We start from the raw sequence: 113,002 nt of genomic DNA, 5'->3' as shown, positions 1-113,002 counted from the left end.
CAGCTGCCGCAGCCAGGCCATGTCGTTGACGGTGTCCTGGCCGGCGCCCTTGCCCTTGGGCACGTCGGTGCGCACCTTGGAGGCGCCGGCGACGGCCTCCTGCTTGTACTTCCAGTGCGCGGCGATGCCGTACTCGGCGCGGCGGTGCATGTCGAACGTACGGATCTGGAGCTCGACGGGCTTGCCGCTGGGGCCGATCACGGTCGTGTGCAGCGACTGGTACATGTTGAACTTGGGCATCGCGATGTAGTCCTTGAACCGCCCCGGCACCGGATTCCACCGGGCGTGGACGGTGCCGAGCGCCGCATAGCAGTCGCGGACGGTGTCGACGAGGACGCGGATGCCCACCAGGTCGTAGATCTCGGCGAAGTCGCGGCCGCGCACGATCATCTTCTGGTAGACGCTGTAGTAGTGCTTCGGCCGGCCGGTGACGGTGGCCTTGATGCGGGCGGCGCGCAGATCGGCCTGGACCTCGTCGGTCACTATGGCCAGGTACTCGTCGCGCTTGGGTGCCCGCTCGGCGACCAGCCGGACGATCTCGTCGTACATCTTGGGGTAGAGGATCGCGAAGGCGAGGTCCTCCAGCTCCCACTTGATGGTGTTCATGCCCAGGCGGTGGGCCAGCGGCGCGTAGATCTCCAGGGTCTCGCGGGCCTTCTTCTCCTGCTTCTCCCGCTTGAGATAGCGCATGGTGCGCATGTTGTGCAGCCGGTCGGCGAGCTTGATGACCAGTACGCGCGGGTCCTTGGCCATCGCGACGACCATCTTGCGGACGGTCTCGGCCTGCGCGGCCTCCCCGAACTTGACCCGGTCCAGCTTGGTGACGCCGTCGACGAGCAGGGCGACCTGGTCGCCGAAGTCGCGGCGCAGGGTGTCCAGGCCGTACTCGGTGTCCTCGACGGTGTCGTGCAGCAGGCCCGCCATCAGGGTGGCCGGGTCCATCCCCAGCTCGGCGAGGATCGTCGTCACCGCGAGCGGATGGGTGATGTACGGGTCGCCGCTCTTGCGCTTCTGGCCGCGGTGCCAGCGCTCGGCGACCTGATAGGCCCGCTCGACCTGGCGCAGCGTGGCGGTCTCGATCTTGGGGTCGTTGCCGCGCACCGCCCGCAGCAGCGGTTCCAGGACCGGGTTGTACGGGCTGGAGCGCTGTACGCCCAGTCGGGCGAGGCGGGCCCGTACGCGGTTGGGGGAACCGGAGCGGCTCACCGGGGCGGGCGGCAGGGGCTTCGTCACCGGGACCGGGGCGGCGGGCGGGGCGGCCTTCGCGGGCGGCTCGGGAGCGGAGGCCGGTTCGGCGGCGGGGGCCACGGCGGGCTTCGCGGTGGTGCCCGGCTTCGGCTCGGGCTCGGCGGCGGGGGCCGGGCGGGCGGCGCCACCGCGTGCGCCCGGCTCGGTGGCGGGTGCGGAAGCGGCGTCCCGGGGGTTCGGCTCGGCCGGACGCGCGGCGGCGGATCCCGCCGGACGCAGTCCGGGGGAGAGCGGCTGGGCCTCGTCTGGCAAGAGCACTCCTCAAGTGGTGTGGGACCACAGGACCACGAACTGGTCGGGGTGCCATGGTATCGACCCACGCGCCCCGGCTCTCCCGCGGCCATCAGTACGTACATGACACAGCGCTGAGGGCGCCCGGATTCTTCCGGGCGCCCTCAGCGCCGATGCGGTGTGCGAGAACCGGCTCAGACCGTGATCAGGGCCTCCAGCGGGGCGCCCTTCAGACCCGGCTCCAGCCGCTGCCGGCCGGCGAGGAAGCCGAGCTCCAGCAGCACCGCGAGGCCGGCGACCTCGGCGCCCGCGCGGCGCACGAGCTGCAACGAGGCGTCGGCCGTACCGCCGGTGGCCAGCACGTCGTCGATCACCAGCACCCGGTCGCCCGGGGCCAGCGCATCGGCGTGGATCTCGATCTCGGCGGTGCCGTACTCCAGGTCGTACGACTGCCCGAGCGTCGCGCCGGGCAGCTTGCCCGCCTTGCGTACGGGGACGAAGCCGATGCCGGCGCGGACCGCGACGGGGGCGGCGAGGATGAAGCCGCGTGCCTCCAGACCCACGACCTTGTCCGCGTGGTACCGCTCGCACAGGTCGGCGAACGCGTCGGTGAGCGCCCCGAAGGCCCGCGCGTCGGCCAGCAGCGGGGTGATGTCCTTGAACATCACGCCCGGCTGCGGGTAGTCGGGGACGTCCGTGATCCGGCTGAGCAGCAGCTCGCGCAGCTCGGCGGGGGCGCTCATCGGCGCTTGCCCGACGTACGGCCGCGTCCGCGGTCACGGGTGGCGGACTGCGCGGGCGGTCCCACGACCGCCGCGTCGTCGCCCTCGGCGGCACCGGACGTGCCCACGGCGACCCCGTCCTGCGGGTCCTCCTCGCTCGCGCCCTTGGCCGCGGCCGCGGCGCGCTTCGCCCGCACCCGCTTGGCCAGCGCCTTCATCTGCGGTTCGCTGTTCTTGAGGTCGGAGACCAGCGGGGTGGCGATGAAGATCGAGGAGTACGCACCGGCGGCGAGGCCGACGAACAGGGCGAGCGAGATGTCGTTGAGCATGCCCGCGCCCAGCACGCCGCCGCCGACGAAGAGCAGACCGGCGACCGGGAGCAGCGCCACGATGGTGGTGTTGATGGAGCGCACCAGGGTGCCGTTGATGCTGCGGTTGGCGATCTCGCTGTAGGTGAAGCGGGTCTGCTTGGTGATGTCCTTGCCGGCTTCCTTGAGGCTGTCGAAGACGACGACCGTGTCGTACAAGGAGTAACCGAGGATGGTCAGCAGACCGATCACCGTACCCGGGGTGACCTCGAAGCCGACCAGGGCGTAGACACCGACCGTGATCGTGAGGTCGTGGATCAGCGCGATCAGCGCGGCGATCGCCATCCGCCACTCGAAGGAGATGGCCAGATAGATCACCACGAGGACCATGAAGATCCCCAGGCCCAGCCACGCCTTGTTGGCGATCTGCTCGCCCCAGCTCGGGCCGACCAGCTGGGTGTTGACCTGCTTGACCGGGACGTTCAAATCCTTGGCGAGCTCTTCCTGGACCGGCACCGCCTGCTTGGTGTCCAGACCGCTGATCTGGATACGCAGCGCGCCGCCGCCGAGCTTCTGCACCATGGCCTGGTGGCCGCCGGCCGCCGCCTCGGCCTTGTGCTGTGCCTCCGTGGCGGACACCGCGGTCTTCGGGGTGGTGAAGACCGCACCGCCGGAGAACTCGATGCCCATGTTCAGGCCCCGCACCGCCAGGCCGACGATGGCCGTGATGGTGATGAGGATCGAGATGCCGTACCAGATCTTCCGCTTGCCGATGAAGTCGTAGCCGACTTCGCCGCGGTAGAGCCGGGCGCCGAGGTTACCGAGCTTGGACATCTCACGCCTCCTTGGTCTCGGTGGTGACGATGGAGCGGCGGCCGCGGCGCAGCGGCGGCTTGACGCCCAGACGCTTGGGATCCAGACCGGACCAGGGGTGGCCCTCGGCGAAGAACTTCCGCCGGGCCAGCAGCGTCATCAGCGGCTTGGTGAAGAGGAAGACCACGACGACGTCGAGGACGGTGGTCAGGCCGAGCGTGAACGCGAAGCCCTGCACCTTGCCGACGGTGACGATGAACAGCACCGCGGCGGCGAGGAACGACACGAAGTCGGAGACCATGATCGTACGGCGGGCGCGCGGCCAGCCGCGTTCGACGGCCGGACGCAGGGTGCGGCCGTCGCGGATCTCGTCCCTGATGCGCTCGAAGTAGACGATGAAGGAGTCGGCCGTGATGCCGATGGCGGCGATGGCGCCGCAGACGGCCGGCAGGTTCAGCGCGAACCCGATGGCCGGGCCGAGCAACGTCATGATCGTGTACGTCAGGACCGCCGAGACGCCCAGGCTCGCCAGCGCGACCAGCGCCAGGCCCCGGTAGTAGGCGACCAGGTAGATGACGACCAGCGCGAGGCCGATGGCACCGGCGACCAGACCGGCGTGCAGCTGCTCGCCGCCGAGCGCCGCCGTGACCGTCGTCTCGTCATCGATCTTGAAGGAGAGCGGCAGGGCGCCGTAGGACAGCATGTTCCCCAGGTCCTGTGCGGACTGCTGGGTGAAGCCGCCGGAGATGGTGGCGTTGCCGCCGTTGAGCTGCTGGCTGACGCGCGGGTCGGAGACCACCGCGCCGTCCAGGACGATCGCGAACTGGTTCTGCGGCTGCGTCTTGGTGGCGAGCTTGCCCGTGATGTCGGCGAACTTCTTGCCGCCGTCGGAGGTGAAGTCCATCTGGACGATCCAGCCCTGGCCCTGCTGGGCGTCGAAGACCGCCTTGGCGTCCTTGACGTCGGTGCCCTCGACACCGACCGGGCCGAGCACGTACTTCTGCGTACCGTCGTCCTTGCAGGCCACGACCGGGTCGGACGGCTTGCTGCCGGCGGCATGCTCACCGGCCGCCGCGCGCGACTCCTTCGTGGAGCAGTCCAGCGCGGCGAACTGCTTCTGGAGCGCGGCAGGGATGTCCGCGTCGCCGCCGCCGACCGGGGGCGTGGCGGACGGGGAGGGGGTGGGCGAGGCGGGCGGCGCCTTCTTCAGGGAGTCCGTGACGGCGCGGCCCTGGGGCGTGGCGCCCTGCTTGCCGTCGTCCTTGCCGTCCTTGCCCTTGCCGTCCTTGTTGCCCTGGTCGCCCTTGTCGTTCTTGTCGCCCTTACCGCCCGCGGAGGGGGGCGTGGTGGGCTCGGGGGCCTTGGTGCCCGCGGTGGTGGTCAGCACCGGCCGGAATCCGAGCTGGGCGGTGGTACCGACCTGCTGGCGGGCCTGCTTCGCGTCCGTCCCCTTGGGGATGTTCACGATGATGTGGTTGCTGCCCTGCGTCTGGACCTCGGCCTCGCTCACACCGAGACCGTTGACCCGCCGCTCCATGATGCCGGCGGCGGTGTTCATGTTGGTCTCGTTGATCGCGTTGGGCTTGCCCGGCTGATTCTGGGCCGCCAGCGTGAAGCTGGTGCCGCCGGCCAGGTCGATGCCCAGTCGGGGCGTCAGAGTGCCGGAGTAGAACATGCCTCCGACCAGCGCCACCATCGCGATCAGGATCAGAACCAGGGTGCGCCCCGGTTTTCCCTGGCTCGCGGGCGACCTGCGGCCCTTCTTCGGTGCTGCCACCTTCTCGTATCTCCCTGTCCAACCCCTCGGCATCGGGTGTCCGCCGAGGAGCCACGAAGTGTTGTGGGGACGTGCCCCCGCCGGAGCCTAAACCGTCCCGGAACCGGGGCGCACCGCACGCGGGGCGCTCCGCGGTTCCGTCCGGGCGGGACTACTTCGCGTCGGCGCCGCCGGCCTTCTTGTCGTCCTTGGCGGTCTCGGCGTCGGCCTTGACAGCATCCTTGGCGGCCTCGGCGTCCTTGGCGGCGGGCTTCTCGGCGTCGGCGTCCGCGTCGGCCGGGGCCTCGTCCTTGCCCAGGTCGATCTTGCCGGCCTTGTCACCCGATTCGGCGGCGTCCACGGCGATGTCACCGGTCAGCGAGGAGGCGTCGTCCGGGACGACCGGGTCGGCGCTGTCCAGAATGCGGTTGTACTCCTCGTCCGCGAGCACCGCGCCGATGGCGTTCTTGGCGTAGAGGGCGTGCACACCGGGTGCGACCTCCAGCAGAACGGAGTCGTCGTGGATTTCCTTGACGGTGGCGTACATACCCCCGATGGTCCGGACGCCGGTGCCGGGCTGCATCTCGTTGCGCATCTGCGCGGCCGCCTGCTGCTTCTTCTTGGCAGACCGGGTCATCAGGAACATGGCCCCGATGAGGACGATGAAGGGGAGGAGAGTCATGATACTCACGGGACGGAAATCCTTCGCACGACCGCTCATCCGCGGTCTGATATACGGGGGTGGGTATGCCGGGCCATACGGACGGCATCGGCGGAGTCTAAGCGAGTCCGCACCGGTGGAACAACGCTCAGCATCGCACCGCAGTTCCTCAGCGGGCGACTCTCCGCGCCGTCACGCCCCGAACAGGCCCTGCTGTCCCGTTCCGCCCGATTGCTGCTGCGGCGGTACCAGACCCAGGTGGGCCCAGGCCGCCGGAGTCGCGATCCGGCCGCGGGGCGTCCTCGCCAGCAGCCCCTCGCGCACCAGGAACGGCTCGGCGACCTCCTCGACCGTCTCGCGCTCCTCCCCCACCGCGACCGCGAGGGTGGAGAGCCCCACCGGGCCGCCGCCGAAGAGCTTGAGCAGGGCCGTGAGCACCGCGCGGTCGAGGCGGTCCAGGCCGCGGCCGTCCACCTCGTAGACCCCCAGGGCCTGCGAGGCGATCTCGCGGGTGATCACGCCGTCCGCCTTGACCTGGGCGTAGTCGCGGACACGGCGCAGCAGGCGGTTGGCGATACGCGGGGTGCCGCGGGACCGGCCGGCGATCTCGGCGGCGCCGTCGGCCTCTATGTGGACGTCCAGCAGGCCGGCCGAGCGGTGGATCACCCGCGTCAGTTCGGCGGGGGCGTAGAACTCCATATGGCCGGTGAAGCCGAAGCGGTCGCGCAGCGGGGGCGGCAGCAGACCGGCCCGGGTGGTGGCGCCGACCAGGGTGAAGGGCGGGAGTTCGAGGGGGATGGCGGTGGCGCCCGGCCCCTTGCCGACGATGACGTCGACGCGGAAGTCCTCCATCGCCATGTAGAGCATTTCCTCGGCGGGCCGGGACATCCGGTGGATCTCGTCGAGGAAGAGGACCTCGCCCTCCTGGAGGGAGGAGAGGATCGCGGCGAGATCGCCGGCGTGCTGGATGGCGGGGCCGGAGGTGATGCGGATCGGGGCGCCCATCTCGGCGGCGATGATCATCGACAGGGTCGTCTTGCCGAGGCCCGGCGCGCCGGAGAGCAGGACGTGGTCGGCGGTGGCGCCGCGGGCGCGGGCCGCGCGCAGCACCAGGTCGAGCTGTTCACGCACCCGCTCCTGGCCGACGAACTCATCGAGGTCCTTGGGCCGCAGCGCGGCTTCGACTGCGGTGTCCTCACCGTCGGCGTCGGCCCCGACCAGCCGGTCGGCCGCGCCGGTGGCGTCCTCGGCGGCGGACGGTGCGGTGTCGTCCCAGTTCACTGCGGATTGCCTCGTGGGGTCGGGGCGGCCGGGCCGCCGGTGTGGTCGTACGGTCGGGGGCGCGCGGCCGCGGCGGCGCACCGGCCGGAGCGGGCCGCCGGGTGCCGCCGGCCGGTCATCGCGCCCGGTTCAGGGACTGGAGCGCGGCCTTGAGGAGCTGCGGCACCTGCGGCTGCCCGCCGCCGGCGACGGCCGCCTCGGCCTGCGGGGCGACGGCGGCGACCGCCTCGTCCGCCTCGCGGGTGGCGTAGCCGAGGCCGATCAGGGCGGCGTGCAGCTGATCGCGCCAGCCGGCCGTCACCGCGCTGCCGATGGCCGCGCGGGAGTTGCCGAGCGGGGCGCCGAGCCGGTCCTTGAGCTCCAGGAGGAGTTTCTGCGCGCCCTTCTTGCCGATGCCCGGCACGGCGGTGAGGGTCTTCTCGTCACCGCCGGCGACGGCCATGCGCAGGGTGTCCGGGGAGTGCACGGCCAGCATGGCCTGGGCCAGCCGCGGCCCCACCCCGCTGGCGGTCTGGAGCAGTTCGAAGGTCTGCCGCTCGTCGTCGTCGGCGAAGCCGTAGAGGGTGAGCGAGTCCTCGCGGACGACGAGAGAGGTGGCGAGCCTGGCCGGCTGTCCGATGCGCAGCCCGGAGAGTGTGTTCGGCGTGCACTGGACGGCCATGCCGATACCGCCGACCTCGACGACGGCGGTATCCGGTGCGAGGGCCGCGACCGGGCCGGAGACGAAGGCGATCATCGGGTGCCCTTCTGGGGTGTCCCCCGGCGGATGCCGGCGGACGGGACGGATGCGGGATGGGTGCGGCGGGCCGCGGCCTGTGCCTGCTGGAGGCGGTTGACCGCGGGGGCGCGCCAGATGTGGCAGATGGCCAGGGCCAGGGCGTCGGCCGCGTCGGCGGGCCGGGGCGGCGCGTCCAGCCGCAGCAGCCGGGTGACCATGGCGCCGACCTGGTCCTTGTCGGCCCGGCCGGAGCCGGTGACGGCGGCCTTGACCTCGCTGGGGGTGTGCAGCGCGACCGGCAGTCCGCGGCGGGCGGCGCACAGCATGGCGACCGCGCTGGCCTGGGCGGTGCCCATGACCGTACGGACGTTGTGCTGGCTGAACACCCGCTCCACGGCGACGAATTCGGGCCGGTGCTCGTCCAGCCACGCGTCGATGCCGCGCTCGATCAGGACGAGGCGGTGGGCGATGTCGGCGTCCGACGGGGTCCGGACGACGCCGACGCCGACCATGCGCAGCGGGCGGCCGGCGACCCCGTCCACCACGCCGACGCCGCAGCGCGTCAGCCCCGGGTCCACCCCCAGCACCTTCATCGGGCCCCACCCCTCGCCGTTTCGTTCACCTGTTCTTGCAGGTTAACGGCTGCCACTGACAAACCGACGGGCCGACGGGGTGTGTCCCGCCGGCCCGTCGTACGGCCCTGTGTGCTGTGCGCGCCGAAGACCTAGGCGTCGACCTTGGCCATGACGTCGTCGGAGACATCGAAGTTGGCGAAGACGTTCTGCACGTCGTCGCTGTCCTCCAGCGCGTCGATCAGCTTGAAGATCTTGCGGGCGCCCTCTTCCTCGAGCTCGACCTGCATGGTCGGGACGAAGTTGGCGTCGGCCGAGTCGTAGTCGATACCGGCTTCCTGGAGCGCGGTACGGACCGCGACCAGGTCGGTGGCCTCGCTGAGCACCTCGAAGGACTCACCGAGGTCGTTGACCTCCTCGGCGCCCGCGTCCAGGACCGCGCCAAGCACATCGTCCTCGGACAGCTCGCCCTTGGGGACGATCACCACGCCCTTGCGGTTGAACAGGTAGGACACCGAGCCCGGGTCGGCCATCGAACCGCCGTTGCGGGTCATCGCGACGCGGACGTCCGAGGCGGCGCGGTTGCGGTTGTCGGTGAGGCACTCGATGAGCACCGCGACGCCGTTGGGGCCGTAGCCTTCGTACATGATGGTCTCGTAGTCGGCGCCGCCCGCCTCAAGACCCGCACCGCGCTTGACCGCGCTGTCGATGTTCTTGTTGGGCACCGAGCTCTTCTTCGCCTTCTGGATGGCGTCGAAAAGGGTCGGGTTGCCCTCCACGTCGGCACCGCCGGTGCGCGCCGCGACCTCGATGTTCTTGATCAGCTTCGCGAAGAGCTTGCCGCGCTTGGCATCGATCACGGCCTTCTTGTGCTTCGTCGTAGCCCATTTAGAGTGGCCGGACATCCGCCTGTCTCCTTCGCGTAACCAATTGAGAAACGAACGCCTGAGATCCTACCGGGAACGCGCCGGAGGGCCGTACGCCCGCCCGTCGCCCGGTGTCAGCGCCGGGCGCGCCGCACCAGGTCGACGAAGTACGCGTGGACGCGGTGATCGCCGGTGAGTTCCGGATGGAAAGACGTGGCGAGGACGTTACCTTGCCGGACGGCCACCGTGTGACCGTCGTACGTCGCCAGGACCTCGACGGCGGCGCCGACCGACTCGACCCAGGGCGCCCGGATGAAGACGCCCTCGACCGGCCCGCCGGGGATGCCGGCGATCTCGACGGCCGCCTCGAAGGACTCGTTCTGCCGTCCGAAGGCGTTACGGCGCACGATCATGTCGATGCCGCCGAGCGTCTCCTGGTCCTCACGGCCGTCCAGCAGCTTGTCCGCGACCATGATCATGCCGGCGCAGGTGCCGTAGACCGGCTTCCCGCTCCGGACGAACGCGCGCAGCGGCTCCAGCATGCCGAAGGTGACGGCCAGTTTGGACATGGTGGTGGACTCGCCGCCCGGGATGACCAGGCCGTCGAGCCCGGCCAGTTCCTGCGGACGGCGCACCGGCCGGGCCAGGGCGTCCGCCGTGCCGAGCGCCGTGAGGTGCTCGCGGACGTCGCCCTGGAGGGCCAGTACACCGATGGTGGGGGTGGTCATCTGCGTCCTACCAGCCGCGGTTGGCGTAGCGCTCGGACTCGGGGAGGGTGTCGCAGTTGATGCCGACCATGGCCTCGCCCAGGTTGCGCGAGACGTCCGCGATCACCGCCGGGTCGTCGTAGAAGGTGGTGGCCTTCACGATCGCGGCGGCGCGCTTGGCGGGGTCGCCGGACTTGAAGATGCCGGAGCCGACGAACACGCCCTCGGCGCCGAGCTGGCGCATCAGGGCCGCGTCGGCCGGGGTCGCCACGCCGCCGGCGGAGAACAGCACGACCGGCAGCTTGCCCAGCTCGGCGACCTCCTTGACCAGCTCGTAGGGGGCACGCAGCTCCTTGGCGGCGGCGAACAGCTCGTTGTTGTCGTAGCCGCGCAGCCGGGCGATCTCCCCCTTGATCTGGCGCAGGTGGCGCACCGCCTCGACGACGTTGCCGGTGCCGGCCTCGCCCTTGGAGCGGATCATGGCCGCGCCCTCGGCGATCCGGCGCAGCGCCTCGCCCAGGTTGGTGGCGCCGCAGACGAAGGGGGTGGTGAAGGCCCACTTGTCGGCGTGGTTGACCTCGTCGGCCGGGGTGAGGACCTCGGACTCGTCGATGTAGTCGACGCCGAGCGACTGGAGGACCTGGGCCTCGACGAAGTGGCCGATGCGGGACTTGGCCATGACCGGGATGGAGACCGCGTTGATGATGCCGTCGATCATGTCGGGGTCGGACATCCGGGCCACGCCGCCGTCCTTGCGGATGTCCGCGGGGACGCGCTCCAGCGCCATGACGGCGACGGCGCCCGCGTCCTCGGCGATCTTCGCCTCTTCCGGCGTGACGACATCCATGATCACGCCGCCCTTGAGCTGCTCGGCCATACCGCGCTTGACGCGCGCGGTTCCGGTCTCGGGGTGCTGGGGCGTGGTGGGCGTGGTGGACACGGTTGACCTCACTCAGTGCGGGTGGTTGCGCTTCACCGCCACACAACCGTTAGTAAGGGGCCTACGAAAAGGGCCAATTAGAGGTCAGTGGCTTGTCCGGGGGGCGAGAGGTCGGCGGCCCGGCCGGGGGGGCGGTGGCCCGGCCGGGGGGGGCGGTGGCTCGGGTCGCTCGTCCGGAGGCCGGTGGCCCGGTCGGTGGCCCGGCCGGGCGGCCGGAGCCGGTGGCGCTGCGCGGCGCGCGCCATGGGGACGCGGCTCGTGGCGTCGGTGGCACATCGCGGCCGTCCGCTTCCCCGTCCGCCCCACGGTGCGTCCGCGTCCGGCCTCAGGCGCCGGCGGAGCGGTCGTCCAGGATGGCCGGCGGCTCATCGTCCATCTCGAAGGCGAGCGGGAACGGGGCATGGCCCGCGAGCCGGAGGTAGCGCACCACCCGGTGGCGGCGGACGGCGCGCGCGGCCCGTACGGAGTCGTTGTGGAAACGGCGCGCCATGGGGACGCGGCGGACCGCGGCGGTGAGTTCGGCGATCGTCTGCGCACCGCCCTCGGCCTCCCGTACGGCCTCCACCTGGGCCTCCTCGCCGAAGATGACCCGCAGCGCCTGGCTCAGCTGGCTCTCGGCGACCTCCCTCTGGTCCTCCTCTGCCTGCCGGGCCTCGTGCGCGGCCTGGTAGAGGACGAGCGAGGCGGCCGGATCGAGGACGCCGGAGGTACCCACCTCCTGGGCAACCGAGGCACGCCGCAGCAACTGCGCGTCCAGGGCGGCGCGTGCCGCGTCGATGCGGGCGTGCAGGCGGTCGAGGCGTCCGGCGGTCCAGCTCAGGTAGACACCGATGACGACCAGGGCGGCCGCGATCCAGATCAAAGTGGTCACGCCGGGTCACAGTACCGGCCGCCCGCTTCCACCCTGAGGTGGAGAACCGGGTGGGAGGTCAACCCACGGCATTCGCCCCTGGCTCCGATTCGCCCGACCGGCCCCGGCACCTAGCGTTTTGCGCAGGACGCCGTACCCGCGCAGACCAGGAGGCCCGGCCATGGAACAGTTCCCGTCGCAGACCGCCCGCAGCGCCGGCCCGCCTCCCCCGGTGCGCTCCCGGCACCGTCTGCTCGGCTCCCTCGCGGTCGATGTGCTGCTGCCGCTGGTGGCCTACTACGCGCTGCGGGCGCAGGGCACGGAGCAGTGGCAGGCGCTGCTGCTCAGCAGCGCGGTCCCGGCGCTGCGCGTCGCCTTCACGATCGTCACCCGCCGCCGGGCGGACGCCTTCGACCTGTTCGTGACCGGCATGCTCGCGGTGTCCGCGGCCACCTCTGTGATCAGCGGCAGCCCGCGGGTGATGCTCCTCAAGAACGTGGGGCTCTCGGTGGCGCTGGGGCTGTGGTTCCTGGGCACCCTGCTCACACCGCGGCCGTTCGCCCACCACTTCAGCCGGCAGCTGCGGGCCGGAGACGCGGCCGAGGAGCGGGAGCGGGCCTGGCGGGATTCCGCCGAGCGGCGGCACACGCTGCGCCTGGTCACCGCGGTCTGGGGCGCCGCGCAACTGCTGGACGCGGCGGTCGGCGCGGTCACCGCCCTGACCCTGCCGGTCGATGTCGTACCGCTGGTCGGCCGCGTGCAGACGCTGGTGCAGCTGGGCCTGGTGACGGCGCTCACCGTCGCCTGTGCCCGGCGCTTCCGGGCCCGGCACGGGCTGTCCCTGTTCGGCACCCGGCCGTCCGCCCCGCTCCCCGTACCGGCTGGGCCCCCGGTCATGTGTGACGCCCGCCTCGCGCATACGTGGCGCGCTCCCGCGGGCACACAGGGGTCGCAGCGCCCCGAAGAACCGCCCGCTTCGATCGGTTCGGTCGCACGGAAAAGGCCGGTCACCCCGGTCGGGCCCGCCGATCCGGTCCCGGGCGCCCCGGCGGCGGGGGTGTTCCGGCACCGGCGGGTGCGCGCGGGTACCGGGCGGCGTGCTCCCGCGCCGCCCCCGGTGTCAGTCCCGGGCCGTTCCCCAGCGGGCGCGCCGGCCCGTCCGCTCGTCCGCCGCCACCGAGGCGGCGCCGTGGGTGACCGTCTCGTACACCGCGAGGATGTCCGCGCCGACCGTCGACCAGTCGAAGCGGCGTACGTGCTTGCTGCCGCGCTCGCGCAGTTCGGCCAGCCGTACCGGGTCGCCGAGCAGCCGGACGGCAGCGGCGGCGAGCGCGTCCGCGTCCTCGTTGGCGAACAGCTCGCCCGCCGCCCCCTGGTCCAGGACCTGGGCGAACGCGTCGAGGTCGCTGGCCAGCACCGGCGCGCCGGCCGACAGCGCCTCCACCAGGATGATGCCGAAGGATTCGCCGCCGGTGTTCGGCGCGACGTACACATCGACGCTGCGCAGCAGCCGGGCCTTGTCCTCGTCGCTCACCATGCCGAGGAATTCGACCCGGGAGCGCAGTTCGGCGGGGAGCGTCGCGACGGCCTCCTCCTCGTCACCGCGCCCGGCCACCAGCAGCCGGGCGTCCGGCACCTCGGCGAGGATCCGCGGCAGCGCCTTCATCAGGACCGGCAGGCCCTTGCGCGGCTCGTCGATCCGGCCGATGAAGCCGATCGTCCGGCCCTGCCATTCGGCCTTCGGCTCCGCACCGGCGAAGAAGTCGACGTCCACGCCGTTGGGGATGACCACCGCGTCGCCGCCGAGGTGTTCGACGAGCGTGCGGCGGGCGTATTCGCTCACCGCGATGCGTGCGCTGATCTTCTCCAGCGCGGGTTGCAGGATCGGATACGCCGCGATCATGAAGCGGGAACGCGGATTCGAGGTGTGGAACGTCGCCACGATCGGACCCTGCGCCGCCCAGCAGGCGAGCAGGCCGACCGACGGCGTACCGGGCTCGTGGATGTGGATGACGTCGAAGGCGCCGTCGTGCAGCCAGCGGCGCACCCGGGCGGCGGACAGGAAGCCGAAGTTGAGCCGGGCGACCGAGCCGTTGTAGGGGACCGGTACGGCGCGGCCGGCCGAGACGACGTACGGCGGCAGCGGTGTCTCGTCGTCCGCCGGGGCCAGGACGGAGACGTCGTGACCGAGCCTGATCAGATGCTCGGCGAGGTCGCGGACGTGGAACTGGACGCCGCCGGGGACGTCCCATGAGTACGGACAGACGATCCCGATCTTCACCGCTGCTCCGTCCGGCCGGCGTCGGCGCCACCGGGTCCGGGGCCCGGGGCACCGTCCCCGCCCCGCGGGGCACCGTTCTCGTCGCGCGGGGCACCGGCTCCGGCGCGGGGCTCCAGGTCGGCGAGCCAGAGGCGCTGGAGCATGTGCCAGTCCTGGGGGTGATCGGCGATACCGGAGGCGAAGGCGTCGGCCAGCGCCTGGGTCATCGCGGCGGCCTTCTCGGCGCGGGTGCCGGTCGGCGGTACGTCGATCTCCGGGTGGACGCGGCCCCGCATGACCGGGGTGTCGTCGTACCAGAGGGTGACGGGCAGCAGCATCGCGCCGGTCTGCACGGCGAGCATCGCGGGGCCGGCCGGCATCTTCGTCGCCTCGCCGAAGAACGTCACCTCTATCCCGGAGCTGGACAGATCGCGGTCGGCGACCAGGCAGACCAGGCCGCCGGCCCGCAGCCGCCGGGCCAGGGTGCCGAAGGCGGCGCCGCCGGTGTGCGGCAGCACCTCCATGCCCAGTCCCTCGCGGTAGGCGACGAAGCGGTCGTAGAGGGACTCGGGCTTGAGCCGCTCGGCGACGGTGGTGAAGGGAACGCCGAGCTTGGTGGTGACCCAGACACCCGCGAGGTCGTAGTTGCCCATGTGGGGCAGGGCCAGGATGACGCCGCGGTCGCTCTTGAGACCCTCCTCCAGGTGGTGCACGTCCTGGGGTGTGAAACCCGCCCTTATCCGGTCCTTGCTCCACGAGGGCAGCCGGAAGGACTCCATCCAGTACCGCATGTAGGAGCGCATACCGGCCCGGGAGAGCTGGGCCAGGCGCTGCGGCGACGCGTCCGGGACGACCCGGGCGAGGTTCGCCTCCAGCCGCAGGACGCCCTTCCCCCGGCGCTTCCAGGCCATATCGGCGATCTGCCGGCCGAGCCGTACGGCGACCGCTTCCGGGAGCTTCTTGACGGTGCTCCAGCCGAGGCCGTAGAGCCCGTCCGTCAGCCTCGCCGTGTCGATCTTCGGCAGGCCGGGCCTCCCGGCGCGCCCGGTCCGCCCCGCCCCCTCCGTCGCCCCGGTCCCGCCGGTTCCTTCGGTCCCGCCACTGCGGCTCATGCGCCGTTCCCCCCTTGGGCGATGGCGTCGGCCTCCGCCGACTCGCGGCGCACCGTCACCACGCGCTGGGCGAGGGTGACGGTGCTGCCGATGGCGACGACCCACAGCGCGATCGGCAGCAGGACCTGGACGCCGGGCACACCGAACGCGTGCAGACCGGACAGGCCGCAGGCGACGAGCGTGATGACCAGCCGCTCGGCGCGCTCCACCAGACCGTTGACGGCCACCGGCAGCCCGATGGCCTCACCACGGGCCTTGGTATACGAGACGACCTGGCCGCTGGCCAGGCAGAAGATCGCCATCGCGCAGAGCACCAGGCTGTCGCCGCGTCCGGCGTACCAGAGGGCGAGCCCGCCGAAGATCGCCGAGTCGGCGACCCGGTCGAGGGTGGAGTCGAGGAAGGCGCCCCAGCGGCTGGAGCGGCCCAGCTGGCGCGCCATATTGCCGTCGACGAGGTCGGAGAAGACGAACAGCGTGATGACGATCGTGCCCCAGAAGAACTCCCCCAGCGGAAAGAAGACCAGGGCGCCGGCCACCACACCGCCGGTCCCGACGAGGGTGACCGCGTCCGGGCTGACCCCGAGACGGATGAGCAGGGCGGCGAACGGCGTGAGAACACGCGTGAAGAACGCACGCGCGTACTTGTTCAGCATGGCCTTCCCGGAGGATCGATTCGGGCCGCGCGGTCAATGGGGCCACCGGCTGGCCCATCGTAGCCAGGCGGCCCCCCGGCACCACGAATGCACCACCGCGCACGGTGCACCGCACGGCTCGCCGGGGCCGCGCCGTGCCCCCGTGCGGCCCAGGGGGTGCTGGCGAAGCTGCGGCCGCCCGGCGGCGCCCTGCCTCGCCCGGACCCCGATGGCCCCTGGTGCCGTCCGCCAGGTCTCCCGGCTCTCCCGGGTCCCGCGGTGCCATGTATGGACGCGGCATGGCCACGGTGGAAAGCTCGAATCACCGCAAAGTGTCGACCTGGAGGCGAGACACATGAGCGAGAAGTCGAGCACATACCCGGGAGCCGCCGGAAGGGCATCGGCGGCCGGCCCGCCCACGGCCCTGCGCAACGTGGTGCTGGTCGGCCACAGCGGTTCCGGGAAGACCACCCTGGTCGAAGCCCTCGCCCTGGCATCGGGCGCGGTCAACCGGGCGGGCCGCGTCGAGGACGGCGGCTGCCTCTCCGACTACGACGAGATCGAGCGCCGCCAGCAGCGTTCCGTACAGCTCTCCCTGGTCCCCGTGGAGTGGGGCGATGTCAGGATCAACCTCTTGGACACCCCCGGATACGCCGATTTCGTCGGGGAGTTGAGGGCCGGTCTGCGCGCCGCGGACGCGGCCCTCTTCGTCGTCTCGGCGGCCGACGGGGTGGCGGGTGCGACCCGCATGGTCTGGGACGAGTGCGCGGCGGTCGGCATGCCGCGCGCGCTGGTCGTCACCCACCTGGAAGCGGCCCGCGCCGACTTCGAGGAGATGACCGAGATCTGCCGCGAAGCGTTCGGCGGGGCGGACCAGGACGCCGTGGTCCCGCTGTATCTGCCGCTCTACGGCACGCCGGGCGCCGACGGCCACTCCCCCGTGCACGGCCTGATCGGCCTGCTCTCCCAGCGGGTCTTCGACTACTCCTCCGGCGAGCGCACCGAACGCGAGCCGACGGCGGACGAGCTGCCGCTGATCGCACGGGCCCGGGCCCGCCTGATCGAGGGGATCATCGCCGAGAGCGAGGACGAGTCCCTCATGGACCGCTATCTCGGCGGCGCCGAGATAGACGTCAAGACCCTGATCGGCGACCTGGAGACGGCCGTCGCCCGGGGCACCTTCCACCCCGTGCTGGCCGCGGCCCCGGCCGCCGACGGCTCCCGGCAGGGCCTGGGCACCGTCGAACTGCTGGATCTGGTCACCGCCGGCTTCCCCACGCCCGCCGAGCGCGACGCACCGGCCGTCACCGGCACCGACGGCGCCCCGTGCCCGCCGCTGACCTGCGATCCCGACGGCCCGCTGGTGGCCGAGGTGGTGAAGACCACCTCCGACCCGTACGTCGGCCGGCTCTCGCTCGTCCGCATCTTCTCCGGCACCCTGCGGCCGGACGAGACGGTGCATGTCTCCGGCCACGGTATGCAGGACCGGGGCCATGAGGACCATGACGTCGAGGAGCGGATCGGCGCGCTGTCCGCCCCCTTCGGCAAACAGCAGCGGCCGCTGTCGCAGGCGAGCGCCGGCGATCTGGCCTGCGTGGCGAAGCTGTCCCGCGCCGAGACCGGCGACACCCTCTCGGGCCGGGACACCCCGCTGCTGATGGAGCCGTGGGCGATGCCGGACCCGCTGCTGCCGGTCGCCATCCAGGCGCACAGCAAGGCCGACGACGACAAGCTCTCGCAGGGCCTGTCCCGGCTGGTCGCCGAGGACCCGACGATGCGGCTCGAACACTGTCCGGACACCCACCAGGTGGTCCTGTGGTGCCTGGGTGAGGCACATGCCGAGGTGGCGCTGGAGCGGCTGCGCACCCGGTACGGCGTCCAGGTCGACACGGTCGCGCACCAGGTGCCGCTGCGCGAGACGTTCGGCGCGCCGGCTTCGGGGCGCGGCCGGCATGTGAAGCAGTCCGGCGGCCACGGCCAGTTCGCGATCTGCGAGATCGAGGTCGAGCCGCTGCCCGGCGGCTCCGGCATCGAGTTCGTGGACAAGGTCGTGGGCGGCGCGGTGCCCCGGCAGTTCATTCCGTCCGTGGAGAAGGGCATACGCGCCCAGGCCGCGCGCGGGGTCGCCGCCGGGCGCCCGCTCGTCGACGTCCGCGTCACGCTGCTCGACGGCAAGGCGCACTCCGTCGACTCCTCGGACGCCGCGTTCCAGACGGCGGGCGCGCTGGCGCTGCGCGAGGCGGCCGCCGAGGTCCGCATCGACCTGCTGGAACCGGTCGCGGAGGTGAGTGTGCTGGTGCCGGACGACTTCGTCGGCCCGGTGATGAGCGATCTGTCGGGGCGCCGCGGCCGGGTGGTGGGCACCGAGCAGTCGGGGGCGGGCCGCACCCTGATACGCGCCGAGGTGCCGGAGATCGAGATCGGCAGGTACGCGGTGGATCTGCCCTCCGTCTCGCACGGCACCGGACGCTTCCAGCGGGTCTACCTGCGGCACGAGCCGATGCCGCCGCAGCTCGCCGCGAAACTCCGCGAACAGCCGGGGAACGGCGCATAGCCGACGCCGGGTCAGCCGCTGTCCCCGCTCAACTCCCTTGGGCCGGACGGCGGCTGTAGGCTGAGGTCACCGGCACGGCAGGTGTGCCGTGGGCGGTATCCGGGAAACAGCCGCATCATCGGATGCGTGCGGTGATGGGGGCGGTAGTGGCAGACAGCTTCGACTTCAGTCCCGGGGCGCAGGTGCCGCTCTCGGGGGGCGCGGGGCAGACGGCGGCGACCCAGGCGCTGGCCTCGGTGGCCTATCGGGACAGCCCGCTCGCCGATATCTCCAAGGCCGATTCCGAGTCCGCCGCGTCCGAGATCAAGAAACCGAAGCTGTCGCTGTTCGAGCCCAATCTCGGCGAGGCGTTCGCGCGTGCCGTCCAGGTGCGGATGCTCGGCGGCGGCCGCAAGGCGCTCATCCCGTCCTTCGGTATCGAACCGCAGATCGTCGTCGAGCACTGCCTGTCCGCCACCCGCGTCCGTAAGCAGCGGGACGCCAAGCTCACCGCCGTGATGGTGCTGTTCGGCCTGCTGTTCCTGCCCGGTGTGCTGCTGTGGCTGGGCTCCTTCCAGCTCAAGAAGATGCTCGCCAAGAGCGAGGGCAAGGGTGTCTCCGCGCTCGGTGGGGTGCTGCTGGCCGCGCTCGCCGGTGTCGCCCTGTTCTTCATGATCAAGCTGCCGTTCGACGGCTTCTGGCCGATCTACGTCCGCGCCATGATCGTCCTCCCGGTCGTCGGCTGGTGGTGGGCCAAGCAGATCTGCGAAACGACCGCGGTGGCGATGCGGAGCGCCTGGTCGGGGCTGCTGGACGGCGGCGGGGTGGCCGCGAAGATCCCCGAGGCGGTGCCGCAGGACCCGAACCACACCTCGGCCGAGACCCTCCGGCAGAATCTCGCCAAAGTCTCCGCCGAGCAGCGCAGCAACGTCGTCTTCTACGCCGGCCCCAAGGGCATTCTCGGTATGGGCACCCGCTGGGGCAGCTGGCAGCTCGCCGAGGAGCTCCGGCCCGCGCAGGAGGGCACCGAGATCCACCCGTTCCGCAGCTGGGACGTCATCCGCGTCATCCACGACCGGCTGCGGCTGCTGGAGCGCAGCCCGCTGCACACCGGCGGATTCCAGCAGCCGCCGTCGGTACGCCACTGGATCGTCGTCCCGGTCGGCGAGAAGGCCAAGGCGGTCTCCCATCCGGACGGCACGGACGTCGAGTCGTACCAGGTCCGCGGGCACGAGATCGAGCGCATCTGCAATGAGCAGCAGTTCGGCAGCGGCAACCGCCACTATCTGGGCGTCCAGTTCGTCCTCTGGGACGGCCAGCTCGTCATCACCCTGATGATCACCGTCACCGTGCTGCACGAGACGCTGCGCATCGAGGTGACCGGCCACGCCCTCGGCCCGGTCAACTCGCTCTTCACGGCCGGGCCGTCGCCCCGTACCAAGACGGTCTCCAAGGTCGTGAAGTTCTGGGAGACGAAGACCCACAACCTCCCGCTCATGCACCCCGGCGAGGTCGTCCGGCTCGCCGCCCGCGCCCCGCTGACCTGGTTCCCCCCGTTGCTGGACTTCCTCGGCGGCAAGCTCACCCTCCCGGAGCCCTTCGGCCTGCGCCATGTCTGGGCCGACAAGCCCTGGCGCCACCGCTTCATGGCCGACGACGCCCTGCGCGCCGCGACCCCCGTGCTGCGTACGGTCCACTCCGCCGCCATGAGCGTCCTGCGGGAGAACGGCGTCGACACAGAGCGCTTCGACAACCGCTCCCTGGCCCTCAGCGGCGTGATCCAGAGCGTCGAGCCGAGGAAGGCGGACGAGTACAACGCGTAGCCGCAGCGCGAGGCGGCCCGTCCCGGCCCCCTACCGGAAGATCCCCGTATGCCCCAGCGAGTACCGCCCCGGCTGCGGGTAGACCGCAAGGCCGTGCGGCCCCTGGCCCACCGGGATCTTGGCCAGCGTCTCGCCGGTGCGGGTGTCCAGGGCGTAGACCTCGGCGTTGTAGCGGCCGGACAGCCACAGGACCTTGCCGTCGGCGGAGACGCCGCCCATATCGGGGCTGCCGCCGCCGCGGATATGCCATTTGTCGACGAGCCGGCCGGAGGCGAAGTCGAGGAGTGAGACGGAGCCCTCGCCGCGGTTGGAGATGTAGAGGTTCTTGGAGTCGCGGCTGACGTAGAGGCCGTGGGCTCCCTTGCCGGTCGGCAGCAGCTTCGGTTCGGCGAAGGTGTCGCCGTTGAGGATCCACACCCCGTCGGCCATCATGTCGGCGATGTACCAGGTCTTGCCGTTCGGCGAGATCTTCACGTCCTGCGGCATCGCGCCCTCGAACGGCAGCTTCTGCTGGTCGATGACCTCCATCTTCTCGGTGTCGACCTTGAGCAGTTCGCCGGAGAACTCGCAGGAGACGATGAAGTACCTGCCGTCGGCCGAGAAGTCGGCGTGGTTGACGCCCGAGCAGGTCACCGGCACGGTCTTGCGTTCCTCCATGGTCCGGGGGTCGCGGAAGACGAGTTCCTTGTCCTTCGAGGCCATCACGATCGCGTACTTGCCGTTGGGCGTGAAGTAGAGGTTGTACGGGTCGTGGGCGTCGACGCGGTCGCCGGCCTTGCCGGTAGCCGGGTCGATCGGCGTCAGGTCGTTCCCCCGGTCGTTGTTGACCCAGAGCGTCTTCATGTCCCAGGACGGCACGACGTGCTGCGGCTGCATACCGACCGGGATCGTCTCGATGACCTTGTACGTCTCCGGGTCGATGACGCTGACGCTCTCGGATTCGGTGTTGGGCACGTACACCCGCGAGGGGAAGTCCCGGACCTCCGGTGCCAGCTTGCCGGGCCGGTCCGCCGCGTAGATGTCGTTCTCGTCCAGCACCGGCGGCATCCCGGGCAGACCGGGCTTGACCGCTTTGGCCGGTGCGGGCCTGACGGGGTGCGGGCTGTGCTCGGCGGCCTTGGTCTTGGTGCCGCCGCCGCAGCCGGCCACCGCCAGCGCGCAGGCCACGGCGAGCAGCGCGGCCCGGCGGCCGGTGCGGGACGTCGTGCGGTGGGGGGTACGGGTCCGGTCAGCCATCACGTCACTAGCTCCGTTGTCGTCACCGCACGCAGTCCGCGCCGGTGCAGGCCGTCGAGGATCGGGGGCAGCGCGGCCACCGTGCCGGCGTGCCCGAGGTGGAGGCTCACGATGGACCCCGGGCGGACCCGGTCCAGAACCGTGCGCCGGACGGCCGGTGCGCCGGGGTCGCTCGCGTCGAGGGAGTCCACGTCGTAGGACAGGACGTGCGGATAGCCCGCCTTACGGGCCAGCCGGGTCACCAGATCGGTGGCCCGCTGCGCCTGCGAGGGCCGGAACCAGCTGCCGATGGTGCCGGTGAGCGTGCGCAGCCGCTCGGCGCACCGGCTGATCTCGGCATACGCCGCGTCGGCGGGCAGGGCGCAGATGTTGCGGTGGTGCATGGTGTGGTTGCCCAGCTCATGGCCGCCGTCGAGGATCCGGCGGGCCATCGCGGGCTGCTCGTCGAGCCAGTCGCCGATGGCGAGCACGGTGACCCGGGCACCGGCCCGCTCGGCCTCGTCCAGCAGTGCGGTGGCCGTCCTGGGGTCGCCCCGGCCGTGGAAGGTCAGCGCGACCGCGTGGCCGTCCCGTGGCCCGTGTTCGATCTGGACAGGCATCCCGGGTACCCGTGTCGGCGGCCGGGCGGCGTGCGCCGGGGCGGACGGGACTCCGCCCGGCCGGGCGGAGTCCGGCGCGCTGGGCCGGCCGGAGCGCGGGGCGCCGGGGGTCCGTACGGCCGGGGAGTCCGTACCGGCCGGGGCGCAGCCCGACCCGAGCGCGCCGGTGGCCACGGCCGAGGCGGCCACGCGCAGCACGGAGCGGCGATCCAGGGAGGTCACCACCCCATTAGAGGGGCAGCTAATCCAAGTTTGGGCGATTCGCCCGATTCATACGGGTGCGTGTCGTCCCGGGCGCCCGTGGCGGAAGCGGCTTATGCGGGCCAGGCGTCGGCGAGCATCGCCCGAGTGTCGGCGAGGAGTTGGGGCAGCACCTTGGTGTGGCCGACCACCGGCATGAAGTTGGTGTCCCCGCCCCAGCGCGGTACGACGTGCTGATGCAGATGCGCCGCGATGCCCGCGCCGGCGACGCTGCCCTGGTTCATCCCGATGTTGAACCCGTGCGCCCCGGACGCGGTGCGCAGCGCGGTCATCGCCCGCTTCGTCAGCTCGGCGAGCTCCGCGGTCTCCGGGCCGTCCAGCTCCGTGTAATCGGCGACGTGCCGGAACGGGACGATCATGAGGTGGCCCCCGTTGTAGGGGTAGAGGTTCAGCACCGCGTAAACGTGCTCACCACGCGCGATCACGAGGCCGTCCTCGTCCGACTTCGCGGGAATCGAGCAGAACGGGCAGCCGTCCCGGGCCCCCGGGCCACTCGGCTTGTTCTCCCCCTGGATGTACGCCATCCGGTGGGGCGTCCACAGGCGCTGGAAGGCGTCCTGCGTCCCTACTCCGATCTGCTGCTCCGGCTCACTCGTCATGAAACGCAGCATATGACTTTCCCGGTACGGCGCAGGGCCCCGGGTCTCCCCGGGGCCCCGACCTCCCCGCGCGGGCGGGGCCGTGCTCACACCTGGATCCGGCGCTCCACCGCGTCGACGATCTCCGCGATGGCCTGGTCGCGCGGAATGCCGTTCTTCTGCGATCCGTCGCGGTAGCGGAAGGACACCGCGCCGTTCGCCACGTCCTCGTCACCCGCGATGATCATGAACGGCACCTTGCTCTTCTGCGCGTTCCTGATCTTCTTCTGCATCCGGTCCGAGGAGGCGTCGACCTCGATCCGCAGCCCCTTGGCCTTCGCCTCGGCGGCGAACTCCTGGAGGTAGGGCACATGCGCGTCGCCGATCGGGATACCGGTCGCCTGCACCGGCGCGAGCCACGCCGGGAACGCGCCCGCGTAGTGCTCCAGCAGCACCGCGAAGAACCGCTCGATCGAGCCGAACAGCGCGCGGTGGATCATGACCGGACGCTGCTTGGAGCCGTCGGCGGCGGTGTATTCGAGGCTGAACCGCTCCGGCAGGTTGAAGTCCAGCTGGATGGTGGACATCTGCCAGGTGCGGCCGATCGCGTCCTTCGCCTGGACGGAGATCTTCGGGCCGTAGAACGCGGCGCCGCCCGGGTCCGGAACGAGCGGGAGGCCCTGCTTCTCGGCCACCTTGCGCAGCGTCTCGGTGGCCTCCTCCCAGGCGTCGTCCTCGCCGACGAACTTCTCCGGGTCCTTCGTGGACAGCTCCAGGTAGAAGTCGTTCAGACCGTAGTCGCGCAGCAGGTCGAGTACGAAGGTCAGCGTCGAGTCGAGCTCGTCCGCCATCTGCTCCTTGGTGCAGTAGATGTGCGCGTCGTCCTGGGTGAAGCCGCGGGCCCGGGTCAGGCCGTGCACGACGCCCGACTTCTCGTAGCGGTACACGGTCCCAAACTCGAAGAGGCGCAGCGGCAGTTCACGGTAGGACCGGCCCCGCGCATCGAAGATCAGGTTGTGCATCGGGCAGTTCATGGGCTTGAGGTAGTAGTCCGTGCCCTCGTCCAGCTGCATGGGCGGGTACATGCCGTCGGCGTACCAGTCCAGGTGGCCCGACTTCTCGAACAGCTTCCCCTTGGTGGCGTGCGGGGTGTAGACGAACTCGTACCCCGACTCCTCGTGCCGGCGGCGGGAGTAGTCCTCCATGGTGCGGCGGATGATGCCGCCCTTGGGGTGGAAGACCGCCAGGCCCGAACCGATGTCCTCCGGAATGGAGAACAGATCCAGCTCGGCGCCGAGCTTGCGGTGGTCGCGCTTCTCGGCCTCGACGAGGAACTCCAGATGCGCCTTGAGCTCGTCCTTGGTGGGCCAGGCGGTGCCGTAGATCCTCTGGAGCTGCTTGTTCTTCTCGCTGCCGCGCCAGTACGCGGCCGCCGAGCGCATCAGCTTGAAGGCCGGGATGGCGCGGGTGCTCGGGAGGTGCGGACCGCGGCAGAGGTCCTTCCAGCACAGCTCGCCGGTCTTGGCGTCGAGGTTGTCGTAGATCGTCAGCTCACCGGCGCCGACCTCGGCGGACGCCCCCTCGGCGGCCTCCGCGGCCGAGCCCTTGAGGCCGATCATCTCGATCTTGTACGGCTCGTCGGCCAGCTCCTCGCGCGCGGCGTCGTCGCTCACCACCCGGCGCGCGAACTTCTGCCCGCGCTTCTGGATCTCCTGCATCTTCTTCTCGATGCGCTTGAGATCGTCCGGGTGGAACGGGGTCTCGACATCGAAGTCGTAGTAGAAGCCGTCCTTGATGGGCGGGCCGATACCGAGCTTCGCCTGCGGGAACAGCTCCTGCACGGCCTGCGCCAGCACATGCGCGGTGGAGTGCCGCAGGATGTTCAGACCGTCCTCGGAGGTGATCTCCACGGCCTCGACCGCGTCGCCGTCGGCGACCTCGTAGGCGAGGTCCTTCAGCTCACCGGCCACCCGTGCGGCGACGACACTGCGCTCACCCTGGAAGAGGTCGGCGGCCGTAGTCCCCGTGGTCACCACGCGTTCTTCCCGCTCGGAATCGCGTTGGACGGTCACACGGACGTCTGACACCGGTCTCTCCTGACTCATGTTTCCCTCACGTCAGCGATTGCTGCGCAGCCGAATCGTACCGAGCCGCCGGACCGGACCGCGAAACGGATTGTCCGGCGCCCCCGCTACTCCTCGCCCAGCGGCCCGCCGCACGCCTCCTCGAAGAAGTCCAGATTCTCCTGGAGGGACTTCATCAGCCGGTCCCGCTCCGCCTCGTCGACCTGTACGGGCGTGACATCGCGGCCACCGGTGATCCGCCGGAAACCGCCCCGGCTCTCCAGCCGCCCGCTCACCCGGATCGGCAGCCCCACCAGATGCGCGTGCCCCGCGATCCGGTAGTCCTCCTCCCCCAGCGCGACCCGCACCTGCACCACATCGGCCCCGTTGATCACCCGCAGCCGCACCGCCCCCGGCCCGCCCGGCCGCTCCCGGCGCAGCCGTACGACCGCCCCGGTCACCCGCACCGGCAGCGACGGCTCGTCCCGTACGTAGCGCTGCGCCGCCTGCTGGAGCGCGGGCAGATCACCGGGCGAGAACTCCACCGGCTCGGGGCGGGCCGCGAAACCGCCCGGGACGCCGGCCGCCGGTGACCACTCCACCGCGATCCGCACCCCCTCCGCGTCCCGCACCAGCGCGATCAGCGCCTCCGCCAGCTCATGGCAGACACCCAGCGCGACGGCCGCGTCGAAGGCTTCCATCCCGCCGGTGGCCCGCTGGTAGTCCGTCGCGTCGCGGATCGCGTGCAGCGCCCGCTGCAGCCCGGCGACCGCCGGGCGCCCGGCCCCCACCGGGACGAACGCGGTCAGCCGGCGCCCGGCCGACGCGGGGCCGGCCAGCACCTGGCCCAGGAACCCCTCGGCCCGCCGCTTGTACCTGGCGCCGTAGAACCCGGCCCGGCCGTACGTGCCCAGCGCGCCGGCCAGCAGCATCGCGCGCGCGGCACCCCGCAGCCGCTCCTGGGCCACCCACAGCGCGGCGCCCGAACCGTCGTCCGGGACCTCGCGCTCCCAGTGCACCTCGTCGCTGGGCACCGCGAGCCCCGTCAGCACGTCACGGGCGGACGGCAGGCCGCTCTGCGCCAGCGACGCCAGCGCCTCGCCCAGCAGCTCCCCGCTGTCGGGGAACCGGTGGTCGTGCGGCACCAGCAGGCTCGCGCCGCCGCCCCCGCCGGGTGGCGTCCACCGGGCGTAGTGCCCGGCGGTCCCGCCCCGGCGCCGCCACCCGTGCCGGGCCAGCAGCGCGCCGAGCACCGCCGGATCGACCTGCGTGGGGTCCGGCGGCGTCGCGTCGTACTCATCGGTCGGCCGGTACATCAGGGTCTCCCTCCCGCCCCGACCCGCGTCATGATCTCGCAGAGCGCGCGGTCGTCGAAGATCCGCGCCGTCGGGATCCGCACAGTGGTCCTGCGCCGGCCGGTCACCGCATGGCCGGCCAGATTGATCCAGTAGCAGCAGTGCCGCAGTTCGAGCCGGTCGTGGCCGGCCCGCAGCCAGTCCTCCTGGGTGCGCGGCACCAGCATCACGACCAGGATCTTGTGCACCGCCACGGGGGTACGGGCCAGCTTCACCAGATGATCGTTGTCGAGGGTGAAGGCGAAGGTCGGCCCCGGTGGGCGCGGTGCGGTCTGGTAGGTGCACTTGAGCTGCACCTTGATGGTGACCTCGTCGTCGACGGTGTGCCCTGGCGCACCGTGGCTGACGTGCCAGTCGATTCCGTTGTCCGGGAAGGGCTGCGCCAGCGAGCACCCGGAGGCGGCGGCAATCGCGTGCAGATAGCCCACCTGGAGGGTCTCCATGCAGGCGGTCGTGGCGAGTCCGCCGCGCCGCGGGGTGATCCGCTGTGGCAGCAGCCCGCCCGGTTCGGGCTGCGCGAGCGTCATCGCTCAATGCCTTCCGGGCTGTGCCGATCGAAGGTGACAGGGACGACGGGGAAGTGGCAGGCCGCGTACGGGAGAACTCCGCGCGCCGTCGGCCGCGCCCGGTGACGCCCGGAGGCGCCGCCGCCGGACCGCGCGGATCGCGCCGGCCCGTCCCTGTGGTTGTCTCCGCGTCAAGTGGTCCGCAAACAAGGACGGTTCGACCACCCGGCGGCTCGGGTATCACCAGCTCGGGTGGCGTGCACCGTCACCCACCGTACGAGCGCGAGGAGTTGGGATGATGCCGTGCTGGTATGACGGTCCGCTTGCTTCCTTCGACACCGAGACGACGGGCATCGACGTGGAACGGGACCGCGTCGTCTCCGCGGCCCTGGTGGTCCAGGAGACCCCGCGCGCCACCCCGCGCACCACCCACTGGCTGATCAACCCCGGCGTCGCGATACCCGAGGCGGCCACCGCGGTGCACGGCCTGACCGGGGACCATCTCGCGCGCCACGGCCGCTGGCCGGCGCCGGCGCTGGAGGAGATCGCGCGCTCCCTGGCCGCCCAGGTGCCGGCCGGACGCCCGCTGGTCGTGATGAACGCCCCGTTCGATCTCACCCTCCTGGACCGCGAGCTGAAGCGGCACCGGGCCGCCTCCCTCGACACCTATCTGGGCGCCCATCCGCTGTGCGTCCTGGACCCCCGGGTCCTCGACAAGCACTTCGACCGCTACCGCAAGGGCCGCCGTACCCTCACCGACCTGTGCGCGCACTACGAGGTCGAGCTGACCGGCGCCCACGAGGCGGCGGCCGACGCGCTCGCCGCGCTGCGCGTCGTCCGGGCACTGGGACACCGCTTCGCCGCCCGGCTGGACGGACTGCAACCGGCCGAGCTGCACACCCGGCAGGCGATCTGGCACGCCGCGCAGGCCCGCGGTCTACAGGAATGGTTCTCCCGCAGCGGTACCCCGGAGGCCGTCGATCCGCACTGGCCGCTGCGCCCCGGTCTCACCACCGCGGCCTGATGACTCATCAGCACATTCCCGGCGTATTCGCCGATCCGCGCAGCGCCGGCCGGTACCGAATGCGGCGCTCAACGAAAAGGACCGGGTCACCAATTGGTGACCCGGTCCTTGATCCCGGTGGGCGATACTGGGTTCGAACCAGTGACCTCTTCGGTGTGAACGAAGCGCTCTCCCACTGAGCTAATCGCCCGGGTGTCTGCGGTGTTTCCCGCGAACGACCTGAACAATACAGGCCGCCGGTGCCTTCCATCAAATTCCTGATTCCGCACCCACCGCGGCCACCGTGCGGCACCGTTCGCCGCCCCTCCTCCGCGGACCGGCCGGGAAGCCGGCCCGCGGCGCCCGGCGCGCATCATCAGCGCGTAGTGGACGAGGAACAGCGGCCGCGCAGGCACCGCGATCGGGCGCGGCGAGGGCTCGCACACCCCGGCCTCCCGGACGAAGCGGACCCGCGTCCTGCCGTCATCCGGCTCGACTGTCCGTCCAGATCCCCACCCGGCCTGCGTCCCCTCATCCGGATCCCGTACGCCCCCGCCGACGACAACCGTCAGGCCGAAGGGCAGCAGCGAGCGGAACCGGGCGACCGCACACCGTTCGTCAACGGGCGTCGCTTCGCACACCTGCGGCCACCACCAGGGATACGCCGCGAGATTTTCAAGGGCTGCGTAGACGGCAGTGGGCGGGGCGCTGAGCGGCCATACGCCGCGGAAGTGACAGCTGTGTGGACGGCGCGGCCGACCGGGCATGGTCCCGGTGTACCACCCGGATGGGCGCACCCACCCCCAACTGACACAGCGGCCCGGAGGCTTGAAGCCTCCGGGCCGCTGTCCGGGGTGGGCGATACTGGGTTCGAACCAGTGACCTCTTCGGTGTGAACGAAGCGCTCTCCCACTGAGCTAATCGCCCGGTGCGGCGCCAACATTACCCCACGTCGGCGGGGGTCCATGACCACCTGGGGAGCAGCCGCCGACGCACCACGGCGGCGCGGCGCCGAACCCGCCCGCCGCATATCGCGAGCGGCACGGCGGTGCTCACCGCACCGACGCCCGCCGCCGCACCGCCGAAGACCGCCGACCGGGCCGGACGGGGGCTACGAGCCGGGAGCGCCGTACGGAATGCGGTGCCCGGAGCCGGGCGGACGCCGGGCCGTCGCGACACCCTCCGCAACGCCCGATCACCCATCACTCTCCGTATTCACGGGGCGGGACTTACCGGACGAGATCCGTCCAGGGAATTCCCGTCGACGGCGATCGCGCAATCCGCCGTAAGAGGTACGGGAAGCCACCCAAAACCGTCAGAGGGGTTTACAACGGCACCGTAGGTGGCATGTCGATTTCGCCGACGTGCGAATCCCCGAGCGCACACTGAGCGAAAGGCCCTGGCGCTTATGAACACCACGGTCAGCTGCGAGCTGCACCTGCGCCTCGTTGTGTCGAGCGAGTCCTCACTGCCTGTACCCGCGGGCCTGCGGTATGACACGGCCGATCCGTATGCCGTGCATGCCACCTTCCACACCGGAGCCGAGGAGACCGTCGAGTGGGTATTCGCCCGCGACCTCCTCGCCGAGGGCCTGCACCGGCCCACGGGCACCGGAGACGTCCGCGTATGGCCGTCCCGGAGCCACGGACAGGGCGTTGTCTGCATCGCCCTGAGTTCCCCGGAAGGCGAAGCCCTCCTGGAGGCCCCCGCGCGGGCCCTCGAATCGTTCCTGAAGAGGACCGACGCCGCCGTGCCACCCGGTACGGAACACCGGCATTTCGATCTCGACACGGAGCTCTCCCACATCCTCGCGGAGAGTTGAGGCGTACCACAGCCACCCATTGCACCCATCCGCTCACGACTTGCGACCGTCCGACTCGGGGCGACGGCGCAGGACCGACAAGTTCATACGGCACACTTCGGCGCCGTCGCCGCGGACCCACCGCGGAGACGGCGCCGAAGCTTGTTCGAAGCGCTAGAGTCGGCGACCATTCGGCAAGGACACCAGGGGCGGGACCCGTCCGGCCCCGTGCGGCCAGGGAGCAGAACCGTGATGATCACCCATGACACCCGGTGTGCGCTCGACGCGGTCGTCGCTCTGCTCAACTCCGCTCCGGAGGGCGAGTCGCCCGGCGCACCGGACAGCCTCACCGGCCTCGGGGCCCTCGCGGACTTCGTGCGGCGCCACAACATCAGCGACGTGGGTGTCCTGGGCGAGAACGATCTGGCGGCCGTCCGGTCCGTCCGGGCGCGGTTCGCGCAGGTCTTCGCCGCGAACGACGACCGCACCGCCGCCGCGCTGCTGAACCAGCTGGTCGCCTCCGCGGGCACCACCCCGCAGCTGACCGATCACGACAGCTACGACTGGCACGTCCACTACTTCGCACCGGGCGCCTCGGTCGCCGATCATCTGGCCGCGGACGGCGGGATGGCGGTGGCCTTCCTCCTCGTCGCCGGGGAGCGGGAACGGCTGCGGCGCTGCGAGGCCCCCGACTGCCGGCATGCCTTCGTCGACCTCTCACGCAACCGCTCCCGGCGCTACTGCGACAGCCGGACATGCGGAAACCGGCTGCATGTCGCGGCGTACCGCGCGCGCCGCCGGGAGGCCGCGGGCTGATCCCGCCGGGCGGCCTCTCCACGGTCTTCGCAGGTCCGGGCGGCGCGGTCGCGGCCTCACAGGAGAAAGAGGTCGTGGACCGCACCGAGCAGGAGCAGAAAGCCGATGAAGCCGAGGAAGAGCATCAACGGCGGCTGGGACAGCGCGAAAAGACATCCGCGCGGTTCGGGGTCCGGGGCATCGTTCCGGGCCAGGGCGCACTCATCGTTCATCTCGCGCGCATCATGGCGCACATGATCGCCGGAGCGCGCCTCATACGCTCCTCAGCAGCGGGAGTTCATCAGATCCCGTGCTTTTTCAGGATCGCTTCGATGTCCGAGAAGTCATCCTTGGGTGCGCCGCTCCTGCCCTGGGTCTTCGGCGGTGCAGCCACCTCGGCTCCCGTGCGGCCGGCGCCGAGGGAGGGCGCGGAGGCGGCGGGCGCCACCGCGGCGGTCCGGGATTCCGGCGCGGCCTTGCGCTCCTTGCGGCCGCCGATGCCGCGGTGGCGCTCCACGGCCCGGCCGATCACGAACAGCACGGCGGAGAGCGCCAGCACCCCGAAGCCGGCCCAGACCGTGGGCTTGAAGACGATGCCGGTGAGCCAGTCGATGACACCCGTCATCACCAGGCCGACGGGGATGAGGGAAAAAGCCGCGATGCGGGTCGCGGCCAGGAACCGCTTGCGGTATGCCGTCAACGCGGCGATACCCAGGCCCGCCGCCGACACCGCGGCACAGACGGTCGAGGTCAGCATCCGGTCCTCCTGCCATCGATGAACGAGCGTACGATCCGCGCTCCCCTCCATCCTGCCTTGTCCGACGCTCCGAGGGCCACGTTCCGGCCCGGCCTCAGGGACATCTCGGGGTACCGCTCCTCCGCAGGTCCCAGTGCGAGGGCCTGGTCACGGGCTGGGAGACTGCTCCCATGAACGACCTCACCGCCGCCACCACCGCCCGCGCCGTCCTCGACGTCTGGTGCGATCTCCAGTGCCCGGACTGCCACGCCGCCCAGCAGGACCTGCGGGCGCTGCGCGAGCGCTACGGCGACCGGCTCGACATCCGGCTGCGCCACTTCCCGCTGCCGAAGCACAAGTACGCCTACGTCGCGGCCCAGGCCGCCGAGGAGGCGGTGGACCAGGGCAAGGGCCGGGAGTACGCCGAGGCGGTGCTGGCCCGTACCGAGGAGCTCGACGGCCGCGGCGAGCGGCTGCTCCTGGAGGTCGCCGGGGAGCTGGGGCTGGACGCCGAGGAGCTGGACACCGCGCTCGTCGACGGGCGGCATCTGCTGATCGTCGACGCGGACCAGGCGGAGGGCAAGGCGATCGGTGTGACCGGTACCCCGACGTATGTGATCGGCGGGGAGCGGCTGGACGGCGGCGAGAGCCAGGAGGGCCTGCGCGCCCGGATCGAGGAGATCGCCGACCGGCTGCTGGCCGGGCAGGGCTGAGCACGGCGGCACGAGTCCCGGGGTCCCGCGGGCGCTTCAGGGCCGTACCGGCCACCGGAGCGCCCGGTGGCCGGGGGCCCGGCGGCCCGCCGTCACAGGATCGGCTTCCACAGCAGGTACGCGGTGGGCCGGTAGCCGAGCGAGCGGTAGAGCCCGAGCGCGGGGGCGTTGTCCGCGTAGACGTTGAGGCCCAGGACCGGACGGCCCGCGGCGAGGCAGATCCGCTCGGCGAGAAGCATCAGCGTGCGGCCGTGGCCCCGGCCGCGGTGGGCGGGGTCCACCGTCACATCGACGACATAGCCGCCGGATTCGCCCGGCATCCGCAGGGCGACCCAGACGCTGCCGACATCCGTGCCGTCGTGCGCGAGGATCCGCAGCGCGTGGCCGTCCGTGCCGGCGCCGTCCGGCAGCATCCTGCGATGCCCCTCCGCCGACAGCCGCTCGGCCCGCTCCCGGGACATCCCCAGCGCCATCTGCACCCGCACATAGGCGGCGTGCGCCGCGGCGTGCCAGGCCGGGTACTCCGCCGCGCCGAGCGGACGGTCACGGGCGGCCGCGGGGAGTTCGGGCGGCGCGGTGAGCGCCTTGGCCATCCGGCGGCTGCGCTCGGTGTAGCCGAGGGCGGCCGCGAGCCGCAGCCCGGCCGCGGCCTCCGCCGGGACGGTCAGTTCGATCTGCCGGCAGCCCCAGCCGCGCAGCACTTCCTCGGCGGCGAGAGCGGCGACTGTGGCGCGCCCGCGGTGCCGGTCGAGCGCGTCGATGTCCAGGGCCTCGATCCGGCCGGCACCGGGGTCGAACCGCGCGTCGGTGGCCAGCCGGATCCCGCCGGCCCGGCGGCCGTTGACGCAGATGTCGTACGGACGGGCGCGGACCCCGTCGTCCCGTCGTTCTTCCGGTCCCGCGGGCCGCAGCGTTGTGGTCACGAGGACTTTCTACCCGTCCGCCCGCGCCACCGTCATCACCGCGGATCGAAGTCGGCGGCCGCGTGCGCGTCGAAGATCCGCATCGCCTCGGCCGTCACCGGCCCCGGCCCGTCCGCGAGTTGGCGGCGGTCGATCCGCGTCACGGCCTGCACATCGCGCAGCGTGGAGGTCAGGAAGATCTCGTCGGCCCGCTCCAGGGCGTCCAGCGGCAGATCGGTCTCCTTGGCGCCCGCCCAGGTGACGGTGAGGGCGCGGGTGATGCCCGCGAGGCAGCCGGAGGTCAGCGGCGGGGTGTGCAGTTCGCCGTCGAGGACGACGAAGACGTTGGAGCCGGTGCCCTCGCAGAGCGCGCCGACGGTGTTGGCGAACAGGGCCTCGGAGGCGCCCAGTTCGCGGGCGCGGGCGAGCGCGACGACGTTCTCGCCGTACGACGTGGACTTCAGGCCGCTGAGCGCACCGCGTTCGTTTCGGGTCCAGGGGACCGTGACGGCGGCGGTGGTGTCGGGGCGGCGGTGCGTCTCGGCGAGCGCGATGACCAGCGTCGTACCGGACTCACCGCGGTCCGAACCGAGCGGTGAGACGCCGCCGGTGTAGGTGATCCGCAGCCGGCCGAGCGCCATCGGGTTGGCGTCCAGGACGGCCGCGCAGCCGCGCCGCACTTCGTCCAGGTCGGGGTCGGGCAGGCCGAGCCCCCGGGCGGAGGCCGTCAGGCGTTCCAGGTGCCGGGTGAGGGCGAAGGCACGTCCGTGGTCGGCCTTGAGGGTCTCGAAGACACCGTCGCCGACCGTCAGCCCGTGGTCGAAAACCGAGACCCGGGCGCCGTCGGCGTCCCGCAGTCCCCCGTTGAGCCAGATCTTCATCGTCGTTTCCCTCCGCTCGCTTCGTACCGGCCAGACGCTACCGCGAGCAGCCGGGCGGCCTTCAACTCGGTCTCGGCCCACTCCCGCTCGGGGTCGGAGTCCCAGATGATGCCCGCCCCGGCGCCGAAGCGCAGGACGGGGCCGCCGGGGGCGGTGCGGTCGATCCAGAAGGTCCGGATCCCGACGGCGAGCTCCCCGGTGCGGCGGTCCGCGTCGACCCAGCCGACGCCACCGCAGTACGGGCCGCGCGGTGCGGTCTCCAGTTCGTCGATGATCCGCAGGGCGCTGGACTTGGGTGCCCCGGTCACCGAACCGGGCGGGAACGTGGCGCCGAGCAGATCCGCCCAGGCCGTCCGCTCGTGCCCCTCGGCCAGTTCGCCGCGCACGGTGGAGACGAGGTGGACGAGGCCGGGGTGCGGTTCGACGGCGCACAGTGCCGGGACGGTCACGGTGCCGGAGGCGCAGACCCGGCCGAGGTCATTGCGGACCAGGTCCACGATCATCACGTTCTCCGCCCGGTCCTTCTCGGACAGGTCCGCGGCGGTCCGGCCGGTCCCCTTGATCGGACCGGACTCGACGGTGCGGCCGGCGCGCCGCAGGTAGAGCTCGGGCGAGGCAGTGGCGACCTCGATGCCGTGGGCGGGCAGCCGGACCGTGCCCGCGTACGGGGCGGGGTTGCCGCGGGCCAGCACCGCGGTCAGCGCGTCCACGTCGGCACGGGCGGGGTCGGGCAGCGGTGCGGTGAGCACCCGGCAGAGATTCACCTGGTAGACCTCGCCGGCCGCGATGTATTCACGTATCCGACGTACGCCCGCGGTATAGGCGCCGCGGTCCAGGGAGCTGTGCCAGTCGCCGGGCCCGGGGCCGCGCCAGTGGTCGGGAGCGGGCCCGTCGGCGGCCGTCGCGGGGCGGACATCGCCGAAGCGGGCACAGACCACCGCTCCCTCGAAGTCCGCGACCACCGCCCACCAGCCCGTCGAGTCGAGGGCCGCGGGATCGCTGGTGACATCGCGCAGGTCGGTGGCTATCAGGCCGCCGAAGCGGGCCATGGCAGGGAAGGAGCGCACGTCAACGAGTCTATGGCGGGGCCCCGACCGCCGCCGTGGGCGAGCGTGCACCGCAGCACGCTGCACAAACGCGTTTTTGTACTGGCCCCGGAATCCGCTAGAGTTCAACACGTCGCCGGGACGCGAAAGCGCCCCGGAGGCCAGGTGACTCCCCGACGTAGTCTGGGAGAGATACCTGCGGACGTAGCTCAGTTGGTAGAGCACCACCTTGCCAAGGTGGATGTCGCGAGTTCGAGTCTCGTCGTCCGCTCGATGTGGGGGATCTTCCCGAACCCCTTCACTCCTGGTGGAGTGGCCGAGAGGCGAGGCAACGGCCTGCAAAGCCGTCTACACGGGTTCAAATCCCGTCTCCACCTCCAAGGACGATTAGCTCAGCGGGAGAGCGCTTCCCTGACACGGAAGAGGTCACTGGTTCAATCCCAGTATCGTCCACTGGATCCCCGGTCACGGGGTATCCGTCCCGCGCGATTAGCTCAGCGGGAGAGCGCTTCCCTGACACGGAAGAGGTCACTGGTTCAATCCCAGTATCGCGCACGCAGTATCCACGGAGATCATCGAGATCCGTGGTCCCGAGGACGATTAGCTCAGCGGGAGAGCGCTTCCCTGACACGGAAGAGGTCACTGGTTCAATCCCAGTATCGTCCACATCCAGACCGAGGGCCGGAGCAATCGCTCCGGCCCTCGGTCGTTGTCCGGGCGGACCGGCGGGAGGGGAGCAGCCGCTCCGGGCGCTGCCGCGGCGGACCAACTCCCGTGGGCTCCCGTGCGCCGGGCGGTGCGGCGCCGTGGGCCCGGAATGCCAGATGGCCGGGCATCTCCCCAGATGCCCGGCCATTCCTGCCGTCCGCCGTACCCCCGTCCCCACGGGGTTCCGGTCCGAAGCCTGTCCCGGGCCGCTCTCCCGGGACCGGGGCGCTCAGCGCCCCAGCATTCCGACCACGGACGACGCCTGTGTGATGACGGCTTCCCAGCCGCCGAACACCACGGCCAGGAGGACCGCCAGCGGCAGCACCATGGCCACCGCGACGAGCGGATGGCGGGTACCGGAGGACTGCCGGCCGCCGAACGCCGCGGCGGCCCTGCGCCCCTGCGTCCGGAGGGCCGCCCGTCCTGAGCCGTCCGCCATCGTGCCGCTCCTGTTCTGTGGCAGCGGCGGGCGTCCGACCTCGGGGGACGAGTACCACGCCCGCCGCTGGAACTCCACATTAGGCATCCGGCGGGCGCCGGTCGTCATGCCGACGTATCGATTGCCCCGCCTCCAGGAGGATGACGGCACGGTGGGTGACGTACTCCCCTGGGTGGAGATGGCGGGGCCGGGACCTGGGGACATCCCCGAGAGGGCACCCGGAGGTCCGCCCCGCGCACCGGGGATCCGCGGCGGCCGGTGACTTCGCTCACTTCGGCCGCTCCCCCGCGTGCCGCGGCCCGCCCGGTCCGCCCGGCCCGGCATCGTGCCGTACGCCCCGGCCCGGTCCCCGGCCTCCCCTGGGCGCCCGCTCCGGCCATCTGTCGGTGCGTCAATCCACCTGCGGCGTCGGACCCTTGAGATAGCGCGCGGGAAGTCGGGCCGTACGCCGTCCGGTTCCGTCCCGGGCGGCGCGGGTCCCGGCCGTCGCCGGCAATCCGGTTGCCGACGCATGCGCGGCCTATCAGCACAGCGCGCCGTCAATCCGTAAGCTGTGCGACGTCAGACGGTTGGCAGCGGAGTGGGGCCTCCCCACCGCAGGTAGGGGACGGACATGGCGATGATGCGGCTCCGGCGCGAGGACCCGCGTGTCGTCGGCACGTTCCGGCTGCACCGCAGGCTCGGCGCGGGCGGGATGGGCGTGGTCTATCTCGGCTCCGACAAGCGCGGGCAGCGGGTGGCTCTGAAGGTGATCCGGCCGGATCTGGCGGAGGATCAGGAGTTCCGCTCGCGGTTCGCGCGCGAGGTGTCGGCGGCCCGGCGGATCCGCGGCGGCTGTACGGCCCGGCTGGTCGCGGCCGATCTCGACGCGGACCGGCCGTGGTTCGCCACCCAGTACGTACCGGGGCCCTCGCTGCACGACAAGGTGAACGAGGAGGGGCCGCTGTCCCCGGCGCAGGTCGCCTCCGTCGGCGCGGCGCTGTCCGAGGGGCTGCTGGCCGTGCACGACGCGGGGGTGGTGCACCGCGATCTGAAGCCGTCGAACATCCTGCTGTCGCCCAAGGGGCCGCGGATCATCGACTTCGGCATCGCGTGGGCCACCGGCGCCAGCACGCTGACGCATGTCGGTACGGCCATCGGCTCGCCGGGGTTTCTCGCGCCCGAGCAGGTGCGCGGGGCCGCGGTGACACCGGCGACGGACATCTTCTCGCTGGGCGCGACGCTCGCCTACGCCTGCACCGCGGACTCGCCCTTCGGACAGGGCAGTTCCGAGGTCATGCTCTACCGCGTGGTGCACGAGGAGGCGCAGCTGGCCGGGGTCCCGGACGCGCTGGCACCGCTGCTCGCGGCCTGTCTCGCCAAGGATCCGGCGGACCGCCCGAGCACGCTGTCGCTGTCGCTGCGGCTCAAGGAGATCGCGGCCCGCGAGGCGCACGGTCTGTCGGGCGATCCGGCGGAGGGCGGGGCCGACTGGGGGCGGGAGCGCCGTCCCGGTGGCCGGCCGACCGGGCAGCGGGCCGAGGAGTACGCGCGGCAGCGCACGGTGCGCCGGGCGGCCGGCACCCCCACACCGCGTCCGCAGTCGGCCCGGCCGCCGGCCCAGCGCGAGGCGCCGCCCCGGCCGGCCGCACCGGCGCCGCCAGCGGCGGGCACGGATCCGCGGGCGGCCGGGCGGAACACGGGGCGGGTCCCGGCGGCGCGGCCCGCCGCGCGCAAGGGTGCGCGCTCCCCGGTGCGGACGACGTCGGCCGGGCGCCGGCCGGGTCCCGACCGACGGCTGCTGCGGCAGCGGATCACCGTGTTCGTGACCGTGACGCTGCTGGTGGCGCTGGGGATCGCGGCGGCCCAGGGCTGCCAGGGGCCGACCCGCGGCCTGGGGGTGGAGCGGCCGGTGGCACCGGTGTCCGCCCCGTCCGCGGCCGGGCAGCCGGCGGAAGAGCCGCCGGCGGACGGTCCGCGGACGGACGGCTGAGGACCGGACGCCCGGCGCGTGCCGGTCAGGCTTCCGGGCGGCCCGTCGCGACCGCGTAGAAGGCGACCGCGGCCGCCGCGCCCACGTTGAGCGAGTCCACACCGTGCGCCATCGGGATGCGGACCCATTCGTCGGCGGCCCGCAGGGCGCCGGTGGTCAGGCCGCCGCCCTCCGCGCCGAGCATCAGGGCGGCGCGCTCCAGGGTGTGCACGGCCGCCTCGTCGATGGCCGTGGCCCGCTCCGCGGGGGTCAGCGCGAGCAGCTTGAAGCCCGCTTCCCGTACCGTCGCCAGGTCCCTGGGCCAGCTCGTCAGGCGGGCGTACGGCACGGAGAACACGGCGCCCATGGAGACCTTCACCGAGCGGCGGTAGAGCGGGTCGGCGCAGTCCGGGGAGAGCAGCACGGCGTCCATGCCGAGGGCCGCGGCGCTGCGGAAGATCGCCCCGATGTTGGTGTGGTCGTTGACCGCCTCCATGACCACGATGCGGCGGGCGGTGCCGAGCAGTTCGGCGGCCGCGGGCAGCGGTTTGCGCTGCATGGACGCCAGGGCGCCGCGATGGACGTGGTAGCCGGTGACCCGCTCGGCGAGGTCCGGGTGGACGGCGTAGACCGGGGCCGGTATCTCGTCGATGACGTCGCGCATGACGTCGACCCACTTGGCGGAGAGCAGCATGGAGCGCATCTCGTAGCCGGCCTGCCGGGCCCGCCGGATGACCTTCTCGCCCTCGGCGATGAACAGTCCCTCGGCGGGTTCGCGGCGGCGGCGCAGTTCCACATCGGTGAGGCCGGTGTAGTCGCTCAGGCGCGGGTCGTCCGGGTCGTCGACGGTGATGATTTCTGCCACGGGGAGATAGTGCCTTGTCGGTGTCGGGGTGCCGAGGCCGCGTACGGGATCGGTTACCTGGGGGTGCGGGCGGCGACGGTGACGACGTCCCCGATGACGATGACGGCCGGCGGCCGGACGCCCTCGGCCCGTACGGTCTCGCCGAGGGTCGCGAGGGTGGCCTCGACGCGGCGCTGGGCCGCGGTGGTGCCCTCCTGGACGACGGCCACGGGGGTATCGGTGGCGCGGCCGTGGGCGATGAGCGTGGCGGCTATGGCGCCGCTGTTCTCCACGCCCATCAGGACGACGAGGGTGCCGCGCAGCTTGGCGAGCGCGGACCAGTCGACGAGCGACCGCGCGTCGTCGGGGGCGACGTGGCCGCTCACGACGGTGAACTCGTGGGCCACCCCGCGGTGGGTGACGGGGATGCCGGCGGCGCCGGGGACGCTGATGGAGCTGGAGATGCCGGGCACGACCGTGCAGGGGATACCGGCCTCGGCGAGCGCCTGGGCCTCTTCCATACCGCGGCCGAAGACGAACGGGTCGCCGCCCTTGAGGCGGACCACGGCCTTGCCCGCCTTGGCGTGCTCGATGAGAGCCTGGTTGATGGCCTCCTGGGCCATGAACCGGCCGTAGGGGATCTTCGCGGCGTCGATGACCTCGACGTGCGGCGGGAGTTCGGCGAGCAGATCGCGGGGGCCGAGCCGGTCGGCGATGACGACGTCCGCCTCGGCGAGCAGCCGGCGGCCGCGCACAGTGATGAGGTCGGGGTCGCCGGGACCGCCGCCGACCAGCGCCACGCCGGGGGTGTGCGGGCGGCGGTGGTGCGGGGCGGCGAGGCTGCCGTCCCGCAGGCCCTCGACGATGGCGTCGCGTACGGCGGCGGAGCGGCGCGGGTCGCGGCCGGTGAGCACCGCGACGGTGACGCCCTCGCTGCGGCCGGTGGCCGGGGTCCAGGCGGTGGCGGCCTCCGCGTCGTCGGCGCGTACGCACCACACCCGGCGGTCCTCGGCCTCCTGGGAGGCCGCGGTGTTGGCCTCGGGGTCGTCGGTGGAGATCAGCGCGTACCAGGCGCCGGCGAGATCGCCCGCCTGGTAGCGACGGCGCTCCCAGCGGATTCCGCCGGTGTCGGCCATCGCCTCGACGGAGGGGGTGGCCGAGGGGGAGATCAGCAGGACGTCGGCACCGGCCGCGACGAGCGCGGGGAGGCGGCGCTGGGCGACCTGGCCTGCCCCGAGGACGACCACACGACGGCCGGACAGCCGCAGTCCGACGGGGTAGGCGGCGTGTTCGGCGGGGTGCTCGGCCATGGCGGGTACGGCTCCTTGTACGGATGGTTCGGGTCGTCGCCGCTGCGGCGCCGAAGCGGCTGGTGAGGGGTGGTGGGGCCCGGTGAGGGGTACAGCCCCGGCCCACAGCCTAGGGGGCTGTGGGCCGGGGGGCCGTGCGCGGGCGGGTGCCGGTCAGCTCTTCTCGGTCACACCGGCCGAGTCGAAGGTGGCGACCTCGTGCATGGCGCGGGCGGCGCTCTGCACCACGGGCAGGGCCAGCAGGGCGCCGGTGCCCTCGCCCAGCCGCAGGTCGAGGTCGACCAGCGGGCGCAGGCCCAGCTTGGTCAGGGCCGCGACATGGCCGGGCTCGGCGCTGCGGTGGCCGGCGATGCAGGCGGCCAGCGCCTCGGGGGCGATGGCCCGCGCCACCAGGGCCGCGGCACCCGCGCTGACGCCGTCGAGGATGACCGGCGTACGCAGCGAGGCGCCGCCCAGGATCAGGCCGACGAGGGCGGCATGCTCCAGGCCGCCGACCGCGGCGAGCACGCCGATGGGGTCGTTCGGGTCGGGCTGGTGGAGTTCCAGGGCGCGGCGGACCACCTCGACCTTGCGGGCGTGCGTCTCGTCGTTGATGCCCGTACCCCGGCCGGTGACCTCGACGGGGTCGGTGTCGGTGTAGACGGAGATCAGCGCGGCGGAGGTGGTGGTGTTGGCGATGCCCATCTCACCGGTCAGCAGCGCCTTGTTGCCCGCCGCGACGAGGTCGCGGGCGGTCTCGATGCCGACCTCGATCGCCTTCAGCACGTCTTCCTGGCTCATCGCCGGGCCGGTGGTGAAGTCGTCGGTACCGGGGCGGACCTTGCGGGGCAGCAGCCCGGGGGTGGCGGGGAGTTCGCCCGCCACGCCGACGTCCACCACGCAGACCTCGGCGCCGACCTGGTGGGCGAAGGCGTTGCAGACCGCGCCGCCGCCGAGGAAGTTGGCGACCATCTGGCCGGTGACCTCCTGGGGCCAGGGGGTCACTCCCTGGGCGTGCACACCGTGGTCGCCCGCGAAGATCGCGACGGCGGCCGGCTCCGGGATCGGCGGCGGGCACTTGCGGGACAGTCCGGACAGCTGCGCGGAGATGATCTCCAGCATGCCCAGCGCCCCGGCGGGCTTGGTCATCCGCTTCTGCCGCTCCCATGCCTCGCCGAGCGCCTTGGCGTCCAGCGGGCGGATGCCCTGAAGCGTCTCCTGGAGCAGGTCGTGCGGGTCCTCACCGGGCAGCGCCCGGCGTCCGTACGTCTCCTCGTGGACGACCCAGGACAGCGGGCGGCGCTTGGACCAGCCGGCCTGCATGAGCTCGGGCTCGTCCGGGAACTCGTCGACATAGCCGATGCACAGGTAGGCGACGACTTCGAGGTGGTCGGGCAGGCCCAGGGCCTGGACCATCTCCCGCTCGTCGAAGAAGCTGACCCAGCCGACGCCCAGGCCCTCGGCGCGGGCCGCGAGCCAGAGGTTCTCGACGGCGAGCGCGGAGGAGTACGGGGCCATCTGCGGCTGGGTGTGCCGGCCGAGGGTGTGCCGGCCGCCGCGGGTGGAATCGGCGGTGACGACGATGTTGACCGGCGTTTCGAGGATCGCCTCGATCTTGAGCTCGCGGAACTGCTTGGCGCGGGCCTTGGGCAGCGACGCGGCGTACGCGTCGCGCTGCTCCATCGCGAGCCGGTGCATCTTCTCGCGGGTCTCGTCCGAGCGGATGACGACGAAGTCCCAGGGCTGGGAGTGGCCGACGCTGGGAGCGGTGTGCGCCGCCTCCAGGACGCGCAGCAGCACCTCGTTGGGGATCGGGTCGCCGCGGAAGCCGTTGCGGATGTCCCGGCGCTCGCGCATCACGCGGTGTACGGCGGCGCGTTCGGAGTCGTCGTATCCGGCGGCCGGGGCCGGGATCGGGATCGGGGCACCGCTGGTGTCCATGACGTTGTCCACGGGCGCGCCGTCCTGGGGCTGGGGCTGGGTGGGGAGCATGGCGCGGACGGGTACACCGGCCGCATCGGTGGGTGCGGCGGCGGGGCCGGAGTCGGCGGTCACTGCCTCGGGGTGGGCCTGGTCCGCGACCGTGGACCGGTCGTCGTCCCGGTTCTCGGGCTCGGAGGCGTCCCGCTGGTGCGGGGGCGTGTCCGCGGCGGCCGCGCCAACGGGGGGAGCCGCGGGGGCCGCGGTCGTACCGCCGGCCGCCTGGGCCGGGATGCGGACGGCGGCCGACGGAGTGCCGGCCGGCGGCTCGACGGTGCCGGGCTCGGCGGCCTCGACGGGCTCGGCGTCGGCGGGGAGGGGCGCTGCGCCGGCTTCGGTGACGGGCTCGGCGACGGTTGCGGATCCGGTGACGGCTTCGGCTTCGGCTTCGGCTTCGGCTTCGGCTTCGGCGACAGGCTCGGCGGCCGGCACCGGCTCGGGCGCCGCGTCGGCCGGGGTGGCCTGTGCGGCCGTTGCGCCGGGGTCGTGCGGACCGGCCGGTACGAGCTGCGGCTGCCCGGCCGGGGTGTCCTGGTCCTGGCGCTGCGCAGGATCGGCGGGGGCCGCGCCGGGCGCGGCGGCTGGCGCGTCCGCGGTCTCGGTGGAAGCCCCGGGCTGCGGCGGCCCGGCGACCGGCTGCCGCGCCTCGGGCCGCTCTATGCCGGCCTGCTCCGGGGACGTGCCGTCGTCGGCCGCGGGCTCCGCGACCGGGCTCTGGGGGGCGACGACCTCCGGTGGGACGGTCGCGGCTGCCGTGGCCACCGGGGCGGCGTCGGGCGCGGCTGGGGCGGCGGACGCGGCCGGAGCCTCGGGCTCAGCCGGGGCGGCGGGCAGGGTCGGGGCATCGGCAGGGGTCGGCGCGTCGGCCTGGGCCGCCGCGGGCTGCGATTCGTCGGCGGACGCCACGGGCCGGGCGAGCGGGGTGTCGTCGGCGGCGGCCTCGGGCCCGGCCGGGGCGGGCAGCGCCGGATCGGCGGGCTGCGCCGGGACGACGAGCCGCGGGCCCTGCGGCGCCTGGGTGTTCTGCGCCGCGGGTGCGCTCTGCGCCGCCCGGTCGGTGTCCGGGTGCGCTTCGGCTTCCGGGTACGCGTCGGCGGCCGGCACGGCCGGTTCGGGCTGCCCGGCTTCCGGCGCCGGGCGGTCGACCGGCTCCCCGGCGGTACCGTCCGGCGCGGACGGGGTACCGACGGGCGGGCCCGGCACCTCGGCCTGGGCAGGCTGGACGTCCTGTGCGGTCCGGGCGGCCTGGTCAGGGTCCACGGTCTGCTGCGGGGCCTCGGCGACTGCCGGGGACTGCGGGTGGAGGGCGACGGCATCCGGCACGGGTGCGTCCTGCGCGGACGCTTCATGCACGGACGCTTCCGGTGCGGACGCTTCCGAGAGGGCGGTCTCCGGTACAGCGGTGTCCGGCGTGACGGTCTCCGGGACGGCCGATTCCGGTACGGCCGTCTCCGCCGCAACGGTCTCCGACACCTCCTGGCCAGTCGCCGCCGTGTCCTGCGGCCCGGCCGGCTCCGGCTCCTGCTGTGCCGTGGTCTGGGGCGCGGGCTCCGCCGCCGGGGCCGCGGTCAGCGCCGCGTCCTCGCCCTGCGGTCCGCCCGTCGCCGCTGTGCCGTCGGGCTCGCCCGGGGCGGCGTCGGCGGCGGGCCCGGCGGCCTCGCCGTCCGTGGCCTCCCCGGCGTCCTCGTCCGGCGCCGGGACGGGTGCCTGCCGCGGCGCTTCCGCGGCCTGCGGAGCGGTCTGGGCCGCCGCGCCGGTACCGGCGGCGGCTTCCCCGGCGGGTGCCGCCGCGGCGTGGTCGGCCGTTTCCGCCACCGGCGCCGCTACCGCCTGCGCCGATGCCTCGTTCCACGGCGGCATCCGGGACGGGATCTCGCCGAGCTGCGGGCCGGGCAGCGGGCCCTGGCCCGGGGCGCCGTACATCTGCTCGCTGTAGGACGACTGGTCATAGGACGGCACGCCGAACGGCTGCGCCGTGGGTGACGGCTCCCCGAAGGACTGCTCGGGGTACGCCTGGGCGACGGGCGGCGGGCCGCCGATCGGCTGCTCGCCCATGGTGGTGGCGGGGGTGGCGTCCGGGACGTCGAGGTATTCGGGGGCGCCTGCGGGGGGGCCGGCGGGCGGCTGGGGCGCGGCGGCCGGGCCGCGGTCGGCGAGCGAGCGGACCACCCCGCCGGTCGTCTCGGGGACGGGCGGGCCCATGTGCAGCGGACGGCGCGCGGGCGCGGCTGCCGGTGTCCGGCCCTGCGGCGAACGGACGGCGCCGAGGTCGACCGCACCGGAATCCCGGCCGCCGCTCTCGTGGTCACCGGTGTGCGCGGGCATCGGCGAGCCCGCGGCGGCCGTGGCGTACGGTGCGTTCTGCTGCGGCTGACGGGCCTGGACCTGCGGGTTCCCGTGCGGCTGCGGCTGGGGGGCCGGCTGCTCGCTCCAGGCGCCCTGGGCGCTCGGCATCAGGAGCAGATCGTCGTCCTCGGGGACGCCGTCGACCGGGTCGAGGTAGGGATACGCGGCCGGAGCGGGGACGATGCCCGGCTGCTCCGTCGTTCCGGTGTCGACAGGGGAGGGAACGGCCGCCGGCTGCGGCTGCCCGGGATGTCCGCCTGCGTTCTCCGGCAGTCCCTCGCCCGGGACCTGGCCGGTGTCGGTCATGCGTACCCCTCGCCCATTGGTAGTGCTCCTTCCAACCGCTCGTACGACGCGCTCACCGGGGCGCGCCGACGCCTCGATAGCTAGAACGAGCGGGCCCGCCTCGCGGCACGTCCGCCCTCCAGAGCTTCATTTTCATCCAAAACCGCGGAATTTTCCGGATATTGGTGTACGAAGCCGAACGCGGAACGGCGGCGCAACGATCCGCCAGCCTACCTCCCACGGGTCGGCGACCCGGTCACGGGTGAGAAACGCGGTAACCGCTCAGCAGAAAGACGACGGCGCGCTCGCGTTCGACCCAGACCGAGGTGTCCAGGTCCACGGACTGGAGCAGCACGCACTCGACGTCGTACCCGCCGTCGGCCAGGGCGCCGCCGAGCGATTCGGCCTCGTCCCTGGTCGCGGCGTGTGCCACGATCCGCTCCGGCCGACGGGCGGCGCAGGCGGCGATGACCGCCGCTCCCCCGCCGCCGACCCGCACCACATCCGGCTCGGGGAGGTCTTCGAGGATCTGCGGCGCGCGGCCGTGCACGATCTGGAGCTGGACGCCGTGGCGCCGGGCGACCGCGGCGGTGCGGCCGCAGGCGTCCGGGTCGGCGTCCACCGCGATGACGGCGGCGCCGAACCGCGCGGCCTCGACGGCGGCGGCGCCGTTGCCGGAGCCGATGTCCCAGACCAGGTCGCCGACCCGGGGGCCGAGGCGGGCCAGTTGGGCGGTGCGCAGCTGGACGGACTCCCCCTCGTCCAGGACGCCGCCGTAGGCGCGGGCCGGGAGTCCCCAGCCGCGCGGGCCGGTCGGATGGCCCACCTCGTGGGCGGCGATCCAGCCGGTCCCCTGGGCCGCGGCGCCGCCGGGCGAACCGCCGATGACGATGACGACGTTGGGGTCGCGCCAGTCGAGGTCGGCGACCTTGTCGGAGGTGAGAACCGTCACCCGTTCCCGGTCGGTGCCCAGCGCCTCGCAGATGACGAAGGTGCGGTGGACACCCGTCAGCAGCAGGGCGAGTTCGGCGGGGCCCGCGCCGGGCGAGGTGAGCACCGCGACCTTGGTGTGGGCGCGGCAGACATTGACCGCGCGGCGCAGATCGCGGCTGTGGGCGACGACGATCTGGGCGTCGTCCCAGGGCATGCCGGCCCGTGCGAAGGCGGTGGCGACGGACGAGACGGCCGGCACCACCTCGACCTCCAGACCGTGTTCGGGGGCCCGCAGGGTGCGGACGACGCCGAAGAAGCCGGGGTCGCCGTCGGCGAGGACGACGGCGGTGCCGCGGTGCTGGGCGATGCGGCGGGCGGCCAGGCTCACGCTGCCGAGCCGGATCCGCTCGGCGCCCGGCGGGACTTCCGGCAGGGCGAGATGGTGGGCGGCGCCGGCCACCAGCGTCGCGGCGCCGAGGGCGGAGCGGGCGGCGGTCGTCAGTGCGGAGCCGTCCCATCCGATCACCGTGACCCGGTCGGCCATGCTCGTCAGTCTCCTGGGGCTGCTGTGGGTGCGGGGGCGGGGTCGGCAGGGCCTCGCAGGTCTGCGGGTGCGCGGCAGGCCGAGACTACCCCGGAAGGTCCGGACCGCAGAGGTGGCGGGGCCTCAGTTCCACTCGGGGTAGGCGAATCCGTTCGCGTCGGCCATCCGGGCGGGGAGCCCGTCGAGGTCCTCGGGCAGCAGGCTCCACACGATCAGATCGGTGCGGATGTCCGTCCAGCCGCCGTCCTCGGTGCGGCTGCGGGCTATCCAGGCGTTGCGCAGGACGCCCTCGCTGATGCAGCCGACCTTCTGGGCGACCTGCTGGGAGGCGGTGTTGTCGGCCGGGGTGCGCAGCTCGACGCGCTCGAATCCGTGGTTCTGGAAGAGCCACTGGGCGACCGCGAGCACGGACTCGGAGGCATAGCCCTCACCGCGCGCCCAGGGGGCGGTGACGTAGCCGACCTCGGCGCTGCGCACCCGCCAGTCGGTGTGGTCGAGATGGACGGTGCCGACCAGCCGCTGGGTGAGGAACTCGGTGACGGCCAGGGCGATGCCGCGGCCCGCGGTGCGGACGGCGGCGGCCTGTCCGGTGGCCCAGGCGCGGGCGTCCTCGGTGGTGTAGGGGTGCGGCAGCGAGCTCCAGGCGGTGACGAGTTCGTCGCCCATCATCTCGGCGAGGGCGGGCACATCGGCCTCCTCGAAGGGGCGCAGCACCAACCGTTCCGTGCTGATGGAGATGTCCGGAAAGGTGGATGTCATGCCGCTGCTCCCACGCCGTTGGCCGTATTGCTCGGGGGACGATTCGGGCCGTCGTCGCCGTACCGGCACGGGCCGTCTTGACCGTCTTGACCGTCTTGAGTGCACCAGCATGCAGCATCCGCCCGCGGATGTGCCACGCGCGTGGGCCCCGGCCGCGCGCTGCGCGGGTCCGGGGCCCGTCCGTGATCCGTGCGGGCGGCCGTGGTACGGCGGCCGCCGCGGCGGAGGGGGCGTCAGCTCTTGGCGGGACCGAAGGCCGGGATGACGGAGCCGTCCTTGTACTTGTCCTCCAGGAACTTCTTGACCTCGTCGGAGTTCAGGAGCTTGGCGAGCTTCTGGATCCGCGGGTCGTTCTCCTTGCCCTTCTTGACGGCCAGGAAGTTGGCGTACGGGTTGTCCTTCGCCTTCTCCAGGGCCAGCGCGTCGGTGGAGGGCTTGAGGTGCGCGCCGATGGCGAAGTTGCCGTTGATGACCGCGGCGTCGACGTCGTCGAGACGCGGCGCGGTCTGGGCGGCCTCCAGCTCCGTGATCTTGATGCCCTTGTTGTCCTGGACATCGGTGAGCTTGGCTTCCGCGCCGACGCCGGGCTTGAGGGTGATCACGCCGTTGTCGGCGAGCAGCTTGAGCGCACGGCCCTCGTTGGAGGGGTCGTTGGGGACCGAGACGCTGTTGCCGGCCTTGAGGTCGGTGATCTTGTGGATCTTCTTGGAGTAGACGCCGAGCGGCTCGATGAGGACGTTCACGACCGGCACGATGTCCGTGCCGTTCTCCTTGTTGAAGGTGTCGAGGAACGGCTTGTGCTGGAAGAAGTTGGCGTCCACCTGGCCGTCGTCGGTGACCTTGTTCGGGATCTTGTAGTCGTTGAACGGCTTGACCTCGAGCTTGAGCCCGGCCTTTTCGGCCAGGTTCTTCTTGACGAAGTCGAGGATGACGGCGTGCGGGGTGGGGCTCGCGGCGACGACGAGGGGGGCGTTCTTGTCGTCCTTGTCGGCGCTGGCCGTGGTGTCGGAGGGGGCGCTGCACGCGCTCGCGCCGAGGGCGACGGCGGCAGCGGCGGCGATGGCCACGGTGATCTTGATGGTGTTGCGCACGAAGAGTGCCTCTTTCTTGGGTCTCGCGCGTGCGGTGGGCACGTGCGGAGGTACGCCCGGCAAAGGGTCCGGGCTCGTCCTGTGGGTCCCGGGTTACGGGGTCTTGCCGGCCCCCAGGGGGGCGGCGGTCCCGGCCTCCGGTGAGGTGGCGGGCTCCGCCAGGGGGGCCGCCGCGGCCGGTGCGCGCCGCAGCCCGACGCGCATCGTGGCGGGGACCCGGGTGCCCCGGCCGGCGAGCCGGCGCACGATCAGGTCGCCGAGGAGCTGAACGAGGGTGACGAGGACGATCAGCTCCACGACGGTGGTGATCATCAGCGCGGTCTCGTACTGCTGGTAGCCGTAGGTGTAGGCGAGGTTGCCCAGACCGCCGGCGCCGACCGCACCGGCGGTCGCGGAGTAGCCGATCAGTGTGATGACGGTGGTGGTGGTGCCCGCGACCAGTGCGGGCAGCGCCTGCGGGAGGAGCACCTTGAAGATGATCGTCCAGGTGCCGCCGCCCATGGCCTGGGCGGCCTCGACCAGCCCGTGGTCCACCTCGCGCAGCGCGGCCTCCACCAGCCGGGCGAAGAACGGGATGGCGGCGATGGCGAGCGGGACGACGGCGCCGGTCGGGCCGATGGAGACGCCGACGAGGAGCCGGGTGAAGGGGATCAGCACCACGATCAGGATCAGGAACGGGAGGGACCGTCCGATGTTCACGATCGCGCCGAGCACCTTGTACACCACGGCGTTCTGGAGCATCGCGCCGCGGTCGGTCAGATGCAGCAGCACGCCGATCGGGATGCCGATGAGCACCGCGTAGACCGTCGACCACCACACCATGAAGAGCGTGTCGAGGGTGTTGTCGTACAGCAGCGGCTGCATGTCGCTCCAGCTCACTTGGCACCTTCCTTGAGCGGCGAGGCGGCGGGCGCCGGGTTCGCGGGGGTGGGCACGGCGGCGTCGGCCGGTGCTGTGTTGTCGGCGTTGTCAGCGTTTTCGGCGTCGCCGTCGGCACCGTCGGCGACATCGACCTGGAGTCCCTGCTCGCGCAGGAAGCCGATGGGCACGACGTTCTCCTCGAAGCGGCCGGGGAGTTCGATGCGCATCCGGCCGATCTGCTTGCCGCCGACGGTGTCCATGGCGGCGCCGAGGATCGAGATGTCGACGTTGTACGTACGCGACAGCTCGGAGATCACCGGCCGGGTGGCGGCCGCGCCGTGGAAGGTGATGTCGACGACCGTGCGGTTCCCGTCCGAGGGCTCGCCGCCGACCGGGAACAGTTCCCGGGCCAGCTCGGAGCCGGGGGTGGCCAGCAGACCGGCGACGGTGCCCTGCTCGACGACGCGCCCGCCCTTCATCAGCGCGGCCGAGTCGCAGATCGTCTTGACGACGTCCATCTCGTGCGTGATGAGTACGACGGTCAGGCCCAGCTGGCGGTTGAGGTCGCGCAGCAGCTGGAGGATCGAGCGGGTGGTCTCCGGGTCCAGGGCGCTGGTGGCCTCGTCGGAGAGGAGCACCTTGGGGTCGCCGGCCAGCGCGCGGGCGATGCCGACCCGCTGCTTCTGGCCGCCGGAGAGCTGGGCGGGGTACGCCGTGGCCTTGTCGGCGAGGCCGACCAGGTCCAGCAGTTCCCGGGCCTTGCGGGCGCGCTCGCGGCGGTCGACCTTGAGGATCTCCAGGGGCAGCTCGACATTGTCCTGGACGGTCCGCGAGGACAGCAGGTTGAAGTGCTGGAAGACCATGCCGATATGGCTGCGGGCGGCGCGGAGCCCGGCGTTCGCGCGCTTCCCGCGTCCGGCGAGCGCGGTCAGGTCCTGGCCGGCGACGGTGACCGTGCCGGAGGTGGGGCGCTCCAGGAGGTTGAGGCAGCGGATGAGGGTGGATTTACCGGCGCCGCTCTGGCCGATGACGCCGTACACCTCGCCCTCGCGGACGTGCAGATCGACGCCGTCCAGGGCGGTGACTTCGCGGTCTCCTGAGCGGTAGACCTTGGTCAGGCCCGTTGTGGTGATCACAGGGAATTCCGTCACTGTCGAGTGCTCGGTGGCTCGCCCACCGGGCACGGGGCATTCTTGCGAGTGCGGCAGGGGGGAACCCGGAGGGCGAAGGGCCCGGCTTCGGGTTCCGGTGACGCGGGGCTACCGGGTCTGTCATGGCGGACGGACATACGGCATGGGGCGATGGGTCTCGCTTCGGGGCGCGAGGCTCAGGCGGGGGCCCTCAGCGGTCACACATTCGACACATGCAACGAGCACCGGGCGTCGTGGTCGCCTCGGTCGCAAGGGTGCGGCTGCTCGTCGTGGTCATGTCGGCAAGTAAACCAGACGGGGGTGAGCGCCGAACAAGCCCGTCCGTATGACGGACAGGCCCGCCCGGCCCTTGGACAGCGGCCCGGTCCGCGCCGCCGGTCCGGCCGGATCCGGTCGCTGGCCTGCGCGGATGTCGCGGACCGGGTGGCCGGGCGCGGTAGGGCGGGCGGGTGGCCCGCCCGCCCCGCTGTGGTCAACGCCACGGCCGACGGGGGCGGCGGACGCCTCGGCGGGGCCGGACGCGGGCGCCGTGCGCGGGCCGTTTAGAGTCGCCTCATGCCCCACAACCCCACGGTGTGCCGCCGCGTCGCGCGGAGGTCCCGGTGATCGACGCGCTGACGCTCGTGGTCGGCGTGACCGCTCTCGCGCTGGCCGCCTGGTGCGGTTTCGCCGCGTACCGCGACCAGCCGACCAAGGACTGGCACTTCATCGGCATGGCCGTGGTGTCCCTGCTCGCCGTCGTCCAACTGGTCATCGGCATCGTGCAGTTGGCGCGCGGGCAGTCGCCGGACAAGGGCACCGCGATCTTCGTGTCGTATCTGCTCGGGGCGGCCGCCTGCGTTCCCGCGACCGGTTTCCTGTCGCTCTCGGAGCGCACCCGGTGGGGTTCGGCCACCGTCGCGGCGGGTGCCGTGGTGCTGGCGGTGCTGGAAGTGCGACTGTTCGACATCTGGGGAGGCGGCAGTGCCTGAGACCACGACGGACACCACGACCGACGGCACCGCGGGCGCCGACCCGGCGAAGCGTTCCCTGGGCACCGGCCCGGGACGGCTGCTGGTCACCCTCTACGGCGTCTTCACCGTCGCCGCCGCGTCCCGCTCCCTCTACCAGCTGATCGCCCAGTTCGACCGGGCCCCGCTGGCCTACAGCCTCTCGGCGCTCTCCGCGGTCGTCTACGGCTTCATCACCTTCTCGCTGGTGCGCGGCGGTGAGGGCGCCCGCCGGGCCGCGCTCGGCTGCTGCGCGCTGGAGCTGCTCGGGGTGCTGGGCATCGGCACCTGGACGCTCGTGGACCCCGCCGCCTTCCCCGACGCCACCGTCTGGTCGGACTACGGGATGGGCTACCTCTTCATCCCGGTCATCCTGCCCGTCACCGGGCTGATCTGGCTGCGCCGGTCCCGGCGGGCGTGACGCCGGCCGGCGGTGCCGGGCCCCCGAGTGCCACGGGCCCGGCACCACGGTGCCGTCAGGCTCCGGCGGCGTACGCCTCGGCTGCCACCGGCTTCTCCAGTGTGGTCAGGCCGAGTCTGCGGGTGGGCTGTTCGGTGCCGACCGGTGCGTAGCCGTGGCTGCGGTACAGCCGCAGATCGCCCTCGCTGCGCTGCCCGGTCAGCAGGCGGTAGCGCTTGGCGGACCGCTCGGCGGCGAGCCGCTGCTCGACCGCGGCGAGCAGCCGGCCGCCGAGGCCGTGCCGTTGCAGCCGCGGGTGCACGATGAGTTTGGCTATTTTCGCGGTGCCTGTCGCGTCGACCGTGCCGCGCACCGATCCGACCACCTCCGCGCCGAGCCGGGCGACCAGCACACAGCCGCCGCCCAGTTCGGCCCGGAGGGCGGCCAGGCTCTGGGTGAGCGGCTCGATGCCGTAGTCGTCGTACCGCGCGGCCTCCGGCTGATAACAGAGGTACTGGAGTTTGAGGATCTGCTCGGCGTCCTGGTCGGTAGCCGCAGAGATGGTCACGCTGGTGCCCATGCGCGTATGCCTCCCCTATTCGGGTCGCGGATCCGGGCGCGCTGAGGGTTCCGTTCTCCGGGACACCCCCGAAGAGCCGGGGAACGCCCGGAGTGTTTCTGCCCTGACCGGCGGCGCCGTGCGCGGCACGCCGCCGTCCTGGCCTGGCTGACACTGCTCCTTCCGGAGTCCCCGGATTTCCGCGGCGGCAACCTCGGCCGCGAGCATTCTGCGCAGGCATTACGGACAACAGGAACAGACCGGCCCCAAGCTCCTCTGTGACATTCCCAACTCAGATGAGATTCCGGCGGGGCGGGCGGCCCCGAACCGCCCGCCCCGGTCCGTCAGCGCTTGCGGAACTCCGCGGCGGCCAGCAGCGCCGTGTCGGGGTTGTCGGAGAACAGGCCGTCGATCCCGGTGGCGAGATACGCCCGGAAGACACCGAACGCGTCGCCGTAGGCGTTCGGGTCGGTGCCGCGGCGGTGGTCGGCCGGCAGGAAGGTGTTCTCGTTGCGGACCGTGTACGGGTGGAGCACGAGCCCGGCGGCGTGCGCGTCCTTGACGACCCGGGTGGGCTTGCCGAGCTTGTTGTCCTTGTCCCGCGGGATGATCACGGTCAGGTCCGGGCCGATGCCCTCGGCGAATCCGGCGATCCACCGCAGGCCCCGGGGCGTGACCAGATCGGCGACCGTGCGCGGGTCACCGGCCTCGACGAAGTCCCAGGGCCGGCTGGTGAGGGTGGAGAGCAGCACGACCTTGGGGCAGTCGACCAGCCGGCCCAGCCGCTGGATGCTGCCGGGCTCGAACGACTGGAGGAAGTTGGGCGAGTTCTTCCGGTGCCGGCCGTACGCGCGCAGCGCCTTGGCGATCCGCTCCTCCAGGCCCAGTCCCAGCTTGCGGAAGTAGGTGGGGTGCTTGGTCTCGATGTGCAGCCAGACCGGGCGGCCCCGCTTGCGGCCCTCCCGGTCGGCCCATCGGAGGACCTCGTCGAAGGTGGGCACCTCCCACCGGCCGTCGTAGAGGGTGTTGTGCTGCCGGTTGCCCGGTATCCGCTCCTTCGCGCGCAGCGTCTTGATCTCGGCGAGCGTGAAGTCCTCGGTGAACCAGCCGGTGAGCTGCTGCCCGTCGATGGTCTTGGTGGTCTTGCGGTCCGCGAATTCCGGGTGCGCGGAGACATCGGTGGTGGCGGTGATGTCGTTCTCGTGACGGCACAGGAGATGGCCGTCCTTGGTGGGCACGAGGTCCTGCTCGATGACGTCCGCGCCCATGTCGAGGGCGAGTTGGTAGGAGCCGAACGTGTGCTCGGGCCGGTAGCCGCTGGCACCGCGGTGGCCGATGATCAGCGGGACCGGCAGCCCGTGGCCGGCGCCGCCGCGTTCGCGGGCGCTCGCCTGCCCGGCACCGCCCAGTACCGCCGCTCCCGCGCCGAGGGCCGCGGCCCCCAGCACCGTCCGCCGTCCCGGCTGCTCCCGCTTCTGCATGCCCACGCTCCTCGCTCCGATGGTCCGTCCGCATCCGTCCGGATGTCCCGCACCTGTCAATCGACAGGTGCGGACGGGCCGATCGTAAGCACGGGCGGGCCCCGTCGGGGAGACACCCGGCGACGCCCGGGGGAACATGGGGCCAACACGCGTCAACTCTGCGTATCGGTCCCGTGCACCCGGTGTGCGAGTGGAGGTGACTCGCGAGTATCGTCCTGGGCTGCACCGCCCCGCGTTCCCTGTTCCCTGCCGTCGACCAGTCACCACCCGGAGGACCCGTTGTCCCGCATTCTGCTGAAGGCGATTCTCGGATTGGTCATGCGTGTCCTGTTCCGCCCGAAGGTCGAGGGCATGGAGCGCATTCCGGGCAGCGGACCGGTGATCCTGGCCGGCAACCACGTCACGTTCATCGACTCGCTGTTCCTGAGCCTGCTGGTCAAGCGCCCGGTGTACTTCATCGGCAAGGACGAGTACGTCACCGGAAAGGGCGTCAAGGGCCGCCTGATGGCCTGGTTCTTCACCAGCTCCGGCATGATCCCGGTGGACCGCGACGGCGGCCGGGGCGGTGCCGCGGCGCTGATGACCGGCCGCCGCGTCCTGGACGAGGGCGGCGTTTTCGGCATCTACCCGGAGGGCACCCGCTCCCCCGACGGCCGCCTCTACCGCGGCCGTACCGGCGTCGCCCGGCTCACCCTGATGACCGGCGCGCCCGTCGTGCCGTTCGCGATGGTCGGCACCGACAAGGTGCAGCCCGGCGGCAAGGGCCGGCCGCACATCGCCCCGGTGACGGTGCGTTTCGGCGAGCCGCTGGACTTCTCCCGCTACGAGGGCATGGACCGCGACCGCTATGTCCTGCGGGCCGTCACCGACGAGGTGATGAGCGACGTCATGGAGCTGTCCGGCCAGGAGTACGTCGACATCTACGCCACCAAGGCCAGGGCCGCCTGACCCGACCGCATGCCAAGGGGCCCCGTCCGTCGGACGGGGCCCCTTGCGTTGCGCGGAGCGGCTGGTCAGGACCGGCCGGGGCGGGCGGGTCTCAGCAGGGCACCCGGAAGCCGCCGGCGGCGCGCAGGCCCCGCAGGCCCGCGGCCGATGCCGAACGCAGCGCCGCCTCGGGACGGGGGACTGCGTCGGCGGCGGCCTTCGACTGCTGATGCCATCCGGGGACGGTGCCGATCCGGGCACCCGGCAGCTTGGTGTTCACGGCCGAGACCCGGTTCAGCGGCGCGGGGGCCAGCTCCCGCCGTCCGCGCACGAACTCGACGAAACTCTCGAAGTCCCGGGTGTGCCGCACCGGCTCGGTGAAGCCGCCGAAGGCGCTGTAGCCGTCCTGGTTGATGAGGGTGTACGAGGGCGCGGCGAGGCGGTACCGGCGGCGCGGGTCGAGTGCGGTGCCGTTGACGAACACCGCATCGGGGTTGACGCGCCGGCCGACCGGCCCCGCCGCGTCGAAGGTGTAGTGGACGTTGCCGGAGACGGCCAGCGGCGCGAAGCCCAGCAGACCGCCGGCGACCGGTGCCCACTGCTCCTCCAGCGCGTCGTGGATCTGCGCGCCGGTGACGGTGACCGTCATGATCGGGTCGCCGAAGCCGACGGCATGCCACGCCTGGCCGAAGGTGACCGTGCCGTCCGACGCCTCGTCACGGACCAGGTCCCCGCCGATGATGGCCTGGCCGACGCGCGGCGCGACGGCGATGACGGCCAGTTCCGCGGGGATGTTGCGGTAGCCGCCCGGATCGTCCATCGGGCCGTGCGGCTGTCTGCCCGCCCACAGGGCCCAGTCCGCCACGAGGTTGCCCATGGTGCTCTCCCCCAGGGCGTTGCGGCGCCGGGTGAAGGAACCGGACTGCCGGCCGATCGGGGTGGCGGCGCGCCGGGCGCCGTAGCCCGCCCAGTAGTCGGTGATCGCCCGCACCTCCCGGTCGGGGGTCACGTCCCGGGTGTTGGGGTGGTTGGTGGAGGTGGTCAGGGCCCGGACCACCGCTCCGGTGTCGGGGTCGAGCCGCAGGTTGATCTCGTTGATCAGCTGGCCGTAGCAGCCGGCCTCGACGAACGGGCGCGGCACCCCGTCCGGGTCCGGCACCATCATGGTGAACGCGGTGTGCCAGTGGCCGGTGACGATCGCGTCGATGTCCGGTGAGACCCGCAGCGCCAGCTCGTAGGCGGGGCCCGAGGGGTTGCTGCCGCTCTCGAAGTCGCCGCCGGCGACGGCGCCGTCGTGCATGCTCAGCACGATCGCGTTGACGCCCCGGGCCTTGAGTTCGGCGGCGCAGCGGTTGGCGGTGGCGATCTCGTCCAGGGTGCGCAGACCGGGCTGGTAGGAGCCGGGGAAGTTCTCGGTGCCGAGGGCGGTGAGGTGGATGAAGCCGATCGGCAGCCGGCGGCCGCGGCCGGCGTCCACGTACTCGACGTTGTACGGCGGCAGGACGGTCCCGCCGCGTTCGTCGTCCCACACCATGTTGGCGCTGTAGTAAGGGAAGTCGGCGCCGCGGAAGCGCCGGCCGGTGGAGTCCCGGAAGGAGCCGTCCCGGCCGGTCACCGGGTAGGCGTCGCCCTTTTGCATATGCGAGGTGAGGAACCGCGCGGACTTGTCGAACTCGTGGTTGCCGGCCGAGGCGAAGTCCAGGCCCATGGTGTTGAGCACTTCGATGGTGGGCTCGTCGGCGAAGGAGGCCGCGTCGAACTCCCAGCCCGAGAACAGGTCGCCGGGCGCGAAGAAGAGGGAGTTGCGACGGCCGGCTCTCAGGCGCTCCAGGTGGGCGGCCATATAGGCGACGCCGCCCACGGTGTAGGTCTTGCCGTGCGCGCCCCGGATGACGGAGTTGGCGGCGGGCGCGGCCTGGAGATAGCCGTGCAGGTCGGTGATGTTGAGGAGTTGGACGTCCACGTACTCGTCGGCGCTCGCCGCGTCACGGGCGTGGCCGGTGGCGTAGGCGTCGCTGCCGATGGCACTCGCGGTGGCCAGGGCCCCCGCTGCGGTGAAGAAGGAGCGTCTTCCGATGTCGCGCACTGCGTCACTCTCCTGAGCGGGGCCGACCGAGGGGGGACGACGGGAGAGTCAAGCGTGCCGCGTGGGCCGTCCGGCCACCAGGGCGCGTACCGGGCGTGAACGGGCGTGGGACAGTCGCCCCCGGGCGTGTCCCGTGGATCATCGCGGGTGCGCGCCGCAGTGATCCACCGGACACGCCCGAGCCGGCGTTCCGGGCCGTGACTGTCCCTCGTTCGCGCGTCGGGCCGACCGTGCGTGCGCCCGACGGGCCGCCCTGTTACGGGTGTTCGGCCGGGCCGCCGGACGCGGACGTGGCGCCGGACGTCACGGGGCTGTGCCCCAGCTCCTGGCCGCGCAGCAGGAACCACGCGGCCGCCGCGGCGGCCAGCAGCACCGCCGCGCCCACCCCGGCCGCCACGTCCAGACCGCTGACGAAGGAGTCCTGAGCGGTCTTCAGAAGTGCGGCGCCCTGCTCCGTGGGGAGGGTGGCGGCCGTGTCGACGGCGCCGCCGAGCGATTCACGGGCGGCGTCGGCGGCGCCCGCGGGCACCCCGGGCGGCGCCGCGAAGCCGCGGTAGATGCCGGTGACGATCGTGCCGAGCAGGGCGATGCCGAGCGCGGCGCCCAGTTCGTAGGCCGTCTCGGAGACCGCGGAGGCGGCGCCCGCCTCGTCCTTGGGCACGCTGGAGAGGATCACATCGGCGGTGACGGTGAACGCGAAGCCGCCGCCGACACCGACGACGAAGAGGATGGCGCCCAACTCGACGGTGCTGGTGTCGGCGTGCAGGCCGATGCAGCCGGCGAGCGCGAGCCCGACGACCGCGAGGCCGCCGGCCACCACGATCCGTACGGAGAGCCGGCGGGCGACGTATCCGGCGGCCAGGCCCGCGCCGATCGCGCCGACCGCGGCCGGGAGTTCGGTGAGCCCGGCGTTCAGCGGCGAGCGCAGCTGCACCATCTGGAGGAACTGGGAGAGGAAGAAGACCAGCCCCGACAGGCCCAGGATGGTCAGCAGGTCGGCCAGCACCGCCCCGGAGAAGCCCCGGTGGTGGAAGAGCTTCATGTTCAGCAGCGGCGAGTCGAGGGTGTACTGGCGGCGGACGAAGACGACCAGCGCGAGCACGCCGATGACGGCGGCCAGCAGGACGGGCCAGCGGAAGCCGTGCACCGCCGCTTCCTTGATGGCGTAGACGACGCCGATGATGCCGACCAGGGAGAGCCCCACGCTCGGCAGGTCCCAGGGGCCGGGATCGGGGTTGCGGGACTCCGGGATCACCTTGGCGCCGACGACGACCAGCAGCGCCATCACCGGCAGGTTGATCAGGAAGACCGAGCCCCACCAGAAGTGGCCCAGCAGGAAGCCGCCGAGCACCGGGCCGACGGCGGTGCCGGCCGAGGCCATCGCGCCCCAGATGCCGATGGCGAGACTGCGTTCCCGGGGGTCGTGGAAGAGGTTGCGGATCAGGGCGAGGGTGGACGGCATCAGCGTCGCACCGGCCACGCCGAGCAGGGCGCGGGCGAGGATCATCATCTCGGCGCTGGTGGCGTACGCGGCCAGCACCGACATCCCGCCGAACGCGACGGACCCGATCAGCAGCAGTTTCTTCCGGCCGATCCGGTCGCCGAGACTGCCCATCGAGACCAGCAGGCCGGCGATGACGAAGGAGTAGATGTCGCCGATCCACAGCAGCTGCGTCCCGGAGGGGCGCAGGTCCTCGCTGAGGAAGGGGGTGGCGAGGCCGAGGACCGTGGCGTCGACGCCGACCAGCAGCACGGCGAGGACGAGGACGGCGAGGGCGAGCCAACGCCCCGGGCGCGGCTCGTCGTCCACCGTCGCCGAACCGGCCGGTGCGCTCGGAGTGGTCCCGGTCATTTCTCCATGCTCCGCCGGATGCCCCCGAGCAGCAGCTCGACGATGGAGTGGTTGAGGTCGTTGCGGGCGACCCGGCCCTCGTGCACGGCCCAGGATCCGGCGCCGATGAGCCCGTAGAGCGCCTCGGTGAGCCAGGCTGCGCTGAGATCGATCCGGAAGTCGCCCTCTTCCTGGCCGCGGCGGAAGAGCGCGTTGATCCTGCCGTCCAGCCGGGCCCAGCCGGCGTTGACCGCCTCGCCCTCGAAGAGCTGGTTCTCGGTGAAGAGGAACGCCAGCATGCCGGCGACCGGCTCGGCCTCGGTGACCAGCCGGCGCAGCGCGGTGGCGGCGTCCCCGTCCTCCAGGCGGGCCGCGTCCATCGCCTGCGCCAGTTGCTCGATCCCGCGTTCCTCCAGCGCCCTTATCAGGGCGTCCCGCCCCGCGAAGTGCCGGTGCAGGGTGGCCCGGCTGATACCGGCGGCGCGGGCGATCTCGTCCATCGACGTCGTCGCCCGGCGGGTGAGCAGCGCGGCGGCTTCTTTCAGTACTTGTTCACGATCCACAGCCATGAGACGCAGATTAGCCGGATGAGACACAGATGTCTCATCGATATCCGAGGGGCCGTGCTCCGCGGCCCCTCCCCCGCGGCCGACGGCGGCCCCGCCGCCCGGACGACGGCGGCCCCCACCACTCGGGTGAGGGCCGCCGTCGCGCACTCCGCGGTTACGCCGTGCGCCGCTTCCCGGCCGCGGCCCAGACCAGCTGCGCCGCCAGGTCGGCCTTCACCTCGGCGAGCTGGACGGCGACCGCGGCGGGGGCGGTGCCGCCGCGGCCGTTGCGCGAGGCCAGCGCACCGGCGACGTTGAGGACCGTACGGACCTCGGGGGTCAGCTCCGGCGAGATCTTGGCGAACTGCTCGTCGGTGAGCTGGTCCAGCTCGATGCCCTGCGCCTCGCACTCCTTGACGCACTCACCCGCGACCTCGTGCGCCACCCGGAACGGCACACCCTGCTTGACCAGCCACTCAGCGATGTCGGTGGCCAGCGAGAAACCGGCCGGGGCCAGCTCCGCCATGCGCTCGCGGTGGACGGTGAGGGTGGCCATCATGCCGGTGAACGCCGGGAGCAGGACCTCCAGCTGGTCGCAGGAGTCGAAGACCGGCTCCTTGTCCTCCTGGAGGTCGCGGTTGTACGCGAGCGGCAGCGCCTTGAGGGTCGCCATCAGACCGGTCAGATTGCCGATGAGCCGGCCGGACTTGCCGCGCGCCAGCTCGGCGATGTCCGGGTTCTTCTTCTGCGGCATGATCGACGAGCCGGTGGAGAAGGCGTCGTGCAGGGTGACGAAGGAGAACTCCTTCGTGTTCCAGATGATGACCTCCTCGGCGATCCGGGAGAGGTTGACGCCGATCATCGCGGTGATGAAGGCGAACTCGGCGGCGAAGTCGCGGGAGGCGGTGCCGTCGATGGAGTTGCCGGCCGAGCCGTGCTCGAACCCGAGGTCGGCGGCGACCGCCTCCGGGTCGAGACCGAGCGAGGATCCGGCCAGCGCGCCCGAGCCGTAGGGCGACACGGCGGTGCGCTCGTCCCACTGCCGCAGCCGCTCCGCGTCCCGGGACAGCGCCTGCACATGGGCCAGCACATGGTGGGCGAAGAGCACCGGCTGGGCGTGCTGAAGGTGGGTACGGCCGGGCATCGCGACGTCCGGGTGCGCCTCGGCCAGCCCGACCAGCGCCTCCTGGAGCTCGGCGAGCAGCCCGCCGATGATCCGGGCGTGGTCGCGCAGATACATCCGGAAGAGGGTGGCGACCTGGTCGTTGCGGGACCGGCCGGCCCGCAGCTTGCCGCCGAGGTCCGGGCCGAGCCGCTCCAGCAGACCGCGCTCCAGGGCGGTGTGCACGTCTTCGTCTGCGACGGTGCCGGTGAAGTCGCCGGCGGCCACATCGGCTTCGAGCCGGTCCAGGCCCTCGGTCATCCGTGCCAGCTCGTCGGCGGTGAGCAGACCGGCCCCGTGCAGGACGCGCGCGTGCGCGCGGGAGCCGGCGATGTCGTACGGCGCCAGCCGCCAGTCGAAGTGGACGGATGCCGACAGCTGGGCGAGCGCCGCCGCCGGTCCGTCGGCGAACCGACCGCCCCAGAGCCGGACATCACCGCTGTTGCCGTTGCTCACTGCTGCTCCTCAAGACTGTGGATGTGCCGCCGCCTCCCCGCGCCGAGGGCGGGGAGGCGGCTGGGTACGCGTGGCCGGTGGACCGGGCTCAGCCCAGGTCGCGCTTGGCCGCGATCTTGCTCGACAGGCCGAAGAGCTCGATGAAGCCCTTGGACATCGACTGGTCGAAGGTGTCGCCGGTGTCGTACGTCGCCAGGCTGAAGTCGTAGAGCGACTCGTCGGACTTCCGGCCGGTGACGACCGCCCGGCCGCCGTGCAGGGTCATCCGGATGTCGCCGGTGACGTGCTGGTTGGCCTCGTTGATGAAGCCGTCCAGGGCCCGCTTGAGCGGCGAGAACCACAGGCCGTCGTAGACCAGCTCGCCCCAGCGCTGCTCCACCTGCCGCTTGTAGCGGGCCAGTTCGCGCTCGACGGTGACGTTCTCCAGCTCCTGGTGGGCGGTGATCAGCGCGATCGCGCCGGGCGCCTCGTACACCTCACGGGACTTGATGCCGACGAGCCGGTCCTCGACCATGTCGATCCGGCCGACGCCCTGGCCGCCGGCCCGCTCGTTGAGCTGCTGGATGGCCTGGAGCACGGTGACGGGCTTGCCGTCGATGGCGACCGGGACGCCCTCCTTGAAGGAGATGACGACCTCGTCGGCCTCCCGCACGGCGGCCGGGTTCTCCGTGTACTCGTACACGTCCTCGATCGGGGCGTTCCAGATGTCCTCCAGGAAGCCGGTCTCCACGGCCCGCCCGAAGACGTTCTGGTCGATGGAGTACGGCGACTTCTTGGTGGTCGCGATCGGGAGGTTCTTCGCCTCGCAGAAGGCGATGGCCTTGTCGCGGGTCATCGCGTAGTCCCGGACCGGGGCGATGCACTTCAGGTCGGGGGCCAGGGAGGAGATACCGGCCTCGAAGCGGACCTGGTCGTTGCCCTTGCCGGTGCAGCCGTGGGCGACGGTGGTGGCGCCGTGCTTCTTGGCGGCGGCCACCAGGTGCTTGACGATGGTCGGCCGCGAGAGCGCGGAGACCAGCGGATAGCGGTCCATGTAAAGGGCGTTGGCCTTGATCGCCGGGAGGCAGTACTCGTCGGCGAACTCGTCCTTGGCGTCCGCGACCTCCGCCTCGACGGCGCCGCAGGCGAGCGCGCGCTTGCGGATGACATCCAGGTCCTCGCCGCCCTGGCCGACATCCACGGCAACGGCGATGACCTCGGCGCCCGTCTCCTCGGCAATCCAGCCGATACAGACAGAGGTGTCCAGGCCGCCCGAGTAGGCGAGTACGACGCGCTCGGTCACGGGTTTCTCCTTACGGTGCATACGCTGATGGGTATAAGTATGCAGCCCACCGTATGATTCGTCAACGCCTTGACGAAAGCGCAGGTCAGCGGCGCGTCGCCAGCGCCATTCGGGGCACCGGGCACTCAAGACGCCCGGGGCTCAGGACATCTCGCGCAGGACACCCAGCAGGACGGGGACATGGCTGTACGCCACATCCTTGGTCGCCGTCAGCAGCGTCAGCGGGCCGCTCGCCGCCAGGTCGCGCAGCTGCCCCAGGACGGGCTGCGCCGCGTCCCGGTCCAGCTCGGCGCGGTAGCGCTCGGCGAACTCCGCGAAGCGCTCGGGGCGGTGGGCGTACCAGCGGCGCAGCTCCGTCGACGGGGCCGCGTCCTTGCACCAGGCGGTGAGGCGCGCGTCGGCCTTGGCCAGCCCGCGCGGCCAGAGCCGGTCGACCAGGACCCGGGCGCCGTCGGCGGGCTCCGGCGGGTCGTACACCCGGCGCACCCGAACCCCGTCATTCTTGGATATTTCACCCATCCCCTCATCGAAGCACGGAAGCGCTTCCGGCGAACTTTCCGGCCGGTACGGGCACCGGGACGTGGCGCAGCTTGGTAGCGCACTTGACTGGGGGTCAAGGGGTCGCAGGTTCAAATCCTGTCGTCCCGACGGTGCACGAAAGCCCGCTGACCGGGAGAGAAATCTCCCGGTCAGCGGGCTTTTCGCTGTCTTGCGGCGGGTCAGACCCGGGCGCCGTTGTCGCCGGGCTCCCGGCTCCCCCGGCGCCGCCCGCCACGAGCCGCCGGACGGCCGCCGGAGCGCCGGGCGACGGGCCGCGGCGGCGGGGCGCTGCTGCGCGCCTCCAGCTCGATGGCCAGCGGCGTCGCGGTGAACATCGAGGAGCAGGTGCCGACGCCGATGCCCAGGAGCAGCGCCAGCGCGAAGTCGGTCAGCGAGTCGCCGCCCAGCGCGGCGAGCGCCGCCAGGATGAAGACCGCGCCGATCCCGGTGTTGACGGTGCGCGGCACGGTCTGCAGCAGCGCGGTGTTGGCGATGCGCTCGAACGGCGTACGGCGGGCCGCCGCCCACAGCTCGCGGACCCGGTCGAAGACCACGACGGAGTCGTTGACGGAGTAGCCGATGACGGTCAGCAGGGCGGCGAGGAACACCCCGTCGACCGGTTTGCCGAGCCAGGCGAAGACCCCGACGAGGATCAGTACGTCGTGCGCCATACCGGCGACCGCGGCGACGCCGAAGGTCCACCGGAAACGGGCGGCCAGATACGCCATCTGCGCGAGGAGCGCCACCCCGAGCGCGATCAGCGCGTTGCGCCGCAGTTCGTCGCCGAGGCTGGGCCCGATCAGCTCGTCGCGCACCTTCTCCGCGCCGCCGCCCAGCTTCCCGACCACCTCGCCCACCCGGGTCTCCTCGGCGGCCGAGAGTTCCTCGGTGCGTACGGTCAGCTCGCCGTCGCCCGAGGTGTTGACCACCGCCCGCGGGAAGCCGGCGTCGCCCAGCGCCGTACGGGCCCGGTCGGCGTCCACCGGTGCGGTGGTGGAGTACTCGATCAGCCGGCCGCCGGTGAACTCCACGCCGAAGTCGAGACCGCGGACGGCGATGCCGGAGGCGGCGACGGCCAGCACGACGGCGGACAGGGCCAGCCAGCGGCGCCGGTGCCGCATCAGATCGGGGTCGCGGCGGGTGAGCCAGGTGCGTACGCGCCCCTCGTCGGCGAGTCCGGTCAGGCGCGGGCGGCGCTCCACGGACCGCCGGGAGACGGCGAATTCGGCCAGTACCCGGGTGATGACCAGGGCGCTGACCATGGAGGCGAGCACGCCGATGGAGAGCGTGACGCCGAAGCCGCGGACCGGCCCGGAGGCGAAGAAGAACAGCAGCCCGGCGGCGAGCAGGGTGGTGACGTTGGAGTCGGCGATGGCGCTGAAGGCGTTGCGGAAGCCGGCGGTCAGCGCGGTCCGCAGGCTTCTGGGCCGGCCGGTTCCGCCACGGCGGGCGCCGCCCGCCGCGTACTCCTCCCGGGCGCGTTCGAAGACCAGCACATTGGCGTCCACCGCCATACCGATGGCGAGGACGAAACCGGCCAGGCCGGGGAGGGTGAGGGTGGCGCCGAGGGCCAGCAGGGCCGCGTACGAGATGAGCGCGTAGCAGGCCAGCGCGAGGGCGGCGAGGGCGCCCAGGAGGCGGTAGACGACGGTGATGAAGACGGCGGTCAGCGCGATGCCGATGGCCGCGGCCTGGGCGCTGGAGGCGATGGCCGCGGCGCCCAGCGTCGGGCCGACCGTCCGCTGTTCGACCAGCTCGACCGGGACGGGCAGCGCACCGCCGTTCACCAGCAGCGCCAGCTCGCGCGCCTCCTCCTGGCCGAAGCCGCCGGTGATCCGGGTGGAGCCGCCGGTGATGCCGGTGCCGCAGGCGACCGAGGTGTCGACCTGCGGCGCGGAGATGATCTTCTCGTCCAGGACGATGGCTGCGCGGCGGGCATGATCACCGGACGGGGCGCAGGCCGCCTTGCCGGTCAGCTCGGCCCAGGACCGCTCCCCCGGGCCCCGCAGATCGAGACCGACGAACCAGCCGGTGCCGGACTCGGCGTCGAACTGCGCCTCGGCCCTGTCGACCTCGGCGCCGGTCAGCGCGGGCGGCCCGAGGCGGAGCGGCGTGCCGGACGCGTCCGGGAGGGTCTTGTGGGACGTGGGGTCCGCGGACTTGCCGGGGGCCTCGGGGGCCTGCTTCCCGTCGCCCTGGGGCTTCTCCCGGTCCTCGGTGTCCTGCTGTGGGGCCGGTGCGGCGCCGAGGACGGGGTGGACCGTCAGCTGGGCGGTACGGCCGAGGACCTGGGCGGCTTCTTTCGGGTCCTGGACGCCGGGGAGCTCGACGACGATCCGCCGTTCCCCGGAGCGGGCGATGTTCGGTTCGGAGACGCCGAGGGCGTCGACACGGCGGCGCAGGACCTCCAACGTGCGGTCGGTGGCGTCCCGGTCGGCCTTGGCGGTGGGGGAATCACGGGTCTCCAGGACGATCTGCGTACCGCCGCGCAGATCGAGACCGAGCCGCACGGGCTGGGTCACGGCGAGATAGACGGACAGGGCGAGAACGGCGAGCGCGAGCAGCGCCCGCACCCTTGTGGCGCGGGTCATCAATGCCTCCAACAGGCACACCGCGGCCGGGAGTCGCCGGACGCGGCGGGAAAGAACGACGGGTGGCGTCGGTTACCTGTGGCGGCGGGGCGGGGCGCGGTCCAGGCACCGCCCGGCGTACCGGAGACGGTCGGCGGTGGCCCGGAGCTGCGGCGTCGGGAGACCCGCCCGCAGCCGGGGCCCGCAGCCGTGCGACGGGAGCACACCGGGCACCGGAGGATGGACCGGATGCGGGTGGTCACCGGCCGCACGGGCGGCCAGGCGCGGGGCGGCGGCCCAGGGGTGGGCGTTCGGGTGGGCACATGGGCGGGCGTACGGACGGGTGGCCGGAGGCGGCGCGGAGGCGTGAGGCGGGCCGGCGTCGGACGCCGTGGCGGGGGCGGCGGCCGCGGCCGGGGCGGCCGCCGTGACGGTGGTGGCGGTGGCTGCGGTAGCGGCCGTGGCGGCGGGTGGGAGCAGACCGCCGAGGAGGAGGAAGGCGACGGCGAAGAGGACACGCAGCGCCTGGGCCGGGCGGAGCGCGGCGGAGCGGTGCGGGTGCGGGCGGAGCGCGGTCGCCCGGCGCGGGGCCGGCCGGCGCGGGGCAGGGGGCCGTCGGCGCATGGTCCTGGCGGCCATGGCCCTTCCCTCCCCCATCGCGTTTCCCCTGGTCTTCCCAGGTTCTCCCTGGTGCCCCCTGCGCTCCCCGCCCCGCCGGTACGCCCGCCCGCGCCGCCCCTACGGCTCGATCAGCCCGACCCGGATCGCGTAGCGGGTGAGTTCCAGCCGGTCCCGCATGCCGAGCTTGTGCAGCATGTTCGCGCGGTGGCGTTCGACCGTCTTGACGCTGATGACCAGCGTTTCCGCGATCTCCTTGGACGAGTGGCCCTCGGCGATCAGCTTGAGGACCTCCTCCTCGCGCGCGGTGAGCACCTTCTCCGGCACGTCCTCGCCGTGCCGCACCCGGTCGAGGTAGTTGCGGATCAGCGCGGTGACCGCGCCCGGGTAGAGGAAGGGTTCGCCGCGCATCGCGGAGCGGCACGCCTCGACCAGATCCCGGTCGGCGACCGACTTCAGCACATAACCGGAGGCGCCCGCCTTCAGCGCCTCGAAGAAGTACTGCTCGTTGTCGTACATCGTCAGCATCAGGATGCGCAGCCCCGGATGGAGCGCGGAGAGTTCGCGGGCCGCCTGGAGGCCGGTCATTCGGGGCATCGCCACGTCCAGAATGGCCAGGTCCGGGCTGCTGGTGCGGGCCAGGGCGAGCGCCTCGGCGCCGTCCCCGGCCTCGGCGACGACCTGGAGGTCGGGTTCGCCGTCCAGGATCAGCCGGACGCCGCGCCGGACCAGCGCGTGGTCGTCGGCGAGCAGGATCCGGGTCGGGTGGAACTTCTGCGGCCCCTCGGGAGGCGCTCCCGCCGGCTGCGGCGTGCTCGGGTGCGGCGCGCTCGCGGCGGAGCCGGCCGTGTGGGGCGCCGGCCCCTCCGGGGGGTGCGTACGCGGCGGGTTCACGGGCGTCGGGTTCATGGGCGGTGTCGTCATGCGGCATCCCGGGGAAGAGGCACGGTCAGGCGTACGCGGGCACCGCCGGCCGGGCCGGGGCCGATGTCCAGGTCCGCGTCGATGAGCAGCGCGCGCTCGCGCATCCCGCGGATACCGGCGCCCTCACTGGCACGGCCCATCCCGCTGCCGTCGTCGGTGACGTCCAGCACCACGGCGGCGGCGGTGTGCCGCAGGGTCAGGTCGATGCGCCGGGCGTCGGCGTGCCGGGCGGCGTTGGTCAGGCTCTCCTGGGCGACGCGGTAGAGCACCAGTTCCGCCGCCGGTTCCAGCGGGGGCAGGTCGGGGTCGAAACGGCGGTACACGGACAGCCCCGTGTGCGTGCCGTAGTCGGTGGTGAGCGCGGTCAGGGCGCTGACCAGGCCGAGATCGTCCAGGACGCCGGGGCGCAGCCGGCGGGCGATCCGGCGGACCTCGTCCAGGCTCTCCCGGGTGGTCTCCTGGGCGTGCTGGAGGTCCGTACGCAGCGCCTCCGGCGCCCGGTCGGCGGCCCGTTTCAGTTCGAGCAGTACCGCGGTCATGCTCTGGCCCACCTCGTCGTGGAGTTCCTGGGCGATCCGGCGGCGTTCGGCCTCCTGGGCGGAGAGCGCGCGGGCGCTGCTGGTGGCGCGTTCGGCCTCCAGCCGGTCGAGCATCTCGTTGAAGGTGCGCAGCAGCTCGGCGACGCCGCCGTGCCCGTCGACCGGCAGCCGCTGGCCGGGCCGCAGCAGATCGACGGTGGTCATGCGCTGGGTGAGCCGGTCCAGTGGGGCCAGGCCGATGCGCAGCAGCGCGGCATTGGCGACGAGCATGATGACGAGCCCGCCGACCAGGACGACGGCCTCGGTCAGGACGACCGGGACGGAGACGGTGATCGGGGCCCACAGCAGCAGCGCGGTGGCCGCGCCGAACACCACGGCGTTCAGCCCGAATATCCGCCAGAACAAAGACACAGTGCGCATTTCCTCCTCGTTGGTCACTCTCCCACCCCGGCCGCCCGCGCGGCCTGCCGGGGCCCGGCGGCACCCGTTCCCGGGCGGTGGCGCCGTTCGCCACGGGTCCAGCCTGCCGCAGCGGGGCGGCCTGGTCGATCGGGTGCGGACGCCATACCGCCGGGCGGTTACAGCCCCGGCGCCCCCCGAAATGGGTGCTGGACCCCATGGCCACTGCATCCGGTTCGGGCCATGGTGGGTGCCATGGAGCGCTGATACCTCGTCCGCCGCCCGGCCCCAGGCCGCCGCCGGCGCAACCCGCCCGAGCCCGCGGACCGGCGCTGTCTGCCACCGCGCGCCCACCCCCACGGCCCGATGTGCCCGCCCGGCCCGTCGGTTCGCCGTCGTATGCACCCTTCTCCGCACCGCGGCGCCCTTCGGGGCGCACCGAAAGGAACCCGTCCGCCATGTCGCCAGAAGTCGCCCCCGCCGCATCCCGTCCGCAGCGGCTCGCCGCGCACGAGGCTCATCAGCGCCTCGCGCATGAGCGCAATTCGCGGCTCGCGCAGCTCACCGCGATCGAGGAGAGCGCGCCGCCCGGGTCCGACGCGCTGCTCTCGGTGCAGACGAACGCGATCCGGCGGGTGCTGACCGAGATCGAGGCCGCGCTCTCCCGGCTGGCGACCGGTACCTACGGGGACTGCCAGGGGTGCGCCAAGGCGATCCCGGTGGAGCGGCTGGAAATCCTGCCGTACGCGCGCTGCTGCGTCGGCTGCCAGGAGCGCGCCGTCTGACGGACCGGCGTTTCGCTCCCCGTCGGGCCCGGCCACCGCACGGCCGGGCCCGACGGCTGTCTCCGGTTCCCCTTCCCCACCCCCGCTCCCCTCTCCCCACTCCCCTCTCCCGTGTTTCTCCGGAGGACGTGAAGTCGTGCATCACCAGCTCATCGACACCGGCATGGCCGGCCTTGCCCCCAACGAACTGGACGCGCTGCGCGAGAACCTGGAGGAGCAGCGCCGGTTCCGGATCGAACAGCTGCGGGAGTTCGGGGAGCCGTCACCCGCACGGGCCGTACGGCTCCGCGAGCAGCGGTCCGCGGGCCAGCAGGAGGTGCACCTCCGGCTGGCGGCGACCGCCCGTATGGTGCTGGCCGATGTGGAGGCGGCGCTGGAGCGGATGGACCGGGGCCGGTACGGCAACTGCCACCGCTGCGCCCGGCCGATCCCCCTCGACCGGCTGGAGATCGTGCCGCAGGCCCGCTACTGCGTGCGCTGCCATCAGGCGCGGGAGGCGGAACGGTGACCGCCCCGTGGCCGGACCTCACCGCCGGCGAGCGGCCCGGCCGGTGGCGGGCGCGGCGCTGGTCTCCCGGGATCGCGCTCGACATGGGCAGCGCCCGCACCCGTGCCTGGCTGCCCGGCCGCGGCATGGTCTGCGACGTCCCCACCGTGACGTTCCCGGGCGCCGGCGCCTATCCGGTGCGGCGCGGCAGCGTCGTCGATGTGGCGGGCTCGGCCCGGATGCTGGAGCGGCTGCTCGGCCGCTGCCTGCCGTACGTCGCCCGGCGGCCGCTGGTCGTGCTGACCACACCGGTGCTGACCGGTGATGACCAGCGGGCCGGTGCGCTGCGCGCGCTGGAGATACTCCGCCCGCACCGGGTGCTGACCATCGACAGCGTCCGGGCGGCCGCCCTGGGGGCCGGGGCCGACCCGGCCGAACCGCTGCTGGTGGCCGACATCGGGGCGCAGCTGACGGAGGTGGCGCTGCTGGCCGACGGCACGGTACGGCACGCCCGGCGCGCCGACCGGGGCACGCTCGATCTCGACGGTGCGCTCACCACCGACGCGTTCGTACGGACGGTGGTGGGGATGGTGCTGGAACTGCTGCGCGCGGACGCCGCCACGGGGGTGCGGGCCGTGGACGCGCTGGCGCGGGGGCTGCTGCTGACCGGTGGCGGCGCGATCCGGCCGGAGCTCGGCTACGAGCTGGCCCGGCTGCTGCGCGCGCCGGTGCGGCCGGTGCCCGCACCGCACACCGCGGCGGTGCGGGGCGCCGCCACCGCGCTGCTGTCGGCCGGCCGGCACCCGGCGTTCGCGGACCGGCGGGGCTGAGCGGGCGGCGCGGCGGGGCCGGTCCCGGGTGTGCTCGCCCGGCGCCCCGCCACCCGGTCTCAGTGCGCCTTCTGCGCCAGCCGCAGCAGATGGTCGGCCAGCGCCTGGCCGCCCGCCGGGTCGCGGCTGATGAGCATCAGCGTGTCATCGCCCGCGATGGTGCCGAGGATGTCGTGCAGTTCGGCCTGGTCGATGGCCGAGGCCAGGAACTGGGCGGCGCCCGGCGGGGTGCGCAGGACGACGAGATTGGCGCTGGCCTCGGCCGAGATGAGCAGTTCGCCGGAGAGCCGGCGCATCCGCTCCTCCTTGGCCGACTCCCCCAGCGGTGCCCGTGGCGTACGGTCGCCGCCCTCGCTGGGCACCGCGTAGATCAGCTCGCCCCCGGTGTTGCGGATCTTCACCGCGCCCAGCTCGTCCAGGTCCCGGGAGAGCGTCGCCTGGGTGACGGAGAGCCCGTCGTCGGCGAGCAGCTTGGCGAGCTGACTCTGTGAGCGGACCGCCTGCCGGTTGAGGATGTCCACGATCCGGCGGTGGCGGGCGGTGCGGGTCTGCGGTACGGCCTGGCCGCCGTGCAGCGTCTCGTTGTCCTGCGCCTCGGTCATCGTTGTCGTCAGTCTCCGGATCGTTGTTCCCCGTCGGCCCCTTGGCGAGCCGTGTCGAGGACGGCGGGGAACTTTTGGAGAAACGTATCCGCTTCGTCGTCCGAGACGATCAGCGGCGGGGCGAGCCGGATGACGTCCGGCGCGACCGCGTTCACCAGGAGGCCCGCGTCCTGAGCCGCCTGCTGCACCTGGGGCGCGAGGGGCTCGGTCAGAACGATACCCAGGAGGAGCCCCGCCCCGCGGACCCGGTTGACCAGCGGGTGACCGAGCGCCTCGGTCCCGGCGCGCAACCGCTCGCCGATCCGCTTGACGTGGTCGAGGAGGCCGTCCGCCGCGATGGTGTCCAGGACGGCGAGGGCGCCGGCGCAGACGACCGGGTTGCCGCTGAACGTCGAGCCGTGCGAGCCGGGGGTGAGCAACTGGGCGGCCGGGCCGAAGGCGAGCGTCGCGCCGATCGGCAGGCCGCCGCCCAGGCCCTTGGCGAGGGTGATGATGTCGGCCTCGACGCCCTGCGCCTGGGACTCCAGCCAGTTCCCGGTCCGGCCGATACCGGTCTGGATCTCGTCGAGAACGAGCAGGGTGCCGGTGGCGGCGGTGATCTCACGGGCGGCCCTGAGGTAGCCGGGCGGCGGTACGACCACACCGTTCTCGCCCTGTACGGGCTCCAGGATGACGAAGGCGGTGTCGGTGGTGACGGCCGCGCGCAGGGCGTCGGCGTCGCCGTACGGGACGTAGCTGACGTCGCCCGGCAGCGGCGCGAACGGGGCCTGCTTCGCGGGCTGGCCGGTCAGCGCGAGGGCGCCCATGGTCCGGCCGTGGAAGCCGCCGACGGCGGCGACCATGTGCGGGCGCCCGGTCAGCCGGCCGATCTTGAAGGCGGCCTCGTTGGCCTCGGCGCCGGAGTTGGAGAAGTAGACCCGGCCGGGGCGGCCGGTCAGCGCGAGGAGGCGTTCGGCCAGCGTCACGGTGGGCTCGGCGACGAAGAAGTTGGAGACGTGCCCGAGCGTGGCCACCTGCCCGGCGACGGCGCCGACCACCGCGGGATGCGCGTGGCCGAGCGCGTTGACCGCGATCCCGCCGAGGAAGTCGAGGTACTCCTTGCCGTCGGCGTCCCACACCCGGGCGCCCGCGCCGCGGACCAGCGGGATGCGAGGGGTGCCGAAGTTGTCCATCATGGCGCCCTGCCAGCGCCGGGTCAGGCCCGCGTTGTCCACCTGGCCGCTCATCGCGTCCCCTCGATCGTGTCGGCGTCCGGCACGACCATCGTGCCGATTCCCTCGTCCGTGAAGATCTCCAGCAGAATCGCGTGCTGGACCCGCCCGTCGATGACCCGGGCGGTGTGCACACCGTTGCGGACGGCGTGCAGGCAGCCCCGCATCTTGGGGACCATGCCGCTGGCCAGTTCGGGCAGCAGCTTCTCCAGTTCGGTGGCGGTCAGCCGGGAGATGACCTCGTCGCTGTGCGGCCAGTCCTCGTACAGCCCCTCGACGTCCGTGAGCACCATCAGCGTCTCGGCGCCCAGCGCGGCGGCCAGCGCGGCCGCGGCGGTGTCGGCGTTGACGTTGAAGACGCCGGTGCCGTCGCCGTCGTCGCCGCTGCGGGCGATGGACGAGATGACCGGGATCCGGCCGTCGTCCAGGAGGGCCTGGACGGCACCGGTGTCGATCTCGGTGATCTCGCCGACCCGGCCGATGTCCACCCGCTCGCCGTCGATCGCGGCGTAGTGCTTGGTCGCGGTCATCAGCTGGGCGTCCTCGCCCGTCATGCCGACGGCGAGCGGTCCGTGCTCGTTGAGCAGCCCGACCAGCTCGCGCTGCACCTGCCCGGCCAGCACCATCCGGACGACGTCCATCGCCTCGGGCGTGGTGACCCGCAGTCCCGCCCGGAACTCCGACTCCAGGCCGAGCCGGTCCAGCTGCGCGCTGATCTGCGGGCCGCCGCCGTGCACGACGACCGGATGCAGCCCGGCGTGCCGCAGGAAGACCACGTCCTGCGCGAAGGCGCGCTTGAGCTCCTCGTCGACCATGGCGTTGCCGCCGAACTTGATGACGACGGTCTTGCCGTGGTGCCGGGTCAGCCAGGGCAGCGCCTCGATGAGAGTGCGGGCCTTGGGGAGCGCGGTGTGCTTGCGCGGGGGTACCCCGGTCCGGGGGACGGCGTCGCTCATGACGAGTACGCGCTGTTCTCGTGGACGTAGTCGGCGGTGAGGTCGTTGCTCCAGATGACCGCGGACTCGGTGCCGGCGGAGAGGTCGGCGGTGATCCGCACCTCCCGGTAGCGCATGTCGACCAGCTCGCGGTCCTCGCCCACCGAGCCGTTCTTGCAGACCCAGACGTCGTTGATCGCGACGTTCAGCTGGCCGGGGTCGAAGACGGCGGAGGTGGTGCCGATGGCCGACAGGACGCGCCCCCAGTTGGGGTCCTCGCCGTGGAGGGCGCACTTGAGGAGGTTGTTGCGGGCGATGGAGCGGCCCACCTCGACGGCGTCGTCCTCGCTCGCGGCGCCGATGACCTCGATCCGGATGTCCTTGCTGGCGCCCTCGGCGTCCCCGATCAGCTGCCGGGCGAGGTCGGCGCAGACCGCGCGCACCGCCTCGGCGAACGCCGCGCCGTCCGGTACGACGCCGGAGGCGCCGGAGGCGAGCAGCAGCACGGTGTCGTTGGTCGACATGCAGCCGTCGGAGTCGACCCGGTCGAAGGTGGTCCGGGTGGCCGCGCGCAGCGCCGTGTCGAGGTCCGCGGCGGGCAGATCGGCGTCGGTGGTGAGCACGACGAGCATGGTGGCCAGACCCGGTGCGAGCATGCCCGCGCCCTTGGCCATACCGCCGACCGTCCAGCCGTCCTGGCCGGCCACGGCCGTCTTGTGCACGCTGTCGGTGGTCTTGATGGCGATGGCGGCCTTCTCACCGCCGTGTCCGGAGAGTTCGGCCGCGGCCTGCGCGATGCCCGGCAGCAGCTTGTCCATCGGAAGGCGCAGCCCGATCAGACCGGTGGACGCGACCGCCACCTCGCCCGCGTTGTGCCCCGCCAGCACCTCGGCCGCCTTCTCCGCGGTGGCGTGGGTGTCCTGGAAGCCCAGCGGGCCCGTACAGGCGTTGGCGCCACCGGAGTTGAGGACCACCGCGGAGACCCGGCCGCCCTTGAGGACCTGCTCGGACCAGACGACCGGCGCGGCCTTGACGCGGTTGGCGGTGAAGACACCGGCGGCGGCCAGTCGCGGTCCGTTGTTCACCACGAGGGCGAGGTCCGGGTTCCCGTTCTCCTTGATCCCGGCGGCGATCCCCGCCGCCGTGAATCCCTGTGCTGCCGTGACGCTCACTGCATCTCCTCCGTCGTTTCTCCGGCCGCGCCCCTGGCGGGCACGCCCGTCACCCGTTGCCGCCCCCGCGCGGGTCCGCCGCTCACGGCGCGACCCCGACCGCGCTGAGCCCCGTCCGCTCCGGGAGCCCCAGGGCGATGTTCATGCTCTGCACCGCGCCGCCCGCGGTTCCCTTGGTGAGGTTGTCGATGGCGCTGATCGCGATGATCCGGTGGGCCGCCGGGTCCAGCGTCACCTGGATCTGCGCCGCGTTGGAGCCGTGCACGGCGGCGGTCGACGGCCACTGCCCGGCGGGCAGCAGCTGGACGAACGGTTCCTCGGCGAGCGCCTTCTCGTACGCGGTCCGGACGGCCTCCGCGTCCACGCCCGGCCGCGCCTTCGCCGAACAGGTGGCGAGAATGCCGCGTGGCATGGGCGCGAGGGTCGGCGTGAAGGAGACCCCCACCCGCTCCCCCGCCACGGCGCTCAGATTCTGGATCATCTCCGGCGTGTGCCGGTGCCCGCCCCCGACGCCGTACGGGCTCATCGAGCCCATGACCTCGGAGCCCAGCAGATGCGGTTTGAGCGCCTTGCCCGCACCGGAGGTCCCGGAGGCGGCGACGATGACGGCCTCGGGTTCGGCGATCCCGGCGGCGTACGCGGGGAACAGCGCGAGTGAGACGGCGGTGGGATAGCAGCCCGGCACCGCGATCCGCCGGGCTCCGTGCAGTGCGGTACGGCCCCCGGGCAGCTCCGGCAGGCCGTACGGCCAGGTGCCCGCGTGGGCCGAACCGTAGAACGCCGTCCAGTCCGCGGCGTCCCTGAGCCGGAAGTCCGCCCCGCAGTCCACGACGAGCACATCGGGGCCGAGCTGCTCGGCGACGGCCGCGGACCGGCCGTGCGGCAGCGCGAGGAACACGACGTCGTGCCCGGCCAGCGCCTCGGCCGAGGTGGCCTCGACCACCCGCCCGGCCAGCGGCGCCAGATGCGGCTGCAACGAGCCCAGCCGCTGCCCCGCACTGGAGTGCCCGGTCACCGCGCCGATCTCCACCTCCGGATGCCCCAGCAGCAGACGCAGCACCTCACCGCCCGCATACCCACTCGCACCGGCCACTGCCGCTCGCACCGCCATGGACCCTCCTCGTCGATGGCATGACTATACGGAAGGAGGCAGGTTTATGCAATGATCCCGCTTTCCTCGCCTTGGCGTGGCCGAGATTCCCCGCCGGCGGACGAGCGCACCGGTTAGCGGATCTCGCGACCGCCGCGGCCCGTAGCGTTCCGGTCCACCACTCGGCGATCTCCGAAGACGGACCCGCACGGAAATCCCTGGACACCTCCCACCCCATGCGCCACTTCGGTGACTTGAGCATGCAACCTTTTCGCAGTGCGAGCGGTCGCACAACCGGCGCAGGTGTGCGCCTGTACGCATCCCTGCATGCGCACTCACGCACACCATGCGTCATGCACGACCTGAACACGACGAACGTCAACCTGCGCCGTTCAGACGGCACTTGGGATCTGAGAGGTCTGCCGGATGAAGATTCGCCGCGCCCTGACGGCCGCCGCAACGGCCGCCGTGATAGCGCCCGCCGCCGTACTGGCCGCACCCGCCGCCGCGTTCGCGACGGGGCCGGTGTCCGAGGCCGGTCCCCGTACGCCCGCCGCTCCCGGCTCCGCCGATGCTGCGACAACACCGGCGGACCGGCCGTCGGACTCCGCGACGAGCGGCGGCGGAACGGTCAATCCGGACGAGCCACGGCCCCCGGGCGATACCGCTGCCGGCGGCCCGGCACCCCAGGACCGCGACGGGGCCGCCCGGCCCGCCCCGGGGAAGCCGCCGAAAGCCACCGGGACCACTGAGGGGACCACCCGCGCGGGTGGTGCCACCGGCGGAGGCAAGGACGCCGGTGATTCCGATGGTGCGGGTCAGTCCTGCGCGTTCGAGTCCGACCAGTTGCGCGCGGCCGTCCAGGGGCTGCCGCGCCAGCTGGCCGCGGGCGGCGCCTGGGCCCCCTTCTCCATGACGCTCACCAACACCACCGGCAAGACCCTGGCGGAGGTCCAGCCCTTCCTGCTCGTGTCCTCCGCCGAAGATGTCGACCGGCCGTACTGGGAGCTGGAGACCGAGTACCGCGACGCCAAGACCGGGAAGTGGAAGACCTTCCACGACGCGGAGCCCGACGACCTGTTCGGCTCCTTCGCCGTCGGTCCGCGCAGCACCCTCACGCTCCAGCTGCGCACCCGCGTGGTCAAGGACGCCAAGCCCGGCGCCGGGTACGCCCTCGCCGCCGGCGACTACCGCAACCCCGACGGTTCCTGTGGTTCGGCCAAGGAAGCCTGGTACGACTTCACCATCCTCCCCGCGGGCGCGAAGCCCACGCAGCCCTCGACCGGCAAGCCGGGTGAGCCGGGCAAACCGGGCTCCACGGCCGAGCCCGGCCGGAGTGCCGCGGCCGGCGGCGGTACCGGTGGTTCCGATTCCACCGGTGGACTCAGCCCGCAGGGCGGCGCCCACCTCGCCGCGACCGGCTCCCCGTCCGCGCTCCCGGCCATCGCGCTCGCCGGCGGAGCCGCGATGGCGGTCGGCGCGGGTGCGGTCATCGGCGTGCGCCGTCGCAAGGGCGTGGCCGGTCCGGGCGCCACGGACGTCACCGCGTAAGCCCCACCACTTCTCCGAGAACCTGCTCACCCAAGGACCCGCGGCCTGAGAACTCGATGACACGGGAAGCAAAGGCTCCAAGGGTCCGAAGAACCGGGAAAGAGATCTTCATGAAACTGCGCCGCGCCCTGTCGGTCTCGGCCGCGACGGCCGCCCTGCTCCCCCTGGCGGTGGCCGCCGCGCCCGCCTCCCAGGCGGCCCCCGCCGCGGACATCCCGACGTGCTACGACCTCGACACCGCCTACGGGCAGTACCACAACAACACCTTCGTGGGCCGCTCGTTCGGCATACCCAAGTCGATCGCCCTCGGCACTCACTGGACGACCTACACCGCCACGCTCACCAACGCCTCGGCGAAGGAGCTGAAGTCGTTCGCACTCAGCGCCAAGCTGGGCAGTTATGTCTACAACGAGGGTGAGCGCGACCTGAGCCCGTACGGCGATCTGCAGTACTGGGACACCTCGCAGAGCGCCTGGAAGACGCTGCGCCAGGCCGGCGGAAACGCCGGCGGCACCATCCCCGGCCCGAAGACGCTGAAGCCCCGCGAGTCCGTCCACGTGCAGCTGCGGTTCAGGGTGAGTGAAGACCTGCCCCTGGACCAGACCTACGACGCGTTCACCGGCCTCGTCGGCACCTTCGTCGATCGCTACCGCGACATGGACTGCACGGCCAACGACGGCGCCGGCGGCAGTTTCTCCCCCCGCAAGGGCTGAAACCTGCGGGGGCTGCCGCCGTCGCGGCCCGACGGCGGCAGCCCCCTTGAGGTGGCCCGTGAGCGGTTGAGCCGGCCCGCAGGTGACGAGAGCGGACCCGCCCGGCTGCCGGAACCAGGCCGGTGCGCCCCCGCGTACCCTCTTCCCGTGCCCGCCCCCTCCCCGCATCACGTCGCCGTCCTCGTGCTCGAAGGTGCGAAGCCTCTCGATGTCGGCATTCCCGCGCAGGTGTTCACGACCCGCGCGAGCATGCCGTACGAGGTGCGGGTGTGCGGCGCGGAATCCGGCCTCGTGACCGGCGGCGACGGGCTGTCGTACCACGTCGGCCACGGCCTCCAGGCCCTTGAGTGGGCCGATATCGTCTTCGTCCCCGGCTACCGGTTCCCGGACCGCGACGACCCGCCGCTGGCCGTCGTCGACGCGCTGATCGGCGCCCACGACCGGGGCGCGCGGCTCGCCGCCATCTCGACGGGCGCCTTCGCGCTCGCCGCCACGGGCCTGCTCGACGGCAAGCGCGCCACCACGCACTGGCATTACACACGGGCACTCGCCGCGAAGCATCCGCTCATCCAGGTCGACGAGAACGTTCTGTTCGTCGACGAGGGCAGCGTGCTGACGTCGGCCGGCGCCGCCTCGGGCATCGACCTGTGCCTGCACATTCTGCGCGGCGATCTCGGGGTGGCCGCGGCGAACCACGCGGCCCGGCGCCTGGTGGCGGCCCCCTACCGCAGCGGCGGTCAGGCGCAGTACGTACCGCGCAGCGTGCCCGAGCCGCTCGGCGAGCGGTTCGCCGCCACCCGGGAGTGGGCGCTGCACCGGCTCGGCGAGGTCCTCACCCTGGAAGCGCTCGCCCGGCATGCGGCGGTCTCGCCGCGCACGCTCTCGCGGCGCTTCGTCGAGGACACGGGGTACACGCCGATGCAGTGGGTCATGCGTGCCCGCATCGACGTGGCCCGCGAACTGCTCGAACGTTCACAGCGGAGCGTCGAGCAGATCGCCGCCGACGTCGGTCTCGGCACCGGTACGAATCTGCGGCTGCACTTCCACCACATCCTCGGCACCACGCCGAGCGAGTACCGGCGCACCTTCGCCCAGGGCGAGTAGCCCGCCACCACCACGTGGCGCGATCCTTTCGGACCGTGGCGATCACGCCGCTGTCACCGGCGGACGCCGCACGCGAACCTGATGGCGAACCCGAAGGGACACCACTCATGACTCGCATCGCCATCAACGGATTCGGCCGCATCGGGCGCAATGTGCTGCGCGCGCTGCTCGAACGCGACAGCGACCTCGATGTCGTCGCCGTCAACGACCTCACGGAGCCAGCCACCCTCGCGCGGCTGCTCGCCTACGACACGACGGCGGGCCGGCTCGGCCGCCCGGTGCATGCCGACGGGGACGCCCTCGTCGTCGACGGCCGTCGCATCACCGTGCTCGCCGAGCGTGAACCGGCGCAGCTGCCCTGGGCCGAGCTCGGCGTCGACATCGTGCTGGAGGCGACCGGCCGCTTCACGTCGGCCACCGCCGCCCGCGCCCATCTCGACGCGGGCGCGAAGAGGGTTCTCATCAGCGCGCCGGCGGACGGCGCCGATGTCACGCTCGCGTTCGGCGTCAACACCGGCGCGTACGACCCGGCGGTGCACACGATCGTCTCGAACGCCTCGTGCACGACCAACGCGCTCGCGCCGCTGGCCGCGGTACTCGACGATCTCGCCGGCATCGAGCACGGCTTCATGACGACGGTGCACGCCTACACGCAGGAGCAGAACCTGCAGGACGGTCCGCACCGCGACGCGCGCCGCGCCCGCGCCGCCGCTGTCAACATCGTGCCGACCACCACGGGCGCCGCCAAGGCGATCGGCCTCGTGCTGCCGAACCTCGACGGCAAGCTGTCGGGCGATTCGATCCGCGTACCGGTTCCGGTGGGCTCGATCGTCGAACTCAACACGACCGTCGCCCGCGAGGTGACGCGCGAGGACGTGCTGGCGGCGTACCGCGCCGCGGCGCAGGGGCCGCTCGCCGGCATCCTCGAATACTCGGACGACCCGCTCGTGTCGTCCGACATCACGGGCAACCCGGCCTCGTCGATCTTCGACTCGGCCCTCACCCGCGTCGACGGCCGCCACGTCAAGGTGGTCGCCTGGTACGACAACGAGTGGGGCTTCTCGAACCGCGTGATCGATACGCTCGGACTCCTCGCCACCAGCTGACCGGAAACCGGGGCGGCCCTCCTGCGGGGGCCGTGCCGCCCAGCGCCTCCTGTGAAGCGCACTGGTTGGCCGGACACGGTGAATGCGCGGGCGACGTCCGCGGCGGGGTGGCGCTTCATGCGGACCTCACCCCTTGACGGCCGCTGCGATCTGCACGGCGGCCTGGGCGGGCGTGAGGTGCGTGGTATCGACGACCTCGGCCTCGGCGTGCAGCCACGTGCGGGCCGCCTCGGCGTAGGGATCGAGGTATTGGAGACGGAACGGGGAGTTGGGGCCGAGAACAGTGTCGCCCGCGATGCGCCCGCGGAGGGTGTCCTGGTCGGCGTGGAGGACGAAGTGCCGTACCGGGATGGCATGGTGGGCGAGGCCCGCGCTGATCTCGCGCCAGTACTCCTCGACAAGGACGGTCATGGGCATCACCAGCGTGCCACCGGTGTAGTCGAGTACCCGGCGGGCGGTCTCGACGACGAGCGGCCGCCACGGCGGCCAGTGCTGGAAGTTGTCCGTGGCGGGCAGCCCCGGGGTGATGTCCATGAGGGTCTCGCCGACCTTCTCGGCGTCGAACACCCGTGAATCCGGGATCAGCCGCTGCACGAGTGCACCGGTCGTCGTCTTGCCCGCGCCGTGGGTGCCGTTGAGCCATACGATCATGGGCCCCACGCTAGCGCTGTGCGGGCCGCGGGAACGGGCGCAGCGGAAATCCGGTACGGATGCGGATCTCGGCCCGTGAGGGATCGGTGCTGTGCGGGTTGCCGTCTGCCATCAGGACGTCAGTCACATCACTGGCGTCAGTGGGGTCCACCACCGGATGCCGGTGGCGCCGCCCGGAGGACTGTCGGCAGAGGTCGGGGCCTGCCGGGTCGGCCCGGCGCGGCAGATAGTCGCTTTCCGGTGAGCGCGTGGTGTCCGACACTGGCGTGATGGATCAGCTTGAGCAGACCGTTGGACTCGTCCGTGACGTCTTGGCGCCGGAGCTTCTCGGCACCTACCTCCACGGTTCCGCCGTGCTCGGGGGCCTCGCTCCGGCCAGCGACCTGGACATCCTGGCCGTCACCCGGCGGAGCCTGGACGACCGGGAGCGGCGGGCGCTCCTTCGGGGCCTGCTGGAGATCTCCGGCCTCACCGCCGCGGTCCGGCCGGTCGAACTCACCGTCGTCGTGCAGTCCGAGGTCCGCCCCTGGCGGACCCCGCCGACCGGGGATTTCCTCTACGGCGAGTGGCTGCGCGACGAACTCCGGGCGAGTGGCCCCCCGCGGCCCGGCGCGATGCCGGATCTTGCTCTGGTGCTCACGATGGTCCTGGCAGGCGACCACCCCCTCACCGGACCGCCTCCCGCCGAGCTCCTCGACCCCGTGCCGCACGCCGACCTCGTCCGGGCGAGCGTCGCGGGCATCCCGGAACTCCTCGACGAGCTGACCGACGACACCCGCAACGTCCTGCTGACTCTCGCCCGCGTCTGGACCACCCTCGCCACCGGCGAGATCAGACCCAAGGACGCCGCCGCGGACTGGGCCCTCGCGCGCCTCTCCCCGGAACACCGTCCCGTCTTGGAACACGCCAGGTACCTGTACCTCAACTGCCACTACGCGGACGAGACCTGGAGCGATGAGCTGAAGGCCCGGGTGCGTCCGCACGTGGACGAAGTGCTCACCCATATCGGCAAGCTGCACGGGCAGGCGTGAACCACCTGCTCGGACGCCTGCCTCGGCCACTCACTCCGGCCTGTCTCGTCCTCGTACGAGGCGCGCCGTTCAGAGGGAAGCGCCCGGCGGCCGACCGGTGACCTGCCTTACGGGCCTGCCGCGTACGGTCCTGCCGTGCCGCGGCCCGGTCGCCCGTGCCCGGTCAGGAACGCGACTGGTCGTCACGCTCCGCGTTCTTCTCCTTGATGCGTACCGTCTCTTTCCGGACCTCGGCCTGGGTGGCGCGTTCCTTCTGCAGCCACTCGGGGAGGTCCTTCTTGAGCGCCTCGATCTGCTCCGTGGTGAGGGCTTCGGTGATCCCGCCGCGCGCGAGGCCCGAGATGGAGACACCCAGCTTCGCCGCGACCACCGGGCGGGGGTGCGGACCGTTGCGCCGCAGCTCACGCAGCCACTCGGGGGGATCGGCCTGCAATGCGTTCAGCTCGCCGCGCGAGACGACGCCTTCCTGGAACTCGGCGGGGGTGGCCTCAAGGTACACACCCAGTTTCTTCGCCGCGGTCGCGGGCTTCATTGTCTGGGTGTTCTGGTGCGACGTCATGGTGCCAAGGGTACCGAGCGTGTCCGACACCTTCGAACACGACCGGTAGCCTGGCACGGTGACAGGCTCAGAAGCACCCCCGTCGTTCCGGCTCGCCTACGTCCCGGGCGTGACCCCGACCAAATGGGTGCGTATCTGGAACGAGCGGTTGCCCGGCATCCCGCTGATCCTCATCCCGGTGACCGCCGCCGAAGCGCCCGGCGTGCTGGGCGACCGCGGCGCCGACGCGGGTTTCGTACGGCTGCCGACCGGCCGGACGGACCTCAGCGCGATCCCCCTCTACGCCGAGACGACGGTGGTCGTGGTCCCCAAGGACCACCTCGTGGCGGCGGTCGACGAGGTGTCCGCCGAGGACCTGGCCGACGAGATCGTGCTGCATCCCCTCGACGACACCCTCGACTGGGAGCGCCCGCCGGGGCGGCCCGCGAACGAGCGCCCCGCCACGACGGCGGACGCCATCGAACTGGTGGCGGCGGGCGTGGGGCTCCTTGTCGTCCCGCAGTCGCTCGCCCGCCTGCACCACCGCAAGGACCTCACCTACCGGCCGGTCACGGACGCCCCTCAGTCACGTGTCGCACTGTCGTGGCCGGAGGAGGAGACCACCGACATGGTGGAGGACTTCATCGGGATCGTCCGGGGGCGGACGGTCAACAGTTCACGGGGGCGCGCCGCCGCCCCGGCGCAGGAGACGCAGCGCAAGCGCCCCGACACCCGCGGTGGGCAGCGCAAGCCCACGGCCGGGCGGAAGCCCGCGGCCGGCAAGAACCCACGGGGCGGTTCCGGCAGCCCCAAGGGCGGCAAGCGCGGCAAGCCCCGCCGCCGGTCCTGACCCCGGCGTCGCGCACGGTGCGGGGAGCCCCGTGATCGGCGGTGGTGTGCTCGTTCTCCGGGTGCGAGCCCTCTGTGGCGGCCCGTGTCCCGGGCCGGGGCCCCGGAGTCGCGCCCGTACCACCACCGAAAAGGCGCGATGAGCGTCGGCGGGCCACCCCGCGGGCGAAGGCGACGGCCGGTCACCGCTCCCCGTCGCCGCTGCGGCGCCCCGCTCCCCCGCGGCGGTCAGTATCCGGCCGGACGCACCAGTCCCGTCTCGTAGGCGAAGACCGCGGCCTGGGTGCGGTCGCGCAGACCCAGTTTGACCAGGATCCGGCTCACATGGGTCTTGACGGTCTGTTCCGCCACCACCAGACGTTCGGCGATCTCCGCGTTCGACAGGCCCTGCGCGATCAGCGACAGAACCTCGGTCTCGCGTTCCGTCAGATCGCCGACGCGGTCCTTGAGGGGGGTGCGCGGGGCGCCGGTCATCCGGGAGAACTCGGCGATCAGGCGCTTGGTGATGTTCGGGGCGAGCAGGGCGTCGCCGGCCGCCACCACCCGTACCGCCTGGGCGAGTTCGGCGGCCGACGCGTCCTTCAGCAGGAATCCGGACGCGCCCGCGCGCAGCGCCTCGTACACGTACTCGTCGAGGTCGAAGGTGGTCAGCACGAGCACCTTGACGGTGGCGCCGGCCGGTCCGGTGATCCGGCGGGTCGCCTCGATGCCGCCGAGGGCGGGCATCCGGATGTCCATCAGGACGACGTCCGGGGCGAGTTCGGCGACCTTGGCGACGGCGTCTAGACCGTCCACGGCCTGGCCGACGACCTCGATGCCGGGTTCGGCGTTCAGCAGCACCGTGAAGCCCTGGCGGACCATCATCTGGTCGTCGGCGATCAGCACGCGGATGGTCGTCATGGACGGGCCTCAACAGGGTCGGCGGGCGGCTTCGGGGCGGTGGCGGGAAGGATCGCGGTCACTTCCCAGCCGCCGTCGGGGGTGCGGCCGGTGGCCAGTTCGCCGCCGAGCATGGCGGTGCGTTCGCGCATGCCCAGCAGCCCGTGGCCGGTGTCCGACGGGAGCGGTACGGGCTCCCGCGGCGCGGTGTTGGCGATCCGCAGGGTGAGACCGTCCGGCCGGTATCCGATCGCCACCCGCACCGCCGCCCCTGGCGCGTGCCGCAGCACGTTGCTGAGCGCCTCCTGGACGATGCGGAACGCCGACAGTTCGACGCCCGGCGAGAGCGGGCGCGGCGCGCCGGTGGTCTCCGTGGTGACCGTGAGCCCGGCGCCGCGCACCTTGGCGACCACCTCGTCCAGCCGGTCGAGGGTGGGCTGCGGAGCGTGCCGTACCCCCTCCGCCCCGGCGTCCTCCGAGCGCAGTACGCCCAGGACCCGCCGCAGTTCGGTCAGCGCCTCGACGGCGCTCTCGCGGATGCCCGCGAGGTTCTCCGTCAGCTCCGCGGTCGGGGCGTCGACCAGGTGCGGGGCGACCTGCGCCTGGATGGAGATCACCGACATGTGGTGGGCGACCACGTCGTGCAGTTCGCGGGCGATCCGGTTGCGCTCCTCCAGCAGCGTGCGTCGGGACCGCTCCTCGGCGGTGAGCTCCTCCTGCCGGACCAGCCGGGTACGGGCCACCCGGCGGCCGCGCAGCGCGGTGCCGACCACCACGGCGGTCGCGAAGATCACGGCGCCCCGCGTCAGGACCTGGTTGTGGTTCTGGGACGCCAGGGAGGTGTTGAGCAGCCCCGCGAGGACGGTGAGCCCCAGCGCCTCGACCGCGACCCGGGGGCGGACCCGCAGCGCGAGGAGGAGCAGCACGAGGGTGTGCAGGGCGATTCCCGCGACGCTCCAGGGCCACAGCGTGTCGCGGTCGGCTCCGGTCTCCGCGGCCGCCGCGGTCGCGGACAGCCCGATCGTCGACAGCCACCAGGCCGGCACCGGGCGGGACAGCGCGAGCAGCGCGGCCGCCGGCTGGAGCACGGCGATCAGCGTCCAGAGCGCCGACGCCTCCCCGAGTACCTGCCGGGACTGGTTCGCGTTGAGCAGGCCCATGATCGCCACGAAGAGCATCACATGGACATGCGGCAGCCAGCCCAGCAGGCCCACGCTCGGCAGCGGGTCGCGCGCCACCGTCCACAGGTCGCCGCGCACGGCGCGCGGCGCCTTCCGCAGCCCTTCGCGTACGGTGCGCGGCGCCTTCCTCAGGAACGCCGTCAGGCGCTCCCGGTCCCCCTTGGCCACAAGATCCACGGCGCCCACCCTAGGCACGGTGCGTCACCGTCCTCCGGCCGGGTCGGTGCTCACATACGACCCGGGTGCCGCCGCGCCGTTCCCGCCGTCCCTGCTCGTACGTGCGGAACGCGGCCCAGCACACCAGCAGCGCCGCCGCGAACACGGGCAGCCAGGCGAGGCGGGCGAGGATCCAGGCGGGGCTGTCGGGCACGGTGTGCAGACCGGGCAGCGGCCCGCCCGCCAGCAATCCCGTCGCGGTGACCGCCATCATCGCGCTCTGATGCCACAGGAAAATGGTCATCGCGGAGAGATTCACCAGCGCCACCGCCGCCCACGCCCCGGGCCGGGCCAGGAGGCGCCGCAGCGGACCCAGCAGCAGGAGGGCGGCGCCGCACTGGGCGAGACCGAAGGTGACGGCGGCCAGGGTCGGCGGGTTGAGGTTGGAGACGGCGGCGCCGGGCACCCCGACCATGGCGGCCGGATAGCCCGCGCAGAGCACCAGTGCGGCGGTCGCGGCCGCTCCCCCGGCCAGCAGCACCACCGCGGTGCCGCGGCCGCGCAGCGCGCCGCGGGCCCAGGCCGTGCCCAGGCAGTACGGGACCAGCCAGCCCGCCGCCACATTGATCCAGCCCAGCCATCCGGGCCCGCCCAGGGCGAAGCGGACCAGGTCGACGTGGAGCACCACGGCGAGCGGCCACAGCGGGTGCAGCCGGGCCACCAGCGGGGTCGCCGCCGTCAGACCGGCGAAGACCAGCAGGAACCACAGCGGGGACAGCACCAGCTTGAGCAGGGTGTGCAGGGTCTCCAGGCCGGTGCCGGCGGCGAGCATCGCGCCCGCCGCCACGGTCCACACCACCAGGACGGCGGCCACCGGCCGGCACAGGCGCGCCATCCGGGCGCCGAACCACTGCCCGTAGGTGGTGCCCCGGGTGCGGGCCGCGGCGTAGCTGTCGGCGGCCACCTTGCCGCCGACCAGGAAGAAGACCGCCAGGGTCTGCAACAGCCAGGAGACGGGCGTGAGTTGGGCCAGGTGCTGGAGCGGGCTGGCGGTGTGCAGGGTGCCGCTGTCGGCGACCAGGGCGGTCACCAGCCAGTGGCCGAGCACCACGCCCCCGATGGCCAGGGCGCGCAGGGCGTCGACGGCGCGGTCGCGGTCGGGTGGCGTGGCGGTGTCGATGCGCCGGACGAGGCCGCGCAGGCGGCTTGACGTGATCATCGGGGCTCCTTGGCAGGGGTACGGCCCAGGACGATCCGGGCGAGGTTCTCCAGGGACGGGGAGTGGGGCGTGAGGTAGTCGCTGTGGCCACCGGTGCCCGCGGCGAAGCGGCGGGCACCGAACTCCGGTGAGAGCGGGTCGGGGCCCAGGCCGAGGGTGGTGAAGGGCAGCGGCAGCCGGGTGTGGGGCACGTGGGCGACCCAGTCGCCGGCGGCGCGGCCGGCCCAGACGGTGGCCGGGGTGCGCAGGGCGGCGGCGCTCTCGGCGCCGGTGCCGGGGCTGCCGTACAGGACGATGTCGGCGACCCGCAGCCCGGCCGCGGCCTGACCGCAGACCACGGAACCGTAGGAGTGGCACAGGAGCGCGACCCGGGCGGCGGGCCGCAGCACCCCCAGTTGCCCGACGAACGCACGGAGTTGGGGGGCGGCTTCCCGCGCGCGGTCGGGGGTGAGGACCACGGGGCTGACGGTGTCCGGCGTCCGGTATCCGAGCCAGGCGACGACGGCGGAGCCGGCCCCCAGCTCCCGCTGGAGCGCCGTCGCGCCGGAGCGGAAACGGGCGTAGCGGTCGAGGCTGGTGTCCGAGCCGGGGACCAGTACGGCGATCCGCCCGGCCCGGGACAGGTCGCCGAAGACCTCGGCGGTGCGGCCGCCGTCCCGGCCGTCGAAGGACAGGAAGTGCCGGTGCGGGTCCGCCATGGCGCGCAGCGCGGCGGCCCGCCCCCGGTCACCGTGCGCGGCCGCCGCCCGCCCGGCCGCCCGGATACCGTCCCGCACCGCGGCGTACCGCCCGGTGAGGGCCGCGGGCGTCGCCGCCCCCAGCGGGGCGAGGGCGGCCGGTTCCGGCGCCGGCACCGCTCCGGGACCCGCCGCGCCCGACACCGGCACCGCCACCGAGGCGACGACGAGCGCCGCGAGCACGGCACGCCACCCACGCCCCCGGCGCGAACGACCGCCGGGTGAACGGCCGTCGGTGGAACGGCCGCCGGGCGGGCCGTCGCCGCGCAGCGGACTTCTGCGCAGGCGGCTGCTGCGCGGTCGGGACACCATCGCGGAGGTCCTTCCGTACCGGGGTGGGTCGTGCTTCCGGTACCGAAGCTATGAACCGCCGCCCGTGGTCGGCGTCACTCCGGGGAGCACACCTTCCGCGTAGCTCCGAAGTACTACGGGTAGGGGGTGGGGGCCGTCGGCCGCACGCGCCGAAGCGGCACCTCGGCCGCGCCGCGCCGGTCACCGCTCCGCCGGTCACCGCTCCTCCGGATCACGACGGACGCATGTGACCGGTGAGGCGGAGGGACCTCCCGGCCGAGCGCTGCGAGGCGTGTACCGCCGCCGCGCGCGGACGGCGTCCGTCGCTGCCGTGGAGGGCGCCTGTCGACGTGCACGGCGCCGGTGCGAGACTTCGACGGGCACGACCACCACGCACCGTCCGGACGAGGGAGCCGAGCACATGAGCAGCAGCAGCTATCGGGACCGGTGGATCGAGTGCACCCCCGACGCCGTGCGGATTCGCGGCTACTACTTCCCGTGGGGGACCAAGACCGTCCCGTACCGCTCGATCCGCGCGATCCGGCAGGTGACGATGGGGCCGGCCAACGGACAAGCGCGCCTGTGGGGGACCGCGAACCCCCGTTACTGGGCGAGCCTGGACCCGGGGCGGGCCGGCAAGGACACCGCGCTCGTCCTCGATCTCGGAAAATTCGTCCGGCCCTTCATCACGCCGGACGATCCCGCGGCCGTGGCGGCCCTCATCTGCGACCGCGCCGACCTCGTCCTTTCCCGCTGACAGCGGTCTTCGCGGCACCTCCCGGAGCGGCCCGAGGCGGGCGCGGCAGCCCCGGCGACACCCCACCGGTCCCAGGTACACCAGGTGAACAGGCCGTGAAGAGGCCCGGTCGAGCGCATACTGGAGGCGATGACAAAGCCAGCCATGATCAAGCGCCCCCTGCCCACCAGCCCCTTCAAAACCGCCGCCGCGCCGCCTCTCAAGGTGTTCGCGGTGGGCGACCGGGTCACCCATGACGTGCACGGTCTCGGCCGGGTCACCGCGGTCGAGGACGGAATCGCGGTGCTCGTCGACTTCGGCTCGCTGCAGGAACGGATCACGAGCCCGTACCCCAAGTTGACCATCCTCTAGGGCCACCGGGTCCGTGGCACCACCGGGCGGCCAGTACTTCCGCACCGGAGCCGGGGCGAGGCGAACCGCCGGGCTCGCCCTCTCCCCCGGCGCCATACGACGCCGGGCGTCGGCCGGTTGAGGTCACGATCCTGAGCTGACGCGTCCGCGCGTACCCACCTGCCGACGAGCTCTCCCGGCCGCGCTGCCGGGTGCTCTCCTTCCTCGACACCGCGTACGACGACGCCCTGCCCGCCGAGCCTCCGGTCTCCGCCCCTCTCCTCGAAGACATCTGGACGCGGAACGACGCCAGGACGCTGTGCCGGTACCGGGCGACGGGCTGCACCGAGCCCGGCCACCACCTGCGCCTCCACGCGAACCACCGCACCGCCGCCGAGGAACCCGGCCGCGCGATCGGCAGCCCGCGCCCCGGTCCGTGCCCCATGGCGGCCTTCGCGTACGCACCGCTCGCTGACGAGGCGCGGCTGCGGCGTGCGTTCCGCCGGGTGCGTGTGTGCCGGCGCTTCGGCCATGGCCGTCCGAGTCCATGCCCCGCCCGCCCGGGGCGGGGCCGGAAAATCCCGTGGAGAAGTCCGCTCCGCCCTGGCACCATCACCGCATGATCGAATCACTGCTGCCGCCGGACGCCGCGGAACGTGACCGGTGGGTGCGTACCGCTGCCCGCAACAACGCGAGTTGGTGCGAGGCGGTCTGCCGGGCACACGGCACGCCGGGCGCCTTCGTGGAGGGGATGTGGGCCAGTGCGCACCGCACGCCGCCGCTCTATCCCGATGCCGTCACGCTGACCCCGCACACCGCGGGCGCGGACCTGCTGGCCCGGATCGACACCGCCTCGCCCGGCTGCTCGGTCAAGGACAGCTTCGCCTGCCTGGACCTGACCGGCGCGGGCTTCGAGGTGCTGTTCGAGGCGGAGTGGATCTACCGGCCGGCCACCCTCGCGGCTCCGGCCCCGGTGGACGGCGTCCGCTGGGATGTCGTACGGGACGCCGACGCACTGGCCGGCTGGGCCGCGGCGTGGGGCGCGGACGGAAATGGGCCGTTCCGGAGTGAACTGCTCGCCGACGAGGAGACGTTCTTCCTGCGCGGCCGGAACGGTGACACGGTCGTCGCGGGGGCGGTCGCCAGCCGGAGCGAGTCCGTGGTGGGGCTCTCCAACGTGTTCGCGGCGGACGGCGCGGCGCGTGCCGCCTGGGCCGGTGTGCTCGCCGCCGTCGCCGAGCGGTGGCCGGGGCTGCCGGTCGTCGGGTACGAATCCGGCGACGACCTGACGGCGGCGGTGGACGAGGGGTGCCTGCCCATCGGGCCGTTGCGGGTGTGGCTGCAGGCCGGCTGACCGCTCAGCGGCGCTCGGTCAGCCGCCGGTAGGTGACCTTGTTGTGCCGGACATGGATGACCTCGACGGTCAGCTGGCGCTCCAGGCCGGTGGGAAAGTGCGCCGTGCAGCGCACCACGGTGTACGGCACGGGCCGCAGATCGCCGGCGCAGCGCACCCGGTCTGGCCCGTTGCGCAGCGGCAGGCTGAGCTGACCGCTGACGGTGCGGGCGATCTCGGCGCGCGGAATGGTGTGTGTGCCGCCGTCGACCACGCCGGTGGCCTCCCGGGGCATCAGCCGGGCGGCGGCGTAGACGACAACGCCCGTCACCAGCAGGGCGGTTGCCAGTCCGATGGCGACCGCGCGCCACAGGCGGACGGGGCTGACACCGGTGCTCATCGGTGTCAGCCCCGGCCGTTGCGGATACGCCGGTGGCAGCGCACGGCTCCCCGGCCGGCGGTGCCGGCCGGCCGCGCGCCGCCGAGCACCGTGACGGCCGTGCTCGCGCCGGAACCGCCGCCGAGACCGGTCTCCGAACCATCGCGGGGAACCGCCGCGCCGTCCCGGCCGCCGGCCCGGCCCGTCCGGTGGGCCGTGCCCGCCCTGCCGGGCTCGCCGGCGGCCGTCAAGGTCCCGGCGATCTTCCTCTGCTGTCCGGCTCCCTTGCCGCCGCCGCAGAGGAGGGTGACGGTGTACGCGCCGGATCCGGTGGACTCCGGCACGGTGCCGGTGCCGCCGGTCTGGTTCCGCAGCGGGGACGGCGCCGGCTTCGGGATTTCTGCGCCGCCGAAGACGGCCTCGCCGGGGCCGCTGCCACCGTCGAAGACGGCGAAGCTTCCACCGGGCGCCACCGGATCGGGCCGGACGGTCACCGAATGCGCCTCACCCGAGGCATCCGCACCACGGTCACCGGCGCTCACCGCGGCACCGGCGCCCCGCAACGCGCGGGCCGCCGCCGGGGCGCCGGTCACGGAGGCGCATCGGGAGGCGTGGCGAAGGGTGCGGCGCAGGGACATACCCCGAGCGAAGCGCCCGGCCTCCTCGCGCGCACCTCGGTGGTACGCCGCGCCTTGGGCCAACCGACTGGCCGGGCGCCCCGCGCGGTGGTTCTCCCCGCAGGTCACACGGTTACGCGCGCCTCGTACGGCGGACGGGCCCGGCTGGGCTTTCCGGGTACCTGCTGGGCCTTCCGGGGGTGGGGTCCGGCCGGTCCCCCTACGGGCGGAAGTCCGGCAGCGGTGGGCGGGCGTCCGCCCGCCGGTCGACGGGCGTGCCCACCCCTGCCCCCGCCCGCGCCCCGCCGGTCAGCTGCCGCACGGCCCGGGGTCCATCGGGCCGGGATCGATCAGCCCCAGGGTCATCCACTGGTCGGGGGCCGCCAGGGCGCGGAAGCCGATCTTCTCGTAGACGCCGTGTGCGTCCTTGGTCGCGAGGGTGATGCGGGCCAGGCCGCAGGGGGTGAGGTGCTCGGCGACGGCCTCGACCAGGGCGGTGCCCAGTCCCTTGCCGCGGTCGTCCCGGCCGATGTAGACATCGCAGAGCCAGGCGAAGGTGGCCTGGTCGGTGACCACCCGGGCGTACCCGGCCTGGCGCCCCGAACCCGCCTCGTACAGACCGAAGTTGAGCGAACCCGCGACCGCTCGGTCGTACTGCTCCCGGGGGCGGCCCAGGGCCCAGTAGGCGTCCGTGGACAGCCAGTGGTGGACCAGGTCCGCGTCCAGGCGGGCCCGGTCGGTGGAGATCTCGTAGCCATCGAGGGCGTGTGCGTTCATGCCGGGAGGTTCGCAGACGCGCGGGCCGGCGTCGAACCGATTGCCGAAGACGGGCCGGGCCCGTACCGCCGCACCCGGGCCGCCGCGGGCCCTGCCGCCCGCGCATGGGGTCCGCACGGCCGGATCACCCCGCGGCGATGCGCAGTTCGTCGCAGGCGGTGCGGAGCCGGCGGACGCCCTCCACGAGTTCGGCGGTGCCGGCCGCGGAGGCGAAGCTCAGCCGCAGGTGCGGGGCCGGCGGCTCGGCGGGGAAGTAGGGGCGGCCGGCCGCGACCGCGACGCCCGCGTGCAGCGCCGCACCGGTCAGTGCCGCCTCGTCCGTACCGTCCGGCAGCCGCAGCCAGAGGTGAAAGCCGCCCTGCGGGACGTACAGCGCGCCGCCCGCCGCCCGGCCGGGCACCGCCCCCGGGCCGGGTGCGGTGAACGCGGGCAGCCACTGGTGCAGCGCCGCGACCATCGCTTCCCTGCGGTCCGTCAACTCCCTTGCGATCAGGCGCAGATGACGGATCCAGGCGGGCGATCCGACGAGCTCCAGGGCGGTTTCCTGGAGGGGCTTCGACACAAAGAAGCCGTCCACGACCTGGATGGCGCGCAGCCGGTCGAGGACCGGCCCACGGGCGGCCAGGGCGCCCACCCGCAGGCTGGGCGAGGCGGCCTTGGTGAGCGAGCAGACATGGACGACCGTGCCGTCCGGGTCGTCCGCGCTCAGGGTCGGCGGGAGCGCGGGCGTGTCGTCGTGGACCAGCCGCCGGGCGAAGTCGTCCTCCAGTACGAACGCCCCGGCCGCGCGGGCCACCCGCAGCACCTCGCGCCGCTGCTCCCCGGCGAGGAGGGTGCCCGTCGGGTTCTGGAAGAGCGGCTGGCAGATGAACAGCCGCGCGCCGCTGGCCCGGAAGGCATCGGCGAGCAGATCGGTGCGTACACCGTCGGCGTCCATCGGTACGGGTACCGGCCGCAGCCCGGAGGCGCGGGCGGCGGCGAGCATGCCCGGGTAGGTCGGCGATTCGACCAGCACCGGCGCGCCGGGCGGGGCCAGTGCGCGCAGCGCGGCGGTCAGCGCGCTCTGCCCGCCGGCGGTGACCAGGACGTCACTGGCGGCGAGCGTCCCGCCCGGCCCGCCGATCTCCCGGGCGAACCAGGCCCGCAGTTCGGGCACGCCTTCGACCGGGGGCCGTCCCCAGGCGCCGGGCCGCCGGCCGGCCCGTGCGAGCGCGGCGGCGAGGGCGCGTTCGGGCTGGAGAGTGGGGTGCAGATAGCCGCCGTTGAGCTCGATGACGCCGGGGGCCGGTGCGGCGAGTGTGGCCAGCACCCCCGACGCGTCCACACTGCGCGGCACCTGGTCGCCGGCCGGTTCGGCGCTCAGGGCGATCTCCTGCCAGGACGTGTCGACCGGCCGCGGGGGCCCGGTGCGCGGCGCGGCCCGGAAGGCCCCGGCGCCGGGCCGGGTGACGACCAGGCCCTCGGCGACCAGCTCGGCCAGCGCCCGGGAGACGGTCACCGGGCTCACCCGGTGCCGTTCAACGAGGGCGCGACTCGATGGCAGCTTCTCACCAGGAGAGTAGCGGTTCAGGTCGGCACGGAGGATGGCGGCCAATCCCGCCCCACTGCTACGCTCATGCATGAGAGATAACGATAGCGCTATCACCCCGACGGCGATAGCAGTGAGCGGCGGACCGGCGAGCGGGACGGCCAGCGGACCACCGGGGCGCACCGTCGGGGACGGCCCGGACACCGGTCCGGCGGGCACCGCCGACCACGCCCCGGCGGACGGCCCGGCCGGAGCCGCCCACTCCGCGTCCACCTCTCGCGGCACCGCATTCGCCGCGCTCGGCGTCGCGGCCTTCTCGCTCACCTTTCCCACCACCGCCTGGGCGCTGGAGGGCATGGGTCCGTGGACGGCGGTGATGCTGCGCCTCGTGCTGGCGGCCGCGATCGCGGGCGGCGCGCTCACCGTGTGCCGGGTCCGGCCACCCGAACGGCGCCACTGGGCGGGGCTCGCGGTCGTCGCGGGCGGCGTCGTCCTCGGCTTCCCGCTGCTGACCACCCTCGCGCTGCGGACCTCCACCACCTCGCACGCGGCGGTCGTGGTCGGGCTGCTGCCGCTGACCACCGCCGCCTTCGGCGCCCTGCGGACCGGGACGCGGCCCTCCCGTACCTTCTGGTTCGCCTCGCTGGCCGGTGCCGCCGTCGTCATCGGCTTCGCGGTGCAGCAGAGCGGCGGGGCGCCGAGCACCGGGGACCTCTACCTGTTCGCGGCGCTGCTGGTGTGCGCGGCGGGCTACACCGAGGGCGGCCGGCTCGCCCGCGAGATGCCGGGCTGGCAGGTGATCGGCTGGGCGCTGGTGCTCGCGCTGCCGATCTCGGTGGTGGGCTCGGTGGCCGCGCTGGCCACCGAACCGCTGCACCTGACGGCGCACGCGGTCGGCGGGCTGCTCTGGCTGGCGATCGGCTCGCAATTCCTGGGCATGGTCGTCTGGTACCGCGGGATGGCCGACATCGGTGTCGCCAAGGCGAGTCAAATACAGCTCGCCCAGCCGCTGTTGACAATGGTGTGGGCCGTGCTGCTGCTCGGCGAGCACCTGCCGCCGACCGCCGCGGCGGCGGCGCTCGCGGTGCTGGTGTGCATCGCGGTCACCCAGCGGACGCGCGGCTGACGGCACGCGCGGGGAACGGCGCGGGGGCGGACGGAGCCGTCCGGACCGGGTGAGGAACGGGAATGGGACGGACCGGGCGGGCGGGGCCCGGGATGTGTGCCCGGGGCAACAGGCCCGCTCGGACGTAAAATTGCCGCGACGGCAGGTACCGCCGTCCGGGCCGCCCCAGGTCCGTAAACCCTTGGCCGTTCAACCAGCTCGGCCGTCACTTCGTCGGCCCCCGGTCGTACGGCCGCCAGAGGCGGAAGGACACCCCTGATGAAAGCGAGCACAGGCGACCATCTGGTGGTGCACGGCAGGATCGTCGGGCAGCACGACCACGTCGTCGAGATCATCGAGGTGCTGGGGACGAACGGCACTCCGCCGTACCGCATCCGCGCCGAGGACGGCCATGAGGCGATCATGTCGCCCGGCCCCGATTCGGTCGTCCAGCACAAGACGGCGGCCGACGTCCACCCCACCCGCTGACCCGGTCCCCGCCGCCGGCGGTCACCACCCGCCGTCGGCGGGCGCGGGGACGCACCGGCCTGCCCTCGGGCCCCGGTCTCACACCGACGGCCGCGCCGGGCCGCCGTAGTGGTCGCTGACGACCCGCGCCAGCGCGCCCACCCGGTCCTCGGCCACATCCGTCGCGGCGAAGTAGACATGGCCGCCGACCTGCGGGTAGCCGTGGGCGAAGGTGAGGTGGCGGGAGAGTTCGGCCGGGTCCTGCCAGGCGGCCGGCTGCGCCGGATCGCCCGCCTTGTACAGGGCCTCGCCGATGTAGAGGTCCACACCGGTGCCGGCCACGGTCCGCGACCACCAGGGCACCAGCTCGGCGTAGTCGGCGGCCGGGAAGCCGATGTTCCAGTACACCTGCGGCACGATGTAGTCGATCCAGCCCTCGCGCACCCACCGCCGGGTGTCGGCGTACAGGTCGTCGTAGGTCTGCACCCCCGCCCGGGTCGCGGAGCCCGCCGGGTCGGTCGTGTGATTGCGCCAGACGGCGAACGGGCTGACGCCGAACCGCACCCGGCGCCCCGCCCGCCGCCCGGCCTCGGCGGTCCGGTGCGACATCTCCCGGATCAGCCGGTCGATGTTGTTCCGCCGCCAGTCGGCGCGGTCCGGGAAGCCCGCGCCGTGCGCCGCGTACGCCGCGTCGTCGTCGAAGGTCTGGCCCGCGACCGGATACGGATAGAAGTAGTCGTCGAAGTGGATCCCGTCGACGGCGTAGCGGCGTACCGCGTCCAGCATCGCGTCCTGTACGAAGCGGCGGACCTCCGGCAGCCCCGGGTTGTAGTAGAGCTTCCCGCCGTACGGCAGCGCCCAGCCGGGGTGCCGCCGCGCCGGGTGGCCGGGCACCAGCCGGCCCGGATCGGTGTGGTTGGCCACGCGGTACGGATTGCACCAGGCGTGCAGCTCCAGCCCGCGCCGGTGCGCCTCGCGGACCGCGAAACCCAGCGGGTCCCAGCCCGGGTCGCGGCCCTGCTGCCCGGTCAGGCACTCCGCCCACGGTTCGTAGCGGGAGGGCCACAGGGCGTCCGCGGTGGGCCGCACCTGGAAGAACACCGCGTTCAGCCGGTGCGCGACGGCGGCGTCGAAGCGGGCCAGCAGCTCGGCCTGCTGCGCGGCGGGCGGCAGGCCCGGCCGGGAGGGCCAGTCCAGATTGGCGACCGTCGCCAGCCACATACCGCGGACGTCGCGGCGCGGCCGGCCCCCCTGACCGGCCGGGGCCCTCCCCTCGGCCGCCGCCTCACCCGCGGCGGCCACCGCCTCGCCCGCGGCGAGCAGTGCCGAGGCCGCGCCCAGCGCCGTCGCCGCGAACCCTCTTCGTGTGATCCCTCGCATGGAAAGCCCCCAGCTTGTCCGGTTCATCCCGTCCTGGCGCGTCCTATCGGCTCAGCATGCCCGCCCCGGCCCCCGGTGCACAGGACCGTGCCGGGTAACGTCGGGAGCGAGGCGGACGCCGCACCCTTACGGCCGACCGCCGGTCCTGAAGATCAGCGAAAGGCACGAGGTGACGGACATCGAACGCGTCGGAGTGGTCGGCTGTGGCCAGATGGGCGCAGGCATCGCCGAGGTGTGCGCCCGCGCCGGGCTGAACGTCATGGTCGCGGAGACCACCGGCGAGGCCCTGGAGCTGGGGCGCACCCGTTTGACCAACTCCCTCGGCAAGGCCGCCGAGCGCGGCAAGATCACTGCCGCGGAGCGCGATGCGACACTCGGCCGGCTCAGCTTCACCACCGACCTCGGGGAGTTCGCCGACCGCGACCTCGTCATCGAGGCCGTGGTGGAGAGCGAGCAGGTCAAGACCGAGATCTTCCAGGTCCTCGACCAGGTGGTGACCCGGCCGGACGCGATCCTGGCGTCCAACACCTCGTCGATCCCGCTGGTGAAGCTGGCGGTCGCGACCTCCCGTCCCGACCAGGTCATCGGCATCCACTTCTTCAACCCGGCACCGGTGCAGAAGCTCGTCGAGCTGATCCCCGCCCTGACCACCGGCGAGGACACCGTCAAGCGCGCCGAGGCGCTGGTGCAGGACGTCCTGGGCAAGCACGCGATCCACGCCCAGGACCGCTCGGGCTTCGTCGTGAACGCCCTGCTCATCCCGTACCTGCTCTCCGCGATCCGGATGTTCGAGTCCGGGATGGCCAGCCGGGAGGACATCGACAACGGCATGGAACTGGGCTGCGCCCACCCGATGGGCCCGCTCAAGCTCTCCGACCTGATCGGCCTGGACACCGTGGCCTCGGTCGCCGCCTCGATGTACGAGGAGTACAAGGAGCCCCTCTACGCCGCTCCCCCGCTGCTCCAGCGGATGGTGGACGCGGGGCGGCTGGGGCGGAAGAGCGGGTCGGGGTTCTACTCGTACTAGGGCGCAACCACGTACGTATGGTGGCGCCGCCAAGTGGCGCTGCTTCAGGGGGAGTTCACTTGAAGCAGCGCCGATTGCGGCACTACGCTCGCGCGACTCACACCCTCCGCCGGCCCCTCGCCCACGCAGCCGCACCAATCCAGGGTTGGCTCGCACGAGGGATGTAACCCAGCACGGCGGCGCCTCCAGCTGTTGGGCCAGTCCCTGACCTGTCATTGCTGATCACACCCATACCCGGCTTCCCTGTCCCACCCTCGGATCACGGCAGCGGATCGACCGCACCCCGGCGACCCCACAAAAACCCTGCCCCTGCTGCCTGACACCCCGCTGACGTTCTGGCGCCGAGCATCGGCTCCGCTACGTCGTCGAGCAGGCCTTCGCCCCGCTCCACCGCTTCCCACTCCTCGCCACCCGATGGGAACCCCGCACCGAACTCCACCACGCCTTCGGCTCCCTCGCCCGCAGCCCCATCTGCGGGAGACGCCTCAAGAAATCACGCTCCTGATCGTGTGACGAGCTCTCGGGGCACATCGCCGACAAGGCGTTGTCGACTGGTGCTCGGTCGTCAGGTCAACCACCGCTCGGCGGCTTCGTACGGTCCGGATGCGACTTGCCCGATGATTGCTCTCCACGGGTGAAGGGCGTACGCGGACAGGGTCGTCGGGCTGCGCGGTGGCCTATCGAGCGAAGCAGTGCTCGTTCAAGCCGTCCTGGCGCTGCATCACTACACGTCAATCGCCGGGCGGCGGAGCTCTGGTGTGTGGATCAGGGGTGGACGGACCCGTTCAGGTATGCCAGCACCGCCAGCACCCGGCGGTTGGTGTCGTCGGAGACGCTGATGCCGAGCTTGCTGAAGATGCTGGCCGAGTGCTTGCCGACGGCGCTTTCGCTGACGAACAGCCGTGCGGCGATGGCGGCGTTGGAGCAACCCTCGGCCATCAGGGCCAACACCTCTCGTTCGCGCGGCGTGAGCATGGCGAGCGGGTCGTCGCGGCGACGGCCGCCCAGCAGTTTGGTCACGACCTCCGGGTCCATCGCGGTGCCGCCGCCCGCCACCCGTCGTACGGATTCCACGAACTCCTCGGCGCCGAGCACCCGGTCTTTGAGCAGGTATCCGATCCCCCCTGCGCCATCGCCCAACAGCTCACGTGCGTACAGTTGTTCGACATGCTGTGAGAGCACCAGCACGGGCAGCCCCGGCCGCTCGCGCCGGGCCTCCAGCGCCGCCTGCATGCCCTCGTCGGTGAAAGTGGGAGGAAGCCGTACGTCCACCACGGCGACGTCCAGTTCCTCCTCGGCCAGCGCCCGCCGCAGTTCCGGCCCGCTGGCCACAGCGGCGACGACGGTGAAACCGTGCGCCGTCAAGAGGTTGCAGAGCCCCTCTCGGAGGAGGAAGAGGTCTTCCGCGAGGACAACACGCAAGGCAGCTCCATCATCACCAGGGTCGGGCCTCCGGCCGGACTCTCGATGTCCACATTACCGTCGAAGGCCGACAGGCGGCGACGGATCCCGCGCAGCCCGCTGCCACCCGGCCCGAGCTCGGGTCCCGCCTCCTCATGAGCGCCCCCGCGCCCGTCGTCCCACACCGTGCAGCGCAGCACTCCGTCTGCGTGGCTCAGTTCGACGCGGGCGTGCGCCGCATCCCCGTGCCGGGCGGCATTGGTCAGCAGCTCGGCGACGGCGAAGTACAGCGCTGTCTCGATCGGCCCGTCCGGACGGCTCGTCAGCCCTTCGGCGTCGACCTCGGCCTGTAGCGGGGCGTCCAGGGCGAGCGCGCGCAGCGCGTCGACCAGCCCGCGCTCGGCCAGCACCGGCGGGCGGATGCCGCGCACCAGGTCGCGCAGCTCCGTCAGCGCGCGCGCCGAGCTGTCCCGCGCCTGCCGCACCATCTCGCGCGCCCGCTCCACGTCCGTCTCCAGCAGCGCGTCGACCGTGCCGAGGGCGAGACCTATCGCCACCAGCCGGGCCTGCGCACCGTCGTGCAGGTCACGTTCGATGCGGCGCAGTTCCGCCTCGCGGCTGTCCACGGTCGTGGTGCGGGTCTCGGTCAGCTCCTCGACCCGCTCGGCCAGCCGGCGGCGCTCCATCTCGGCGGCGACGGACGGAGCCGGGGCGAGCAGCCGGGGCAGCCACCGGTGGGCGTGCAGTCGGGAGGCCGGGCCGGCCAGCCGCAGCGCGGCGTAGTAGAGGGCGAGGCCGCCGGGCAGCGCCGCGACCGGCGAGTTGAACACCGCACCGTAGAACATGCCGTGGTGGCTGCCGAAGAACGCGGCGATGCCCGGGGCGAACAGGCCGAACAGGCCGTACCAAGCCATCATATTGGGGGCGAACAGCACCACCAGGGCCACCAGTGGCTCCAGTGCGAGGAAGAACAGGTCGCGGCGGTTGGCCGGGTCCTCGCGGAGCGGGCGGTCCCGGAGACGGGGGCTGGGGATGACGCTGCCGCCCCAGCGCTCGGGGAGCTTGCGGTAGGTGTCGGTCAGCTTGCGCACCGCGCGCACCCAGCCGTGCTCGGCGTTGCCGTTCGCGACAAGTTGGGCCAGGAGGCCGACGAGCAGCATCGCGAAGGCCGCAGGGCTGCACCAGCCGACCACCCAGCAGTACCCGAGTTCGCGGTGGCGCTGCCCGAGGCTGCGCAGGGCGGTGCCGACGACGCCTCCGGCGGTCGTGGTCACTGGCGGACCCTTTCTGTTACGGGCCCCGTAGCGGGGTTCGCGATGAGAGGCGGGGTGGTGGCCGTCCGTTGAGGGCCCGCATGGCACCGCCGCCCCCGGCTCTTCGGGAGCAGTCGACCGGCGCAGCGGGCCGCGCCGCGGAGCGCCGGTCAGCGACTGCCCCGGGATCAGCTTTGTCACCGGCCTGTCGCGGACAGGCACGAGGATAGCTGTGGCGCTGCCCCGGAACGCGTACTGCGCCGGGATCGACCGGGCATCGGCCGAGCGTGCGGTCTGCTTCCCGACCGAACCCGGCCGCGTGCGGAACGAGTTCACCCATCGTGGCAGGGCCGGAGGGCCGGCGACATGCGCCCAGGCCCCGCACGGGGGGTGGGTCTAGCCCCACCCCTCCTCGGGAGCTGAGCCCAGTGTTCGCGATACCGCAGCTCCGTAGCCTCGAAGACATCAAGGACGGACGCGGACGGGGGGGAAGGGCATGACCGGGATGGGCATCGTGAACGAGCACGCGAGATCGTCGAACGGGCCGCTGCTGCAGAGCCTGGGGTTGAACGTCGCCGCGCCGCTGGCCGTGTTCTACGGCCTGCGAGCGGCTGGGGTCGGTCTGTGGTGGGCAGTGCTGGCGAGTGCTGTTCCGCCGGTGCTGGAAGCGTTGCTGACGGTGGTGCGGGAGCGACGCATCGGGGCGCTCGGCATCCTGGTGCTCGCCATGGTGGCCCTGGGCGCGGCGCTGTCGGCGATCTCGGGGAGCCCGCGGTTCATGTTCGCCAAGGACGGCTGGATGACGGGGGTCGTCGGGCTGGCGTTCCTGGCCACGCTGCGCGGTCGGCCGATCATCTACCGGATCGTGTCATCGGTGGCGAGGGGGGAGAGGCGCGCGCAGGTGGCAGGCCAGTGGCAGAACTCGCCGTCCTTCCGCCACCTGATGCGACGGCTGACGGTGGTCTGGGGCATCGGTCTGCTGCTGGACTCGGTGGTGCGGGTGGTGCTCGCGTACACGCTGCCCGTCGACTCGGTGATGGTGGTGACCACGCTCCAGTACGTGGTGCTGTTCGTGGTGTTGGAGACCTTCAGCCGGCGCTATGGGCGGAAGCCGGACAGGGTGGCCGCCATCCGCAACGAGTCGGCCACGGCGTCCTGACCAGACCATCAGGTCGCTCAGAATTTCAAGATCGCGGAGGGACAGAGGACATGGCACAGGTCGTGGTAGTCACGGGTGCGGCGAGCGGGATCGGCGCGGCGGTGGCGCGGCACTTCGGCGGGCTCGGGGCGCACGTGGTCGTGGCGGATATCGACAAGGCGGGCGGCGAGGCCGTCGCCAAGGAAGTCGGCGGGCTGTTCGTCCGTACCGACACCACGCGGGAGGCGGACAACCTGGCGCTGATCGCCACCGCCGTGGAGACCTACGGCGGGCTGGACCTGGTGCACCTGAACGCCGGGGTCGGCGACGGCGGCGGGTTCGCGGAGGACGACTACGACACGGAGCGGCAGCACCGGGTGCTGGCGGTGAACCTGCACGGCGTGATGTTCGGGCTGCATGCGGCGCTGCCGGCGCTGGCCGCGCACGGCGGGGGCTCGCTGGTGGTGACCTCCAGTATGGCCGGGGCCTCGGCGGTGACCTTCGACCCGGTGTACGCGGCGACCAAGCACGGAGTGATCGGACTGGTCCGCTCGCTGGCGCCGACGTGGCAGGAGAAGGGGGTGCGGATCAACGCGATCTGCCCGGGGTTCGTCCGTACGTCGCTCCTGCCGGCGGAGACCGTTGACTACCTCGTCGGCGAGGGCTTCGCCGTGGCGCAGCCCGCCGAGATCGCGGCGTCGGTTGCCGAGATCGCGGCGGGCGAGGAGGCGGGGCGTGCGTACGTGCTTCAGGCGGGCCGTGCCCCGGACCCGGTGTCCTTCCCGAAGTTCGAACTGGTGCGGACCGGCGCCTGAACTTCGCAAAATCCACCGACGCGCCGCACCTCGCTGCACAAGAGAAGATGCTCGGTGAGGCCCGGCCAGGCCCCATGCGCATTGCACCCTCCACATGTAGTTGTCGAGGGAGTTGAACGTCTCCTCGCACCGCCCCATTTCGCACATGCTTTCCGTCGCGCGACAGGAGCCGCCGCCAACTCCTCGACGACCAGCGGTGGCAGGGCATAAAGCACCGATCGGGATTCCGCCCGCGCACATATCGGTCCACGTCTCGACACGGCATTCCCGGCGTATACCGCGGGCTACCCACACGTAAGAGCTGCCCCCTGACAGGGGTTTCGGCGGGAACCCCTGAGGGGTCTCCGGGAATGATTCAAAGATAACCCTTGGATCCCCCGAGAAAGGGCGCCTCCGCTTGACCGGGGTACGGGAGCTGGGAATAATTGCCGCCTGCATATAAGCAGCAACTCCGCACCCCTGCTTCCGACTTGGGACACCGAAGCCCTCTGAGATCGGGGGCGCCCTCCATAGCGAAATCCCCCACCGATACATAAAAGGAGTCACCTTGCAGAACACCAACTCGACTTCCGAAGCCGGCTCGCAGCTTGAGCGCAAGTCCGTGTTTCGGAACGTGAAAATGCTCGTTCTGATCTATATCGTCCTCAGCCTGGCAACCGTCGGCGCGACGGTGATGCTGCAGGACAATCACGATCTGGTGACACCCACCGTCTGGGTCCGCGGCATTATCGTCGCCTTCACTTCGCTGCTGATGTACGGCTTCGCTTCCTCCGCGGCGAAGGGCAGCCCCAAGGGGCTGCTGCGGCTCCGGATCGCGGTGACGATCATGGTGCCGGTAATCGTCGTGTTTCTCGCGCTGCCGGACTCGATCCCGATGTGGATGAAGATTGAGCAGGGCGCCTGCGGGCTCGTCCTGCTCCGCGTGATGTCGATCATCTACGGGCGGCGGGTGCGCCAGCTGTTCCGCTGAACGAAGGTCAGCGCGTGCGGGCCGGGTCCGGTGTGAGTGTGCCGGGCCCGGCCCCTTCGTTTCACGCGGGCGCAGTGGCCGTCACAGTGGTGAGATGGCGGTCGAGAATGTCGAGGACGGCCGGCATCTGATCGGTGAGGTAGAAGTGGCCGCCGGGAAAGACGTGCAGGTCGAAGGCGCCGGTGGTGTGAGCGCGCCATTCCTCGGCCTCGGCCACGGTGGTCTTGGGGTCGCGGTCACCGGTCAGGACGGTGATCGGGCAGGAGACGGCATCGGTCGGGCCGGCGCGGTACGTCTCGATGGCGCGGTAGTCGGCACGGAGCGATGGCAGGGCGGCGGCCATCAGGTCGGGGTCGTCGAGGACCATGGAGGCCGAGCCGTTGAGGCGGCGGATCTCGGCGATGATCGCGTCGTCGTCCAGGCCGTGCACGGCGGCGGCCGCATCCTGGACGACGGCGGGGCCGCGGCGGCCGGAGACGAAGAGCCGGGCGGGCGGGCGCCCCTCGGCCTCCAAACGGCGGGCCACCTCGAAGGCGACGCAGGCACCCATGCTGTGGCCGAAGAGGACGAAGGGGAGGTCCGGCTGCTGGCGGGCAAGGACTTCGGCGCTGCGGGCGGCGAGTTCCCGCAGGTCGGTGACAGGGTCCTCGCGGCGGCGGTCCTGGCGGCCCGGGTATTGGACGGCGAGGACGTCGACACGGTCGGCGGTGCGCAGGGCGAAGGCCACGGGCCGGTAGAAGGGGGCGGTGCCGCCCGCGTGCGGGAAGCAGACCAGGCGGGCGGCGGGGACCGCGTCGGTCTGGCGGTAGCGGCGGAGCCAGAGGCTGTCGTCGATCGCGTCGGGCATCGCGGGTGCTCCGTTCAGTGGTCTCGGTCGAGGCCGAGCTCGGTGTCGATGAGGGCGAAGAGGTCCTCGTCGGTGGTGTCGCCGAGGGGGTTCGGGCGGGACTTTCCGAGGAGGGCCGCCAAACGGGTGCGCGCCTGGGCCCCGGCGGGGCCCGAGGCGGCGGCGAGCAGCGGTTCAAGGGTGTCGAGGGCCGCCACCAAGGGGTCAGCCGGGCGGAGTTCGTCCAGGAGGTGGTGGGCGAGGGCGGTGGGTGACGGGTGCTCGTAGACGAGGGTCGGGGGCAGGTCGAGGCCGGTGGCCGCGGTGAGGCGGTTACGGAGTTCGACGGAGGTCACGGAGTCGAAACCCTGCGCCTTGAAGGTGCGCGTCGGATGCACGGTGCGGGCATCCGCGTGGCCGAGGACGGCGGCCGCGTGGGAGCGGATGAGGTCAAGGAGCCCGAGGTGGTCGAAGGCGCGGGCGGGGGCAGCAGGGGCGGGTTCCGGAAGAGGGGCCGCGGGCACGGCCGGGGCGGCGTGGTCGTCGAGGAGCCAGTAGTGGGTGCGCTGGAAGGCGTAGGTGGGGAGGTCGACGGTGCGGGTGACGGGGATGACGGTGGCCCAGTCGACAGGCGCGCCGTGGACGTATGCCTCGGCGAGCGAGGCGAGGAGACGGTCGGGGCCGCCGTCATCGCGGCGCAGGGTGCCGACCGCGAGCCGGGCCCTCGCGGCGAGGGCAGTGGTGAGGACCGGGTGCGGGGATATTTCGACGAAGGTGCCGTGGCCGGTGTCGGCCAGGGCGCGGACGGCACCGTCGAACTCCACCGTTTCGCGCAGGCCGGCATACCAATAGGCGGCGTCGAGTTCGGGGCCGTTGATGTCTTTGCCGGTCAGGGCGGAGATCATCGGAACCGACGTCTCGCACGGGGCGATGCCCTCCAGCGCCGTCAGGATCTCCTCGCGCAGCTCGTCCACGTGGGCGCTGTGCGAGGCGTAGTCGACGGGGAGGGTCCGGGTACGGGTATCGGCGTGCTCGTCCGCGAGGGCACGCAGCGCCTGTGTCTCGCCCGAAATCACGGTGGCGGTCGGCCCATTGACGGCGGCGATGGCCAGCCGGTCGCCGTACGCCGCGATCCACCCGCGCACGGTGGTGGCGGCCTGTTCGACGGCCATCATGCCACCGCGCCCCGCCAGGGCCGTCAGCGTCTTGCTGCGCAGCGCGACGACTTTGGCGGCATCGTCGAGGGAGAGGATCCCGGCGACGGCAGCCGCCGCAATCTCGCCCTGCGAGTGCCCGACCACGGCATCGGGCCGGACCCCGGCGGCCTGCCACACGGCGGCCAGGGACACCATCACCGCCCACAGCGCCGGCTGCACCACATCGGCGGCCTCGAAGCCATGGCGGCCGGCCAGAGCGTCGGCCAGCTCCCACTCCACGTACGGAGCGAGAGCAGCCGCGCACTCCGCGAGGCGAGCGGCGAACACCGGTGAGCACTCTGCCAGTTCACGCCCCATACCCACCCACTGCGAGCCCTGCCCCGGGAAGACGAACACCGTTTTTCCGGGACCTTCGGGGTGGACCTCGCCGGTGAGAACGGCGGCGGCGGGGCGGCCGGCGGCAAGGGCCGCGAGGCCGGTGCGCGGGTCGGGGCCGAGCAGGACCGCACGGTGTTCGAGGGCGGCGCGGGTGGTGGCGAGGGAGTGGGCGACGTCCTGGTACGGGACGTCCGGGTGGAGGTCGAGGTGTGGGGCCAGGCGGTCGGCCTGGGCGGCCAGGGCCGCGGGGGTACGGGCGGAGAGGAGCCAGGGGGTGGCGGCGCGGTCGGTGCGCAGCACACTGCCGGTGGGCACGGGGGCGGGAGCCGGATCGGCAAGGGCCGGTCCGGCGGGGGGCTCCTCAAGGACGAGGTGGGCGTTGGTGCCGCCGATGCCGAAGCCCGAGACGCCCGCGCGCCGCGGGTGTGCGGTCCCGGGCCAGGGGGTCGGCTCGGTGACGAGCCGGACGGCACCGCTCGACCAGTCGACGGCGGGGGTGGGGGCGGTGATGTGCAGGGACTCGGGGAGGGTGCCGTGCCGGAAGGCGAGGATCGTCTTGATGACGCCCGCGGCGCCCGCAGCGGACAGGGTGTGGCCGAGGTTGGATTTCACGGAGCCGACCAGAAGCGGGTGCTGCTCAGTGTGGTCCGCGCCGTAGGCGGCCAGCAAGGCGCCCGCCTCGACCCGGTCGCCGAGGCGCGTCCCCGTGCCGTGTGCCTCGACGGCGTCGATGTCGGCGGGCGTCAGGGCCGCGTCGGCGAGGGCCGCGTGGATGACGTCGCGCTGGGCGTCGCCGTTGGGGGCGGTGAGGCTCTGGCTCGCGCCGTCGGAGTTGACGGCGGAGCCGCGGATCACGGCGAGCACCCGGTGGCCGAGGCGGCGGGCCCGCTCCAGGCGTTCGACGACCAGCATGCCGGCGCCTTCGGACCAAGCGGTGCCGTCCGCGTCCGCCGAGAACGGTTTGCAGCGGCCGTCCGGGGCAAGGCCGCGCAGCGCGCTGAAGGCCACGTAGTAGTAGGGCGTGGTCATCACGGACACACCGCCCGCAAGGGCGAGTTCACACTCACCGCGGCGCAGCGCACCGACCGCCAGGTGCAGCGCCACCAGTGAGCTGGACGCGGAGGTGTCCACGGTCAGGGCGGGTCCGCGCAGGCCGAGCGCGTAGGAGACACGTCCGCTGATGATGCTCGGGGCGGTGCCGGTGAACAGCGGCCCCGCGAGGTCGGCGGCGGCCTGGTGCAGGCGCGGACCGTAAGGCCGGGCCTCGGCGCCGAGGAAGACGCCCGTGCGGGAGCCGTGGAGGGCGGTCGGGTCGAGCCCGGCGCGTTCCAGGGCTTCCCAGGAGGTTTCGAGGGCGAGGCGCTGCTGCGGGTCCATGGCCTCGGCCTCACGCGGGGAGAGGCCGAAGAACTCGGCGTCGAACCCGCCCGCGTCGTCCAGGAATCCGCCGCGGTCGGCGGCGGAGCGGCCGCCGCTGCGCAGCGCGTCGAGGTCCCAGCCACGGTTGGTGGGGAAGGGGCCCGCGACGGTGCGGCGCTCGGTCAGGGCCTGCCACAGGTCCTCGGGCGATGCGATGCCGCCGGGGTAGCGGCAGGCCATGCCGACGACGGCCAGGGGCTCGGTCATGCGGACGCCCCTCTTGCCGGTGTGAGGGCCGTGGCGGCGACGCGCATGGTGGTGGGCGCGGGGCGGGGCTCGGCGACGAGGTGGCGGAACTCGATGCCCGCGCGGTCGGCGGCGCTGTCGTCGTCGAGGGTGGCGAGGCAGTCGCAGCTGTCGTCGGTGAACCCCGCGAAGCGGTAGGCGATGTCCATCATCCGGTTGCGGTCGGTGCGGCGGAAGTCGGCGGCCAGGTGGACCCCTGCCCTCGCCGCCTCGCTGATCAGCCAGTTGAGCAGCACGGAGCCCGCGCCGAAGGACACCACCCGGCACGAGGTGGCGAGCAGCTTCAGGTGCCAGAACTGCTCGTGGTAGCCGAGCAGCAGCACGCCGACGGCGCCGTGCGGGCCGAAGCGGTCGGTGAGGGTGACGGTAAGGACCTCATGCTCCGGGTCGGCGAGCAGGGCCCGCAGGTCGGCGTCGGAGTAGTGGACGCCGGTGGCATTCATCTGGCTGGTACGGAGGGTGAGCTCCTCGACACGGGAGAGGTTCTCCTCGTCGGCCGGCGCGATCTCCATGACCAGTTCGAGGGAGCGCAGGAACTCCTCGTCCGGGCCGGAGAAGGACTCACGCTCGGCGGTGCGGCGGAAGCCCGCCTGGTACATCGAGCGGCGGCGGGCGGCGTCGACGGTGACGGCGGCGGGGCTGAACTCGGGCAGCCCGGTCAGGGCGGTGGCCTGCTCGGCGTCGTAGCAGCGCACCTCGCCGTGGTGGTGGGTGACCTCGGCGCGCTCGGCGGGCTGGTCGTCGATGAAGGCGATCGTCTTCATCGCGAAGTTCAGCTGGCCGGCGATCTCCTTCACGGACTGGGACTTGGCATGCCAGCCGATCTGCGGCAGCACGAAATACTCGGCGATGCCGAGGGCTTCCAGGCGTTCCCAGGCGTGGTCGTGGTCGTTCTTGCTGGCCACGGACTGGAGGATGCCGCGGGCGTCGAGTTCGACGATGGTTCGGCGGATCTCCTCGGGCAGGTCGACCTCGGGGTCCTCCAGGAGGGTGCCCCGCCACAAGGTGTTGTCCAGGTCCCAGACCAGGCACTTGACGAGGGTCGGCTCGTCGGACACGGGTGGCTCCTTCGTGGTGGCAAGTGTGGTGGTGCTGCGTGATGCTGCGGGGTTGCGTGACGCTGCGTCAGGTCGTGTCGAGCGCGTGCTGGGCAAGGATCAGCTGGGAGATCTCGGTGCTGCCCTCGATCAGCTCCATGGCCTTGGCGTCGCGGTAGGCGCGGGCCACCACGTGGTCGTCGGTGTAGCCGCGGGAGGCGAGGACCTGGACGGCGACGGCGGCGCCGCGGGCCGCGTGGGTGGCGGCGACCTGCTTGGCGAGGACCGCGGCCACGCCCATGTCGGTGGCGCCGCGCTGCCACTGCTCACTCGCATAGCGGCAGACCTGTGCGGCGATGCGCTCGGAGGTGTAGAGCTCGGCGATGTGCCGGGCCACCAGCTGGTGGTCGGCGCTGCGGACGCCACCCTGCTCACGGGAGCGGGCATCCGCGGTGGCGGCCGCAAGGCAGGCACGCAGGATACCGACGCAGCCCCAGGCGACCGACATCCGGCCGTAGGAGAGAGCGGTGGTGAACAGCAGCGGGAGCGGCTGGCGGCCACCGCCGAGTACGGTCTCCGCGGGGAGCCTGACCTCGTCGAGCAGCACCCGGCAGTGCGTGGCGGCGCGGCAGCCGAGCGGGTTGGGGACGGGTTCGACGGTGACACCGGGGGCGTCGGTGGGGACCACTACGGCGGCGCCGTCGGGGCCCTCGCCGTGCAGGCCGAGCACCAGGATGACGTCGGCGTAGGCCGCACCCGTGATCCACATCTTCTCGCCGGTGACCAGGACGTCGCCGCTGCCGTCGCCGACCGGGCGGATACGGGTGGCCATGCCGCTGAGGTCGGAGCCGGCGCCGGGTTCGCTGAAAGCGACGGCGGCAAGGCGGCCGCTCGTCAGATCGGCGAGGAGGCGGCGGCGCTGTTCGCGGTCGCCGAAGCGGCGGATCGCGGCGGCGGCGATGCCCTGCACCGTCATGATGCTCCGCAGCGAGCTGCACAGGGCGCCGACGTGGGCGGTGAGCGCGCCATTGGCGAGGGGGTCGGCACCCGGCCCGCCGAAGCGGGCCGGGACCTCGGCGCACAGCACGCCGCTCGCGCCGAGCTTGCGCAGCAGTTCGACGGGGATACGGCCCGCGGCGTCCCAGGCGGCGGGCCCGTCGCCGATGAGGGCGTCGATCTCAGCGGTGTCGATCACGGTCGAGCCGATCGCGGTGGGGTTGCTCATATCTCTCTGTCGCTCTCGCCCTCGCCCTCGCTGTCGCGCAGGCGAAGTACCAGGGCGGACATGGCGCGCACGCTGCGGAAGTTGTCCATGGACAGTTCGGGGCCGACGATCTCGATGTCGTACTCGTCCTCCAGGTGCACCACCAGCTGCATGGCAAACATGGAGGAGACCAGGCCCGCGTCGAACAGGTCCTGCTCGGGGGCGGGTTCGGCGCCGGTGCGCTCGGCGAGGAAGGCGATCAGCTGCTTCTCGACGCCGGCGGCGTCGATGCCGGGGTTCATGGTGGTCATGGTGAGCTCTTTCGTGTCGTGAGGGATCGGGCGAGGCCCGGTCAGCGGTAGTCGTAGAAGCCGTGGCCCGTCTTGCGGCCGTGGTGGCCGTCACGGACCTTTTGCAGCATCAGGTCGCAGGGGTCGCACTCGGGGTCGCCGGTGCGTTCGTGCAGTACGCGCAACGAGTCGACCAGGTTGTCGATGCCGATCAGGTCGGCGGTGCGCAGCGGCCCCGTGGAGTGGCCGAGGCAGCCTTCGAGCAGGCCGTCGACGGTTTCGGCCGATGCGACGCCCTCCTGCACGAGCATCGCGGCGCGGTTGATCAGCGGGTGCAGCAGCCGGTTGATGACGAAGCCGGGCGCGTCGTTGATCACCAGGAACTTGCGGCCGAGCGCGGTCAGGACGGCTGTGACCTTGTCCATCGTGGCCTCGCTCGTGGCGGTGCCGCGGATCACCTCGACCATCTCGATGAGGTACGAGGGGTTCATGAAGTGCACGCCGACCAGCTCGTCGCCGCGGACGACCCAGCCCGCCATCTCGTCCACCGGTATGCAGGAGGTGTTGGAGATCAGCAGGGTGCCGGGGGCGACAAGGCCGGAGACCTCGGTCAGCACCTTGCGCTTGGTCTCGGCGACCTCGACGACGGCCTCGATGACCGTGGTGGCGTCGGCGGTGTCGGCGAGGGAGGTGGTGGTGCGCAGGGTGCCGCGGGGGCGGTCGGCCGGGAGCACGCCCATCAGCTGGGCGTGCTTGAGCTTCTGCCGGATGGTGGTGCGGGCGGCGGCCAGGATCGCGTCGTCGACGTCGACGAGGGTGACGTCCAGGCCATGGCCCAGAGCGAGGGCGGAGATGTTGGTGCCCATCACTCCGGCGCCGACGAGGGCGAGGCGGTGCCGCTGCGCGGACCGGTGCTCCTTGGGGTCAGTCATCGTTCCTGTCCTGGTTGTTGAGGTGGGCGGCGAGCCAGGATTCGACGGCCCGCGCGGTGGCCTCGGCGTGGTCGCCGATCATGGAGAAGTGGTCGCCCGGCACGGTGACCGGGGTGACGTCGTCCGAGTGCCCCCATGGCGCATCGACCGCCGGGTTCGGGCCCTCGGGGCCGTCGGCGGGGCGGACGAGCAGGGTGGGCAGGTCGGTGGCGTGCGGGAGATGGTCGCGCCAGTCGAAGGCGTAATAGTGGGCGAGGGCGGTCAGCCAGTCGTCGCCCCCGACGCCACCCGCGCCTCGGCTGCCCCGGTTGTTGGCGAGGACGGCGGTGGGCAGGTCGGCCAGCAGGGCGTCGGGGACGCCCGCGGTCTCCGGCATGAACGTGTCGAGCAGCACGACGGCTGCCGGTGCGCGGCCCCGGCCGGCCAGGCGGGCGGCGAGTGCGTGCGCGGTCAGGCCGCCCGAGGAGTAACCGACGAGCACGAACGGTGTGCCGGGCGCCGCTGTTTCGGCGGTGGCGAGGACGGTCGCGGCGTAGAGGTCGAGCAGCGCGTCGGGGTCCGCCGCCAGCGGTTCGCCGGGGGCGAAGCCGGGGACTGCGGCGGCGAGCACCTGGTGTTGGCCGCGGAAGCCGCGGGCGAGGCGCGCGAACTCTTGGGCGTCGGCGGTGGCGCCGAAGGACGGCAGGCAGATGAGGACGGGACGGGCGGGGCCGTCGGGGCGGCGGGTGAGGGTGGTCAGCGGCGGGATGCGCTCCAGGTCGGTGGGTGCGGTGAAAGTGGGCCGGAAGGCGGCGAGGCCGGTGATCAGGTGCATGGCGTCGGCACCCCGGCCTTCACCCTGCGCACGGAGGTAGAGGGTGGCCAGGGGGTCGAGACCCGTGCTGTCGAGGGGAGCTGAGGGGGCGCCTGCGGGGAGGGCGAAGCGGCTCGCGTGGCCCTCCGCCGTGTCCGCTCGCACCGGCGCCGTCTCGAAGCGCTCCCGCAGGTGGGCGGCGAGCTCGGTCGGTGTGGGGTGGTCGAAGACCAGCGGGCCGGTCAGGCGAAGGCCGGTGACCTGGGCGATCCGGTTGCGCAGCTCGACGGCGGACAGGGAGTTCAGGCCCTGTTCCAGGAAGGTGGCATCCGTGAGGACGGCGGCCCGGTCGGTGTGGCCGAGGACGGCCGCGGCCTGTTCGCGGACCGTGTCGAGGAGGATCGCCTCGCGTTCGGCCGGCGAGGGCGCGGCGGTGAGCCTGGCGCGCAGTTCGGCCCCGGCGGCGCCACTCGCGGTGGCTGCCGACGCGGCGTCGTGTGCCTTACGTACGGCGGGCGCCAGGGCGCGCAGTACGGCAGGGAGTTTGATTCCGGCGCGGGCGGCGCCCCGCAGCGTGGGGAGGTCGAGCGGGACCGGGACGAGCTGTGCCTCGTCGCGGCGCAGTGCCAGGTCGAGCAGGGCCAGGCCCTGTGCGGTGGCGAGCGTGCCGACGCCGGTGCTCCCGAAGCGGGCGCGGTCGGCGCCGGTCAGCTCCTTCGTCATGGCGCTGGCCTCGGCCCACAGGCCCCAGTTGAGGGAGACGGCGGGCAGCCCGGCCGCACGGCGGCCGGCCGCGACGCCGTCGAGGACGGCGTTCGCCGCGGCGTAGTTGCCCTGGCCGGGTGCGCCGAGGACGGCCGCCGCGGACGAGAACAGCACGAACAGGTCGAGGGCGGGTGCCCGGTGGCGGGTGAGCCGGTCGAGGTGGCGTGCGGCGTCGGCCTTGGGGCGCAGCACGCCCTCGATGCGGGCGGGGGTGAGGGAGGCGAGCACGCCGTCGTCGAGTACGCCCGCGGCGTGCACGACGCCGGTGAGGGCGCTCTCGCGTTCCAGCAGGGCGGCGAGTTGGGCGGGATCGGCGGCGTCGCAGCTCGTGACGCGGACGGCCGTGCCGCGGGCGGCGAGGTCTGCGGCGAGCGCCGGGACACCGGTGGCGGACGGTCCTGAGCGGCTGGTCAGCTGGAGGGAGGCGGCGCGGCCGGTGGTGGCGAGGTGCCGGGCGACGACGGCGCCCAGGGTGCCGGTGCCGCCGGTGACGAGGACGGTGCCGGGGGTGGTGCCGGTGTCTGCGCGCTCCGGTTCGGTGAGGGGGCGGGGGCGGACGAGGCGGCGGGTGCGGGCGACGCCGTGACGTATCGCCAGCTCCGCCTCGGGCTCCGGGGCCGCGAGGGCCGCCGCGAGAGCGGACAGGGCGTCGTCGTCGGTGTCGTCGGTGCCGTCGGTGTCGTCGGCCGGCAGGTCGGCCAGTACGAAGCGGTCCGGGTTCTCCGACTGCGCGGAACGGACCAGGCCCCAGACAGCTGCGCCGGCGAGGTCGGTGACGTCTTCGCCGGGTTCGGCGGCGAGGGCGCCGCGGGTGACGAGGACGAGGCGGGCGGGCTCCAGGTCGGCGGCGGTCAGCCAGTCCTGAAGGAGCGGCAGCACGGCGGCGGCACCGTCGGACGCGTCGGCAAGGACCAGGTCGGGGGCGGGAGCGCCCGCGGCCACGGCGGCGGCGAGAGTGTCCAGGGTGTCGTAGGCGGTGGCGCGCGCGGCGATGCCGGTCGGGCCGGTGCCTATGACGGCCCAGGTCAGCCGGTCGGGGCGGCCGGTGGCGCGGGCCGGGGTCCATTCGACGGCGAACAGGGCATCAGCTGCCCGGCCCACAGCAGCAGTTGCGGTGTCACCGGCTTCGGCGCGGCGCATCACGATCGCTTCGATGTCCAGGACCGGCGCTCCTGTGAGGTCGGCGGCGGTCAGCTGAAGCCCGCCGGTACCGGCACCGTTGTCGTTCTGCCGCAGCCGCACCCGCAGCGCCTTGGCGCCGACGGCGTGCAGGGCAAGCCCGGTCCAGCCGAAGGAGAGCCAGGTCTCGCCGGATTCCCAGCCGCCGGTGGCGAACACCCCGGCCTGCTGGGCGGCGTCCAACAGCGCGGGATGCACGCCGAAGGCGGGGGCCGCGTCAGCGGCCTCGTCGGGCAGGGCCACCTCGGCGAACACGTCGTCGCCGCGCCGCCACACGGCACGCAGCCCCGCGAATACCGGGCCGAGGTGGTAGCCGCCTTCGGCGGTGGCGCGGTAGAAGGCTTCCGGGGCGACGGGGACGGGCTCGGCGCCGGGCGGCGGCCAGGTGGCGAAGTCGGCGTCGGGCAGTGGCTGTGGCGGTCCGTGCGGGTCCGTGGGGGCGAGCAGGCCGGTGGCGTTCCGCGTCCACGGCAGGTCGTCGCCCGCGTCACCGGGCCTGGAGTAGAGGCCGAGTTCGCGACTGCCGTCGGCGCCGGGAGCGCCGATCACGGCCTGTACGCGCACCGGGCCGGCGTCGGCGGGCAGCGGCAGCGGGGCCAGCAGCATGAGGTCCTCGACCCGGGGGCTGCCCACGCGCCCCGCGGCGGCGAAGGCCATCTCGGCGAAGGCGGCGCCGGGCAGGAGGGTGCTGCCGTGCACGGTGTGGTCGGTGAGCCAGGGGTGGGTACGGGTGGAGAGGCTGCCGCTGAGCACCAGGGCACCGCCGTCGGCGGGCGCCGTGGCGGCGCCGAGCAGCGGGTGGCCGAGCGGGTCCAGGCCGAGTTCGGCGGCGCCCGCGGCGCTGCCCGCACCGTTGGGGCGCGGCCAGAAGCGGCGGTGCTGGAAGGCGTAGGTGGGGAGTTCGACGCGCCGGGCGGCGGCGCGGACCGGCGGGGAGGCGGGCAGTGCGGCCGTCCAGTCGACGGGCAGGCCGTGCACGTGTGCCTCGGCGAGGGAGCGGAGCAGCCTTGCCGCACCGCCGTCCTCCCGGCGCAGGGTGTCGACAAGCACCGGGTCGGGCAGGTCGGCGCGGGGGGTGAGGACTTCCTCGACGGCGGTCAGCAGCACTGGGTGTGCGGAGACCTCGACGAAGCTGCGGTAACCGGACGCCGCAAGGGCAGTCACCGCGTCAGCGAAGCGGACAGTACGGCGCACGTTCTCGTACCAGTACCCGCCGTCGAGGAGACTGCCGTCCAGCCAATCGCCCCGCACAGTGGAGAAGAACGGCACCGCACCCCTACCCGGCCGAATCCCCGCCAGACGAACCGGCAACATCTCGGCCAACGGCTCACACAGACGCGAATGCGCCACAAAATCCGACACGGGCACCCGCCATCGCAT

General features: G+C 72.7%; 99 protein-coding genes, 8 tRNA genes and 2 pseudogenes (1 of these 109 cut by a window edge). 35 read left to right on the top strand and 74 right to left on the bottom strand.

Features of this window, described 5'->3' with window-relative positions:
* From IH09_RS02210 to IH09_RS02155, 12 genes are all read right to left on the bottom strand, one after another.
* Window positions 1-1,500 carry the 5' portion of a RelA/SpoT family protein gene (locus tag IH09_RS02210; RefSeq protein ID WP_110952016.1) on the bottom strand. It extends 1,098 nt beyond the left edge of the window, so 1,500 of the gene's 2,598 nt are visible here — the first part of the coding sequence; it begins with the start codon at window positions 1,498-1,500; the stop codon falls past the left edge of the window.
* Window positions 1,501-1,673: 173 nt separating this feature from the next.
* Entirely contained in the window at window positions 1,674-2,222 is a 549-nt protein-coding gene (locus IH09_RS02205; protein ID WP_052853532.1) for an adenine phosphoribosyltransferase, read from the bottom strand.
* Window positions 2,219-3,343 (bottom strand): protein translocase subunit SecF, encoded by a 1,125-nt coding sequence (secF, locus tag IH09_RS02200; protein WP_052853531.1) that lies wholly within the window; start codon window positions 3,341-3,343, stop codon window positions 2,219-2,221. The genes IH09_RS02205 and secF overlap by 4 nt, the downstream gene beginning before the upstream one ends.
* A gap of 1 nt (window position 3,344) precedes the next feature.
* On the bottom strand, window positions 3,345-5,099 hold the full coding sequence (gene secD / locus IH09_RS02195) for a protein translocase subunit SecD (protein ID WP_052853530.1): 1,755 nt from the start codon (window positions 5,097-5,099) through the stop codon (window positions 3,345-3,347).
* A 151-nt stretch (window positions 5,100-5,250) separates the two neighbouring features.
* Window positions 5,251-5,769, bottom strand: coding sequence for a preprotein translocase subunit YajC (gene yajC, locus IH09_RS02190; protein WP_052853529.1), 519 nt, complete (start codon window positions 5,767-5,769; stop codon window positions 5,251-5,253).
* Window positions 5,770-5,931: 162 nt separating this feature from the next.
* Complete coding sequence (ruvB, locus tag IH09_RS02185) at window positions 5,932-7,020, bottom strand: Holliday junction branch migration DNA helicase RuvB (protein WP_052853528.1); 1,089 nt, start codon at window positions 7,018-7,020, stop codon at window positions 5,932-5,934.
* Window positions 7,021-7,135: 115 nt separating this feature from the next.
* Window positions 7,136-7,756, bottom strand: coding sequence for a Holliday junction branch migration protein RuvA (gene ruvA, locus IH09_RS02180; RefSeq protein ID WP_052853527.1), 621 nt, complete (start codon window positions 7,754-7,756; stop codon window positions 7,136-7,138).
* On the bottom strand, window positions 7,753-8,331 hold the full coding sequence (gene ruvC, locus IH09_RS02175; protein ID WP_052853526.1) for a crossover junction endodeoxyribonuclease RuvC: 579 nt from the start codon (window positions 8,329-8,331) through the stop codon (window positions 7,753-7,755). Before ruvC ends, ruvA begins: the two co-directional genes overlap by 4 nt.
* 131 nt (window positions 8,332-8,462) lie before the next feature.
* Window positions 8,463-9,215, bottom strand: coding sequence for a YebC/PmpR family DNA-binding transcriptional regulator (locus IH09_RS02170; protein ID WP_052853525.1), 753 nt, complete (start codon window positions 9,213-9,215; stop codon window positions 8,463-8,465).
* A gap of 95 nt (window positions 9,216-9,310) precedes the next feature.
* Complete coding sequence (gene pdxT / locus IH09_RS02165) at window positions 9,311-9,904, bottom strand: pyridoxal 5'-phosphate synthase glutaminase subunit PdxT (RefSeq protein WP_052853524.1); 594 nt, start codon at window positions 9,902-9,904, stop codon at window positions 9,311-9,313.
* A gap of 7 nt (window positions 9,905-9,911) precedes the next feature.
* Window positions 9,912-10,823 (bottom strand): pyridoxal 5'-phosphate synthase lyase subunit PdxS, encoded by a 912-nt coding sequence (gene pdxS, locus IH09_RS02160; protein WP_052853523.1) that lies wholly within the window; start codon window positions 10,821-10,823, stop codon window positions 9,912-9,914.
* Window positions 10,824-11,148: 325 nt separating this feature from the next.
* Window positions 11,149-11,694, bottom strand: coding sequence for a hypothetical protein (locus IH09_RS02155; protein WP_052853522.1), 546 nt, complete (start codon window positions 11,692-11,694; stop codon window positions 11,149-11,151).
* 160 nt (window positions 11,695-11,854) lie between these two features.
* On the opposite strand from IH09_RS02155, the pseudogene IH09_RS39570 reads away from it, so the two are divergent.
* Window positions 11,855-12,415: pseudogene (locus IH09_RS39570) on the top strand (VC0807 family protein); the annotation flags it as partial.
* A gap of 378 nt (window positions 12,416-12,793) precedes the next feature.
* Here the strand turns inward: IH09_RS39570 and IH09_RS02145 are convergent.
* From IH09_RS02145 to pgsA, 3 genes are read right to left on the bottom strand one after another with little or no spacing between them, the layout of a single operon-like run.
* A complete protein-coding gene (locus tag IH09_RS02145) occupies window positions 12,794-13,954 on the bottom strand; it encodes a glycosyltransferase family 4 protein (protein ID WP_052853520.1) in 1,161 nt (386 codons plus the stop codon).
* Window positions 13,951-15,045, bottom strand: a complete 1,095-nt coding sequence (locus IH09_RS02140) for a phosphatidylinositol mannoside acyltransferase (protein ID WP_240150931.1) — start codon at window positions 15,043-15,045, stop codon at window positions 13,951-13,953. Before IH09_RS02140 ends, IH09_RS02145 begins: the two co-directional genes overlap by 4 nt.
* Window positions 15,042-15,698, bottom strand: coding sequence for a phosphatidylinositol phosphate synthase (gene pgsA / locus IH09_RS02135; RefSeq protein ID WP_052853519.1), 657 nt, complete (start codon window positions 15,696-15,698; stop codon window positions 15,042-15,044). The genes IH09_RS02140 and pgsA overlap by 4 nt, the downstream gene beginning before the upstream one ends.
* 334 nt (window positions 15,699-16,032) lie before the next feature.
* On the opposite strand from pgsA, the gene IH09_RS02130 reads away from it, so the two are divergent.
* Window positions 16,033-18,231, top strand: a complete 2,199-nt coding sequence (locus IH09_RS02130; protein WP_052853518.1) for an elongation factor G-like protein EF-G2 — start codon at window positions 16,033-16,035, stop codon at window positions 18,229-18,231.
* Between the two features lie 122 nt (window positions 18,232-18,353).
* A complete protein-coding gene (locus IH09_RS02125; protein WP_052853517.1) occupies window positions 18,354-20,033 on the top strand; it encodes a hypothetical protein in 1,680 nt (559 codons plus the stop codon).
* A 30-nt stretch (window positions 20,034-20,063) separates the two neighbouring features.
* Here IH09_RS02125 and IH09_RS02120 read toward each other — a convergent pair whose 3' ends face one another.
* The 6 genes from IH09_RS02120 to IH09_RS02095 all read right to left on the bottom strand — a co-directional run bounded on the left by IH09_RS02120 (window position 20,064) and on the right by IH09_RS02095 (window position 26,652).
* Window positions 20,064-21,269 carry a YVTN family beta-propeller repeat protein gene (locus IH09_RS02120; RefSeq protein WP_052853516.1) on the bottom strand — a complete coding sequence of 402 codons (1,206 nt, stop codon included), beginning with the start codon at window positions 21,267-21,269 and terminating at the stop codon, window positions 20,064-20,066.
* The gene (locus IH09_RS02115; protein WP_052853784.1) at window positions 21,269-22,090 is read right to left on the bottom strand and encodes a polysaccharide deacetylase family protein; all 822 of its coding nucleotides are present in this window, start codon (window positions 22,088-22,090) and stop codon (window positions 21,269-21,271) included. Before IH09_RS02115 ends, IH09_RS02120 begins: the two co-directional genes overlap by 1 nt.
* Before the next feature lie 92 nt (window positions 22,091-22,182).
* A complete protein-coding gene (locus IH09_RS02110; RefSeq protein ID WP_052853515.1) occupies window positions 22,183-22,740 on the bottom strand; it encodes an HIT family protein in 558 nt (185 codons plus the stop codon).
* Window positions 22,741-22,814: 74 nt separating this feature from the next.
* Window positions 22,815-24,794: a threonine--tRNA ligase gene (gene thrS, locus IH09_RS02105; protein WP_052853514.1), complete on the bottom strand. Its 1,980-nt coding sequence runs from the start codon at window positions 24,792-24,794 to the stop codon at window positions 22,815-22,817.
* A gap of 104 nt (window positions 24,795-24,898) precedes the next feature.
* Window positions 24,899-26,086, bottom strand: coding sequence for a hypothetical protein (locus IH09_RS02100; RefSeq protein WP_052853513.1), 1,188 nt, complete (start codon window positions 26,084-26,086; stop codon window positions 24,899-24,901).
* Complete coding sequence (locus IH09_RS02095; protein WP_052853512.1) at window positions 26,086-26,652, bottom strand: DUF4365 domain-containing protein; 567 nt, start codon at window positions 26,650-26,652, stop codon at window positions 26,086-26,088. The genes IH09_RS02100 and IH09_RS02095 overlap by 1 nt, the downstream gene beginning before the upstream one ends.
* Window positions 26,653-26,929: 277 nt before the next feature.
* On the opposite strand from IH09_RS02095, the gene IH09_RS02090 reads away from it, so the two are divergent.
* Window positions 26,930-27,655, top strand: a complete 726-nt coding sequence (locus IH09_RS02090; RefSeq protein ID WP_052853783.1) for an exonuclease domain-containing protein — start codon at window positions 26,930-26,932, stop codon at window positions 27,653-27,655.
* A gap of 118 nt (window positions 27,656-27,773) precedes the next feature.
* Here IH09_RS02090 and IH09_RS02085 read toward each other — a convergent pair.
* A tRNA-Val gene (locus IH09_RS02085) sits at window positions 27,774-27,845 on the bottom strand.
* A gap of 644 nt (window positions 27,846-28,489) precedes the next feature.
* A tRNA-Val gene (locus IH09_RS02080) sits at window positions 28,490-28,561 on the bottom strand.
* A 481-nt stretch (window positions 28,562-29,042) separates the two neighbouring features.
* On the opposite strand from IH09_RS02080, the gene IH09_RS02075 reads away from it, so the two are divergent.
* Window positions 29,043-29,456: an SsgA family sporulation/cell division regulator gene (locus IH09_RS02075; RefSeq protein WP_003959770.1), complete on the top strand. Its 414-nt coding sequence runs from the start codon at window positions 29,043-29,045 to the stop codon at window positions 29,454-29,456.
* A gap of 228 nt (window positions 29,457-29,684) precedes the next feature.
* Window positions 29,685-30,251, top strand: coding sequence for a CGNR zinc finger domain-containing protein (locus tag IH09_RS02070; protein ID WP_052853511.1), 567 nt, complete (start codon window positions 29,685-29,687; stop codon window positions 30,249-30,251).
* A 56-nt stretch (window positions 30,252-30,307) separates the two neighbouring features.
* On the opposite strand, the gene IH09_RS38765 is transcribed toward IH09_RS02070, so the two are convergent.
* Window positions 30,308-30,463: a hypothetical protein gene (locus tag IH09_RS38765; protein ID WP_165484701.1), complete on the bottom strand. Its 156-nt coding sequence runs from the start codon at window positions 30,461-30,463 to the stop codon at window positions 30,308-30,310.
* 68 nt (window positions 30,464-30,531) lie between these two features.
* Complete coding sequence (locus IH09_RS02065) at window positions 30,532-30,987, bottom strand: hypothetical protein (protein WP_052853510.1); 456 nt, start codon at window positions 30,985-30,987, stop codon at window positions 30,532-30,534.
* Window positions 30,988-31,157: 170 nt separating this feature from the next.
* On the opposite strand from IH09_RS02065, the gene IH09_RS02060 reads away from it, so the two are divergent.
* Window positions 31,158-31,679: a DsbA family protein gene (locus IH09_RS02060; RefSeq protein WP_052853509.1), complete on the top strand. Its 522-nt coding sequence runs from the start codon at window positions 31,158-31,160 to the stop codon at window positions 31,677-31,679.
* A 92-nt stretch (window positions 31,680-31,771) separates the two neighbouring features.
* Here the strand turns inward: IH09_RS02060 and IH09_RS02055 are convergent, their stop codons facing one another.
* From IH09_RS02055 to IH09_RS02045, 3 genes are read right to left on the bottom strand one after another with little or no spacing between them, the layout of a single operon-like run.
* A complete protein-coding gene (locus IH09_RS02055) occupies window positions 31,772-32,602 on the bottom strand; it encodes a GNAT family N-acetyltransferase (RefSeq protein ID WP_052853508.1) in 831 nt (276 codons plus the stop codon).
* 35 nt (window positions 32,603-32,637) lie between these two features.
* On the bottom strand, window positions 32,638-33,462 hold the full coding sequence (locus tag IH09_RS02050; RefSeq protein WP_052853507.1) for an aminotransferase class IV: 825 nt from the start codon (window positions 33,460-33,462) through the stop codon (window positions 32,638-32,640).
* Complete coding sequence (locus IH09_RS02045; protein WP_190233184.1) at window positions 33,459-34,529, bottom strand: chorismate-binding protein; 1,071 nt, start codon at window positions 34,527-34,529, stop codon at window positions 33,459-33,461. Before IH09_RS02045 ends, IH09_RS02050 begins: the two co-directional genes overlap by 4 nt.
* Window positions 34,530-34,706: 177 nt before the next feature.
* Here IH09_RS02045 and IH09_RS02040 point away from each other — a divergent pair.
* The 5 genes from IH09_RS02040 (at window position 34,707) to IH09_RS02020 (ending at window position 35,174) form a co-directional block, all read left to right on the top strand.
* Window positions 34,707-34,779: transfer RNA gene (locus IH09_RS02040), tRNA-Gly, on the top strand.
* A 35-nt stretch (window positions 34,780-34,814) separates the two neighbouring features.
* A tRNA-Cys gene (locus tag IH09_RS02035) sits at window positions 34,815-34,888 on the top strand.
* 1 nt (window position 34,889) lies between these two features.
* A tRNA-Val gene (locus IH09_RS02030) sits at window positions 34,890-34,961 on the top strand.
* Window positions 34,962-34,991: 30 nt separating this feature from the next.
* Window positions 34,992-35,063 (top strand) — tRNA-Val (locus IH09_RS02025).
* 39 nt (window positions 35,064-35,102) lie between these two features.
* Window positions 35,103-35,174, top strand: a tRNA-Val gene (locus IH09_RS02020).
* Between the two features lie 271 nt (window positions 35,175-35,445).
* Here IH09_RS02020 and IH09_RS02015 read toward each other — a convergent pair.
* Window positions 35,446-35,655 carry a hypothetical protein gene (locus IH09_RS02015; RefSeq protein WP_052853505.1) on the bottom strand — a complete coding sequence of 70 codons (210 nt, stop codon included), beginning with the start codon at window positions 35,653-35,655 and terminating at the stop codon, window positions 35,446-35,448.
* Window positions 35,656-36,268: 613 nt separating this feature from the next.
* Between IH09_RS02015 and IH09_RS02010 the strand changes: the two genes are divergently transcribed.
* Entirely contained in the window at window positions 36,269-37,627 is a 1,359-nt protein-coding gene (locus IH09_RS02010; RefSeq protein WP_052853504.1) for a serine/threonine-protein kinase, read from the top strand.
* Between the two features lie 25 nt (window positions 37,628-37,652).
* Here IH09_RS02010 and IH09_RS02005 read toward each other — a convergent pair whose 3' ends face one another.
* The 8 genes from IH09_RS02005 to IH09_RS01970 form a co-directional block, all read right to left on the bottom strand.
* Window positions 37,653-38,471 carry a TrmH family RNA methyltransferase gene (locus IH09_RS02005; RefSeq protein ID WP_052853503.1) on the bottom strand — a complete coding sequence of 273 codons (819 nt, stop codon included), beginning with the start codon at window positions 38,469-38,471 and terminating at the stop codon, window positions 37,653-37,655.
* Between the two features lie 53 nt (window positions 38,472-38,524).
* On the bottom strand, window positions 38,525-39,760 hold the full coding sequence (gene cobA / locus IH09_RS02000; protein ID WP_052853502.1) for a uroporphyrinogen-III C-methyltransferase: 1,236 nt from the start codon (window positions 39,758-39,760) through the stop codon (window positions 38,525-38,527).
* 153 nt (window positions 39,761-39,913) lie between these two features.
* Window positions 39,914-44,371 carry a nicotinate-nucleotide--dimethylbenzimidazole phosphoribosyltransferase gene (cobT, locus tag IH09_RS01995; RefSeq protein ID WP_052853501.1) on the bottom strand — a complete coding sequence of 1,486 codons (4,458 nt, stop codon included), beginning with the start codon at window positions 44,369-44,371 and terminating at the stop codon, window positions 39,914-39,916.
* Window positions 44,372-44,606: 235 nt separating this feature from the next.
* Window positions 44,607-45,827, bottom strand: a complete 1,221-nt coding sequence (cbiE, locus tag IH09_RS01990) for a precorrin-6y C5,15-methyltransferase (decarboxylating) subunit CbiE (protein WP_052853500.1) — start codon at window positions 45,825-45,827, stop codon at window positions 44,607-44,609.
* A gap of 123 nt (window positions 45,828-45,950) precedes the next feature.
* Window positions 45,951-46,586: a GNAT family N-acetyltransferase gene (locus IH09_RS01985; protein WP_052853499.1), complete on the bottom strand. Its 636-nt coding sequence runs from the start codon at window positions 46,584-46,586 to the stop codon at window positions 45,951-45,953.
* A 233-nt stretch (window positions 46,587-46,819) separates the two neighbouring features.
* On the bottom strand, window positions 46,820-47,677 hold the full coding sequence (locus tag IH09_RS01980) for a MetQ/NlpA family ABC transporter substrate-binding protein (protein WP_052853781.1): 858 nt from the start codon (window positions 47,675-47,677) through the stop codon (window positions 46,820-46,822).
* A 93-nt stretch (window positions 47,678-47,770) separates the two neighbouring features.
* A complete protein-coding gene (locus IH09_RS01975) occupies window positions 47,771-48,556 on the bottom strand; it encodes a methionine ABC transporter permease (RefSeq protein ID WP_052853498.1) in 786 nt (261 codons plus the stop codon).
* The gene (locus tag IH09_RS01970) at window positions 48,553-49,674 is read right to left on the bottom strand and encodes a methionine ABC transporter ATP-binding protein (protein ID WP_052853497.1); all 1,122 of its coding nucleotides are present in this window, start codon (window positions 49,672-49,674) and stop codon (window positions 48,553-48,555) included. The genes IH09_RS01975 and IH09_RS01970 overlap by 4 nt, the downstream gene beginning before the upstream one ends.
* 617 nt (window positions 49,675-50,291) lie before the next feature.
* Between IH09_RS01970 and IH09_RS01965 the strand changes: the two genes are divergently transcribed.
* Entirely contained in the window at window positions 50,292-50,660 is a 369-nt protein-coding gene (locus tag IH09_RS01965) for a hypothetical protein (protein ID WP_052853496.1), read from the top strand.
* A complete protein-coding gene (locus tag IH09_RS01960; RefSeq protein ID WP_052853495.1) occupies window positions 50,653-51,099 on the top strand; it encodes a hypothetical protein in 447 nt (148 codons plus the stop codon). The genes IH09_RS01965 and IH09_RS01960 overlap by 8 nt, the downstream gene beginning before the upstream one ends.
* Window positions 51,100-51,154: 55 nt before the next feature.
* Here the strand turns inward: IH09_RS01960 and IH09_RS01955 are convergent, their stop codons facing one another.
* Window positions 51,155-51,658, bottom strand: a complete 504-nt coding sequence (locus IH09_RS01955; RefSeq protein WP_052853494.1) for a GNAT family N-acetyltransferase — start codon at window positions 51,656-51,658, stop codon at window positions 51,155-51,157.
* Window positions 51,659-51,981: 323 nt separating this feature from the next.
* Complete coding sequence (locus IH09_RS01950) at window positions 51,982-53,118, bottom strand: glycerophosphodiester phosphodiesterase (RefSeq protein ID WP_052853493.1); 1,137 nt, start codon at window positions 53,116-53,118, stop codon at window positions 51,982-51,984.
* Window positions 53,119-53,397: 279 nt separating this feature from the next.
* Here IH09_RS01950 and IH09_RS01945 point away from each other — a divergent pair, with 279 nt between their 5' ends.
* On the top strand, window positions 53,398-54,066 hold the full coding sequence (locus IH09_RS01945) for a lysophospholipid acyltransferase family protein (RefSeq protein WP_052853492.1): 669 nt from the start codon (window positions 53,398-53,400) through the stop codon (window positions 54,064-54,066).
* A gap of 91 nt (window positions 54,067-54,157) precedes the next feature.
* On the opposite strand, the gene IH09_RS01940 is transcribed toward IH09_RS01945, so the two are convergent.
* The 6 genes from IH09_RS01940 to IH09_RS01915 form a co-directional block, all read right to left on the bottom strand.
* A complete protein-coding gene (locus tag IH09_RS01940) occupies window positions 54,158-56,131 on the bottom strand; it encodes a 5'-nucleotidase C-terminal domain-containing protein (protein ID WP_052853491.1) in 1,974 nt (657 codons plus the stop codon).
* A 256-nt stretch (window positions 56,132-56,387) separates the two neighbouring features.
* Complete coding sequence (locus IH09_RS01935; RefSeq protein ID WP_052853490.1) at window positions 56,388-57,983, bottom strand: MFS transporter; 1,596 nt, start codon at window positions 57,981-57,983, stop codon at window positions 56,388-56,390.
* Window positions 57,980-58,531, bottom strand: coding sequence for a TetR/AcrR family transcriptional regulator (locus IH09_RS01930; protein ID WP_052853489.1), 552 nt, complete (start codon window positions 58,529-58,531; stop codon window positions 57,980-57,982). The genes IH09_RS01935 and IH09_RS01930 overlap by 4 nt, the downstream gene beginning before the upstream one ends.
* A gap of 154 nt (window positions 58,532-58,685) precedes the next feature.
* Complete coding sequence (argH, locus tag IH09_RS01925) at window positions 58,686-60,128, bottom strand: argininosuccinate lyase (RefSeq protein ID WP_052853488.1); 1,443 nt, start codon at window positions 60,126-60,128, stop codon at window positions 58,686-58,688.
* An 88-nt stretch (window positions 60,129-60,216) separates the two neighbouring features.
* Window positions 60,217-61,410: an argininosuccinate synthase gene (locus IH09_RS01920; protein WP_052853487.1), complete on the bottom strand. Its 1,194-nt coding sequence runs from the start codon at window positions 61,408-61,410 to the stop codon at window positions 60,217-60,219.
* A gap of 141 nt (window positions 61,411-61,551) precedes the next feature.
* Window positions 61,552-61,929 (bottom strand): DUF488 domain-containing protein, encoded by a 378-nt coding sequence (locus tag IH09_RS01915; protein ID WP_052853486.1) that lies wholly within the window; start codon window positions 61,927-61,929, stop codon window positions 61,552-61,554.
* Window positions 61,930-61,984: 55 nt separating this feature from the next.
* Here IH09_RS01915 and IH09_RS01910 point away from each other — a divergent pair.
* Window positions 61,985-62,058 (top strand) — tRNA-Pro (locus tag IH09_RS01910).
* Between the two features lie 71 nt (window positions 62,059-62,129).
* On the opposite strand, the gene secD (IH09_RS01905) is transcribed toward IH09_RS01910, so the two are convergent.
* From secD (IH09_RS01905) to IH09_RS01890, 4 genes are all read right to left on the bottom strand, one after another.
* Complete coding sequence (gene secD, locus IH09_RS01905) at window positions 62,130-64,541, bottom strand: protein translocase subunit SecD (protein ID WP_052853485.1); 2,412 nt, start codon at window positions 64,539-64,541, stop codon at window positions 62,130-62,132.
* A gap of 72 nt (window positions 64,542-64,613) precedes the next feature.
* Window positions 64,614-65,159 (bottom strand): hypothetical protein, encoded by a 546-nt coding sequence (locus IH09_RS38760; RefSeq protein WP_052853484.1) that lies wholly within the window; start codon window positions 65,157-65,159, stop codon window positions 64,614-64,616.
* 99 nt (window positions 65,160-65,258) lie between these two features.
* Window positions 65,259-66,047, bottom strand: a complete 789-nt coding sequence (locus tag IH09_RS01895; RefSeq protein WP_110952015.1) for a response regulator — start codon at window positions 66,045-66,047, stop codon at window positions 65,259-65,261.
* An 11-nt stretch (window positions 66,048-66,058) separates the two neighbouring features.
* Entirely contained in the window at window positions 66,059-67,012 is a 954-nt protein-coding gene (locus tag IH09_RS01890; protein ID WP_052853778.1) for a HAMP domain-containing sensor histidine kinase, read from the bottom strand.
* Between the two features lie 446 nt (window positions 67,013-67,458).
* Here IH09_RS01890 and IH09_RS01885 point away from each other — a divergent pair, with 446 nt between their 5' ends.
* The 3 genes from IH09_RS01885 to IH09_RS01875 all read left to right on the top strand — a co-directional run bounded on the left by IH09_RS01885 (window position 67,459) and on the right by IH09_RS01875 (window position 69,102).
* Window positions 67,459-67,785 carry a TraR/DksA family transcriptional regulator gene (locus IH09_RS01885; RefSeq protein WP_052853483.1) on the top strand — a complete coding sequence of 109 codons (327 nt, stop codon included), beginning with the start codon at window positions 67,459-67,461 and terminating at the stop codon, window positions 67,783-67,785.
* 136 nt (window positions 67,786-67,921) lie between these two features.
* Entirely contained in the window at window positions 67,922-68,293 is a 372-nt protein-coding gene (locus tag IH09_RS01880) for a TraR/DksA family transcriptional regulator (RefSeq protein ID WP_242641022.1), read from the top strand.
* The gene (locus tag IH09_RS01875) at window positions 68,290-69,102 is read left to right on the top strand and encodes a rod shape-determining protein (protein WP_052853482.1); all 813 of its coding nucleotides are present in this window, start codon (window positions 68,290-68,292) and stop codon (window positions 69,100-69,102) included. The genes IH09_RS01880 and IH09_RS01875 overlap by 4 nt, the downstream gene beginning before the upstream one ends.
* Window positions 69,103-69,161: 59 nt before the next feature.
* On the opposite strand, the gene IH09_RS01870 is transcribed toward IH09_RS01875, so the two are convergent.
* The 5 genes from IH09_RS01870 to argC all read right to left on the bottom strand — a co-directional run bounded on the left by IH09_RS01870 (window position 69,162) and on the right by argC (window position 74,133).
* A complete protein-coding gene (locus IH09_RS01870) occupies window positions 69,162-69,704 on the bottom strand; it encodes an arginine repressor (RefSeq protein WP_052853481.1) in 543 nt (180 codons plus the stop codon).
* Between the two features lie 8 nt (window positions 69,705-69,712).
* Window positions 69,713-70,930, bottom strand: coding sequence for an acetylornithine transaminase (locus IH09_RS01865; protein WP_052853480.1), 1,218 nt, complete (start codon window positions 70,928-70,930; stop codon window positions 69,713-69,715).
* Entirely contained in the window at window positions 70,927-71,871 is a 945-nt protein-coding gene (gene argB, locus IH09_RS01860) for an acetylglutamate kinase (RefSeq protein ID WP_052853479.1), read from the bottom strand. The genes IH09_RS01865 and argB overlap by 4 nt, the downstream gene beginning before the upstream one ends.
* Window positions 71,868-73,022 carry a bifunctional glutamate N-acetyltransferase/amino-acid acetyltransferase ArgJ gene (gene argJ, locus IH09_RS01855; RefSeq protein ID WP_052853478.1) on the bottom strand — a complete coding sequence of 385 codons (1,155 nt, stop codon included), beginning with the start codon at window positions 73,020-73,022 and terminating at the stop codon, window positions 71,868-71,870. The genes argB and argJ overlap by 4 nt, the downstream gene beginning before the upstream one ends.
* Window positions 73,023-73,104: 82 nt before the next feature.
* Complete coding sequence (gene argC / locus IH09_RS01850) at window positions 73,105-74,133, bottom strand: N-acetyl-gamma-glutamyl-phosphate reductase (protein WP_052853477.1); 1,029 nt, start codon at window positions 74,131-74,133, stop codon at window positions 73,105-73,107.
* Between the two features lie 405 nt (window positions 74,134-74,538).
* Between argC and IH09_RS01845 the strand changes: the two genes are divergently transcribed.
* The 4 genes from IH09_RS01845 to gap all read left to right on the top strand — a co-directional run bounded on the left by IH09_RS01845 (window position 74,539) and on the right by gap (window position 78,586).
* Window positions 74,539-75,663 carry a hypothetical protein gene (locus tag IH09_RS01845; protein WP_052853476.1) on the top strand — a complete coding sequence of 375 codons (1,125 nt, stop codon included), beginning with the start codon at window positions 74,539-74,541 and terminating at the stop codon, window positions 75,661-75,663.
* Between the two features lie 110 nt (window positions 75,664-75,773).
* Window positions 75,774-76,376, top strand: coding sequence for a hypothetical protein (locus IH09_RS01840; RefSeq protein WP_052853475.1), 603 nt, complete (start codon window positions 75,774-75,776; stop codon window positions 76,374-76,376).
* Between the two features lie 147 nt (window positions 76,377-76,523).
* Window positions 76,524-77,480, top strand: a complete 957-nt coding sequence (locus tag IH09_RS01835; protein ID WP_052853474.1) for a GlxA family transcriptional regulator — start codon at window positions 76,524-76,526, stop codon at window positions 77,478-77,480.
* A 107-nt stretch (window positions 77,481-77,587) separates the two neighbouring features.
* Complete coding sequence (gene gap / locus IH09_RS01830; RefSeq protein WP_052853473.1) at window positions 77,588-78,586, top strand: type I glyceraldehyde-3-phosphate dehydrogenase; 999 nt, start codon at window positions 77,588-77,590, stop codon at window positions 78,584-78,586.
* A 126-nt stretch (window positions 78,587-78,712) separates the two neighbouring features.
* Here the strand turns inward: gap and IH09_RS01825 are convergent, their stop codons facing one another.
* The gene (locus IH09_RS01825) at window positions 78,713-79,237 is read right to left on the bottom strand and encodes a P-loop NTPase family protein (protein WP_052853472.1); all 525 of its coding nucleotides are present in this window, start codon (window positions 79,235-79,237) and stop codon (window positions 78,713-78,715) included.
* 269 nt (window positions 79,238-79,506) lie between these two features.
* Here IH09_RS01825 and IH09_RS01820 point away from each other — a divergent pair, with 269 nt between their 5' ends.
* Window positions 79,507-80,268: an aminoglycoside adenylyltransferase family protein gene (locus IH09_RS01820; RefSeq protein ID WP_190233183.1), complete on the top strand. Its 762-nt coding sequence runs from the start codon at window positions 79,507-79,509 to the stop codon at window positions 80,266-80,268.
* A gap of 163 nt (window positions 80,269-80,431) precedes the next feature.
* Here IH09_RS01820 and IH09_RS01815 read toward each other — a convergent pair whose 3' ends face one another.
* Window positions 80,432-80,827 (bottom strand): DUF5997 family protein, encoded by a 396-nt coding sequence (locus IH09_RS01815; RefSeq protein ID WP_052853471.1) that lies wholly within the window; start codon window positions 80,825-80,827, stop codon window positions 80,432-80,434.
* 58 nt (window positions 80,828-80,885) lie between these two features.
* Between IH09_RS01815 and IH09_RS01810 the strand changes: the two genes are divergently transcribed.
* Window positions 80,886-81,656: a LysR family transcriptional regulator substrate-binding protein gene (locus IH09_RS01810; RefSeq protein WP_110952014.1), complete on the top strand. Its 771-nt coding sequence runs from the start codon at window positions 80,886-80,888 to the stop codon at window positions 81,654-81,656.
* Window positions 81,657-81,883: 227 nt separating this feature from the next.
* Here IH09_RS01810 and IH09_RS01805 read toward each other — a convergent pair whose 3' ends face one another.
* Genes IH09_RS01805 through IH09_RS01790 form a run of 4 tightly spaced genes read right to left on the bottom strand, consistent with a single transcriptional unit; the run spans window position 81,884 to window position 86,010 of the window.
* Entirely contained in the window at window positions 81,884-82,555 is a 672-nt protein-coding gene (locus tag IH09_RS01805) for a response regulator (RefSeq protein WP_052853470.1), read from the bottom strand.
* On the bottom strand, window positions 82,552-83,892 hold the full coding sequence (locus tag IH09_RS01800) for a sensor histidine kinase (RefSeq protein WP_242640964.1): 1,341 nt from the start codon (window positions 83,890-83,892) through the stop codon (window positions 82,552-82,554). The genes IH09_RS01805 and IH09_RS01800 overlap by 4 nt, the downstream gene beginning before the upstream one ends.
* Before the next feature lie 10 nt (window positions 83,893-83,902).
* Window positions 83,903-85,090: an acyltransferase family protein gene (locus IH09_RS01795; protein WP_240150930.1), complete on the bottom strand. Its 1,188-nt coding sequence runs from the start codon at window positions 85,088-85,090 to the stop codon at window positions 83,903-83,905.
* A complete protein-coding gene (locus tag IH09_RS01790; protein ID WP_052853469.1) occupies window positions 85,087-86,010 on the bottom strand; it encodes an alpha/beta hydrolase in 924 nt (307 codons plus the stop codon). Before IH09_RS01790 ends, IH09_RS01795 begins: the two co-directional genes overlap by 4 nt.
* A 529-nt stretch (window positions 86,011-86,539) precedes the next feature.
* Between IH09_RS01790 and IH09_RS01785 the strand changes: the two genes are divergently transcribed.
* From IH09_RS01785 to IH09_RS01770, 3 genes are all read left to right on the top strand, one after another.
* Window positions 86,540-86,875 carry a PH domain-containing protein gene (locus tag IH09_RS01785; RefSeq protein WP_052853468.1) on the top strand — a complete coding sequence of 112 codons (336 nt, stop codon included), beginning with the start codon at window positions 86,540-86,542 and terminating at the stop codon, window positions 86,873-86,875.
* Between the two features lie 129 nt (window positions 86,876-87,004).
* Window positions 87,005-87,226 carry a hypothetical protein gene (locus IH09_RS01780; RefSeq protein WP_052853467.1) on the top strand — a complete coding sequence of 74 codons (222 nt, stop codon included), beginning with the start codon at window positions 87,005-87,007 and terminating at the stop codon, window positions 87,224-87,226.
* 598 nt (window positions 87,227-87,824) lie between these two features.
* Window positions 87,825-88,559 (top strand): hypothetical protein, encoded by a 735-nt coding sequence (locus IH09_RS01770; RefSeq protein WP_052853465.1) that lies wholly within the window; start codon window positions 87,825-87,827, stop codon window positions 88,557-88,559.
* Window positions 88,560-88,563: 4 nt separating this feature from the next.
* Here the strand turns inward: IH09_RS01770 and IH09_RS01765 are convergent, their stop codons facing one another.
* The 4 genes from IH09_RS01765 to IH09_RS01750 all read right to left on the bottom strand — a co-directional run bounded on the left by IH09_RS01765 (window position 88,564) and on the right by IH09_RS01750 (window position 91,932).
* Window positions 88,564-88,938: a hypothetical protein gene (locus IH09_RS01765; protein WP_052853464.1), complete on the bottom strand. Its 375-nt coding sequence runs from the start codon at window positions 88,936-88,938 to the stop codon at window positions 88,564-88,566.
* Between the two features lie 5 nt (window positions 88,939-88,943).
* The gene (locus IH09_RS01760) at window positions 88,944-89,510 is read right to left on the bottom strand and encodes a hypothetical protein (protein WP_190233182.1); all 567 of its coding nucleotides are present in this window, start codon (window positions 89,508-89,510) and stop codon (window positions 88,944-88,946) included.
* A 333-nt stretch (window positions 89,511-89,843) separates the two neighbouring features.
* Window positions 89,844-90,311, bottom strand: a complete 468-nt coding sequence (locus IH09_RS01755; protein ID WP_052853770.1) for a GNAT family N-acetyltransferase — start codon at window positions 90,309-90,311, stop codon at window positions 89,844-89,846.
* 124 nt (window positions 90,312-90,435) lie between these two features.
* A complete protein-coding gene (locus IH09_RS01750) occupies window positions 90,436-91,932 on the bottom strand; it encodes an aminotransferase-like domain-containing protein (protein WP_052853462.1) in 1,497 nt (498 codons plus the stop codon).
* Here IH09_RS01750 and IH09_RS01745 point away from each other — a divergent pair.
* Complete coding sequence (locus IH09_RS01745) at window positions 91,931-92,965, top strand: DMT family transporter (protein ID WP_052853461.1); 1,035 nt, start codon at window positions 91,931-91,933, stop codon at window positions 92,963-92,965. The genes IH09_RS01750 and IH09_RS01745 overlap by 2 nt on opposite strands.
* 258 nt (window positions 92,966-93,223) lie before the next feature.
* Window positions 93,224-93,433: a DUF1918 domain-containing protein gene (locus IH09_RS01740; protein ID WP_052853460.1), complete on the top strand. Its 210-nt coding sequence runs from the start codon at window positions 93,224-93,226 to the stop codon at window positions 93,431-93,433.
* A gap of 78 nt (window positions 93,434-93,511) precedes the next feature.
* On the opposite strand, the gene IH09_RS01735 is transcribed toward IH09_RS01740, so the two are convergent.
* Window positions 93,512-94,792, bottom strand: coding sequence for a glycoside hydrolase family 10 protein (locus tag IH09_RS01735; RefSeq protein ID WP_052853459.1), 1,281 nt, complete (start codon window positions 94,790-94,792; stop codon window positions 93,512-93,514).
* 169 nt (window positions 94,793-94,961) lie between these two features.
* On the opposite strand from IH09_RS01735, the gene IH09_RS01730 reads away from it, so the two are divergent.
* On the top strand, window positions 94,962-95,819 hold the full coding sequence (locus IH09_RS01730) for a 3-hydroxybutyryl-CoA dehydrogenase (protein WP_052853458.1): 858 nt from the start codon (window positions 94,962-94,964) through the stop codon (window positions 95,817-95,819).
* Window positions 95,820-96,584: 765 nt separating this feature from the next.
* Here IH09_RS01730 and IH09_RS01725 read toward each other — a convergent pair.
* Entirely contained in the window at window positions 96,585-97,241 is a 657-nt protein-coding gene (locus tag IH09_RS01725; protein WP_052853457.1) for a response regulator transcription factor, read from the bottom strand.
* Window positions 97,181-98,494 (bottom strand): histidine kinase, encoded by a 1,314-nt coding sequence (locus IH09_RS01720; protein WP_052853456.1) that lies wholly within the window; start codon window positions 98,492-98,494, stop codon window positions 97,181-97,183. Before IH09_RS01720 ends, IH09_RS01725 begins: the two co-directional genes overlap by 61 nt.
* Window positions 98,495-98,969: 475 nt before the next feature.
* Here IH09_RS01720 and IH09_RS01715 point away from each other — a divergent pair, with 475 nt between their 5' ends.
* The 3 genes from IH09_RS01715 (at window position 98,970) to IH09_RS01705 (ending at window position 101,396) form a co-directional block, all read left to right on the top strand.
* Window positions 98,970-99,632 carry a VC0807 family protein gene (locus IH09_RS01715; RefSeq protein ID WP_052853455.1) on the top strand — a complete coding sequence of 221 codons (663 nt, stop codon included), beginning with the start codon at window positions 98,970-98,972 and terminating at the stop codon, window positions 99,630-99,632.
* A gap of 50 nt (window positions 99,633-99,682) precedes the next feature.
* A complete protein-coding gene (locus IH09_RS01710) occupies window positions 99,683-100,426 on the top strand; it encodes an SDR family NAD(P)-dependent oxidoreductase (RefSeq protein WP_052853454.1) in 744 nt (247 codons plus the stop codon).
* Between the two features lie 547 nt (window positions 100,427-100,973).
* A complete protein-coding gene (locus IH09_RS01705; RefSeq protein WP_205380017.1) occupies window positions 100,974-101,396 on the top strand; it encodes a hypothetical protein in 423 nt (140 codons plus the stop codon).
* Between the two features lie 61 nt (window positions 101,397-101,457).
* On the opposite strand, the gene IH09_RS01700 is transcribed toward IH09_RS01705, so the two are convergent.
* From IH09_RS01700 to IH09_RS01670, 7 genes and pseudogenes are all read right to left on the bottom strand, one after another.
* Window positions 101,458-102,243: a thioesterase II family protein gene (locus IH09_RS01700; RefSeq protein WP_052853453.1), complete on the bottom strand. Its 786-nt coding sequence runs from the start codon at window positions 102,241-102,243 to the stop codon at window positions 101,458-101,460.
* Window positions 102,244-102,257: 14 nt separating this feature from the next.
* Window positions 102,258-105,377, bottom strand: a pseudogene (locus IH09_RS01695) (type I polyketide synthase); the annotation flags it as partial.
* Between the two features lie 2 nt (window positions 105,378-105,379).
* Window positions 105,380-106,480, bottom strand: coding sequence for an HAD-IIIC family phosphatase (locus IH09_RS01690; RefSeq protein ID WP_052853451.1), 1,101 nt, complete (start codon window positions 106,478-106,480; stop codon window positions 105,380-105,382).
* 67 nt (window positions 106,481-106,547) lie between these two features.
* Window positions 106,548-107,684 carry an acyl-CoA dehydrogenase family protein gene (locus IH09_RS01685; RefSeq protein ID WP_052853450.1) on the bottom strand — a complete coding sequence of 379 codons (1,137 nt, stop codon included), beginning with the start codon at window positions 107,682-107,684 and terminating at the stop codon, window positions 106,548-106,550.
* Entirely contained in the window at window positions 107,681-107,974 is a 294-nt protein-coding gene (locus tag IH09_RS01680) for an acyl carrier protein (protein WP_052853449.1), read from the bottom strand. Before IH09_RS01680 ends, IH09_RS01685 begins: the two co-directional genes overlap by 4 nt.
* Before the next feature lie 41 nt (window positions 107,975-108,015).
* The gene (locus tag IH09_RS01675; RefSeq protein WP_052853448.1) at window positions 108,016-108,885 is read right to left on the bottom strand and encodes a 3-hydroxyacyl-CoA dehydrogenase family protein; all 870 of its coding nucleotides are present in this window, start codon (window positions 108,883-108,885) and stop codon (window positions 108,016-108,018) included.
* On the bottom strand, window positions 108,878-113,002 hold the full coding sequence (locus IH09_RS01670; RefSeq protein ID WP_110952011.1) for an alpha/beta fold hydrolase: 4,125 nt from the start codon (window positions 113,000-113,002) through the stop codon (window positions 108,878-108,880). The genes IH09_RS01675 and IH09_RS01670 overlap by 8 nt, the downstream gene beginning before the upstream one ends.

Source organism: Streptomyces celluloflavus, from assembly GCA_000720995.1.
Lineage (GTDB): Bacteria > Actinomycetota > Actinomycetes > Streptomycetales > Streptomycetaceae > Streptomyces > Streptomyces celluloflavus.
This window is presented reverse-complemented; position numbering and strand designations above follow the sequence as displayed.

Bases quoted from the DNA above. Each gene is read 5' to 3' on its own strand.
- IH09_RS01955 (WP_052853494.1), bottom strand. From the start codon at position 51,658: ATGGGCACCAGCGTGACCATCTCTGCGGCTACCGACCAGGACGCCGAG.
- argB (WP_052853479.1), bottom strand. From the start codon at position 71,871: ATGAGCGACGCCGTCCCCCGGACCGGGGTACCCCCGCGCAAGCACACC.
- IH09_RS01685 (WP_052853450.1), bottom strand. From the start codon at position 107,684: ATGAGCAACCCCACCGCGATCGGCTCGACCGTGATCGACACCGCTGAG.
- secD (WP_052853485.1), bottom strand. From the start codon at position 64,541: ATGACCCGCGCCACAAGGGTGCGGGCGCTGCTCGCGCTCGCCGTTCTC.
- IH09_RS02100 (WP_052853513.1), bottom strand. From the start codon at position 26,086: ATGTACCGGCCGACCGATGAGTACGACGCGACGCCGCCGGACCCCACG.
- IH09_RS01795 (WP_240150930.1), bottom strand. From the start codon at position 85,090: ATGATCACGTCAAGCCGCCTGCGCGGCCTCGTCCGGCGCATCGACACC.
- IH09_RS02060 (WP_052853509.1), top strand. From the start codon at position 31,158: ATGAACGACCTCACCGCCGCCACCACCGCCCGCGCCGTCCTCGACGTC.
- IH09_RS01740 (WP_052853460.1), top strand. From the start codon at position 93,224: ATGAAAGCGAGCACAGGCGACCATCTGGTGGTGCACGGCAGGATCGTC.
- IH09_RS02125 (WP_052853517.1), top strand. From the start codon at position 18,354: ATGCGTGCGGTGATGGGGGCGGTAGTGGCAGACAGCTTCGACTTCAGT.
- IH09_RS02120 (WP_052853516.1), bottom strand. From the start codon at position 21,269: ATGGCTGACCGGACCCGTACCCCCCACCGCACGACGTCCCGCACCGGC.
- IH09_RS38760 (WP_052853484.1), bottom strand. From the start codon at position 65,159: ATGGCCGCCAGGACCATGCGCCGACGGCCCCCTGCCCCGCGCCGGCCG.
- pdxT (WP_052853524.1), bottom strand. From the start codon at position 9,904: ATGACCACCCCCACCATCGGTGTACTGGCCCTCCAGGGCGACGTCCGC.
- secF (WP_052853531.1), bottom strand. From the start codon at position 3,343: ATGTCCAAGCTCGGTAACCTCGGCGCCCGGCTCTACCGCGGCGAAGTC.
- IH09_RS02170 (WP_052853525.1), bottom strand. From the start codon at position 9,215: ATGTCCGGCCACTCTAAATGGGCTACGACGAAGCACAAGAAGGCCGTG.
- IH09_RS01870 (WP_052853481.1), bottom strand. From the start codon at position 69,704: ATGACCGAGGCGCAGGACAACGAGACGCTGCACGGCGGCCAGGCCGTA.
- IH09_RS01700 (WP_052853453.1), bottom strand. From the start codon at position 102,243: ATGCCCGACGCGATCGACGACAGCCTCTGGCTCCGCCGCTACCGCCAG.
- IH09_RS01985 (WP_052853499.1), bottom strand. From the start codon at position 46,586: ATGACATCCACCTTTCCGGACATCTCCATCAGCACGGAACGGTTGGTG.
- cobA (WP_052853502.1), bottom strand. From the start codon at position 39,760: ATGGCCGAGCACCCCGCCGAACACGCCGCCTACCCCGTCGGACTGCGG.
- ruvA (WP_052853527.1), bottom strand. From the start codon at position 7,756: ATGATCGCCTTCGTCTCCGGCCCGGTCGCGGCCCTCGCACCGGATACC.
- IH09_RS02095 (WP_052853512.1), bottom strand. From the start codon at position 26,652: ATGACGCTCGCGCAGCCCGAACCGGGCGGGCTGCTGCCACAGCGGATC.
- IH09_RS01815 (WP_052853471.1), bottom strand. From the start codon at position 80,827: ATGACGTCGCACCAGAACACCCAGACAATGAAGCCCGCGACCGCGGCG.
- IH09_RS01670 (WP_110952011.1), bottom strand. From the start codon at position 113,002: ATGCGATGGCGGGTGCCCGTGTCGGATTTTGTGGCGCATTCGCGTCTG.
- IH09_RS02090 (WP_052853783.1), top strand. From the start codon at position 26,930: ATGCCGTGCTGGTATGACGGTCCGCTTGCTTCCTTCGACACCGAGACG.
- IH09_RS02015 (WP_052853505.1), bottom strand. From the start codon at position 35,655: ATGGCGGACGGCTCAGGACGGGCGGCCCTCCGGACGCAGGGGCGCAGG.
- IH09_RS01865 (WP_052853480.1), bottom strand. From the start codon at position 70,930: ATGAGCGGCCAGGTGGACAACGCGGGCCTGACCCGGCGCTGGCAGGGC.
- IH09_RS02075 (WP_003959770.1), top strand. From the start codon at position 29,043: ATGAACACCACGGTCAGCTGCGAGCTGCACCTGCGCCTCGTTGTGTCG.
- IH09_RS01780 (WP_052853467.1), top strand. From the start codon at position 87,005: ATGACAAAGCCAGCCATGATCAAGCGCCCCCTGCCCACCAGCCCCTTC.
- IH09_RS01710 (WP_052853454.1), top strand. From the start codon at position 99,683: ATGGCACAGGTCGTGGTAGTCACGGGTGCGGCGAGCGGGATCGGCGCG.
- IH09_RS02065 (WP_052853510.1), bottom strand. From the start codon at position 30,987: ATGCTGACCTCGACCGTCTGTGCCGCGGTGTCGGCGGCGGGCCTGGGT.
- IH09_RS01915 (WP_052853486.1), bottom strand. From the start codon at position 61,929: ATGGGTGAAATATCCAAGAATGACGGGGTTCGGGTGCGCCGGGTGTAC.
- IH09_RS01715 (WP_052853455.1), top strand. From the start codon at position 98,970: ATGACCGGGATGGGCATCGTGAACGAGCACGCGAGATCGTCGAACGGG.
- IH09_RS38765 (WP_165484701.1), bottom strand. From the start codon at position 30,463: ATGAACGATGAGTGCGCCCTGGCCCGGAACGATGCCCCGGACCCCGAA.
- IH09_RS02205 (WP_052853532.1), bottom strand. From the start codon at position 2,222: ATGAGCGCCCCCGCCGAGCTGCGCGAGCTGCTGCTCAGCCGGATCACG.
- IH09_RS01895 (WP_110952015.1), bottom strand. From the start codon at position 66,047: ATGAACCCGACGCCCGTGAACCCGCCGCGTACGCACCCCCCGGAGGGG.
- IH09_RS01845 (WP_052853476.1), top strand. From the start codon at position 74,539: ATGAAGATTCGCCGCGCCCTGACGGCCGCCGCAACGGCCGCCGTGATA.
- IH09_RS01765 (WP_052853464.1), bottom strand. From the start codon at position 88,938: ATGAGCACCGGTGTCAGCCCCGTCCGCCTGTGGCGCGCGGTCGCCATC.
- IH09_RS02130 (WP_052853518.1), top strand. From the start codon at position 16,033: ATGAGCGAGAAGTCGAGCACATACCCGGGAGCCGCCGGAAGGGCATCG.
- gap (WP_052853473.1), top strand. From the start codon at position 77,588: ATGACTCGCATCGCCATCAACGGATTCGGCCGCATCGGGCGCAATGTG.
- IH09_RS02050 (WP_052853507.1), bottom strand. From the start codon at position 33,462: ATGAAGATCTGGCTCAACGGGGGACTGCGGGACGCCGACGGCGCCCGG.
- IH09_RS01750 (WP_052853462.1), bottom strand. From the start codon at position 91,932: ATGCATGAGCGTAGCAGTGGGGCGGGATTGGCCGCCATCCTCCGTGCC.
- IH09_RS02110 (WP_052853515.1), bottom strand. From the start codon at position 22,740: ATGCTGCGTTTCATGACGAGTGAGCCGGAGCAGCAGATCGGAGTAGGG.
- IH09_RS01820 (WP_190233183.1), top strand. From the start codon at position 79,507: ATGGATCAGCTTGAGCAGACCGTTGGACTCGTCCGTGACGTCTTGGCG.
- IH09_RS01770 (WP_052853465.1), top strand. From the start codon at position 87,825: ATGATCGAATCACTGCTGCCGCCGGACGCCGCGGAACGTGACCGGTGG.
- IH09_RS01950 (WP_052853493.1), bottom strand. From the start codon at position 53,118: ATGCAGAAGCGGGAGCAGCCGGGACGGCGGACGGTGCTGGGGGCCGCG.
- cbiE (WP_052853500.1), bottom strand. From the start codon at position 45,827: ATGGCCGACCGGGTCACGGTGATCGGATGGGACGGCTCCGCACTGACG.
- IH09_RS01935 (WP_052853490.1), bottom strand. From the start codon at position 57,983: ATGACCGGGACCACTCCGAGCGCACCGGCCGGTTCGGCGACGGTGGAC.
- IH09_RS01805 (WP_052853470.1), bottom strand. From the start codon at position 82,555: ATGACGACCATCCGCGTGCTGATCGCCGACGACCAGATGATGGTCCGC.
- IH09_RS01735 (WP_052853459.1), bottom strand. From the start codon at position 94,792: ATGCGAGGGATCACACGAAGAGGGTTCGCGGCGACGGCGCTGGGCGCG.
- argC (WP_052853477.1), bottom strand. From the start codon at position 74,133: ATGGCGGTGCGAGCGGCAGTGGCCGGTGCGAGTGGGTATGCGGGCGGT.
- pgsA (WP_052853519.1), bottom strand. From the start codon at position 15,698: ATGCTGAACAAGTACGCGCGTGCGTTCTTCACGCGTGTTCTCACGCCG.
- ruvC (WP_052853526.1), bottom strand. From the start codon at position 8,331: ATGAAGGTGCTGGGGGTGGACCCGGGGCTGACGCGCTGCGGCGTCGGC.
- IH09_RS01755 (WP_052853770.1), bottom strand. From the start codon at position 90,311: ATGAACGCACACGCCCTCGATGGCTACGAGATCTCCACCGACCGGGCC.
- IH09_RS01675 (WP_052853448.1), bottom strand. From the start codon at position 108,885: ATGACTGACCCCAAGGAGCACCGGTCCGCGCAGCGGCACCGCCTCGCC.
- IH09_RS02010 (WP_052853504.1), top strand. From the start codon at position 36,269: ATGGCGATGATGCGGCTCCGGCGCGAGGACCCGCGTGTCGTCGGCACG.
- IH09_RS02140 (WP_240150931.1), bottom strand. From the start codon at position 15,045: ATGAGCCGCAGTGGCGGGACCGAAGGAACCGGCGGGACCGGGGCGACG.
- IH09_RS01745 (WP_052853461.1), top strand. From the start codon at position 91,931: ATGAGAGATAACGATAGCGCTATCACCCCGACGGCGATAGCAGTGAGC.
- cobT (WP_052853501.1), bottom strand. From the start codon at position 44,371: ATGACCGACACCGGCCAGGTCCCGGGCGAGGGACTGCCGGAGAACGCA.
- IH09_RS01680 (WP_052853449.1), bottom strand. From the start codon at position 107,974: ATGACCACCATGAACCCCGGCATCGACGCCGCCGGCGTCGAGAAGCAG.
- IH09_RS01785 (WP_052853468.1), top strand. From the start codon at position 86,540: ATGAGCAGCAGCAGCTATCGGGACCGGTGGATCGAGTGCACCCCCGAC.
- IH09_RS01885 (WP_052853483.1), top strand. From the start codon at position 67,459: ATGTCGCCAGAAGTCGCCCCCGCCGCATCCCGTCCGCAGCGGCTCGCC.
- IH09_RS01825 (WP_052853472.1), bottom strand. From the start codon at position 79,237: ATGATCGTATGGCTCAACGGCACCCACGGCGCGGGCAAGACGACGACC.
- IH09_RS01840 (WP_052853475.1), top strand. From the start codon at position 75,774: ATGAAACTGCGCCGCGCCCTGTCGGTCTCGGCCGCGACGGCCGCCCTG.
- IH09_RS01930 (WP_052853489.1), bottom strand. From the start codon at position 58,531: ATGGCTGTGGATCGTGAACAAGTACTGAAAGAAGCCGCCGCGCTGCTC.